This is a genomic window from Oceanobacillus sp. B139/18, from assembly GCF_055524595.1.
The window spans coordinates 288,356-403,698 of the sequence record NZ_JBVFXI010000002.1 but is presented as its reverse complement, the minus strand read 5'-3'; the positions used below and the strand labels follow the sequence as shown (position 1 = coordinate 403,698).

Here is a 115,343-nt window from a genome sequence, read left to right as displayed (position 1 = left end):
AAATTGATATGCTTGGTTGATCTATATATTATCATTCGTTCTTCTTGTTTTGGCTAGTGACAATGATCAACACGGCTAAAGATGTAATAAAAGAAGCTGTAGCCATTATAAGTGTCATATTGATACCCCTCCTATAATAAAATCCCAAGTGCTTTCCAAAATAATCAACCCGTTTAATTGAGAATTATTATCATTTGTAGTATATTAGATACTAAAGGCAAATATAATGGAGGAGAATATATTATGCAAATATACTGGACGAAAATAAATAAAATTATTGATGAAACACCTGAGGTTAAAACATATATGCTTGACTGCCCGGAAGGTTTTACGTGGGAAGAAGGTTCCCACACCCACTTCGCACTGGAAGGGTTTAATGCCGGAGAGAAACCGAACCGCAGTCTGATTCGCCACATGTCGATTACTACATTACCGCATGAAAATTCCATCGGCATCACAACACGTATTAAAGAGCAATGTTCTGAGTTTAAAACGATTTTAAGAAATATGGAAGTCGGTCAAGAGGTTGCTATATTTAAAACGCATTCGAATGTACCGCTTAAAAGAGAAGATAAAAATGTTTACTTGCTGTCGGCAGGTGTCGGTTTGGCAACCTTCAGGCCGCTTGTACTGGATTATCTCGAACGTGCTGATAACGTTAATCAAATTCATTCTCTGAACATCGATTCAACAAAGGATTTCTTATTCACGCCTATTTTTGAATCCGCACCTGATAAAAAATTCACGTCGCAGTTTGTTGATAATCGGAAAGACTACTATGAAGAAGTGAAAAACCTTGCAGCTGATAAAGAGGGCCTCTTCTATGTTGTCGGCAGTGACGAATTTCTTCAGCAGAATATTGACGTGCTTTTAGAGCAGGGAATCAAGCCGGAGCAGATTATGCTTGATAAACATAAACAACAGCTGCCAGCGTTTTTAACACTGAATGTATCCATGTAAGCAAGTCACTTCTAGTTGGTAAATAAAAAAGAGCGGCCGTTTTCAGCCGTTTCGCTGAGCTAATAAATGAATTGGTTTATTACGAAGGAAAGTGTATCCTGATGTATCGCCCACTGTTTTTACACATCCTTCGAAGAATACAGAAGATAGAAAAGTTAAACCCATACTCGCCAGTTTTTATAAACGACAGGAGAAAATTTCGGCTAAAAACCCCTCTAATGGACAAAATAAAATGAAACAAAGCAGGAGGGGTATAAATGCAGAAAAATCAGGATAAGAAATTTACAGCGGCTGGGACAAATATTGAAGCCGTAAAAAAGGCAAACCAAAACTCAGGTATGTCTTATAATGAAGTCAAAGAATTCCTAGCTAAAACAACGGGAGGTCACGGGACAGAAATATACAGTGATACCAATTTGGAAGAAGTAAGCGTGCAGAATCAGCAATCTCCTAAAAACAGTAAATAACAAGGAAGCATCTGCTTTTTAGCAGGTGCTTTTCAGTTTCTTCTGCTATAATAATAAATCAATGAAAATCAAGTAAAATAGCAACATCTTATTCTTTGTTTTAAAAAGATAAAGGAGGGTATCTTCAAGGTTTATCTCTCAAATGTTTGATATTTTCATAAAAAGGGAAAAGAGGTATTAATTCATCTCGCTACTTCACCACAAATATAAAGAAAAATCAGAAATAATGTATGTGAAAATAATCGTTTAAGGATATATTCATTTGTCTTTTTCTCGATGAGAGCGGTGAAAAGGTTAACTGTTTAAAATGGAAAATAAACACTTTTGCATCATGAATTTATCACGGAGAACCGTCCGTATAACTCCCTCCTCAAAATAAAAAGAGAATAAATTTATTTAGGCGGGAGTTCAGGTGAGCTAATTCCCTGAATCGCTCAGGCTAATTCAGTGGGAGAATGTAGGAAACAGACTTCATTCTCCCACTGAATGAAGTTTCGTTTTATCATTTTTTTCAAAAAAATGATATGATAATTCTACGGTAATTGGAACAGGAGGAAACAACATGAGAGAAACAATCGATAAAAATGCCTCATTGCGAAATGATGTCAATATGCTTGGAAACATATTAGGAGAAGTTTTGAAGTTACATGGAGGTACAGCATTATTTGATAAGGTAGAATCGATTCGGGAAATGACGAAAAGTATCCGAAATGAGTATGATGAAGATACATATCAAACGTTAAAAAGAGAAATCAGCAATTTAAAACCGCCTTTACGTCAGCAGGTCATCCGTGCTTTTTCTATCTATTTTCATTTGATTAATATTGCGGAGCAAAATCACCGGATCAGGCGCAAACGCCAGTATCTGCTGGATGAGGAAAGCAGCCAGTCTTTTTCTATTGAAAAAGCCGTATCCAAAGTGAAAGAAAGCAACCTTACCAATGAAGGAATTCAAGGGATACTTAATGAATTATCCATTGAACTGGTTATGACAGCGCACCCGACAGAGGCAACGAAGCGGACGGTGCTGGAAATACAGAAGCGCATATCGGCGCATTTACGGACATTGGACAATCCGCAGACTTCACAAAGAGAGAAGGCGGATGTGGAAGAAAGTCTGTTTAATGAAATCACTGCTTTATGGCACACCAATGAGCTGAGGCAAAGGAAGCCGGGAGTATTGGATGAAGTAAAAAATGGTCTTTATTATTTTGACCAGACATTATTTGAAACCCTACCCGATGTCTTTCAAGAAATGGAAACACAGCTGCAGAAACAAATTCCAGAGGGAAATTGGGAAGTACCAAATTTCATTCATTTTGGTTCCTGGATTGGAGGAGACAGGGATGGCAATCCGAATGTAACTCCAGAAATCACTTGGCAGACATTGGAGATGCAGAGGGAATTGATTTTGAAAAAATACGAAGCTTCTATCGTTGAGCTGATGAGACGATTTAGCCAATCAAGTCAACGAATATCTATTAATCAGCAATTTATTGATAGAATGGAAAAAGAAGAGACCAGCTATTTAAATGAGAACGATAAATGGCCAATCAAGTCAGAAGTATATCGACGTAAATTTGCCATTATTCTAAAACGTTTGCGTGAAACAGGGAAAACGTCACAGGGTTATGATTCTCCAGAAGAACTGGTTCATGACCTTAAAGAAATCAAAGAAAGTGCCGAAGCACATTTGCCAAAGACGAAAAAGCTGAAAACGATTCGAAAGGTCATCCGGCAAGTAGAGATGTTTGGTTTTCACTTAGCCACATTGGATGTACGAAATCATAGTGGAGAGCATGAAACGGCTGTTCATGAGATTTTAACGGCTGTTCATGTTACAGATGACTATGCTGCGCTTGGTGAAGAAGAGAAACAAAAAGTATTGTGTGAGGTTTTGAATGATCCGAGACCTCTGCTGCTTTTCGATGGCGGTTATTCTAAAGAAACACAGGATATTTTGAAAGTCTTCAAAACGATAAAAAATGCACATGAGGAATTTGGAAAACGAGCAATTGAAGTCTATTTAATCAGCATGTCAGAATCGCCGAGCGATCTCTTGGAAGTGTTGGTACTTGCTAAAGAAACCGGGATTTATCGTCTTTATCCAGATGGAACGGCGGAAAGTGATCTTGATGTCGCTCCATTACTGGAAACAATCGATGATTTGATTGCAGGTCCGGATATTATGAAGACATTGTTTGAAACAGAGGTATATCAGAAACAATTAAAAGCACGCGGGCAACATCAGGAAATTATGCTTGGCTATTCAGATGGAAGCAAAGACGGCGGTACGTTAAGCGCTAACTGGAACCTGTTTAAAGCACAGGAGGAAATCCATAATATAGCAAGACAATACCAAATCCGTCTGAAATTCTTCCATGGCCGCGGTGGTTCGCTTGGCCGTGGAGGCGGTTCATTGAGTACCAGCATCCTTTCCCAGCCTGCGGAGACTCTAGAAGATGGTGTGAAAATTACGGAGCAGGGAGAAGTGCTTTCTTCCAGATATCTTCTTGAAGATATTGCTTACCGAAATTTAGAGCAGGCAGCCTCTGCTTTATTTACAAGGTCCGCCAAGGTTTCAAATACACCGGATCAAGAAGAACTGCGTCAAAAAGAATGGGAAATCACAATGGAATCTATTTCCCAAAAATCATTGAAAAAATATCAATCGCTGGTGTTTGGCGACCCGGATTTTCTAGCGTTTTTTAATCAGGCAACTCCTTTGACGGAATTGGGTGCTTTAAATATTGGATCGCGGCCGATGAGCAGGAAGAACAGCCAGCGTTTTGAAGACTTACGGGCTATTCCATGGGTATTTGCGTGGACACAATCCAGGTACATGCTGCCTGCATGGTATGCAGCGGGCACAGGTCTGCAATCTTTCATTGAGGAAGATGCGAGTCATTTAGAAGCTTTACGAGCAATGTATAAAGAATGGCCTTTCTTCAAAGTGACGATTAATAATTTACAAATGGCATTGATGAAAGCAGATATGAAAACTGCTGAAGAATATCTGGAATTAGTTGAGGATTCGGAGACTGCAAAACGGATATATGAAGATATTGCAGATGAATATGAACGTACAAAAAAGGCGCTGCTGGACATTTCCGGCAATGAGGAACTGCTAAGCCACACGCCAAATATTCAAGGTTCTGTTCATCTTCGTAATCCATATGTCGACCCGCTTAATTTCCTGCAGGTGGATTTAATCCATAAATTAAGAGAAACAGATAATCCTCCTGAAGATCTGGTGACCGAGGTGTTACTGACAATCAATGGGGTAGCTGCAGGATTAGTGAATACAGGCTGATGAAAGAACGGAAATAATTTTAAAATGAAAAAGCCAATTGGTTACCCGTTTTATAACCAATTGGCTTTTTCCTGTGGGATGTGTGGTTTAAATCATGGAGAATCGTTATTCAACCTTCTGTTAAGTGAAGTATAATCCATAACAGGGGAACATCATCCAGAAAATATGACAAGTGTCATATCAAATTACTGACAACTGTATCTAACATTTCATTGCTCGATTCCTTATACTGAAATCATAGTAAGTTTATAAGGGCGGGGATACCAATGAGCAAACAAAAGCAAGCACAGCTTAGAAAAGACGTTATGCCATTCGCAACATCTAAAACGAAAACGAGTATTGTTCAACTATTGAATACGATACCTCCATTTTTTATCCTGTGGATTTTAGCTTATCAAAGTTTAGCTGTTTCCATTTGGTTAAGTTTGTTATGCAGCATTGCTGCCGCGGGCTTCATGGTCCGAACGTTTATTATCTTTCATGATTGCGCGCATCAATCTTTTTTCAAAAAACCGAAATTAAATCGACTGCTTGGCACCATTACCGGCGTAATTACTCATTTTCCCTTTGAAAAGTGGAAAAGAGAACATGCGATTCATCATGCGACAAGCGGCAACTTAGATCAGCGAGGCACCGGTGATATCTGGATTATGACTGTAGAGGAATATGAAAAGGCAACAAAATGGGAGAGACTGCAATATCGCTTATATCGCAATCCAATTATTTTGTTTGGTTTAGGACCATTTTCGCTATTTCTCTATAGTAATCGGATTAATCGTAAAGATGCGAAAAAAAAGGAACGAAAGAATACCTATATTATTAATATCTCATTAATTGTGATTTACTGTCTTATAGGCTTTCTGCTTGGCTGGCAGGCGCTTGTATTCGTGCAGCTGCCGATTGCTTATATTGCAGGTTTCTTAGGAATCTGGTTATTCTATGTTCAGCATCAGTTCGAGGATTCTTATTTTGAGAATGAGTCAGAATGGGATTATGTGAAAGCAGCGGTAGATGGCAGCTCCTACTATAAGCTGCCGAAATGGTTAGAATGGATGACGGGAAGTATTGGTTATCACCATGTGCACCATTTAGCACCCAAAGTCCCTAATTACCATTTGGAGCAAGCACACCGCGAAACGCCGCCATTACACAATGCGACTATCATTACGTTAAAAACGAGTTTGAAATCAATCAAATTCCGTCTCTATGATGAAGAACAGAAAACATTTATCAGCTTCCGCGAAATGAAGCATCGTTTAAATCAATCAAAAAATCAAAGGATAACGACAGCAAAGTCAACTTCTACGATTCGCTCATAACTGGCTTGGCTGCACACCCCCTGCACGTTTTAGGGGGTTCTTTATCGTTCACGAGATATATTTGGTATAATAACGTCAAGCGAGAAAATAGGGGGACAAATCGTGCGTCAATGGTATTATATTTTTCCAAGAAACACAGGATTAAGCATATATATTTGGGTTATTTTTTGTGTGTTGCCGTTTTACTTTATTTTTCGCTCTACTTCGATTTGGGAGATCGGTGTTGGCGTATTGTTAACATTACTTTTCTTTGCGATTTACTGGTTTACCTTTAACTCCCTTGAACCGTTTATGTATATCGGATTAACGATGGAATTTATTATTAATACGGTGATGACAATTCTATATGGATACGTTTATTTTGCTTTATTTACTGCATTTTTTGTTGGGAATGTTCGTGGCAAAGCAGGGTTTATCACGATGTATGTGATACACATGGTCGTGATTATAGGTTCCATCACGGCAGGATTTTTCTTTAATTATTCCCTGTTTCTAAATCAGCTGCCATTCTTGATTATGACCATATTAGGAGTTATTCTGATACCTATTAATCGTTATAATCGTTTGAAACAGGAGGAGCTGGAGGAACAATTGGAAGATGCTAACCGCAAAATTGCTGAACTTGCAATTGTAGAAGAGCGGCATCGAATAGCCCGTGATTTACATGATACCTTAGGTCAGAAATTATCGATGATCGGTCTGAAAAGTGAACTTGTAGGGAAGCTGCTGGAGAAAGACCCTGCAAAAGCGAAAAAAGAGCTGCAGGATGTGCAGAATACAGCCAGACATGCATTAAAAGAAGTGCGGGAAATGGTGTCGGATATGAAAAATGTTCGCTTGGAAGAAGAGCTTGCGCATGTCGAACAATTAATGGAAGTCGCACAAATCAAGCATGAAATTATAATTAAAGTAGATCAATCATCGTTGCCAATGTTAATGGAAACAGTATTAAGTATGTGCTTGAAAGAAGCAGTAACGAATGTCGTAAAGCATAGTCAGGCAGATCACTGTTCCGTGGAATTTTCAGAAACAGAAAAGGAAATAAGACTGCAGGTAGAGGACGATGGGATAGGGAAGAATAGTGTTCCTGAATTTGGAAATGGCCTTCAAGGGATGAGAGAGCGTTTATCCTTTATCAACGGAACATTAGCTATCACTGCACATTCGAAAGGGTTTAAAGTAGATATGACGGTGCCAAAGATATTAAGGCAAATGGAGGAGGTTTGAATTTGATTCGGATTGTAATTGCAGAAGATCAACAGTTATTGTTAGGAGCTTTAGGCGCGCTCCTGGATTTAGAAGAAGATATGACCGTGGTAGGAAAAGCAGGTAATGGGGAAGAACTGTTGGCATTAGTCAAGCAAGAGCGCCCTGATATCTGCTTAATGGATATTGAGATGCCAGTTATGACAGGTCTGGATGCTGCAGAGTATCTAAGGGAGGATTCCTGCAAAATTATTATTCTGACCACCTTTGCAAGACCCGGCTACTTTGAACGGGCTAGAAAGGCAGAAGTCGATGGTTACTTATTAAAAGATAGCCCCAGCGAGGATTTGGCCGACTCCATTCGTCAGATTATGAAGGGGAAGCGTTTGTATTCCTCCGAATTGATCGATCTTGCCTTTGCAGAAGAAAATCCCTTAACCAAACGGGAAATAGAGGTCCTGCAGCTGTTAACACAGGGGGGAACAACCAAGGCGATTGCAAAAGAATTACATTTATCCAATGGAACCGTTCGAAACTATATTTCAATTATCTTGGATAAACTAGAAGTGGATAACCGGATAGAAGCCATAGCGAGAGTGAAAGAAAAAGGCTGGTTAAGTTAGTGCTGTAAGGACATTACTTTCGGTTTGAAGAACGTTGGTATTTTTGAATTGCCAAGATTTTTGTTAAAACACGACTACTTTTACCGCAATCTAATTCAACAGTTTCTTATTATCACTTTGGAGCAGCAGATTTACTTCTTCTCACTTTTTTAAAAATAGTATATACTTATTCTCAACTGAAAGAATTGTATTCTTATCAGAATGAAGGAGATTCTACATAGAAAATGAGGGGGAGTAAATTTGAAGAAGATAATTGGATGGACGATACTGTTTTCCTTGTTAGTTATGATGGCAGCATGTGCAGATGACAGCGGTCCAGAAGATGAAACAGAAGCACCTGCCGAAGAAATGGCGGAAGAAACACAGCTGAAGGCAGGCTTAGCGTCAGAACCTGTATCGCTTGATCCGCATGCAGCAAATGATGGTAATTCGTTATATGTAATGAATACCTTGTATGATACATTGGTAGAACAGAATACAGACTTGGAAATACAGCCTGCACTGGCGGAAAGCCTGGAACAAATCGAGGATACGGTCTGGGAGGCGAAGCTGCGGGAAGACGTTACTTTCCACGATGGTTCTCCTTTTAATGCGGAAGTGGTAAAAGCAAATTTAGACCGTGTACGTGATACGGAAATAGGTTCTCCGCTTGGCTTTCTCTTTGACATGATTGAAAACGTTAAAGTGATCGACGAATACACGATTCAAATTGAAACAGCATATCCGTTTTCCGCATTACCTGCCCATTTAGCACATCCAGGCGGGCATATGATCAGCCTGGAGGCGATTGAAGCAGATAATGAAGCAATTGCAAATGGAGAAGAACCTTTTTCTGTTGTAAATGAAAATCCGATAGGAACAGGTTATTTTAAATTTGAGGAACGTGCTGTCAGCGGGGAAATAACCGTAGTAAAGAACGAAGACTATTGGGGAGAGCAAGCTGGAATGGACTCTATTGCATTCCATTTTGTTCCGGAGGATTTAACTCGCATTGCGGAGCTTCAGACTGAGGACTCTGATTTTATTTATCCGGTAAATGCCAATAATGTGGAGGAAGTCGACAATAATGATGGCACACATGTGATGCAGTCTGATAGTGCCAGTATGACGTATCTAGGCTTTAACGTAGAGCGTGAGCCGTTTGATGATGAAAGAGTCCGTCAAGCGATTGCGATGACCTTAGATAAGGATGAAATTATTAATGGCGTTTTGAACGGAGTTGCTTTACCGGCAAAAGGGCCTCTTGCACCGACTGTATTTGGATATGATGAAAATATAGAGCCTATTGACAGAGATGTGGAAGAAGCCCAGTCTCTGATGGAGGATGCCGGCTATGCAGATGGCTTAGAGGTAACCCTGATGGCTTATGATACAAATACAGGCGATATCGCACAAGTCATCCAATCGCAGCTGAATGAAATCGGAATAGACGTGGACATTCAAATGACAGAAACAGCTACTTATTTAGAAGATACTGCAAACGGAAGCGTTGACATGTTTTTAGGAAGCTGGGGAACGGTAACGCTGGATGCGGATTACGGTTTATACCCCATGTTTCATTCTGATAATGCTGGTGCGCCGGGGAATCGTTCCTTCTATGCAAATGAAGAAGTGGACGGGTTGCTGGAAGATGCCAGACAAGAGGGCGATGAAGCAGAAAGGCTATCTCTCTATGCAGATGCACAGCAAATGATTGTAGATGAGGCGCCGATCGTGCCGATTTATCATTCTGTTCTTTTATCCGGCTTGCGTGATGAAGTAAATGGATACTATCAATTTCCAAGCAGCTTCCCATTCTTTAGAGATGTCACAATTGAAGCAGAATAATTAATAAAGAAGCAGTTCTATAAAAGGAGCTGCTTCTTTATTTATGCGTTTAAGCACTCTTTTTACATGCCTCTGCACATTGGAAGCAGGCATCCGCACATTTCTGACAATGCGCATGGCTATGTTTTTTACATTCATCTCCGCATGCTTCACAAATGTTAGCACAAACCGAAGCAAGTTCCTTGGCAAAAGGCGTATCTCTGCATAGAGCTTGTGCCAGATAGGAACAAATTTCGGCGCACTCTCTATCCAAACGGATGCATTCGGCCATCATTTTAATATCTTCTTCTTTTAGACATGCATCGTAGCAATGATTACATGCAACAATACAGTTTTGCAGTGCGTCAATGAGCTGCTGATGTTGTTGATGGGACATGAATAAACTCCTCCAAAGTGTATGTTTTTAGCTTGCAAGTTATAACATTCCCGAGAAGGCAGTGATTCATTCTTTTTCTGTTGGAGTTTATCGCAAACAATTGCCTGTAAGAATAGAATGCTAAGGTGTTCATAAAAACATCAGTTATATATAAGACAATTTATTCATATACATACTGGTAACATGACTTAAGGGAAGTATAGTCTATAAAAATAAATGGTATACCTAAGAAGTGCTTAAACAAAGTACTTCGAAATTAATGTAAGGGTATATAATTAACTCGGGATGAACCTTCGTACTAACCTTATTAATTTAGCAGTTTTTTCATTTTTAGTAGATAGACAACAGGCATGTTCTTCTGTTTTCCATAGGTAACCTAGAATTTTTAGGTTCTTCACAGATGTTTGTTTTCTAGTTATGATGACCACATATTATATATAATAGCAGTCTTTTTACATAAGCTTGAAAGGAGGAGCTTCGAAAATATATTTTACATGTGTGATTGTAAATAAAGGGGGAGTCACATTTCAGAGAATAAGGATGACAAACAGGGGAAGGTAAGTGAAAACCAGCAATAAGTGGATGTATCTCGACGTCAATTTATTAAAACAGCAGGAATGACAACGGGTGGGATTGTTGGCTAAGTACTCCTTTTTCAGCATAATAGTGGCGGAGCAATTATGGGAGATGACCCGGAAACATCCGTTGTGAATAGCTATTTACAAATGTGGAATATGGATAATTTATTTGTATGTGGATCGAGCGCTTTTCCACACTTTGGAGTAACCAATCCTACCACCACAGCTGCAGCTTTAACCTATCGTGCAACAGAAGGAACGATTGATTTTCTAAAAAATGGCGGGCAGCTTGTGGAAGCGAAAAATTAAAAGAAAAAGGTTTAATGTAAAAAATCCATTAAGAGCTGGAGGCGATTTTTAATGGGGTTAGCAAACATAGGAATTCCTGGATTAATCCTTATTGTTGTTCTGGCATTAATCATTTTTGGACCGAAAAAATTACCGGAGATTGGTAAAGCGGCTGGAGAAACATTAAGAGAATTTAAGAGCACGGCGAATGATATTATGGAGGATAAGTCCGAGAATGTAGAGCAAAAAGATAAATCGTGATTACAAAAAATAAACTCCAAAATGTCTTTGGAGTTTATTTTTTTGAAGGGAAAAGAAACGGAATTAGTTTAATTTTACGCCTTGCAGCCGTTTACGTGCCGAATTATGCTGTGCTGTGATAGGAATATGCTTTTTCGCATTTCCCATGCCGAATAAGGGCATATTTCGATAGACAGATTCATAACTCCCGGCTTTTATCTGATAGGTTTCATGATAGAAGCCGACAGCATCATTTTCCCCAACTTTCTTGTTGAAATTCTGCCATGCTTTCAAATGTTTTTTTCCTTTGGCATAAGCGAGCAAATCCTCTGTAGAACGCCAGTATTGAACCATGATGGTAGTGCGCAGACCAAAATAGCTTTCCATGGAAAGAAACCCTAATTCCTCCTGGTTTTCATACAATTCTCTAATCATACCGGGCATGGCTGTAAACACAGGTCCCCACTTCCGGACCGCGAGCCGTTTATTGATACGCATCCCAATAATAAAAACAACAACATCCTGATCATTTTCCGTAGTATACCTGCCAGAGTAGATTTTTTTACCCATGGATGATTCCTCCTTAAAAATTAGAGTTCCTTAATTGTGGCGTCACACCATGCGATAGCAGCTTCCGTCACACGTTTTCCATAATCTAAAGTAAACAGCCAATATTTTGCATCCTGATGATTCGTGTTATGGCGGGAAATACCTTCTTCAATTCCTTCATATGTTTGATACAGCTTCTCTAGCTTTTGCTTATAATCCGCTAACAGATAGAGACTTTGTTCCTTTGTCTGATGCCTGCCAAAAAACAGCTTCAGCAATACTTCATTCCGCTCGACTGGCAATTGCGTTAACGGCTGCTCCAGCCAATTTTTTAAAACATCTTTGCCTTTCTCTGTCAGAAAATATTCCTTGCGCTCTGGTTTTCCTTCTTGTACTAATGTTTGAACGGTAGCTAAACCTTCTTCTTCCAGCCGCTTTAATGTCGGATAGATTTGTCCATAGCTAATTTTCCAAAAATGATTCAGGCTATTATCAATAAACTGTTTTATTTCGTAGCCTGAACGACAGTTTGTGGTTAAAATGCCAAGTATGGCGTATGTGCTGTCATTATATTTTTGCATTTGTCTCACCTTATATCTTTTTGATATATATCATTTAGATATATAATAAATGAATTTGGGCTGGAAGTAAAGAGTGGAATAATAGTTTTATGTTTTTTCAATTAGTTCGGTTCGTATATACCTTCTAATATGAAAAAGCTAACCAGCAGGGCATCACCTTATTGAAAAAGCTTCTGCCGTGCTGGTTAAAGAGAGAAAGATATAATTAAAACATACATCAAGAACAAGTCACTTGATTTTAATAACAATTTTACCTTTTGCCCTGCCTGATTCGGAATATTCCATTGCTTTTTGTACATCTTCAAAAGGAATAACCCGATCAATGAATGGTTTGATTTTTTCAGCCTCGATAAGTTCTTTGATTTTATTTAATTGCTCGCCGCTGGGCTTCATGAATAAAAAGTTATATTGCACTTGATATTGCTTTTCTAATTTTGTTAATTTCCTTGAAATCAATCTAAAAGCGATTGTTTTCCAAAAAGGATAATTATTCTCTTTTCCAAAGCGGCCATTTGGGAGGTCGGAGATTGATACAATTTTTCCGCCGGCTTTCAGGATTTGAAACGAATTAACTAGAGCATCGCCGCCTAAGGTATCATATACGTAATCATAATCAGCTAATACTTCTTCAAAATTTTCTTCCCGATAATTTATGACCTTATCTGCACCCAGGCTCTCTACTAAATCTTTCCCGGCACTACTTGCGGTTGTAGCGACGTAAGCTCCCATCTCTTTAGCTAATTGAATCGCAAAGGTTCCAATTCCGCCAGAGCCTGCCTGAATCAAAATTTTGTCTTTCGGCTTAAGATTTAATATCTCATGAAATGCCTGATAGGTAGTTAACCCGACTAATGGTACGGACGCTGCTTCTTCAAATGTTACGTTTTCTGGTTTGAGTGCAATATCATCTTCATGAATAGCAATATATTCAGCAAAAGTACCGATCCTTGATTTTCTTGGACGTCCATAAACAGAATCCCCAGCTTTAAATTTCGTTACATTTTTCCCGGTTTTGAGGACTGTTCCGGAAAAATCATTTCCAAGAATCAATGGCATTTTATAGTTGATGAGCGGCTTTAATTTTCCGTCTCTAATTTTGAAATCAACCGGATTAATACTCGCAGCGTGAATTTCTACTAATACATCATCATAAGATATTTCAGGAATAGGAACATTCTCCAATTGCATATTTTTTTGTCCATATTTATGAATAAGCATTGCTTTCATTTGTTTTTTCATTTGATAAATCTCCTTATCAGAATAATGGTTTAAACATTTAAACATTTAAACTTTTGAACTAATAATGTATGATAGCTTGATTTTTAAAAAATGTCAACTAATCAAATGAAAAGTAACTTCAAAGATCATTTTCTAATTATGCACAACGAATCCATGCTATTGACGTAATAAAAATTTAATGGTTTAATAATTTGAACGATTGATTATTCAAATGAAACGAGGATGTATATGAAAACAAATAAAATAGAGAATTTAAAAAATGAATTTGATGAAGTAAAGGATTTTCTTATCGCTTTAGGGGATGAAAAAAGACAAATTATCATTGTTGCTTTATTGAATGACCATGCTTGCAATGGATGCCAAGGGCTTCGTGTAATTGATTTAACAGAAGCAACGAAGCTGTCACGACCAGCTGTATCACATCATTTAAAGATTTTGAAACAAATTGGAATCGTTGATATCCGCCGGGAGGGAACAAAGAATTATTACTATCTTTGCAATGCAGTGCCGGAAATGAAAAAGCTGAGGGATTTGCTGGATAATGTTATGTCGGTCATGGCAGAAGGGAAAGAGGAAGTGTGAAACGAATTTTTTGTGCTGACCGATTAGCTTGAATATAGCGAGGATATTAGGACGGCAATATGTTGAGCAATTGTAGAAGCTGGATTATGTGAATTTAAAGGGTCTATTCTAATTGACCCTCGCAGTCTAGAGGGACTGATGGGGCCGTGTTTTCTATTAGTATAAAGACGATGAGTGTATTGGTTTATCAATATAACTCATATTAAACATATATACAGCAAGCAAAGTCGCTCAGTTATTTTCTTCTACCTCAATCATTATTTTAATTACGTAATTTGCACTTACATTCAAGCTGCTTCCATCCATTAGGTAGAGATACTCTTCAAAGCTGTCACCACAAATACGATATCCTGTCTCCTTCAAATAATCTTTTATTTGTTCATATGTTTGATACGTATGCATATAGCTTCCTTTATGATAGCCAATGACATATTTTCCAGCTTTTTTCTCAAATGTCTTTGTTAAATGAAGCTGGTTCTCACGTAAATAGAAATAGGAATAATTTAAATAATCTCCTGTTTCTATTTGTTCGTGGCGAATAAGAGCACCCCAATTTTCCACATTGATTTCGCCTTGTTTTACATATTTCATAAACGATATAACCATTTTTGTGATGTCTTTATGAGAATAATTTAAAATATTTTCACTTAATACAATCTGTTCTACCTTCATATCCTCGATAGTAAATTGATCAAGGTCTAATTGTGATGCTTCTTCCATTTGCCTTTTCTGATTTTTAATGAGGTGCTGGATACGCTGCATTTTCCGTATTTTTATATCCACCAGTTTTTCTTTTTCCGTTAATAAATCAGTAATCTTCTTTGTGTTTTTGGAATGTAAAAAGTCTTTGATTTCCGCCAAAGACATTCCGATTTCTTTTAACATATCAATCACGCTATAAGCCTCAGCTTGTTGAATCGTGTAATAACGGTATCCATTTTCATTTTTGTATTCCGGTTCTAACAGACCAATTTCATCATAATGGAATAGCGTTTGCTTTTTGACCTCACATAAATCTGCAAATTCTCCAGTTGTCATCATTTTTTTGGAAGAATCCATTTCATCACCAACTTTACGCTTGAGTATACGGTAACCATATACTTTATATTATACTATAGGAATAAAGAAAATGTAGTGTAAAGAAAGAGGAGAGTATAATTTATGTTTAATTATTTGAGCTTAGCGGCTACTGCATGGTTTATTGGGTTCTTTCCAATGTTTGAAATATATATTGCAATTCCAGCTACGATGGTGATGGGATTAGATGCGGTTTCTTCCATTATCTGGTCCAGTTTTGGGAATTTTCTTCCGGTCCCGTTCATTGCTTTTTTCTATCAGCTTCTTGCAAAATCAGAACGTATTAAGAAATGGCTGGATAAATTAGCAAACAGCAAATATAAATATCGTATCGAAAAGCAAGGACCATTAGTTGTTGTGTTGCTGACACCGATCATTGGTTCATGGGCTGTTGCAGTGATTGCCAATGGAATAGGGATGAATAAAGTGAAGTTATTCATATCCGCTGGTGCAAGTATTTTGGTATATGGGATTGTTATTGCAGTTTTGACATATTATGGTGTCGCTTTTGTAGGCTGATAAAATGCAGCAGAAATATAAATCCACCTATGCAGCCGGAGTAGGTGGATTTATATTTCTGCTGCTTATTTCAAGTCTATTGTTCACAGTACCATTAATTCTAGAAAAAAAAGCAGACTACATGAAGCATGATCGGCTGAAAAAAAAGCTGATACAAGAGTTTTTTGAAGAATTTATCGAAGCTTTTTTCCCCAATCTTCACCCTCACATTGATTTCTCCAAGGTCACCTTCCCCGCAGTGTAACTGGCTGGGACTGCGGTTACTCGTCCCACCGAAGTGCTTTTGTAAGACTTCCACATCAAAAATAAGAAAATCTGTTATTTCAAAGTGGAAGGTCTAACAGCCAGTAACGGCCCGATTGGTTCAACTAACAGCGGTTTTGATGGGGCGAGTAGTCGCAGTCCCATTCAGAATACCGCTGAATGAAGTTTCACTTTATCGAACAAGAAGTGTATCTGGACTACATCAATGGCCGCAAGAAAGAAATTGACGTTCTCGCAGCAGTAAAGCTGAATCACGAAGACAAAATACTCCATATTCATACCGAAGCGCAATCAACTCATGAAGCAAATTTTCCCGAAAGAATGTTTCTCTATTTTTCTTACCTTTACGCCAAAGACCGCAAACCGATTCAACCCATTGCTGTTTTGAGTTATAATAGGAAAAAAGAAGAACCGACACAATTCAGAATCGATCCCCCCACCCAAGACGTCCTTCAATTTAACTTTTTACAATTACACTTAATCAAGAAAAACTGGAAAGCATATATTCAATCAGACAACCCGGCCGCCGCAGTCTTGCTCAGTCAAATGGGATATGAAGAGCATGAGCGGGTTCAGGTGAAGCTGGAGTTTCTGCGCATGATCACCCGGATGCAAATCAACCCGGCACAAATGATGGAGCAAATGGAGAACTTGCCGGAGGAGGAAAAAGACATGGTTTTGCAGCTGCCGAATTCTTATTTTGAGAGAGGAAAAGAGGAAGGGATAGAAGAAGGCATAGAGAAAGGAAAGCAAGAAATCGTTTTAAAATTGATAAAAAAGGGCATGTCTATCAGCGAAGTAGCAGAAATTACAGAGTACAGCGAAGCAGAGATTAAAAAGCTTGCAGGCAAGCAAGGAAAAGAAGAATAAGTAATCCGCATGCTATAGTATAAAAAAGTGAGCAGGTTATATTTCAAACTGCTCACTTTTTATACTGAAATAAAAAGCAACTTCCACCAGCCAAATGAATTGCTTTTCATCTCTGTCTAATTCAATATTTATACATTAGAAATCAGCTTCGATGCATTTCCGCTGTGAATAACGGATAAATGATGCAGCGCTCTGGTACAGCCAACATATAATAATTTTGCGGTTTGCTCTGTCACTGGATAACGCGTTTCATCAACATCGACCATTAATACCGTATCAAATTCCAGTCCTTTAGATACATATACAGGCAATAAGGAAATGCCTCCTTCGTACGACTTATCCTCGGTAGTAATCATGGTTAACTCTGGAATCTTTTCTTTTAGCTTTGGATAAATCGCATTACAATCAGCTTCCGATCTTAAAATAACTGCAATGGTCTTCATCTCTTTATTTTTCATATCATGTATCCAGCTTGTGATTTTCTCTAATTTTTCCTCTGTATCTACTTGTTGGATCTGTACCTCCTCACCGCTTCGAAATACCGGTTCTGCATAGGCCGGACGATTGGCAAGATGACGGAGAATGGTGTTGGAAAACGCAATAATCTCATAAGTGGAGCGGTAGCTTTTTGTCATTTGGAAGAATTTCGAGCGAGATGTGCCGAAAAGGTCAATAAAGTTTTCCCACTCGTCAATTCCTTCGTTGCTGTGAATACCTTGTGCTAAATCTCCTAATATCGTAAATGACGCTGTTTTAGTCCGTGCATGCAATACAGAAACCTGATAGGGTGAAAAATCCTGTGCTTCATCAATCACCACATGATCAAATCGCTCGTCTCTTTCAATTCCATACCAATAATCATGAATATCGAGCAGGGGAGCCAGGTCATCTAAAGTTATTTTATCCTTAGGCGGCAAAAGGTCTGTTCTTTCCATCTTTTTTAAGATTTGTGCGTACAGTTCATAAGGTTTTCTTTTTTTCCATTTCCTTAAATATCTTCTTAATTCCTTTTTGCCGTCTTTACGGGCTTGCTCCTGTTCTTTTTTCTCTTCATACATCTTAGCTTCTATTTCTATCCACCGTGTTAATTTTGCTTTAAGCCTATCATATTTTTTAGTGGCTGGATTGCCTTTAAAATCAGCTTCAATCCAAGTGTTAATTTGTTCTAAGGGAACACCTTTTTTATTTTCCCAGGGAATAAAATCTTCTTCCGGGATCCAATCCTTTTCTAGTTGCGATAACTGCTCCCTGATTTGCTGCTGGAATTCTAAAGAGCCTTTCCAATTATTCTGTTCTGCTGTGCCGGATTCAAAAAAAGCCTTCCTTCTTTCACTGAGAGATTCCAGCTTACATTTCGGATCATCGATAATGGAGGTCATGACCCACTTTGGAAAGGTGGTCTGGACAATATCTCCGACCCCTAATTCCGGCAATACTTGTGAAATATAATCAAGAAAGATGGTATTCGGTGCAAAAATAATCATCCGGTGCGCCGTTAATTGCTCCCGGTATTCATATAATAAATAAGCTAATCGGTGCAGTGCCACAGTGGTTTTTCCGCTTCCGGCAACACCTTGGATGATAACAGCCTTGTTTAAAGGATAACGGATGATTTCATTCTGCTCTCCTTGGATGGTCGCAACAATATCACGAAGTCTGTTATCCTTTTGGTCTTCCAGCTTATATAATAAGAATTCATCTCCTCCGGAAGCCTCCTGCTCTCCACGAATATAGCGGTCTACCACTCTTTGAAGCTCCTGATTGTAAGTGACGATATTTCTTTTTAAATAAATTTCACCTTCTACGATGCCGTCTGGTGAAAGATAATAGACGTCATCCTCACTCCCGCTAAAGCCATAGAACAGGCTGGCTATCGGGGCACGCCAATCCGTAATCAGAACATCTCCGGTGTGCTCATCAAAAACACCGGCTTTCCCGATATAGGTGGCTTTCACTTCCTCCTTTTCTTCTTCTTTAAAATCAAGACGGGCAAAATAGGGTTCCTTTTTAGCAATCGTCAGAGATTCTCTTACACGCTGCCGGCTGCCTTCCAATACGTTTTCTGTGAAATCATCGCCGATATATTCCGGTATTTCGGCTAAACGTTCATATTGCTTGTTGATAATTGATAAGGTTTCATGTAATTCCTTTTTTTCTTCCTCAAATGCCATTGCGAATCCCCCTTAACTGAATGTCTTGTTCATTTTAGCAATGAAATTAAGAAAAAAATAGACTTATATATTTCGTTGATGTATACTATTAAATACAGTCATGCCAAAAATAAAATTACATATAATGGAAAAACACTTGAAGAAGCGAATCCTTTTTCAAGTGTTTTTTTGGAATAAAAATGTAAATCTAATTCAAGCAGAGAAGCTTTGTGGATAACAGTGAATTATTCGAAGTGGTTTCATTTTCCTATGATGTGAATTATATCGACTTCCATCTTGATAAAGCACATGGATTCCTTTATAGTAAATTCATCATTACGAAATTTCATCCTGCAGTAAAAAGGAGGAAATCATCATGTTGTATGATTGCGCAGTTATTGGAGGAGGACCTGCCGGATTAAATGCATCACTTGTTTTAGGCAGGGGTAGAAAAGAAATTATTTTATTTGATGACGATACACCTCGTAATGCCATAACACAGGAATCTCATAATTTTATTACCAGAGATGGGATTCATCCAGCAGCATTTAAAAAAGCGGCTTATGAAGATTTAAATAAATATCCAACGGTTTCCGTTGAAAGAAATCAAGTGGTTGATATTGTTCCTGCTGCCTCTTATTTTCAGATTCAAACAGGGAGAGGGCAGGTCTTTGATGCGCAAAGAATTATTTTGGCAACGGGATTAAAAGATATTCTTCCTGAGATAGAAGGTATCCAACAATTTTACGGAACAAGTCTTTTCGGATGCCCGTACTGTGATGGGTGGGAGCTGAAAGATCTTCCATTGGTTTATATTGCTGCATATCCACATGCTTTTAACAGTGTGAAAATGGTTTCGAATTGGAGCAAGGATATTGTTGTTTGCACAAATGGGAAGGATAGTATATCTCCAGAGGAAAAAGCTATCCTAGCACAAAAGAATATTCCGGTTTTAGAAGACGAAATTTTGCGGCTGCAAGGAGAAGGCGGGCAATTAAAAAGCATTCAATTTAAGAATGGGAAGGAACTCCGTCGCGAAGCCGGGTTTATTTCGTATAAATTACAGCAGGCTGCACCATTTGCCGGGCGTCTGGGTTTAGAATCCAATGGCGCGGGGGGAATTAGAATAGATCCCTATGGACGCACAAGCAGGAAAGGTGTATATGCTGCAGGAGATAATGCTGGCGGTCTGCCTCAACAGATTGTAGCTGCGGCTGAAGGAAGCAAAGCGGCGATAAGTGTACTCAGTGATTACGTGGCAGAAAACTTTTAAATAATTTATTGTTTACATACACCCTTTTATCATTAAAAGAGGGTGTATTTTTGAGGAAGGAAATGATAAAATAACTTCCTTATTATTAGAGAATATTGAAGGAGTTTATTGGATGGAAGGGAATAAATTATTATCACCATTATGTTATTTTAGTATCTTTTTTGCGCCATTTTTATTTCCGATTTTGGTATGGATTCTTGGAGATGAGGAAACAAAAGGGCACGCGAAGAAAGCCTTATGGACACATCTTATTCCAATTATCGCAACCATTATTGCAGGAATCATTATCTTTTCAATTGGCATCGGACAAGTTTGGACAGATGAAGTAAGCGGCAGATTATTTATTGCAATGATAATTGCGATAGCTATTTGCTTTATCATTGATATTTATTATTTTATCTGGAATATTGTTAAAGGGATTAAGGTACTAAGCTCTTAATAACGAATTTAGAAATGAAATATAAAAATAAGTAGAATCTATAGATGATGGGATATTTTTCTATAGGTTCTTTTATTTTACATATAGTACAGATTGAAGTAAAAAAGAATCTCATCAGCTTCTGCTTGAATCAAAGAATGGATAAGAAAGAATCTCCTTACTTGATAAATCGTAATCATTACGATATAGTTAATAAAAATTACGCAAAACAGAACCTGCGTAACGAAGGAGGAGATTATATTGGTATATGATTGTGCTGTTATCGGGGGAGGCCCTGCCGGGTTAAATGCATCTCTTGTTTTAGGCAGAGGAAAAAAAGAAGTGATTTTATTGGATGATGATGCCCCGCGCAATGCTGTCACACAGGAATCTCATAATTTTATTACCAGAGATGGTGTAAAACCAGCTGAGTTTCGGGAAGCGGCCCATGCAGATTTAAAAAAGTATCCGAATATAGTGATTCAAAAAGACCGGGTGACCGATATAGATTCGGCTGCTTCTCCTTTTCGCATTCACACAGAAGCAGGGAAGGATTACGAAGCAAAAACCATTATTCTGGCAACAGGACTGAAGGATGTATTGCCTGATATCCAAGGAATCCATGATTTTTATGGAAAGAGCCTGTTTGCCTGCCCTTTCTGTGATGGGTGGGAGCTAAAAGACATTCCGCTGGTTTATATTGCTGATGGAGAATTTTCTTTTCATGGTATAAAAATGATTTCCAATTGGAATAAAGATATAGTCATTTGCACAAATGGCAAAGAAAGCTTCTCCGCTGAAGAAAGAGATATTTTGAAGCAAAAGCAATTCGAGGTTATTGATGATGAAATTTTACGATTGCAAGGAGAAAATGAGCAATTAAAAGCAATTTTATTTAAGAATGGAAACGAATTGTATAAAGAAGCAGGTTTTATATCTTATAAAATGGAGCAGGCTGCCCCTTTTGCTGAGCGCCTGGGTTTAGAGCTGAACGAGATGGGTGGAATTAAAACAGATTCGCAAGGCCAGACAAGTATCAAAGGGATTTATGCCGGCGGAGATAATGCATCTGGTCCGCCGCAGCTGATTATTGCTGCAAGTGAAGGGAGTAAAGCGGCGATAGGGGTGATTAGTGATTTTGTGGAGGAAACATTTTAAATCATAAATTGATAAGTGAAACCTTATTCAGCAGGGATTTTCTTTTTAACCCTCGCGGAATGAGGTTTCACTTTATTCGCAGCTATTTTAATAAATTACGCAGTTTTAAATGTTCCTTTTCTAACACCCTTTTCCCTTCTTTTTGCAAAACATACTCCACAGTTTCTCTATCGGAGCTCACTGGCAAACTGAAATCCAAGCGATAACGTTCATTTCCTTTCCCCGTGATGATTACCCAGTCTTTTTCCGCTGCCTTTTCAATAGCATACTGTATAGCTAAGGTGCGATCTGAAATAACCTGTCCTTCGTTTAGTTCATTGAGCTCTTGGAGCATAGCAGCAGAGGGGACGCCATTTAAGTCATCAAATGTAAGAATGATTTCATCCGCCAGTTTTTTAGAAACAGTTATCATTTTATTTCTTTTACTGGAATCTCTGTCTCCTCTAAAACCAAAAACATGAAAAACTTTTTCGGCGCCCTCGATTTTAGCAGTGGTAAGACAATTAGAAAAAGCTTCTGCAGTATGGGCATAATCTACAACAATTGTTGTCCCATTTGAACGCTTGAATAGTTCAAATCTTCCGGGAATACCAGAGAATGTACGTAATGATTTCATGATTTGCTGAATGGGGACGCCTATTTGCGAGGCTGTCAAGAATGCCATCGCCGCATTATACGTATTATGCTGTCCCAGGATAGTTAATTGAAGGGGAAGGTTACATCCTTTATAGGAGATTTCAGAAAAACCAGGGGTTATTTTATTTATCTTTAGCGCATCGCTTTCTTTATTCCCTAAAGTAATTAAGGAGAAATTACGGGATGGAAGTATGCTGCTAAGCTTTGCTCCCCATTCATTATAGTTGTTGATAATCGCATACCCATGGTCTTTTAATGCTTCAAACATTTTGGCTTTGGTTAAGAAATAATCTTCCATCGTGTGATGATAATCAAGGTGGTCGTGATCTAAATTGGTAAACAGACCAAAATCAAATTCAATTCCATGTATCCTGCCCTGCGCTATTCCATGTGAAGAAACCTCCATAATAACAAATTCGTCCTTACTTATTGCCAGGTGCTTTTGCAGGCTCAGCGCATCGGGTGTTGTATTCAGCGAAGGATACGTTTCCCCATTGATTATCGTGTTTACGGATCCAAACATGGCACATGTATGACCAGAATCCTCTAAAATATGTTTTATCATATAAGCTGTCGTGGTTTTCCCGTTTGTACCGGTGATACCAATTATTTTTTTGTCTTTTGCGGGGTTTCCGTAAAATTCAGAAGCTATTTCAGCTAAAGCCAGACGGCTGTCAGGAACTCGAATATATGGTACGGATAACTCTTGGAGGTCTTCTTCTCCTATAATACAAACCGCACCGGCCTTGATTGCCTGATTAATAAAATCATGACCATTAAAACTGTATCCCTTTATAGCGATGAATAAGTCATTTTTATCTGCAGATTTGGAATTTGTTGTTATTTTATTGATTATCATATTTGGTATACTCATCGGTTTACTAATATTTTTCAATAGTTGTTGTAAATTCATGTGTTGTCACCTCTTAAACATAGGGAATGATACGGGAGAATGTAATATTACCTTAGGTTTTGCCATTTGAAGATAATTTATTATAATGATGGGCAGGTAATTTGCCATCGAGAAGAAATAAATTCGTCATGGGAAATCCCGATAGAAGAGAGGCTGTAAAAATTTCAAAGTATTTGCTTTAAAATATGGCGATTCTTCTAGTAAGGAAAGCTTATAACGCAGATGCGTTAATAATTTATTATCATTATATGTAGGAAGAGAAGAGCAAAGGCAAATTCAAAGTAAATATATTTCTTCTCTTCCAGAACCAATGGATGTTACCCTTTTAAATAGCTGTTTGGGCGTTAGTATAACCACTGATCATTTAAAAAATTCTCTGTGAAAAATGGCTGATTGTCATCATTAAAATCGACACCAACTCCTAATTCAGCAAAGTTATCCTGCAATATATTCTCACGGTGCCCTTCGGAATTCATTAAACCCTGATGAGCAAAAACGCTGCTGAATTGTCCATAGGCCAGGTTCTCGTTAGAAAAATAACTGCCTCATATCTTATAAAGGGATTTTTTATAAAACAGGGTTTATTTATACAAGGAAAGAGGTATTAAATAGATGAAAAAGCGTACCAATATTAAAAAGAAATTTCTGAAAACATTAAAACGGATTGGTTAACTTGATATGTACTTACTTGAGCTTTACAATCTGAAATGGGAATAATCAGCAGAATGAATTATTTTAAATTTGTTGCTCAATCAGCTGACAAAGTATTTCAAGAAAGATATCATATTGATAATATACTTGAAATAGAACAAGGAGGGGAAAAGTGGCAGACAAAAAAAATAAGAAAAAACGAGCCCCGCTCTCTATACGTATGAATATCCTCTTTTTTGCCATCTTCCTATTATTTTCTGCGCTCGTACTTCAGTTAGGTGTTGTTCAGATTTTAAATGGAGAATCGTATCAAGATGAAATTCAGAGGACGAATTTAGATACAACGAATGTACCCGTACCCCGGGGGAAAATCTATGATACCAATGGAGAACTTATTGTAGATAATGAAGCAATGTATTCTATTACGTACACACCTTCGAATGATGTGCAAGCAGAGGAGCGTCTGGAAGTAGCTGAAAAGCTGGCGCAATATATCGATATGGGTGATGAACAAACCATCGATCGAATAACAGACAGAGATAGAAGAGAATATTATCTATTGCATCATGAGGAAGAGATAGAAGAGCGGCTAGAGACGGTCAATACAGAAGAAATGGAGAATTCCGAGGTATATGATGCCACGCTGGAATTAATCACAGATGAAGAAATTTCCGATTTTACAGATGATGAATTAGAGATTATTGCGATAAAAAAAGAATTGGATAGTGCCTATGCTTTAACCCCGCAGGTTGTCAAAAATGAAGATGTCACAGCCGAGGAATATGCAGCTGTAGCGGAAAATTTAGATGAACTGCCTGGAATCAATGCCAGTACAGATTGGGACCGCGTTTATCCAAATGGAGACACGTTAACTAGTATTCTAGGCAACGTCTCCAGTCAGGAAGAAGGTATTCCTGAAGAGGATTTGAATGCTTACTTAACAATGGGATACAGCAGAAACGATCGTGTTGGTACAAGTGGACTTGAGGAGCAATATGAAGATTTCCTTCGCGGTCGTAAGGAACAAATCCAATATACGACAAGCCAAAATGGATCGATTATCGGTTCAGAAACGATTGTGGACGGCGAACGGGGAAAAGATTTAGTATTAACGACAGATTTAGAATTTCAGCAGGAAGTGGATGATATTTTATTAGATGAATTTCAATCCATGAAAGCAAGCAGCCCATATGAAAATCGGTTTGCAACCAATGCCTATGCTGTTGTTATGAATCCGAAAACGGGAGAACTGTTAGCCACTTCTGGTGTAGAATATGATACCGAGAATGATGAATATAATAATAATGCCGGGTTTACAGCGTTGGCTAACGCGCATGAGCCTGGTTCCAGTATTAAAGGGGCAACAATTCTGGCAGGTTATGATTCCGAAGTTATTTCTCCCGGGGAAACGTTTAACGATGCACCGATGCGGCTGGCAGGATCGGAAGTGAAAAGGTCGGTTCAAGATATGGGAACGGTAAATGATTTAACTGCACTGGAAAGGTCCTCTAACGTTTATATGTTCTATGTTGCCTTGCGGTTAGGGGGAGACTATCGTCATCCGATGCCGCGAAATGCCAATTTAGATATAAACATGGGTGAAACGTTGCAAACCCTGCAAAATTATTTTAATCAATTCGGACTCGGTTCGACTACAGGAGTGGACTTTCCATATGAGAGTACTGGATTAAGAGGACAGGTTCCTGATAATCCAGGGAATCTGCTTGATTTTGTCATCGGGCAGTATGATACGTATACGACCATGCAGCTTGCTCAGTATGTATCCACGATTGCGAATGATGGCTATCGTGTTCAGCCTCATTTCTTAAAGGAAGCCCGTGATCCAGTTGCTTCCATGGATGAGCTTGGCCCATTGTATTATTCGTCCAATACAACGACGATGAACCGAATTGAGATGACAGATGATGAAATTAGTCGTGTGCAGGACGGGTTTCGTCTTTCCTATCAAGGGTCACAAGGAACAGGTAATGATTATTTCGATGATAAATCATATAACCCGGCAGGAAAAACAGGGACAGCAGAGTCAGCGGAATTTGTTGATGGAGAGCGGTTTGACCTCAATAATTTAACCTTAGTCGGCTATGCACCATTTGATGATCCGGAAATTGCTTTTGCAGTAGTTGTACCGCATGTTGGAATTGGTGAAGGAGATCAGATTAACTTAAAAGTTGGGGAACGTGTTTTAGATTCCTATTTTGAAGTCAAAGAAGATCACGACGAAGAAGCTGAGGATTCTGATGGTGATAGTGATAATGAAGAGGAAGAATAATCAACGTTTACTATCTCCTATATTGTATGGATGAAGATAAAAAAACTATATTAGAAATTATAGTAAACCGTGATGTGAACTAACCACATCACGGTTTATAAATGATTAGGATTAGCTTTCTAACCCTTGAGCTAAAGCAAATGCAAAATCATCTCCAGAAGAGTACCGCATGATTACAATATTTTTGCATCTGTATTGTGTAAAATCTTTTTCTGGGTTGGAAAAACGTTATCGAATGATTTTTGGTACTGCTGCTTTGAGTGAATTAGTACGAATATTATGTGATTTGTGAGAGGGATTTGAAGATAAGAATTATTAAATACTTTTTAACGGTTGCTTTAGAAACAAGTATCACGAAAGCTGCCAAAAATTAAAAATTATACAGCCGACATTAACGAGATAACAGCAACAAGCCGCCGGAGGTATTCTTTTCTATAAAAAAACAGATTCATAAATAATCATGATACTGTTTTTACAGTGTCGGGCATCTCTCCATTTTTGTCGTATAAGGGGTATATTTCTCATTTGCTTGGTTAAATTACATAGAAGAATTATTAAATTAAATAAAATGATAAAAGGGCTGATAAAATTGAGAAATGTTTTTTTTACAATAGGGCTTACGCTTATTCTATACTTCTCAATAGGGTTGCCTAAAGCAGGAGCAGAAATTATTGAGGGAGACACGACGACGGATGAAATAGAACACAATTGGGAAATATCAAGCACTAATTATGAAATAATCCACGTTGACACACATGAATATACTTATTGGAAAAATTTCCTCAGGGAAACACGCACCTGTGATGTTTTTCATAAAATAAAAACCGTCGTGTATTATTGTGATATCCATGGCCATACAAAGTCAGAGTCACATTTAGTGGAAGTAATTCATAGCGAGAAACATGCATAGAGAGAGAATCGGATTACTATGAAAAGGTTAATCCGATTCTTTTTTTCTGCACTTATTCCTAATTGGGAGAGATTGCTGTTAAAATAGATGGTTGTTTAAAAAAGACATGGGAATCAAAAATTTATATAGAAATAGGAGTGGCCGTATCCTATCCTTCGTCGGAATTCAAGCATTTCCAAGGTTGAGCGAAGGAGAATCCGAACAGCAGGTTAGGATGATGAAATTGCTGATGCGGTATTACGGCTAAGCAGTTAATCCTCAAGCTTTGTTATCGTGCAGTCTATTGCTGCGAACGGCGGCGTTACAATGAAATAAAGCAGCTTATCAATCATGGATATCTGACTCTACTTGGGGGCAGGTGTCCATGGTTTTTTACTTTGACGATTCTAATGTTCGCAGCTGGAACAGGAACCTTCTATTAATTATTGTACAAATTTTTTATTACAGGTAGGGTTAACCTTTGAGGCTATCAGATAAAAAAACTAAAACGTAATAATTACTGTTTACATATTTAATAAAATAGTTTATAATAAATTCCATTCGTAATCGTTACGATTTAAATTTATTAAGAAATACAAAATAAAGAGTACTATTGAAAGGAGAAAGTGTAAAATGGCTAAAAAGTCAAAAGTTGCAAAAGAGAAAAAACGCCAGCAAATGGTTGCACAATATGCAGAGCTAAGAAGAGAGCTAAAAGCAAAAGGAGATTATGAAGCGCTTCGTAAACTGCCTCGGGATTCTTCACCAACCCGTTTGAAAAGCCGTTGTGAGGTTACAGGCAGACCACGCGGATATATGCGTAAATTCAACATGTCCCGTATTGCTTTTAGAGAATATGCGCATAAAGGACAAGTTCCTGGCGTGAAGAAAGCCAGCTGGTAATCAAATCATGCAGTTATCTAAGCAGCAGTATCATCTAAGCTGACGCTGTATTTTCATGTACCACACGATATAAGATAGGAAAGAAAACAGCTTTTAACGGATACTTGGCGGAAAGCTGTTTTTTCTTTCATGGATAAGGAGGAAACGCATTGTCACAAGAAAGCCCCATCCCTGTAACGATTCTAACTGGGTTTTTAGGAGCCGGGAAAACAACATTGTTAAATAAACTGCTGCACGATATGCCCAATGAGAAGGCTGCTGTGATCATTAATGAGTTTGGTGATACATCGATTGATAGCCAATTAGTGATACGAACAAAGGAAGAAATCGTTGAAATTAACAGCGGCTGTATCTGTTGTAATGTACGCGGTGATTTGATCAGCTTACTAACTGATTTAATGAAGCAGAAAGAAAAGGTGGACCGGGTTGTCATAGAAACAACGGGCATGGCGAATCCGGCTCCAGTTATTCAAACGTTTTTGATGGATGAGCAGATGGCTGATACCTTTGAAATCGACAGCGTAATCACGATGGTCGATGCGAAGCATATCGAGCAGCATTTGCAGGAAGAGGAGCCGGAGCAGCAGATTGCATTTGCCGATATTTTGCTTGTGAACAAGACCGATTTGATTACAGAAGACGAAAGAAAGCAGCTGGAAGCACAGTTAACGCATATGAATCCAAATGCCCATCAGTTTTATACGACATATGGAAACGTAGATACCAAAGAATTAATCGGAAAAAAATCGTTTGATTTAGATTATGCCTTAAACATTGATCCCGAACTGCTGACAGAACCGCATCACCATCATCATAATCATCACGTGACATCCTTTGTATTTCAAGATGAACGCCCGCTTGATTTGGACAAAGTGAATAAATGGTTTGCTTACTTAGTTCGTATCAAAGGAGAAAGCCTCTACCGTTATAAAGGAGTGCTTTCCATTAAACAAATGGAGCAAAAAGTGGTGTTTCAAGGAGTGCATATGCTGTTTGCAGGTACAGAAGGTGATGTATGGACAAAGGATGAAAAGCGCAAAAGCGAGGTTGTTATTATTGGAAAGCATCTTGACCATCAAGAGTTGGAAAAAGGCTTTCAATATTGCCTTGCTTAATTTTTGAATATAAAACCGTAATAATTACGATTTGAGGAGGGTAACCATGAAAGGAATATATGATGTCGTTATTGTAGGGGCAGGCCCTTCAGGTATTGGTGTTGCGGCAATACTCAAGCAAATGAATGCATCCTGTCTGATTTTAGAAAAAGATGATGTTGGTGCTTCTTTTCAAAGCTGGCCGGAGGAAATGCGCTTTATTACGCCATCATTCCCGGCGCAAGGATTTGGTCAAACCGATTTAAACGCCATCGTTCCGAAAACGTCACCGGCTTATACCCTTGATATGGAGCATCCCACAGGACCAGCTTATGCGAAATATTTGGAGGTAGTGGCAAATCATTTTGCCATTTCAATCAAAAAAGGGGTTCAGGTGAATCACATAGATAAAAAAGACACCGTTTTTTCTATAAATACGTCAGACGGACTTTATCAAAGCCGCTATGTTGTCTGGGCTGGGGGAGAATACCAATTTCCTGATGTAACGCCGTTCCCCAGTGCGGATTTGGGAATCCACAACAGTATGATTTCATCCTGGCAGGAGCTCGATGGAGATGATTTTCTTATCATTGGCGGTTATGAAAGCGGCATGGATGCTGCCTATCAATTAGGGCAGCTTGGTAAAAAGACGAGAGTGATTGCCAGAACGAATACATGGGAAGTGGAGAGCAGTGATCCAAGTATTGCGCTGTCCACCTATACTTACAATCGGGTTCGCCCCTTATTCGATGCGGGTTTATTAACTGTAACAGGTAATACAACTGTCGCAAAGATAGAAGAAAATTCTTCAGGCTACGATGTCTATACGAAGGATGGAAAAGTATATTTTACAAAGGCGAGACCTATTCTGGCAACAGGCTTTACTGGCAGCACGAAGCAAATAGAGAATTTAGTGTCACGCGGGAAGCATAACGAAGTACTTGTGAATGAGCAGGATGAATCAACAGCAGTGAGCGGACTGTTTTTGGCAGGTCCAGAATTGCGGCATGGCAGTCATATCTTCTGTTATATTTATAAATTCCGCCAGCGGTTTGCGGTAATCGCAGAAACGATTGGAAGACAGCTGGATTTGGATTTATCCATTTTGGAAGAGTATAGACAAGAAAACTTCTATCTGGATGACCTTTCCATGTGCGGGGAGATGTGCCAATGCTAGAGCAGGCTCAAGCCTCTTCCCTTACGCAGGAGGAGGTGGTGCTGATTGGCAGTGAATCGGTTGGGAAGTCGGGTTTGTTCCGTGCGCTGACAGGTGAAAAAAGTGCTGTTGCCAGAAATGTAAAAGGGTCCACGATTGCTGCTTTGAAAGCTTCCTGTCAATTACATCCCGATGTCCGTCTAACAGATCTTCCCGGGCTGCAATTTGATATGGACAGCCAGAATACACAGCTTACCCTGGACCATTTTCAGGATGAAAAAACGATTTTATTAGTTGTGAAAGCCACTAATTTAAAGGAAGAATTGACCGAGCTGCAGGACGAACTAAATTTGAAAGGCAAAAGGATTGCAGTTGTTGCAACACATCGAGATAAGTATTTACCACCCGAGTCTGAACAAAATCGGATAAAGGAATTAGTACAGGTTCCCGTTATCTGGGTAAATACAAGAAAAATGGATGAGCAGGATCAGGAAGCAGTGATTGCGTGTGTTAAACAGGCTGCAGTCTGGGGAGCTTCTAAAAGTATTCTAAGCTTCCTTCCTGATTCGGGCGATACAGCTAATCAATTAATTCCGGCATTCCGTATGCCGATTGCCGGACCAATCCTGGCTTGCTTCTTTATTTTAGGAATGTTTGCTGTCCCTGTCATGGGTGCTTATTTATTTGTCAGCTGGCTTGAGCCGATAGCTGATCAATATGTTCTTGACCCGATTACAGGCTGGATCAATCAGGCTCCTTCTTTTTTGGCGGAGGTATTAACAGGTGATTACGGCTTGATTACGCTAGGCTCTTATTCCTTTCTGTGGGCTTTTCCTGTTGTACTGCTGATCAGTGTGATGACAAGTCTTACCGAGGAGACAGGTATACAGGAGCATGTCACACGTGCACTGGATCCATGGCTTCGTAAAATGGGTTTGACGGGAAGGGACCTGCTTCCGGTTATCACGGGGTTCGGGTGTAATGTTGTGGCGGTTTTCCAAAGCCGGGGCTGCAGCAGCTGCACCCGCACGAGCTGTGTTTCACTGATTGCATTCGGCTCGGCATGCAGTTATCAAATCGGAGCAACGCTGTCTATCTTTAGTGCGGCACATGTCCCGCTGTTATTTATTCCATATCTATTTATCTTATTTATCGTTGGAGCGATCCATACAAGAATTTGGAATCGGAATGAGGCAGATAATTTAACGCGTATTGCTCCGCTTCCTTATATTCAAAAAATAAACTGGCAGGCATTTGCATGGAAGGTAGCCAGTTCGGTTAAACAATTTTTACTGCAGGCAATGCCGATATTTTTAATAATATGTCTGGCGGCATCTGTGCTCCAGGCTATGAATATATTATCTCTTCTCCATTGGCTTGCGATGCCGATACTTTATTTATTTTCCTTACCTGTAGATGCGGCGCCGGGGCTGATATTTTCTTTCATTCGAAAAGACGGTCTGCTTATCTTAAATGAAGGGCAGGGCAGCTTATTAATGGAGATGCCGCTCAGCCAGATTTTTATTCTTGTCTATCTGGCATCGACACTCTCCGCCTGTCTGGTGACATTATTTACAATTGGGAAGGAACTTGGCTGGAGGACTTCCCTGTCTATTGGCGGAAAGCAAATGCTGACCAGTGTTGTCAGTGCAGCAATTCTTGCTGGAGGATTACATTTCATATTTTAAAAAGAGGAGGATGAATACATGAAGAAGATTCCTGTTACGGTATTAAGCGGGTATTTAGGTTCTGGAAAAACAACGTTATTAAATCATGTCTTACATAACCGGGAAGGGTTAAAGGTGGCGGTCATCGTCAATGACATGAGTGAAGTCAATATTGATAGTGAGCTGGTCCAATCCCAAGGAGGATTTTCACGGACAGAGGAAAAGCTGGTTGAAATGTCTAATGGCTGCATCTGCTGCACACTGCGGGAGGATTTATTAGTGGAAGTGGAAAAACTGGTGAAACAGGGAGAATTCGATCATATCCTAATTGAATCTTCCGGGATTAGTGAACCGATTCCGGTAGCCCAAACCTTCTCTTATATTGATGAAACGATGGATATTGATTTAACCCAATATTGCCGATTGGATACCATGGTTACCGTTGTTGACGCGAACCGCTTCTGGCACGATTTCGGTTCAGGCGATTCGCTTCTTGACCGGAAACAGGCGGTCAGTGATGTAGATGAACGAAATATTGCTGATTTATTAATTGACCAAATTGAATTCTGTAATGTGCTTATTCTCAATAAAACGGATTTAGTCAAAGCAGAGGATTTAGAAAAGCTGGAGAAGGTGATTCGTACCTTACAGCCGGAAGCAAAAATCATCCGCACGCAGCATTGTAAGGTCGATTTACAGGAAATTGTCAATACGAATTTGTTTGATTTTGAGAAGGCAAGTGAGTCAGCCGGCTGGTTACAGGAATTAAATGCAGGCGTGGAAAATCATACGCCGGAAACCGAAGAATACGGGATCAGTTCCTTTGTATACCGGTCCAGATTGCCATTTCATACGGAACGGCTGGTAAGCTGGTATCAGGATTTGCCAAGAGAAATTGTCCGCATGAAAGGCGTTGTCTGGTGTGCGACACATAATAATCTAGCCTTATTGCTATCGCAGGCAGGCCCTTCTGTCGAGGTGGAGCCGTTAGCTTATTGGGTCGATTCGCTGCCAAAAGCCCAGCAAAGGGAAATATTCGAGAATAATCCGGAGGTCAGAGAGCTGTGGGATCCGCAATTCGGAGACCGCCATACCAAGCTGGTATTCATTGGCATGGACTTGGATAAGGAGCAGATAACGGAGGATTTAGAACGCTGCTTGTTGAGTGAAACAGAAATGGATGAGGACTGGACCGCGTTTAGAAATCCATTTCCATGGCAGCTATCGGGAAGTGCGAAGGCATGATTTTATCCGGACAAACGATAAAACAGTATGTTGATGATAAGCAGTTAACAATTACCCCTTTTCAGGAATTAAGTGTTCAGCCAGCTTCGATTGATTTGCGGCTGGGGAAAGATTTTTTAGTTGTTGATGACTTGTCTACGCCTTATTTATCGGTTGATCAACCAGCAGATTATCGGAAAATCAAGATAGCAGAGCAAGAAATCATCACGATTCCGCCGCAAAGTTTTCTATTGGGAACAACATTGGAACAAATTGGTCTCCCAGAACAGTTAACTGCCTTTGTGGAAGGAAGAATCTCGATCGGTCGGCTCGGTGTTTTTATTCAAAATGCAGGCTGGATCGATCCGGGATTTTCTGGACAAATTACACTGGAATTGTTTAATGCAAATCGCGTGCCTGTTCAGCTGCAGGCCGGAATGCGAGTTTGCCAGCTGGTTATTGCCAAAGTGGATCAAAAAACGGAAGGGTATAGTGGAAAGTACTTGTATCAGCAAGGGACGACACCGAGCCGTGTTTATTTGGACAAGGAAAGAACGTGAATCTTTCATTGGCGGAGAGGAAGCTTCTTTATATATAGAAAAAAATATAGGAATAAAGACGTTTAGTTGGCTGTAATGCTGTCATTTCCAGAATGACGGTTACAGCCAGTTCATCTGTAAGAAAGGTGTGAAATAAAGTGAGCAAGAAAATACCAGTAACGGTGTTAAGCGGATTTCTAGGTGCAGGGAAAACAACCCTGCTGAATCATCTGCTTCAAAATCAGCAAGGATTGAAAATAGCCGTTATCGTGAATGATATGAGTGAAATAAATGTGGATGCCAAATTGGTAAAAGAAGGCGGCTTTATCCGTACGGAAGAAAATATGGTAGAAATGACTAATGGCTGTATTTGCTGCACATTAAGAGAAGACTTAATTGTAGAGCTGGAAAAATTAGCAAAACTTGATATCGATTATGTGTTGATTGAATCAAGCGGTGTGTCGGAACCTATTCCAGTTGCGCAAAGCTTTGTCTATGCGGATGATGAATTGGGAATCGACTTAAATGCCTTTTTTCAGCTTGATACGATGGTAACGGTCATCGATGGACATCAGTTTTGGAAGGATTATCAATCAGAGGATTTATTGATGGACCGCGGGATGGAAGTCGCTGAGGACGATGAAAGAGGCATTGTCGATTTACTGGTAGACCAGATTGAATTTGCCAATGTGATTATTTTAAATAAAACAGATCAGATGATGGAGGAAGAGATTACTTCATTAAAGAGCTTACTTTATAAATTAAACCCGGATGCGAAATTTATCACAGCGGCCTTCGGGAAAGTAGACCCGTTACAGGTGCTTCAAACCGGTCAGTTTGATTTTGAAGAAGCAAAGCATGGCGCCGGCTGGATAAAGGAATTGAATGAGGAGCATATTCCGGAAACAGAAGAATATGGAATCAGCTCCTTTGTCTATCGAAGCAGAAAACCGTTTCATCCCGAGCGTTTTCAAGGTTGGCTGGAAAATTGGCCGAAGGAAATCCTCCGGGCGAAAGGCTTCTTTTGGTTAGTCACCAGAAATAATGTAGTAGGGTTTTTGTCTCAGGCAGGTTCAATGATGACACTGGAAGGAGCCGGCAGATGGCTGGCAAGCTATTCGGAAGCAGAACAGGAAGCATTAAAAGTGCAGGACCCCTCTTTGTTTGAGGACTGGGATGAGCAGGCCGGGGATCGGATGACAGAGCTTGTTTTGATTGGCAGTGAGATGGATAAGGAAGGGATTGCGGCGTCATTGGATGCTTGTTTAGTGACGAAGGAGGAAGCGGAACAGGATATTTCTGCTTTTGTGGATGATTTACCTGCTTTTCCTGTGGTTTAAAGAAATTTATTATATTAAAATTCAAGTATAAGAGGGGAAGAATGCATAAATTATGTATTCTTCCCCTCTTATACTATAGGAAAACAAGAAGTTTAAGTGGAGAAATTAATGATAATAAATATTTTTACAAATAAAAGCGCAAAGTAAAAAAAGGTGATTCATTCAAGTAAAATATACTTATATGTTATCCTAAAGAAAACGAACAGTTTAAATAAAGGAGGCGATCCGATGACAGATAAACAGAATCAAGGCTGGAGCTTAGAAAATACCTACCAGCAATTGCCCAAGCTTTTCTTTACGAATGTAAAACCAGCAAAAGCAGATGCCCCTGTGCTAGCCGTGTACAATGAAAAGCTCGCAGCAGAATTAGGGTTGGATAGTTCCGCCTTGAAGCACGAAGCGGAAATCTTCGCAGGCAATAAGCTTCCAGAGGGAAGTAATCCAATCGCTCAAGCTTATGCAGGACATCAATTTGGTTCTTTTACGATGCTTGGAGACGGTCGTGCTGTATTATTTGGAGAGCAAGTGACTCCGAAGGGTGAGCGCTATGATATTCAGCTGAAAGGCTCTGGCAGAACGCCTTATTCCCGCGGCGGGGATGGACGGGCGGTCCTTGGACCGATGCTGAGAGAATATCTAATCAGCGAAGCAATGCATGGATTGGGCATTCCGACAAGCCGCAGTTTAGCGGTAGCAACCACCGGGGGAACGGTATTTCGTGAAGCTCCGCTGCCCGGCGCTGTTTTGACAAGAGTGGCAGAAAGCCATATTCGGGTTGGAACGTTTCAATATGCAAGGCAGTGGGGGAATAAAAAGGATTTACAAGCGTTGGCAGACTATAGCATGAAGCGGCATTATCCAGAGATTGCAGAGGATGAAAATCGTTATTTGACATTCTTGTATAAGGTGGCAGACAAGCAGGCCGAGCTGATTGCGGATTGGCAGTTAAAAGGCTTTATCCATGGTGTGATGAATACAGATAATGTTGCTATCAGCGGAGAGACGATTGATTATGGTCCATGTGCTTTTATGGATCAATATGATCGGAAAACAGTTTTTAGTTCGATTGATCAGCAAGGGCGTTATGCTTACGGCAATCAGCCGGGAATTGGTGCTTGGAATATGGCGCGCTTTGCAGAATCCTTGTTAGTTCTGATGGATGAGGATGAAGAAGAAGCGATTCCAAAGGCAAAAGAGGCTGTGGAAACCTATGTGCAGTCAGTAGAAGCCTATTGGTTAGACGGTATGAGGAAGAAGCTGGGGATTATCGGTCAAAGTGATGATCATAAAACATTGATTCGAAGCTTGTTGGATTTGATGGAGAAATATCATGCAGACTTTACCAATACCTTCCGTGCTTTAACGCTGCAGCAGCTTGATGCTGATTCCGTTCTTTTCCAATCCACTGCTTTTAAAGAGTGGCATCAGGCATGGCAGGATAAGCTTGAAAGTCAGACGGCATCTTTAGAAGAAGCTTATCAATTAATGAAACGGCATAATCCATCGATTATTCCCCGAAATTATTTGGTGGAAGAGGTGTTGGCTGCGGCTGTGACAGAAGGCGATTACGAACCTTTTCATGCTTTATTAACAGCATTGGAAGATCCTTATGCGTATACAGAGGAGCAGGAGAAATATGCTGTTGATCCGCCGGAACAGGATTTTCAGACGTTTTGTGGTACGTGATGATATACTTTGGAATTGTAAGAATGGAACAGAAAGAAGCCCAAGAAATTATCAACATAATCTCTTGGGCTTATTTTTAGGGCTGCTCCATCTGATAGGGGAAGTATTTTCTATTTTTAACAATAGTTATGTTATTGGTTCCATTCATGTCGAGTTATTGGTAAGCTGTTAACAGAAGATAATTAGCAAAACAGTCTAAAAATCCCTTAATACGTTTCAACCATAGCATAATGGCAAAGGAAGTGACAAAATGGAAGAAAGATATACAAGAACCTATGCTGAAAAGCTAGATGCGGAGGATACATTAAGGTCCTTCCGAAATGAATTTTATCTCGAAAATGAATACGTTTACATGGATGGGAATTCCTTAGGTTTGATGAGCAAAAGAGCAGAGCAGTCCGTCTATGATTTGCTTGCTTCCTGGAAAAAGCATGCGATTGATGGATGGACGCAAGGAGAGAACGCCTGGTACTACTTATCGGAATCGCTTGGTGAAAAAATGGCCGTGCTTGTTGGTGCCCAAAAAGAGGAGGTTGTCGTAACTGGTTCAACAACCGTAAATCTGCATCAGCTTGTGTCCACATTTTATAAACCAAAAGGAAGCAAAACAAAAATTTTAGCAGATGCATTAAACTTTCCCAGTGATATTTATGCTTTAAAAGCACAGCTGAAGTTAAAAGGGTATGATGAATCCCACCTTATTCAAGTACAGAGTGAGGATGGGCACATACTGGATGAAGAGACCATTATAGATGCAATGACAGAAGAGATTGCATTAATTGTATTGCCGAGCGTCCTGTACCGGAGCGGACAAATCTTAGATATGGAAAAGCTGACAACAGCAGCGCATGAGCGCGGTATAAAAATTGGTTTTGATTTATGTCATTCGATTGGGGCTGTCCCGCATCAACTGCATGATTGGGACGTTGACTTTGCGTTTTGGTGTACCTATAAACATTTGAATGGCGGGCCGGGCAGTGTGGCGGCGCTTTATGTGAATGAAAAGCATTTCGGGGCTGTGCCTGGACTTGCGGGCTGGTTTAGCTCCAATAAAGAAAAGCAGTTTGATATGGAGCATACGTTGACGGCCGCCGGGAATGCCGGAGCTTTTCAAATCGGGACACCACATGTGTTAAGTGCTGCTCCGCTAATTGGAGCATTAGAGCTGTTTCATGAAGCCGGAATAGAAAAAATACGCGAAAAGTCCTTGCAGCTGACCGCATATATGGTGGAATTAATTGAACACGAATTAAAGGAATTTGATTTTGAGATTTGTAATCCAGTAAATGAAAAACAGCGTGGAGGGCATATTTACCTTGAACATCCGGAGGCTGCGAGAATTTGCAAAGCATTAAAGAGGAAGAAGGTCATTCCTGATTTTAGAAAACCATCTGGCATTCGGCTTGCGCCGGTGGCTTTATATAATTCGTTTACGGATGTTTATGAATGTATACAAACACTAAAGAATATTATGGAAGAAAAAGCTTACGAGCAATTTTCCAATGAAAGAGAGGTTGTTTCCTAATGTCTAAATGGATCGATATTTCCCAACCGTTAAATAACCATCTGGCACACTGGCCGGGGGATGAACCATTTCACTATGATACGCCCGTAACAAAAGAGGTGTCGGGAGTTGTTAATATCGGCAAAATCACAACAAGTGTACATATCGGAACACATGTTGATGCACCGTTTCATTTTTCAAATGAGGGCAAACGGATACTGGATTTAGATATTGAGCGCTATATTGGTCTCTGTAAAGTGATTGATTTAAGTGATTTTAATGAAATTAGCGAAAAAGCTTTAAAGACAAAAGGAATTTCGCATGCGGAGCGTTTGCTGATTAAAACAGCGCTTCCAAATAAACCGGATCGTTTTCCAGAAGAAGTGTCTCCGATAACAGCAGACGGAGCAGCTTATATGAAAGAGCTCGGTGTAAAGCTTGTAGGTGTAGACACTCCATCTGTGGATTCGATTTCAAGTAAAGACCTGGCCGGGCATCATGCATTGTATAAGCAAGATATTTATATTTTGGAGAATGTGATGCTGGACCAGGTTGAAGAAGGTGATTATGAACTGATTGCCTTGCCATTAGCGTTGGAAGAAGGGGATGGGTGTCCAGTTCGTGCCGTCATAAAACCAATAGAGGAGCGTTAAAAATGAAATCGGTCAATCAACACCAAGCTTTTGAAAATGAAAAGAGTATCCAAACTGATTTTAAAGAGAAGATGACATACAGTGATTATTTAAGCCTGGATACGTTATTATCGAGCCAGCATCGTTTGAGCGGCCATCATGACGAAATGTTATTTATCATTGTTCATCATGTAAGCGAGCTGTGGATGAAGCAGATTCTGCATGAAATTCATTCTGCCATTGATGATATACAGGCAGATAATCTAAGGTCTTCCTTTAAAAAGCTCGCACGCGTATCTCAAATACAAGAGCAGCTAAAAAGTGTATGGGACGTCCTTTCTACGCTGACGCCAAGCGAGTATATCGAGTTTAGAGATAAATTGGGAAGTGCTTCTGGATTTCAATCCTATCAAAATAGATTAGTAGAATTTGCTCTGGGATATAAAACAGAATATGTTCTCAAAATATATGAAAATGATACGGAGCTTCATCCAATTTTACAAGAAGCATACGATGCGCCAAGTCTTTATGATGTGTCGATTCAAGCTCTCTCCAGAGCAGGGTTTTCCATTGATAAAGAAGTATTAAACAGGGATGCCCGTATCACGCATCAGACGAATGAGAGCGTGAAAAGAGCCTGGATGATAGTCTATAAAAACGTAGCGCAGTATTGGGAGTTATATGAGCTTGCTGAAAAATTGGTGGACATAGAAGGCTTATTTCAGCAATGGCGCTTCAGGCATATGAAAACGGTAGAAAGAATTATTGGCTTTAAAAAAGGAACAGGCGGTTCTGGCGGCGTGAGCTACTTGAAAAAAGTACTCGATCAATATTTTTTCCCGGAATTGTGGGATCTGCGAACAGAACTTTAGATGACACATATTTCGAATGTTGACCAGTATGATTTATCCTAAATGTTCCACCAAGATTACTTCCTGTGCATCGGAGCTATGCACCATCACCAATTCCAAAAGAGCCGGATATTTAATCAAAAAGCAAGTATGGTAATGGAGAACATGTTCACCCTGGAATAGCAAGATATATATGCTTATTCTTAGGTGCGCAAGTTGAGTATATTATATTCAAAACCCAGGTTCAGCTAACGGAGATAATAGAAGAGTAGCCTAAGATAGAATGGATAAGAACGAATGGAGAATATAAAAATAAATATATTTTACTACCTATATCAGGAAGTGCTTAAACAGTTAGGTAAAAAATCTACTTTCCTGTTGCATTTGAAACCGTAATCATCTATAATGAAGTTAACTAAAGGATTGTTACTGTTCGGCAGGCAAAACCTGGGTTAATCACAGTGGATTGTATGGCTTTTTGTCTACAATTTTGGATTAATCCAGGTTTTTTTCTGGACAAACAGGTATCAGAAGAATTTAAAAAATACTCATTTCAGGTGTGAATGCAATTGAAAATTACAAAAGTATTAAATAATAATGTAGTTATGTCAAAAGATGAATCCAATCAGGAAATCGTTGTCATGGGCAAGGGTTTGGCTTTTCAAAAAAAGACTGGAGATGCGATTGAATCATCGAAAGTGGAGAAAACCTTTGTGCTGGAGAATTCTAATGTAGCTAAGAAGCTTGCGGAATTAATGAAAGAAACTTCTGAGATCTACTTGGATCTTTCTTACAAAATCCTTGAACTGGCTAAATCTCAATTGACATATAAATTGGATAATTATTTATATGTTGCCTTAACGGATCATTTAAGCTTTGCAATTACAAGGCATAAAAATGGCATCGACTTGAAAAATCCGCTGTTGTGGGAAATTCGCAGGTATTATAAACAGGAGTTTCAGATTGCATTAAAAGCGTTGGATATGGTGGAGGAGGATACTGGAGTAAGGCTTGTAGAAGATGAAGCGGCTTCTATTGCCCTGCATTTGGTCAATAGTCAACTATCCGGTGAAAACATGGATACCGCAATTAAAGTAACGGAACTGGTTAATAATATCCTGAATATTGTCAGATACTATTTCAAAATTGAATTGGATGAGGATTCCATCAACTATGAACGGTTTCTGACGCATCTGCGATTTTTTGCTACCCGTTTTATCCGGAAAGAAAAAGCAGAAAATACGCATGATGATTTCCTGTATGAACAGGTGAAAAAGAAATATACAGCTGCATTTGAATGCACAGAGAGAATTGCAGCCTATATTGCTAAAAACTATGATTGGGACATTTCCAATGATGAAAAAGTTTACTTAACATTGCATATCCACCGAATTACCAATCGGCACCAAATAGATTCTTCATCGTGATATAAATGAAACCTGTAATTGAATAATTATGTTTAGGATTGTTACTGATGAAGCAGGCAAAACCTAAGTTACCCGCAGTTTACAGAGGAGAGCTCTGTATGCTGTGTGTAATTTAGGTTTTTTTTATTACTTTGAGGAGGTGGTTGAATCAAATTATAAATTATCATAAAACGAATGGATGAGATGTTGTCAGGCTGTATGTCGAAATTATTTATTATTTTTTTAGAAGCGTAACCTCTATCCCGAAGAGTATCACACCGCAGGAAATATTTTAAGCAAACGCTATATGTAAAAGAATCCATGCAGGCAATAATCCTGAATAAAATCAGAAAATAGATTTAATTTGTTTTATTATAATAGAAAGAGGGGAAAACAATGAAATATGAACAATTAGCCAAAGATATCATTGAAAATGTTGGCGGAAAAGAAAACGTTAACAGTGTTGTTCATTGTATTACGCGTCTTCGTTTTAAATTAAAAGACGAGGAAAAGGCAAATACAGAGGTTTTAAAAGAAATGGATGGCGTTGTGACCGTCATGAAAAGTGCCGGACAATACCAAGTGGTTATCGGCAACCATGTACCAGATGTGTATAAGGCAGTTGTAGAAGTCGGCGGTTTGGAGTCAAAAGGATCTGCTGATGAAGCGGATGGCGGAGATAAAGGCAGCTTGCTCAACCGGTTTATTGATATGATTTCCGGTATCTTCACGCCGATTCTTGGAGTATTGGCAGCGTCCGGTATGATCAAAGGGTTCAATGCTTTATTCGTTGCGATTGGATGGCTTAATGAAGAAGGCGGAACATATCAAATTTTAAATGCAACCGGAGATGCCCTGTTTTATTTCTTGCCGATTATATTAGGGTACAGTGCAATGAAAAAGTTCGGCGGGACGCCTTTCATAGGTATGGTTATTGCCATGGCATTGGTATATCCTGCGCTTGAAGGAATACCTGGAGCGGCAGAACCGCTGTATACCTTGTTTGCAGGAACGGTGTTCGAGTCACCTGTCTATATAGAGTTCTTTGGTATCCCAGTCATTTTAATGACGTATTCAATGTCTGTTATACCAATTATTGTAGCAACATTTTTTGCAGCAAAAATTGAAAAGGCTTTAGCGAAAATTACTCCTAATGTTGTCAAAATGTTTTTTGTACCTATGTTCACGTTACTGATTATTGTTCCATTAACCTTTATTGTGATTGGCCCAATTGCAACCTGGGCAAGTCAATTATTGGGACAGGTAACTGTCTGGGTGTATGATTTAAGCCCTATTATTGCAGGTGCTTTTCTGGGCGGTTTCTGGATGGTATTTGTTATGTTTGGATTGCATTGGGGGCTTATTCCAATTGCGTTTAACAACGTTGCGGTTTCCGGAGAAGATCCAATTCTAGCATTAATTTTCGTGCATTCATTTGCTTTAGCAGCAGCAGTACTGGCTATTTGGATAAAAACAAAAAATGAAACTACGAAAACACTCAGCCCGCCGGCGTTTATTTCTTCCATATTCGGCGTAACGGAACCTGCTTTATACGGGATTGCTTTACCATTGAAGCGACCATTTGTTATCTCGCTTATATCATCAGCTGTCGGTGGAGCAATCATTGGATTATTCGGGACGAAAATTCACTTGCTCGGCGGACTTGGTATCTTCCAATTCCCTGCCATGATCCATCCAGAGGAAGGATTAAACACAGCATTTATCGGTACTATCATAGCAGCAGCGGTCGGGATGGTTCTATCCTTTGTTCTGACTTATTTCTTCGGAGGGATTAATCAAAAAGCGACAGCTGCACCAGCAGCCGAAGCAGCTTCCGCAAAAGAGGAAACAGTTATTACGATACAAAATGAAGATATTGTCAGCCCGTTAACTGGAGAAACCATTGCACTCGAAAAAATAGAAGATACGGCGTTTGCTTCCGGAACGCTTGGGAAAGGAATTGCAGTGGAACCGACAGAAGGAAAATTGATTTCACCTGTTTCTGGAACTGTTTCGGCGATGTTCCCTACAAATCACGCCATTGGAATTACAACGGAAAATGGCGCTGAGATTTTAATGCATATTGGAATGGACACAGTACAATTGGATGGCAAGCACTTCACAGGCCATGTGGAACAAGGTGCAAAAGTCGACAAAGGACAGCTGCTTATTGAATTTGATATACCAGAAATTAAAAAAGCCGGCTTCCCTCTGACCACACCGATTATTATCACGAATTCAGGTGATTATAAAGATATTGCGTTTACAGAAACAAAACAAATTAAGATTGGCGACCCGCTGCTTTCATTAGAAAAGTAACGGATACCAAATAGATAGAAGGAAAGGGTGGTATTCAGTCTTTCCTTCTCCATACTAAACAAAGGAGTTTTTACGATGACACAATTTCCAGAAGGATTTTTATGGGGCGGAGCAGTAGCTGCGAACCAGGTTGAAGGTGCTTATTTAGAGGATGGAAAAGGATTAACATCGGTTGATTTATTGCCGACGGGAGAAAAGCGCTGGCAGGTCATGACAGGAAAAGTTGATTCATTAAAACCCGTTGAAGGCGAATTTTATCCATCGCATGAAGCCATTGATTTTTACCATCGCTATAAAGAAGATATTGCTTTGTTTGCGGAAATGGGATTTAAAGCATTACGAGTTTCGATTTCATGGGCGCGTATTTTTCCGAATGGAGATGATGCAGAGCCAAATGAAGCAGGACTTCAATTTTATGATGATTTATTTGATGAAATGCGGAAATATGACATAGAACCGGTGGTAACCATCGCCCATTTTGATGTGCCGGTACATTTAATTGAAGCCTATGGAAGCTGGAGAAACCGCAAGCTTGTGAATTTCTTTGAAACCTATGCAAAAACGATTTTTACACGTTACCAGGATAAAGTGAAATATTGGATGACATTCAATGAAATCAACATGCTTCTGCATCTTCCATTTGTCGGTGCCGGATTAGTGTTTGACGAAGGTGAAAATGAGTTGCAAATCAAATATCAGGCAGCGCATCATCAGCTCGTTGCAAGTGCCTTAGCTGTAAAAGCAGGACATGAAATTATCCCGGATGCAAAAATCGGCTGTATGCTGGCAGCAGGTACGACCTATCCGTACACTTCTAATCCGGATGATGTTGCCAAAGCAATGGAAAGAGACCGGGAATCCTTCTTCTTTATTGATGTGCAATCCCGCGGGCACTATCCTGGTTATGCAAAACGCTTTTTCCGGGACAATGGTTTGAAAATCGATATGGAAGAAAATGACGAAGAACTATTGAAGAAGCATACAGTGGACTATATCGGATTCAGCTATTATTCCAGCAGAACAACAAGCACTGATCCGGAAATATTAAAGGATATCACAGATGGAAATGTATTTGCTTCTGTTGCCAATCCATATCTGAAAGCATCCGAATGGGGCTGGACGATTGATCCAAAAGGCTTCCGCATTACGGCTAATCAGCTGTATGACCGCTATGAAAAGCCATTATTTGTTGTGGAAAACGGACTTGGCGCGATTGACAAATTAAATGCTGATGGTACCGTTGACGACGACTATCGTATAGAGTATTTAAAGGAGCATATCGCTGAAATGGGTGAAGCAATAGAGGATGGTGTGGATATCATCGGCTATACCAGCTGGGGCCCGATTGACATTGTCAGTGCCTCCACCGGCGAAATGAAAAAACGTTACGGTTATATTTATGTAGACCGTGATAACGAAGGAAAAGGGACCTTAAAACGCTCGAAAAAGAAAAGCTTTGATTGGTATAAGCAGGTGATTGCTTCGAATGGGGAGAAGCTATAATTTGATTTAGAGGGTAACCGAGAGTTGTTAAGATGAATATTTCCAATCATAAATAAATCGATATAAACGAAAAATGTATTTCAAAAGCCTCGCTGATAGATGAAGTATCATCATTTCAGCGAGGCTTTGTCCCATTTAAGTATGCTTATTTTTCTGTAAAACAACAAGCTGATCCTCTTCATCTAACATTATTTTACTTCTTAACGTAATCAGCTGAATGGTATGGTTCTTCTTTTTGATAAACAGTGGAACCGTATCTTCCGGCAATTGCTCCTTCTCAAGCTTTCCTTTTTGTTTTAATGGGAACTCTTGTATCGTGTAGCCTGTATTGATTTTCTTATTTAATTCGGTAAATACAGCATCTTCATGAAACAGGAGATGTCCTTTTCCTGCAAACGGAATTTTGTTCGAGCCCTCTTGCTTATAGTTGTTGCTGGTAAGGGTAAATGTATGATTATGACCAAATTTAGGTGCATAGGATTGGCTGACTAGTATGTTAAATGCAGCATCTCCAGTTAGAGAAAGAATGGTCTCATATGGTGTCAGATCTACTTCATATTCGCTGTGCTCTGCCAGAATTTGTCCGTGATAAACAGGGATTTCCTTGTTTACAGCAGGCTGCAGCTGTGTGGCGGAAGAATCACTGATTAATACAGGTAAATCCATCTTTTGTAAATAAGCAGCCAATGCAATGGAAAAGCTGTTTGCTCCCACTAATAGGACACCGGGTGCGGTATCATTGGCAAGATGGAGCGCCTTAGCAATTGGCCGCAGTGAAAATCCATGCGCGCATACGGTAATAAATACAAGCGCAAAGGTTAAAGCTGTCAGCATAGCAGCCCCTTCATGTCCGTCATTCAGCAGAATGGTTGCAAAATAACCGGAAACAGACAGAGCCACAATTCCCCGCGGTGCAATCCAGCCGATCAGCATCTTTTCAGAATTAGAAAGCTCTGTGCCAATAGTAGAGAGCCAAATCGATAAAGGCCGTACAATAAATAACATGACAAGAACAAAGCCGATAATCGGCCAAGTGAACATCTCCGCTATTGTCTCCCGTGTTAAAGAAGCCGTCAGTAAAATGAAAATAGTGGATGTCAGCAGGACAGAAATATTTTCAACAAAGTGACTGACTTCATGGCCGATAGAGGATACATAATGTTTGGTACGGCCAATTGTTAATCCCATAACGGTAACAGCCAGCATGCCAGTTTCATGCATAATAACCTCGGCTACGGTAAAACAAAGCAGGAGAAAGGATATAATAATCGGTGTTTTTAGGTATTCGGGAAATACACCTTTGCTGATCATTAAGCTGACCACCATGCCGATTACATAGCCGAGAATAACGGCAATAATGGCACTGAGAAAGAAATGAATTAAGTAATTTGCATGCAGACTTTCTGTTGTAAGTACCTTAATAATTTCGTAAGCAAATAATGCAAGCAGCGGACCGAATGGATCAACAATAATTCCTTCCCATTTAAGGACAGCTGCCGTACGCGGTTTTAATTTTGCATTTCGCAGCAAAGGCAGAATAACAGTCGGTCCGGTTACAATAAATAAACCGCCAATAATGAAAGATATCTCCAGGCTCAAGCCTGCGATAAAATGAGCAGCGAGTGCTCCGCCAATCCAGGCAATGAAAGCACCGAACGTAACGATCCGGAATACGGATTTAGATACGCCTCTGATTTCCCGGACATCGAGGCTGGAGCTGCCTTCAAATAAAATAATGGCGACAGCAAGCGAAATCAATGGACTGTACAGGCTGCCCAATGCTTCTTGCGGGTTGAACAAACCAAGCACAGGTCCCAATAATAGTCCGGCAATAGACATGATGACAATAGAAGGCCATTGAATTCGCCAAGCCAGCCATTGCGAGAAGATACCAACGACAATAATAACAACGATACTGACTAGAGCAATATTTTCCATAGCATTTTCTCCGTTCTTTTAGATTTATGTAAAGTAGTTTATCAATTCTGGGAGAGTTTGTCTTATATTTTGTCAGAAGGTGAATAGATCATATTACTGAATATCGTTTATTTCTTATAATGTGCAACAGCGGCTTCTGCCATCCGAAGAATTTCTGCATGGAGTTCTACTGGTTCGGTAACGGTCATTTGATCTGTAAATCCAAGAAGAAATCTTTTTGCTTCTTCTTTTGTATCAAAAGCTAATTTAACACGTGTCCATCCTTTTTCGTCAGTAGATGCAGTCTCTATTATCCGTGCAAAATAAGTTGAAAAGGAAAGTCTCGGCAGCATTTCTCTGGAAGTATTTACCCATACCTCATAAGTCGGCAAGGCCTTGATAAATGCTTGTTTTGAGTTTTTCCAGTATGCTGCAATATCAAAATCAACCGGTCTTTCAAAGGTTTCTTTGCTTGGCACAGCAGACTGGATTCGTGAAGCGCGATAATTCCGGATATCTCCATTTTCCTTTGCGGCTATCACGTACCAGCTGCTTCCTTTCGCAACTAGTCCCAGCGGCTGTACGATATAATGATTGGTTTGTCCGTCTGCACGCTGATAGAGGATATTCAATTTATTATTTTTCCATATTGCATTTTTCAGAACTTCAAAGGATGCGATTTTTTCTTTTGTTCCCCGCCAGGAGCTGGTATCAATATGAATGCGGCTCCATACATCCTTTGCACTTTCACGATAAGCTGCAGGCAGGGATGCGATAACTTTGTTTCTGGCGTCTTCAGAAGTGCGGGTTAATCCTAAATCATCCAGTAATTGAGGAGCTGCAGGCACGAATAAAGCGCGTATTTCCGATTCCTTTAAGCCGGTCAAATCAGTCTGATAGCCATCAACTAAAGACCAGCCGCCATTTTGGCCGCGATCAGCAAAAACGGGAATACCAGATCCGCTTAAAACCTCCATATCTCTGTAAATCGTCCGTTCGGAGACTTCCAGTTTTTCAGATAATTCTTTAGCAGTCATTCGACCTTGAGACTGCAGCAATAAAAGAATGGATATGAAACGGTCCCCTCGCATGAACATCACCTTTTTTCTAATGAATTATATTAATTAAATGAAATATGACAATAGATGTCAAGAATTAGTTTGTATAATAAAAATATCTGAGGAAGAAAGGATGGAAGAGAATGAAACCATTGAATGGAAAAGTCGCTCTTGTCACAGGCGGGAGCAGAGGTGCTGGACGCGGCATTGCGGCAGAGCTGGGGAAAGCAGGTGCAATTGTATATGTCACAGGCCGCAGTGTTCGGGGAGCATCTACGAATCATTGGCCGGGAACTGTGGACGACACGGTTTCAGAAATAGAAGCTGCCGGTGGAAAAGCCATTGCAATACAGTGCGACCATACCAAGGACGCAGAAACAGAGGCTGTGATTTCTCAAATTCGCAAAGAGCAGGGAAAGCTGGATATTTTGATAAATAATGTTTGGGGCGCACATGACTTGGGTGTGGAAGGAAAACCTTTTTGGGAGCTGACCTTGCAAAATTGGGATACAATGTTTACAGCAGGTGTAAGAGCGCAGCTGGCTGTCAATCACTTTGCTGTTCCCCTGCTTCGAGAAAATAAACAGGCTTTGATAATTCATACAACATTCTGGGATCATGGCAAGTACACTGGCCAATTTTATTATGATTTAGCAAAAAATGCGTTGGTGCGAATGGCATATGGGCTATCTATCGAATTAAAAGCGGATAATATTGCTGTTCTTGCTGTTTCGCCAGGGTTTATGCGGACCGAGCTCGTATTGAAATATCACGGCGCCGATGAAGAAAGCTGGAGGGAGTCAGATGATTTACAGCAAACAGAAACACCCTGTTATGTCGGACGTGGAATAGCGTCATTAGCAGCTGATTCAAATGTGATGGAGAAAAGCGGACTGGTGTTTAGAGCGGGAGAATTAGCGAAGGAGTATGAGTTTACAGATATCGATGGACGTTATATTCCGCCATTTACCATATAAACTTGGACGTATATTATTGTTAAAATAATGGATTACTTGGAAAACAGGTATTCTCTATATAAAATAGCCAGTGTTCTTATATCATAAGGGCACTGGCTGTAAAATGCGTATTTCCTATTATAAATTTTAGATGAAGTAAAATCCGATGCCCATAATCACATATGCAGCTAATAAAGTAAGCCCTTCAAACCAATTGGAATCCCCGTCATTCGAAATGGTAATCATTAAAAATACAGCTGTCACCATGCTGATCAGCTCCGGCCATGTAAAGACTAGCGGCATGGATGTGGAAAAGAAGAGGGATAACAAAACAAGAATCGGCAGAACAAACATCGTAATCTGCAGGGTGGAACCAACGGCAATTTCAACAGCGACGTCCATTTTATTTTTATAAGCCATGACAATCGCTGATGCATGCTCTGCTGCATTTCCGACAATTGCAACAATAATAATCCCGATAAATAATTCAGACCATCCAAAGGCAGCGCCGACAGTATCAAATGTCGATACCAGATGCTCGGAAACATAAGCAACAGCAGCTGTTGCAAGTGCCAGGATAACAATTGCTTTGCCTTTCCCCCATTCAGGTTCCTCCTCCTGTTTCGATTCATTTTGTTCGTTATCTGAATGATACACGCCACGGTGGGTAACGAATTTAAATAGTAATGCTGCCAAATATAACACAATTAAAATAACAGCTATTCCAACACTGACAATCATCGTATCACGTTCGTTCAGCGACTGGGTGAATACTTCTGGAATCACAAAGGCAACAATCACAGCAAAAATCAGCATACCGGCATTATGGCGCGCATCGTGTACGCTAAAGGATTGTCTTTTATATTTTAGTCCCCCGACAAAAAAGGATAAGCCGCCGACAAGCAGTAAGTTCCCTAATACAGAGCCCGTTAATGAAGCCAGTACGATTCCGATGAGTCCGGCTTTTAATGCAAAGATAGAAATAATAAGTTCAACCGCATTTCCGAAGGTTGCATTTAGCAATCCTCCAGCTCTTGGTCCTAAAACGATTGCTAAACTTTCCGTAGCTCTGCCGATAAAGCCCGCTAAAGCAATAATCGTCAAGCAATAGATGATAAACATGATGATAGCAGACCAATGAAAGATGGAGCCGATGATGGAAAGCGGCAGTCCAATCAACACGAGTATCATAAATAACTTATTCATCAAAGTCCCTCCGTTTTTCTATATCTGGATAGCTATAGATTACCCCGATTGATTCGATATTATTTGGAGGAAGATAATTCCGCTTAACGTAAACGGTATTAAAATAAAGAGAGATCACATTATTTACACTTGCGCAGTAAAAAAGGTGCAATTCACTTTGCTTTGTTATTACAGATTTATCTGGAGTTAAATAAGGGTATAATAGAATGAGATATTTTGTATTTGTAGAGAATGGAGGATTTATTCTAGAAGCTGCCTCAAAAAAAGTATAAAATAGTCAGAAAGAATAGGTATGAGCTGGGAGGAATAGAATTTCACGGATGAATATAACGCTCAAGCCATATTTAAAAAGGTGAATTGGATCATTTATTATAAGGCCATGTAAACGAGCCTTCTGCATAATATAATGTTTACCAGGAGGCAGATTTGTAATAACAGCTATTCAAACACCATGGAAAAAATGTCAAACGAAAAGAGGAGTGATTTATTATGTCAAACAAAAGAATCCTTGCCATCAGCGACATTCATGGCTGTTATCATGAGCTTGAGCAGCTATTGCAATTAAATCATTATAACCCAAAAGAAGACCAGCTTATCCTTCTGGGAGACTATATCGACAGAGGACCTGAGCCAAAGCGGACGGTTGCTTATATTATGAAACTGGTAGAAGAGGGAGCTATTGCTTTGCGGGGAAATCATGATCAGATGTTTTTGGAGTGTATATTCAGCAACAATCCAGATAAGGAACGGCGTTATTTAATCAATGGCGGGATGGATACGATAGAATCATATGTGGGAGAAGACTTTTTTCCAGGTAATGCTGCAGGGGAGCATTTGCAGGCTGCCAAGGAAAAAATCAAAGAAGATGATAGCGAGCATTTAGAATTTTTATCTAACCTGCCGTATTATTATGAAACGGAAAACCATCTCTTTATTCATGCAGGTATTGATCCTGCATTGGATGATTGGAAGGAGACGCCCGATTTTGATAAAATCTGGATTCGTCAAGAATTTTTAGGCTTTGATCATCCCCACGATTTTACCGTTGTGCATGGTCATACACCGACACAGTATCTTCGCGGAAAAAATGATAATAGCATATTTTTTGGGAATAAAAAAATTGATATCGACGGAGCATGTGCTTATGGTGGAAGGTTAAATTGTTTAATAATAACGGGAGATTCATACGAAACAACGTATATCAATCATATCGAAGCGTAAATCTGTAGCAGGCAGGGGGCAGGGAGATGGCAAATATTCATGATGTTTCGAAAGCTGCAGCTGTATCTGTCAGTACGGTTTCGCGCGTGCTGAATAATCACCCTTATGTCAAAAAGGAAAAAGTGGAGGCTGTGAAAAAAGCAATTATAGAAACAGGTTATATTCCGAATATTAATGCGGTTAATTTAAAGAAAGGAAAGACGCATCTTATAGGCATCGTTTTGCCATTTTTAGACGTGCCGTATTTTTCACAGCTGGTTCAAGGGATATCACAGGCAGCTTCTGTTCATCAATATAAGCTGGTGCTGTATCAGACTGGGTATGACGAGCATCAGGAGAAAGAAGCTTTAGAAATGTTAAAGCTAAAGCAAATAGACAGTTTGATCATTTGTTCCAGAAAAATATCTTTAGAAACAGTGGAACATTATCAGCAATATGGCAGCATTGTTCTATTTGAAAATGGGGAAGATACGCCGTTGAGCTATACGTTTATCGATCATTATGCATGTTTTATGAGGGCCCTGGAGTACCTGTATGAGCATGGACACCGGAAAATTGGTTTTTCTGTCAATCGGCTGGAGGGGGCAAACAGCAGTCAGCGTGAACGTGCCTACCGTGATTTTTTAAAGCTAAAAGGACTCCCTTTTCACAAAGATTATATCTTTAAAAAATGTCTCAATATAGAAGATGGGGAACGTATTTTACGAGAAATCGCTGCATTTCAGGAAAGTCCTACAGCTATTCTAGCGACAAGTGATCAAGTAGCAGCGGGTATAATTACTTCCAGTTCAAACTATGCACTCAAGGTTCCGCGTGATTTAGCGGTTATTGGCTTTGATGATCAGCCGATAGCACGTGCTATGCAAATTACTTCCGTTAATATCCCGCTATATTCTATCGGGCAGATTTTGTTTGAACAGGCCATAGCTGTAGAGATTTCCCATAAAGAAGTTTCAACGGAGTTAATGGAAAGGTCAACAGTTTGACGAAAATGTATGAAAAGCAGCAAGGTCTTGAGGATATTTGCTGCTTTTCATGAATATAAAAAAACAATCCGGGCCCGGCAAAAATCGTGGTACATGATACGATCATGCCTTTTCAGTTACACTCATATCAATATCCAAAATCTATGCCGCATGCCGCCGGATTGTTCTCTAACTTGAGTTTACTTTCTGATATCGTTTTCAGGTCAAGTGTTTTTTTATTTTATATATCCGCCTTTTTAAATTTATCAACATAATCCTTTGCTTTTTCGAAATTTAACCCGCTGCAATCCTGCACGTACTTTACAGCCTGATTCTCATCCTCATGATTTTCAAGCATATCTTTTAAATGGCTTACAACCTCCGGGTCTTCTAATTTCAGATAGGGGGAGGCCGAATTATTTACATATCTTTTTAATTCGAAGAAGCCCATACCGGTTTCTTGCCGTACATATTTCATGATTCGCAGATATTTTAAAGGCGATGCATTATTTTTATTATCTTCAATCATCTCTGTAGCTTCTAGAATAACCTCGAAAGGATCTCTTTGTGATTGGGATGGATTGAATTTATTTCTTTTACGTAAAAATAATAAATAGATTATTCCAGCAACAATCACAATAATCAAAAAGATTTGTATAAAAAGCATATGTCATCCTCCTTCAGCAAATACTTTGTTTTATTATAGCATAAAGGCAATTAGCTTCTAATCGGAGATAAAGTGAGAACTGCAGGAGGCGCTTACGCATTTTGTTAAAACCTCTGGCAGTTAGGTTAATCGGGCTGTTCGCGGCTGTAACGAATACTTTTTCCTTGTTTTAAAAGCTTTGCAAATCGAAGAACGTTTGTTATAATAGAACAAACGTTCCTTTGGTGGTTTTGATCACTTCAAATAACGAGGACTAAAGCTTTAAAGTTTAGACGTTTGAAATAAATATAATTACTCCGTAACAATCAATTTGCTGAAATGAGAGGTGAGTCCAATGAAACAGGAATCGCTTTTTGGTGAGGATAATAAAAGAAATTCCCCGCTTGCCAGCCGTGTCCGTCCCAGAACACTGGATGAATTTGTCGGTCAGCAGCACTTATTGGCGCGGGGGAAGGTGTTGCGTGAATTTATCGAAAATGACCAGGTGACTTCGATTATTTTTTGGGGACCGCCTGGCGTTGGCAAAACAACGCTGGCTGAAATTATTGCTCATAAGACAGAATCAAAATTTATTAACCTGTCTGCAGTAAACAGCAGCATCAAGGATATCAAAAATATAATGAAGGAAGCGGAAACAAGACGCGATTTCGGTGAAAAAACCATTATTTTTATTGATGAAATACACCGGTTCAACAAGGCGCAGCAGGATGCTTTTCTGCCTTATGTCGAAAATGGCAGTATTATTTTAATCGGGGCAACAACGGAGAACCCTTCCTTTGAAGTAAATGCGGCATTGCTGTCGAGAAGTAAGGTGTTTGTTTTAAACCAATTGGAAATAGCTGATGTTGTAAATCTTTTAAGGAATGCAATAATCCATCCGTATGGATTTGGAGATAAGGATATTCATATAACCGAACAAAGCTTAGAGGCGATTGCAAAGTTTGCAAATGGAGATGCAAGGAGTGCCTTAAATACGTTAGAGATGGCGGTGTTAAATAGCGGCACAAATGCTGGAGACTTCTATATCAATGAGTCGAATCTGGAACAGCTGATTAACCGGACTTCCTTTCTGTATGATAAAAGTGGCGAAGAGCATTATAATATCATTTCTGCCCTTCATAAATCGATGCGGAACAGTGATGTGGATGCCGCGATTTATTGGATGTCCAGAATGCTTGAATCAGGAGAGGATCCAATCTATATTGCCAGAAGGCTGATTCGCTTTGCGAGTGAAGATATCGGCTTAGCTGATACACGTGCACTGACAATTACCACGGATGTATTTCAAGCCTGCCGTTATATCGGAATGCCGGAATGTGATGTCCATCTTACAGAGGCGGTTATCTATTTGTCACTGGCGCCCAAATCAAATGCCGTGTACCTAGCGCGGCAAAAAGCGAAAAAGGATGTAAAGGAATCGATTAATGAACCCGTACCTCTGCAAATCAGAAATGCACCGACAAAATTAATGAAAGAACTGGATTATGGAAAGGGTTATCAGTATGCGCATGATGAAAAAGATAAATTAACTGCGATGCGAACGATGCCGCCTTCGTTGGAGGGACAGCAGTACTATTACCCGACAGAGCAAGGAAATGAGAAAAAATTTAAAGAAAGATTGAATTATGTGAAGGAATGGCAGAAAAGGAATAATTAACAGCTCAGCTGATGAAGGGATGAAAGCTTTTCTAGCCGGAAGGAAAAAAAATAAGCGTGGTATTTTAACTAAAACCATGCTATACTTTATTTTGCGATGAGCTGATTTGCGTAAGCCGAGAGACAACGTACGATATGCAGATGTGAACTGCATGTTCTTTCGCCGCAAATTTCGAAAAGAAAGGCATCCGTATCTCATACGGATGCCTTTCTTCGTACTATCTCGCTCTTTTAAAAGCCTGACTTTGATCAGCTAAATGAAGTTTTTGGAGAAGCTGACGAAGCGGCTCCCGAATAAGTAAATAGACGCCTATGGAAATAAATACAGCAGCTAAACCATATAAAAATCCGGCAAGCACATCTGTAGGGAAATGTACTCCTAAATAAATTCTCGTAAATAATATAAAACCAATCCAAACAAGTGTGATAAAGCTGATAATTACTTTTTTCCATATTTGATAAACTGAAAGAATAAGTACCATCCCGATAAAACCATAAAAAATCGTTGTAGCTGTGGCATGTCCGCTCGGGAAGCTTTCGTTTGTTTTTTCAATAAGTTGTAAGAAGTTAGGGCGATCACGTTCAACGATTTTCTTTAATACTTTTCCGCCGATTGCTGCGCAGAAAAGAATCGTACCGCCGAACCATAATCCTTCTGCAAATTTACGCTTGAAAAAGAGGACAATACAAATAATAATTGTCATGGCGATAACAGCTTTCATGCTTCCCAGCTCTGTTATAAACATAATAAAAGCTGTTTTTTCTTCAGAAATTGTTCCCTGAATCCGCTCAATCCATGATAAATCAAAGGAAAGGATCCAATTGCTTTCAAAATATACACCCCAGGCGATGACGCCGAATAATAATAGAAATATAATCCCTGCCAATAAAAAAGAAGCAGGAGTTAATCTTTGAGACTTCAAAACGCTACCCTTCTTTCTCTCTCTATTTACAATTCCCTATTTAAATTAATTGTCAAATTTTCATTGTACATAATAACAAGCTTTTTTGCATGGAAATAAACAAAAAGTTATGTTTAATCTTTTAGAGAGAAAGGAAAAGATACATAAAGGTTAATTTTTATTTTGTTAACAGTAAAGATGAAGGAGGAAATAAGGATGACACAAGAACAATTAATACTACAAGAGCGTCCAAATGGGCTGCCGGATGAAAATACATTTCAATTTAAAAAGGCAGAAATCGGTAAACCTTCAGAAGAAGAGCTGTTGCTTAAAACGTTGTATGTATCGGTAGACCCCTATATGCGCGGGAGAATGTCTGATGGTCCATCCTACGCAGCTCCTTTTGAAGTAGGGGAACCATTAAAGGGCGCAGCAGTAAGCCAGGTGGTCGAATCCAACAGCAGTAATTTTGAAAAGGGCGACCTGGTAACTGGTACGCTCGATTTTCAGGAATACAATGTGGTCAAAAATGATAAGGTGAGAAAGGTAACTACAAAAGGAATGAGTCCATCAAGCGCTCTAAGCGTGTTGGGAATGCCTGCACTCACCGCCTATTTCGGCATGATGCATATTGGCGAGCCAAAAAAGGGAGAGACCGTTGTTGTATCGGGGGCAGCAGGAGCTGTCGGACAAATCGCGGGACAGCTGGCTAAGAAAGAAGGAGCACGAGTGGTAGGCATTGTCGGATCAGAGAAAAAAGCTGCTTATATTACAGAAACACTCGGGCTTGATGCAGCTGTTGAATACAAAAAAGGAAATGTCAGTGAGCAGCTGAAAGAAACATGTCCAGATGGAATTGACGTCTATTATGAAAATGTCGGCGGTGAAATTTCAGATGCTGTCTGGCCGTTATTAAATGTGTTCGCCCGTGTACCTGTATGCGGCGCGATTTCTGCCTATAATTTAGAAGAAGGAGAAAAAGATATTGGACTGCGCGTGCAGCAATTCCTTATTAAATCACGTGTGAAAATGCAGGGCTTGCTGGTAGGAGACTTTGCCGACCACTATGATGAAGCCTATCAGGCACTGGAAGAAGCAGTTTCTAATGGTGAATTGAAGTTTGAAGAGACCATTCAAGAAGGATTCCATTCGATTCCAGATGCGTTTTTAGGACTATTTTCCGGAGATAATATAGGGAAGCAGCTGGTAAAAGTTGCTGATGCAGAATAAGTTTACAGAGAAAGCCGCTTGATTCATATGTTCTGAATAAGCGGCTTCTTTTAAAAAACTAGATTTGTTAAGAAAGAGGTAATGATGGAAAGGCTATCATATTTTCCGGGATGGATTTCTGATTTAATGGAGGTGGACTGCTATGAATACTTTTAAAAATAAACGTTATTGGATACTTATGCCGCCGTCTTTACTCATTTCTATTTCTTTAATCATCTTTATACCAGAAAATAAAGGAATGCTCTATGCGTTTGTAGTCATCGCTTTATTTTGGATTGTGTATTATACATGGACGTATTATGCAAAGAAAAACAGCAGGAACAAGTCAGATAGTCTATAAGGTCATTATTATAAATCACAGTCCCTAAGAAATCATATCAACATGTATCTTTAAAAAAGTCTTCTGCTAAAAGATATAATCTAAGTAATCCCCATGCCCTCGGACGAGCTCTGTTTCGTTTGGAGAAGAAATCCAAAAGTAGCGGAAGGTCAGTCCTTTTTCTTCCCCGCCACCTGTTGGCTGATACTCCCATTCATCAAGAGACTCTGTTACATATATCTCATAAAAAAATCTCTGATGAACAGCCCCATCATCATTTTTCCAAAAATCTTCTGCAATCAATGTTTCGACTTTGAAATTTTTTAATCCTGTCTCTTCTTTGATTTCCCGAATGACCGCTTCTTCTGTTTCTTCTCCTTCTTTCACGGTTCCTTTAGGAATTTGTACGCCGGCTGCTGGATTAGAATGCCGGAAAACAAGGACTTGTATTTTGTCTTCTTTCCGTCTTGTTATATAACCGTATACTTTTTGGATTGGAATCACAATCACAGCTCCCTTACCTCCGTATAACTGGCTGCGTTTCTATTTTGACAGCAGAAAACAGAGTCTCTCTGCGGATTTACATCTCTTCATTCTTTTTGACATTGTCTACAAAATCCTTTGCTTCTTTTAAGCCCAATCCAGTCTGTTCGCGAACGTATTTTATTGTTTTGATTTCCCCGGTGCCAGATTGAAGCATTTCTTGGACTTTTTCCTTAAGGTCGGAATCTGCAATGGGGCTCTTCATTTTATAGTTCCCCTCAACTAAATTTTTCGCATCCTCCAGTCCAAGCCCGGTTTCGATACGTACATGCTTAATCAATTTAATTTTATTTTCTCCTGATTCCAACCTCTGCTGAACTTCTGGGAGTATCTCTTCTGGAGACTTCAGCTCTCTTCCTTGTCTGTCAGCGGGTTTATTTCTGTTTCGCAACGTTGACAGGTAAATAAGTGCAAGACCAATAACAACAATTAGAATAAATTCCGTGGACATGTGTCTTTACCTCCTATGGCTTTGTTTATTCATTTATCATAACATGAATCATTATAATCCATAATTCATAGTAAGCATTTAGTTAACGTTCTATAGAAATCATTATAAAATAGGCAATAATTATATGGGAGAAGAGCAAAGAACATTTAAAGACGAATTAGAAATAAATCCGGGAAAATACGTTAGATTCCCTAATCAGTTTGAAGTGAGTGATTACGATATCATGGAAAGCTTTATTCTATGGGGATAATGAATACAGGCAAATTGCCATTAATTGGTGTGAAGAAAATGAGCTGGAATATGTTGGGGAAAAGGTGATCTCCTGATTGCAATAAAAACGGCTCATATAATCTATGATAGAGTCGTTTTTATTACACGTATTCAAATAATAAAATAAGCAATAATAGAAAGAAAAACAGATGTAACAGTCACTGCCAGCAACGGTTTTAAAGCCTTTGACCGCAAGTCTTTCAGGCTGACATTCAATCCAAGCCCGACCATAGCTGCTGTCAATATCCATGTGGTTGCTGCGGAGATTCCTTCCATCATATTTTCAGATATAGGGATGGTGTGTCCAAGCACATAGCTGCCAATAAGGCTCATCAGGATAAAACCAAGCAGAAACCATGGAAAATCAACCTTATTTTGTGTTTGAGAACCGCTTGTTTTGATTTTCATTATATAAATAAGAATAAAACAAAGAGGAATAAGTAAAAATACACGTCCTAATTTAGCAAGTAATGCAATGGCTAATGCATCTTCTCCAGCCGGCTCTGCTGCAATAGCAACATGGGCAAGCTCATGCAGGCTGATTCCCGACCAAATTCCATAATCCAAAGCGGTTAATGGTAAGACAGGACGCAATAATGAATATCCAAGTGCGAAGACAGTGCCCATCATTGCAATAATCCCGACGCTGATAGCAATATCTTCATCCTTTGTCTTCATAATTGGTGCTGCAGCTGCAATGGCGGCAGCACCGCAAACTCCTGTCCCGATTCCGAGCAGAAGCGAAATATTTTTATCTGCTTTGCATACCTTGCCAAGCCAGATCATCACACTGATTGCAAACAGAATAATAAACGCATCACGTACAAGGAGTCCGAGCCCATCATGCAATATGGTATCGATGTTTAGTTTTAATCCATATAAAATGATAGCGAAGCGGAGCAGATTTTTAGATGAAAACGTAATTCCAGAACGCAGCGCTTCCGGATAACCAAAAAATTGTCTGTAAATGATGGCGATAATGATAGCACAAGCGAGCTGCCCAGCATGGTTAAAGCCAGGAACTTTTGCTAAGAAGAACCCGAGCAAGGCAATAAAAAAGGTAAATACAATACCGCCAATCCAGTTTTTTGCAGAATTTAAGCGCTGTCGTTTTATTCGATGTGATGCTTGTGAAGTCATAAAAGCACCTCCTTCTTATAGCATAGCCAACATAAATGAATAAGGAAAATAATTTATTATAATAAATAGGATAAGTAAATTGTTATAATAGAAATGAGAGGAAAGAGGGTGAAGGGATGGATAAGCATTTGCAAATATTTATAACCGTTGCAGAAAAGCAGAGTTTTTCCAAAGCGGCGGAGGAGCATTACATGACCCAGCCGGCGGTCAGTCAATATATTCGTACATTGGAGGAGAGTGCAGGCATACGGTTATTGGAACGCAGCAACAAATATGTTCGTTTAAATAAAGCTGGAGAAATTGTTTATCATTACGGGAAGGAAATACTGGGCTTATATACAACCATGCAGCATTTAGTGGATGATTTGATGAATAGAGCGAATGGACCCTTGGCCATTGGAGCAAGCTACACTTTTGGGGAATATGTTTTACCAAGGATTATTGCTGACCTGCTGGAAATACATCCGGATATCGAACCAGCTGTGACGATTGGGAATACAGCTGAAATAGCGGATTTGGTTGCAATGCATCAGCTGGATGTAGGAATAATAGAAGGAGAATTTAATAGGAAGGACATGATGATTGAGGAATTAGCAGAAGATGAAATGGTTATCGTTGCTTCGACAGAAAATAAGCTGTTCCATCAAAAAGCGAAAATAGAGCTAAGTGACTTAGCAAATGAAACATGGGTTGTGCGCGAACATGGTTCAGGTACGAGAGCGGCGACGGAAAATTTTTTTCAAAAGGCGGATATTCAGCCTGTCCGATTGATGCAATTTAGCAGTACCCAATCAATCAAAGAATCCGTTGCGTCTGGATTAGGTATTACACTGCTTTCGAAATGGGCGATTCAAAAAGAAATAAAATATGGTGATTTGAAGATAGTGCCTATGGAAGGTTTTCCTTTTACACGTGCGTTTTCCATTATTACGAAATCGCCATTCCAAACAAAAACCTTGGAGATTTTTATAGAGCGGTTGCGAAGCAGTAAACTGCTGCGGATATTTTAGTTTCTTGCGGATATATTTAAATCGATTCATTCAACTAAATATTCAATGAGAGATACAAAACCTCCCGTTGATTAACGCTGCATATTAAGGAGTCATACTGACAAAAGTATGGCTCTTTTTAAATAAATTATTCACTTATGAATACTCCCGCGACTTCATTTCTAAAGAAATTTGAAGTGTGGGTTTCTGGGGTGTCGACTTTCAAGATGACGATTAACCGCCAGTGGAGTTGACACATCGGTGTGCTAAAAACACCCAACCCCGCTAGCCTATTGGTCCTGCCTCCTGAGATTACGTTTCAGCCTATATGAGGTTCACACGTTTGTGTGTCCTGGCTGCCATGTTTGGCTTGAACATTTTACGTGGCAAAGCAACGATTCTCGCCACAACCTGCTATGTTCCGTTTTCAAAGAGCGTCTTTCAAGAACATTACACCATGCAAACTTATGTTCGTAAATACAAAAAAGCAATTCACCTCCCATCTACTCATTGGGGTTCACCCTGCATATTCCAACGTACAAATGTTTTCGATGGGACGAGTAATCGCAGTCCCAGGATGTACTAGTGCAGGCGTTGCAACAACTCTTTTCGATGGGGTGAGTAATCGCAACCCCAGGACGTTGCGACGTTAGCCTGCCTTGAGGTTGGGAATCCTCTCGCCTAATTATGATAGAACTGAGTAGTTGACAAAAAACCAATTGGTCAATTATAATATGTCAGTGACTTAATAGTACTAATTTGACTTAGTGGTCATATGTATGAAAGAAAGCTAACGGTAATATAATCTAGTTGATTTTAGGAAACAGGGATATCAGAAAGCAAAAAGTGGAAGAGATGTATTTTAAAAAGGGGATAAATAATGGATAAAAAAGAAGAAATTATGCAATCCGCAATTCATCTTTTTTCTAAAAAAGGATATGCTGCTACATCGGTTCAGGAAATTGCTAATGACTGCAGAATTTCCAAAGGGACATTATATAATTTTTTTGATTCAAAAGAAGATTTATTGATACAGGTAATCCGTCACAATCACCGGAAAATGCTGGAGCAGGCTGAAAATCTCAATCTGGATGCCTCCCTGCCTCCAAAAGAAAAGCTGATTCAAAAGGTGGTTGTACAGTTTGACGGGATTCGTGAAAATAAAGATTACTTGAGTATGTTACTGACTGCATTGCCTCCACATGACAATCCGAAAATTTCTTTGCTTATGAAACGAATCCGAATCACGATGATGAATTGGTATAAGGATTGCTTTATGGAGGCTTATGGAAGCCAAGTAGAGCCGTACATCTGGGACCTGGCACTGATGTTTCAGGGGACATTAAAAGAGTATACTTCCTTGATTTTTCGAGATCACAAGGAGCTTGATTTTGAAGATGTTGCCCGTTTTGTTGTGGAGCGGTTTGATACGATTGTGCAGCATACAACAGAGGCAGAACCTGTGTTGACACCTTTGGAAATGAAAGAATACGAGGCTTTTCAAGCAGACCTGGAACCGAAATCTCCAGAACAGCAAATCAATCAGCTTTTGGAAGAACTGGAGAAGAAAATAAAGAAATCGGCGCTGTATGATGAGGAAAAAGAAGAGTATGCTGCAGCCGTACAATCTTTACAAGCAGAAATCCATGAAAAGAAACCCAGAACGTTTTTGGTTAAATCATTACTTTTGTTTTTAGCTGAGATAGAAGAATGTCAGCCGCTTGTGCACCGGATAGAAGTATTTTTAAAAACATTGCAGACCGTGTAGCCGTTTTTAAAAACGAAGTAGATAAGAAGAAAGGATTGGAATGTGATTTTTTTAACATTCTTTTTCTTTTGTGATGCGGAATAAGTGAAGCTGTATCTTCCAGATCAATGACTGGAATTAGTTGAAAAAAGAATTGTAAAAGAAATAGGAGATGAGAAAGTATTATGGCTGAATCAACAATGAACAATATAAAAAAGGGGCCCATTCTTGCTGTTATCATTTTAGGCGCATTTGTATCGCTCTTGAATCAGACATTGATGAATGTAGCATTGCCTTCAATAATGGAGGATTTAGATATTGTAGAAAGTACAGCACAATGGATTACGACAGGGTTTATGCTGGTTAATGGGGTGCTTATTCCGATTACGGCATTTTTAATGGAGAAATTTTCAACAAGACAGCTGTTTTTAACAGCAATTAGCTTATTTGCGCTGGGAACATTAATTTGCGGGATTGCACCAGATTTCCCTATATTGATGGCGGGACGTATTATTCAGGCAGTCGGCGCAGGGATTATAATGCCGCTATTAACAACCGTGGTTCTGGCACTGTTTCCGGTTGAAAAACGCGGAGGAGCGATGGGGATTATTGGTATTGCGATTATCTTCGCGCCAGCGGTCGGTCCGACGTTATCCGGCTTTGTAGTAGAACATTACTCATGGAGATTACTATTCTATATCATTTTCCCAATTGCTGTTTTAACAATTATTCTTGGAGCTATTTTCTTGAAAAATGTTACAAAACAGACCTTCCCGGATATTGATGTGATAGCAGTTATTCTATCTACCCTTGGGTTTGGCGGTATTTTATACGGCTTCAGTACAGCGGGTACAAACGGATGGACAGATGCAACAGTAATCACAGGATTAGTTGTCGGCTTTGTTGGATTAATTTTATTTGTGTTACGTGAATTAAAGGCAGATGTCCCTATGTTGGATTTCCGAGTGTTCAAGGACCGTATTTTTTCTCTGACCACGGTGATTAATATAGCAATTACGGTAGCTATGTTTGCTCCAATGCTGCTGATTCCGCTATATTTACAAAATGTCTTAGGTGTCAGCCCGATGAATTCCGGTTTGATGTTGATGCCGGGAGCGGTAGTAATGGGGATTATGTCGCCGATCACTGGTAAGGTGTTTGATCGAATTGGTGCACGTCCGCTTGCTGTTTTCGGTTTAGCGATAACTGTCGTAACAACCTATTTATTTACACAGCTTACCGATACAACAAGCTATTCGTACCTGATTGTCATTTACACCATTCGTATGTTCGGCATGTCTATGATTATGATGCCTATTATGACGGCTGGATTAAATCAGCTGCCGCAAAGGCTTCATCCGCATGGCACAGCTATGGTTAACACAGTCCGTTCTGTAGCAGGAGCCATAGGTACGGCATTTTTAGTAACAGTTATGACGAACCAGGCTAAAAACAGTATAGAAGGTATTATTGCAGATAACCATTTTAATCCTGCAAACCAGCAGGATATGCTGCATGCAGCTAACCTTGCGCAAGTTCAGGGAATCAATGATGCCTTTATGGTATCTACGGTATTTGCAGTTATCGGGTTGATTTTATCATTCTTTATTAAACGCGGCAGAACAACGCAGGAGGAAAATCCAGAGTTGCAACAGGATAATCTTGTACAGGAAAAAGCATAATCTAAATAAAACCAGGGTGCTGTTCGAAAAATGAACAGCACCCTGGTTTTATTTAGGAAAAAATGTTTCTTAATATAAAAGAATTTTCGTCATAAAAAATGGATAAGATAATTATCCAATCCATTTTAGAAGCTATATGTATTTTTTGTTTTTCCTGCATAAAGGGTTACAAAAATACTTGTAATACTTAAAATCGTTCCGATGATTGCTGTAATCGTAACGGCCGCACCCGTCGATGCAAAAAAGCTTCCCAAAATAAGCCCGGTAAAAGAAATGGCAATCAAGGCTTGATAAATTGCTGAAATAGTTCTTACCACCACATGATGGAAGAATGATAAAAGAAGGGGCGGTAAAAATAACACGACGACCATCCCTATGGAAATAAATAAACCGCCAAGATCATCATAGGAAATGGTATTGGGACCTGTCGGCTGCCGCGCAGCTAATAAAATACAGACGATTGCACTCAATAATGTCAGAGCAATCATCAAAATCTTTTTAGACATGGTAAAACTCCTTTCTCTGTTTTAATATAACATATTTTTTAAAAAATTCGATGGTTCAGCCTCGGTTGATTTTTAGTTAAATAATGGAAAAATCTTAGCAGAGAAAATAATTATTAAAACGCATTGCCCAGCAGGACTGCTATAAACCTTTATCCAGAAAAAATGTAAAAATCTTTCACCAAAAGGGATAAAAATGTAATGCAAAGGAAAGGTATCTATATATTCATTCAAATGATGACATATTAGGAGGAGATAAAAAATGGATCAGAACCTTTCTTACGGAGCGGATTATAAATATATTCCGGTCACATCTGTGAACAGCGGTGCAGGTACAGAAGTTTTGTCAGACATCTATTGTCATACTATCCAAATTGTTAATATTTGTTTCGTGCAAGATCCAGAAACAAAAAGCTTTGTGTTGATTGACGCGGGTATGCCGAAATCAGCGGATAAAATTATGGCTGTGACAGAGGAACGCTTCGGCAAGAACAGCAGGCCAAAAGCAATTATTTTAACACATGGTCATTTTGATCATGTAGGGGGACTGGTTAATTTAGTGAGGCATTGGAATGTCCCTGTCTACGCCCATAAGCTGGAGCTTCCATTCCTGACTGGAAAAAAGAGTTATCCCGAGCCGGATCCGAGTGTGGAGGGCGGGCTGGTTGCTAAAGCTTCTTCCATGTTTCCTAATGAGCCCATTGACATTGGAAGCAGTATAGCGGAGCTTCCGGCTGATGGAAGTGTGCCGGAGATGCCTGGCTGGAAATGGATACACACCCCAGGACACTCTCCGGGACATATTTCCTTATATAGAGAATCCGATCGAATACTGATTGCTGGAGATGCTTTTATTACTGTGAAACAGGATTCCTTATATAAAGTAATGGTACAGGACAGAGAAATACACGGACCGCCGAGATATTTTACAACAGATTGGGAAGCAGCAAAGAAATCGGTTCAAACGCTGGAAGCCTTAAAACCAGCAATAGCAATAACGGGGCACGGCGAACCGATGTACGAGGAAGAACTGTCTGAAGGACTGAAGAAATTAGTAAAAACATTTGATCAGACAGCTGTTCCTGATTTCGGGAGATATGTGGACGATGAACAGTAATAGCGCAGAGGGCTAATTAGAGAATGAAATACAGTTATTAAAAAAAGGTTGCTGGATTATATAATTCAGCAATCTTTTTATATGATCACGCCATCTTTCTGGCTGAACAAAAAGCAGTATAGCTCGAATTTGAAAATATACAACAGTGTCGTTATAATAAAATAAACGACACTGTTGTATATTTTAATGATTGTAACCGAGGTGATTCGATGCCTAAAGTAAGTGAGGCTTATAAGGAAGAAAAGATAAGGAACTTGGTTCAAGCTGCGAAAAAGGTCTTTATCAAGAAAGGTTATGTGCAAACATCGATGCAGGATATCATGGATGAAGCAGGTATATCAAGGGGAGCAATGTACCGTTATTTTAATAATCTGGAGCATGTTTTTTTGGAAGTGTTGAGAGAAGACGACCAAAAAGATGTGGCGTTTTTTGAAGTCTCAAATGACGAACAGATTTGGCCGCAGATTCAGCGATGGCTGGAAATGCAGCAGCAGGTTATTGAAAATATCAATCAGTCTTTGCTTCAGGCAAAAGCCGAATTCTTTTTAACCTCGCAACAGCATAAAGATGATTTTTCTTATGTATCCCAGCGTTACGATGAAATAACAGAAGCGATAGAAGAAGTACTGATGCTTGGCGAACAAAAGAAAGAATTTCAGCTGCAGCAGTCACCAGAGCGAATTTCCAGATATATGATTTCTTTTTTGAATGGACTGATGCTCGATACTTTTCAGCTGGGGATGAAACAAACAAAAGTACAGGAACAATTATCCATTCTGTGCTTTACTTTGGAAAAATTACTATATAAGGAGTGATTGCATGTTATTTGAATCTGCAAGGCTTAGATTGAGAAAGATGACCAAAGAGGATACAGAGCTTTATCATAAATGGAGAAATGATGTAGAGGTCATGCATTCAACCAGTCCTGCTTTAGATGTATATCCAATAAAAGCTACCGAGGATTTTGTAGAGTATGCTATTTTAAAATCGGACACGTCAAAAGGGTATATGATGGTTGATAAGCAAAAGGATACGGCTATTGGGATTGTCTCTCTCATTCACATGGATCATAAAAACCGGAACGCAGAATGTATTATTGATATTGGTGAGAAAGCATATTGGGGAAAGGGCTACGGGGCAGAAGGGATGGAATTGCTGCTTGATTATGCTTTTCTTGAACTGAATCTGCACCGGATATCCTTACGGGTGTTTTCCTTTAATCAGCGGGCAATTCATCTATATAAGAAGCTTGGTTTTGAATTGGAAGGGAAAAGCAGAGAGGCTCTATTTCGGGACGGGAAGTGGTACGATATGATTCATATGGGAATTTTGCAAAGAGAGTATTTTGAGAGAAAAAAGATAGTGTAGCCGTTCGTTAAAAAATCAGGAGCGAGAAACTGGAAGTCTGCTCCTGGTTTTTAATTGTTTTTATAATTGAGGCGGCTGCTCAACTGGCTGGTAGATAGAAGCTATCGTCTGAATAGCATAATCCGGTGCGGCCATTAATGGGTAATAGCCTTTTTTTGTCATATACTGCCAAACCTCGTAAGCATGGTGATTGCTGTTCAAAAAGGCATGTTCCAAAAACGTTCTTAAATCCGGGTTAGCGCATTCTACAGAAGCATTACCATAATTTTTTGCAGAACTCTTCTGATTAAGCAGATAAGCTGTAGCAATTTCACGGTCGGTATGCTGCTGTACTTCTGTTCGCGGCGTTGCAGCAGGAAATTCTGAAATGGGAGCCTGCGTGTAGGATGCTAACATCGGATTTATTTGAGCAGGCTGAAATTTTGTAATATCCGGTGTTGTTTCGCTTTGAACAAATTCTACTTTTAGATTATAGTCTTGTACATGTAACGGGAAGTGCCTTTGTAATAATTCCTTCAATTCAGGGTCTTGGGCTTGATTAATAAAGCCTGCCATGCAAGATATTGTATTATAACACCCTGCAATCAGCTCGCTTAGCTCATGTAATTCATGAGAGGCTAACTTCATGGGAATCACTCCTTATTATTTTCCTATTTCTCTTATGCTTTGCCGTTAGACTTAATTTATACTTTCAGGCGTTGACGGGAAAAACTTGCAAAAATGATAAGGCCGAAATAGTTTTTTATTTGTTTTTGTCTTTTTTAGCATAAAATTCTTCACTTACTTCTGTTTGCAAGCTATCCGAATTAATGTGGTTCTCCTCTCCATCTACATGATCAAACACAAAATTACGCAAATATCGATGATAAAAAAGTTCACTTATTGTAATTAGAAAAGCAGCTATTAATGCCGCTCCATCCACAGAAAGTGCATTGTCATACAGTAAAGCGCCAATTCCCCAGATGCCGATATAAGCAAGTGCAAAATCACCTACTGCAGCTGCTATACTCCCTATTCTGGGAAGAATCAGCATATCACCTGCAAATGCAACGGCAGTTAAAATCAAACTGGTTATCATCAAGCTGCTGAAAGAAATTTGAAAAAGCAAACCTAAAGTGACCCATAATATTCCTGTTGTCAGAACTAATTTAATGAAGAATGCTAAAACGTATTTCATCTAATCACCTTCCTTTCCATTTTTATTATCAGAGTCTCATTCATCAGAAAAAATCTCCTGCTCAATGAAGTTCGCCTTTAATAATAACTGTATTTTGCTCTCTAATCCTAGTGTTTATGCAGTAACTCGGTATATTTCATAACAAGTACAGCTTATTTGTCTCAGTCAAAGTGTTTCTTTTATTGTGATTCAGTTGGTTTAGAATTCGCTCGAACGTGGTATATTAAACCAATTCATTTTGTACGCTGTCATTTTTGGCGGAATTTTCTTAACTTTGATGCGTCATTTTTTGATTATTTAGTACCCCTTCTTTTACAATTATCGACTTGCTGATTATCGGAATATTAATTTTGTTGGAATTGAAAACTATAGACCGGCAGACTCCTGCTATATAACGGTTTTGATTATGTGAATGATTCGATATCGGTTTTCGTGCGTGTGCTTTCATCAAGGTCATCTTATGGTCAGTGCATCAACTGGATAAATTCTCCTGTATTACTTTTTTCTGCGAATAAAGTGTAAGAAGGGATTTGAAAAACGACAATGCTATAAAAATTGATATAATAGATTAGAAAGTCTTGAAAAATAGCAGGAGTAATCGACATAAATTTTATAAAATTACAATACATTACATTTGAAAGTCAGTTTAGTCACGCAGATTACAAATAGAATAAAAAAAAGGATTTTTCCTAGTAACACTTATTTTTTTTGTTAAAATGTCTAACGTGTTGTCAAAGTGTGTCTAAACATGACAGCTGATGATTGCGAAATGAAATTCTGCGATTTTCATGATTTGATGAATGATAAAGGAAGGGTATAGTTATGTTATTGATTCCAATTGTGCTCGTTATTGTACTGGTTATCGGTATCATGGAGTGGAATTCGCATAAAAAGCATGTGAATGCTTTGCCGATTCGGGTGAATGTGAATGGAATCCGTGGGAAATCAACAGTAACGCGGCTGATTACAGGTATTATTAAAGAAGCGGGGTATAAGACCATCGGGAAAACGACTGGTACTTCAGCAAGGATGATTTACTGGAATACGCCGGAGGAAGAGCCTATTGTCCGACGTCCTGAGGGTCCGAATATCCGTGAACAGAAAATCGTTGTGAAAAAAGCAGCCGATTTGGGCGCCGAGGCGTTGGTAAGTGAGTGTATGGCGGTTAACCCGGATTATCAAATTGTTTTTCAGGAGAAGCTGCTCCAAGCGAATATTGGTGTAATTGTTAATGTGCTGGAAGACCATATGGACGTGATGGGACCGACATTAGATGAGATTGCCGAAGCCTTTACAGCGACGATTCCGCATAATGGGCATTTAATTATCTCTGAAGGTCCTTATGTAGAGTATTTTAAACAAGAAGCAGCGAAAAGAAACACGAAAGTGATTGTGGCCGATAACAGCAAAATTCCGGATGCATATTTACGCAAATTCGATTATATGATTTTCCCGGAAAATGCTTCGCTCGCTTTAGCAGTTGCGGAAGCATTGGATATTGATGAAGAAACAGCATTTCGCGGAATGCTTAAGGCGCAGCCGGATCCGGGCGCGATGTGGATTAAGCAGGTGAGCCATGAAGGTTCCGAAACTTATTTCGTTAACGGTTTTGCGGCCAATGACTCTGTTTCTACCATTAACATTTGGAAGAATGTAGCGTCATTAGGGTATCCGGCGAAGAACCCGATTATCGTAATGAACTGCCGGGCAGACCGTGTGGACCGGACCATTCAATTTGTGGATGATGTATTGCCGCACCTGCCGATGCATGTGCTTGTATTGATTGGGGAGAAGGCCGACCCGATTAAGAATGCTGTGAAATCTGGCAAACTGGAAGTTAATCAAGTAATGGATCTTCAAGGGAAATCAACGGATGAAATCTATGAAACATTAATCGAGATATCTTCAGATAATATGATTTATGGAATAGGGAATATCCACGGTGCTGCCGAACCATTAGTTGAAAAATTCCATGCCGGCACAGAAACAGAGAAATAGGAGGATCATAGAATGTTTGGCTCAGATTTATATATTGCACTCGTGCTTGGAGTTATTCTAAGCTTACTTTTTTCAGAGAAAACCGGCATTGTCCCGGCTGGACTGGTTGTGCCTGGATATTTAGCACTGGTTTTTGACCAGCCTATCTTTATTGCCGTTATTTTTGGTATCAGTCTTTTAACATATGTTATTGTGACATACGGACTTTCACGCATTGTCCTGCTCTATGGACGCAGAAAATTTGCTGCTATGTTATCCGTAGGGATTGTGTTGAAGCTGCTCCTCGATTATACCTATCCGGTGCTCCCGTTTGAAATATTGGAGTTTAGAGGGATTGGGGTTATTGTACCCGGTCTTATCGCCAATACCATTCAAAAACAAGGAGCCATTATTACTATCGGAAGTTCGCTTCTATTAGGTGGACTTACTTTTGTTATTTTAAGCGTTTATTACATCATATAGGAAGGGTTAATATGTCTAAAAAATTAACATATCAAGAAAAAATATTACGGATGGGGAAACGTCATAAAAAATCTGCCGGTAAACATGTAGCCATCGGTTTAGCTATTGTTGTTGTCTTCATTATCGGACATAAAATCTTCTTTTCACCAGATGTAGCACAGGTTGACAGCAGAGATGATTCAGAGCTGACAGCTACTTTTGTCGGTGACATCATGTTTGGCCGTCACGTGGAAGATGTGACAGAGAGATACGGAGTAACCTATCCATTTGAAAAAGTGAAGCCTTTCTTTGACAATGCGGATTATGTGTCTGGTAATTTTGAGAATCCGATTTTATTGCAAGATGAAGATAATTATGAGCAAATAGATAAACGAATTCATCTACATACGGGTGAAGAGGCAGCTCAAGCTTTAGCAGAAATGAATTTTACCATGCTCAATCTGGCTAATAACCATATGATGGATTATGGCGCAGAAGGACTGACTGATACGATTTCGGCACTTGATAGTGCAGGTTTAGCCCATGTTGGTGCCGGGGAAAATGTAGAAGAAGCAACTGCTGTTGATTATCAGGACGTGAATGGAATAAGAATTGCAACACTTGGTTATACAGATGCGCTTGTAGAGGGCTTCTCAGCGCTCGGTTACCGGGCAGGCGTAGCCCGTTCGTTGCCGGATAATATTTTCCCAATGATTGAAGAAGCGAAGCAGGAAGCAGACCTTGTTTTTGTGAACATGCATTGGGGGGTTGAATATGATAATCAGCCGCACCCGAGACAGACCGAGTTAGCAAGGGCAATGATTGATGCCGGCGCAGATGCTATTATTGGACATCACTCGCACGTGTTATCAGAAGTGGAAAAATATAAAGATGGTGTTATTTTTTACGGGCTGGGCAACTTTGTTTTTGACCAGGGCTGGTCCAGGACAAAGGATAGTGCGATTGTACAGTATGATCTATTAAGCGACGGGACAGGCAGGTTTGAGATTACGCCGCTGCGTATAGATGGAGCACAGCCTTATGTAACAGAAAACAAATACAATCAAATGAAAATTCATATGCAATTAATGAATAATCAGCCGGAAGAGAATTTTGAAAAAGAAGATGGGAAGCTGATTCTGGAAGTGGATCATTCTGATGTTTTAGAAGGAAGGAGTTCTGATAATGGGCAATAAAAAACTTATGATTATACTGGGAGTTATTGTCGTAGCAGGGCTGGTATTTGTTTATGCTCAGCAAGGAATGTTTGAATCGGATACGACAACGACTGATTATGGTGTCGAACAATCGGAGACAATCAATTCGTCAGAAGGATATGGTGTGAGCGCTTCGCATCCATTAGCAGTAGAAGCAGGGAATAAAGTATTGGAAGAAGGCGGGAACGCAGCAGATGCGGCAGTAGTCGTTTCCTACGTGCTTGGCGTTGTAGAGCCCTATGGTTCAGGCATCGGCGGCGGCGGAGAGATGCTGGTCTACCCGCATGATGCAGAGGAGCCTACCGTTTATGAGTACCGTGAAACGGCACCAGAATCAGGTGCAGAACCGGAAACCTTTGCTATTCCAGGTTTAGTAAGGGGAATGGAGGATCTCAATAAGGATTTAGGTACGATGGACATGCAGGACTTGATCCAGCCGGCAATTGACTATGCGGAGGAAGGATTTCAAGTTGACGGCCATTTGGTAGACAGGCTTAGTAAAGGCTCTTACCGGATGAATGTTCCAGAGCTGGAACAATTTTTCCCGGATAATGACATATTAGAAGCAGGCGATACATTGGTACAGCCTGAATTAGCGGAAACATTACAGCAAATTCAGGAAGGCGGAGCAGATGCTTTTTATAATGGACCAATTGCAGATCAAATCTTAGAACATGAGGAAACATTAACAGCAGAAGATTTAAGCAGTTATACTGCAGAAACAACCGAAGCTGCGCATGGCACCTTTGCCGGATATGATGTATATTCTGCGCCGCCTCCGTTAGCAGGGGTTACATTGATTCAGTCTCTGCAAATGGCAGAGCAGTTAAATATCGGGTCGACGGAGAATAATCAAAGAGATTATATGCATCTGATTGGAGAAATTTCCAAACGGTCCTATGATGACCGTGTTGAAAATGTGGGGGACAGATTCTTTACGGACGCCATGTCTGCTGATGAACTGACATCACCTGAGCATACACAGCAGATGGCCGACACGATTTCACTCGATGAATTATCCGAGGACTATGAAGTGAATGATTCGGTATCCGATGAAGAAGACCACGATAATACGACACATTTTGTCATTGTCGATCGAGATGGTACAATGGTATCAGCAACGCATACCTTAGGGAATTTCTTTGGCTCCGGTGACGATGTAGGCGGGTTTTTCATGAATAATCAAATGGAAAACTTCAGTCAAAGGGATGAATCATTAAATAGTATTGAGCCAGGAAAAACACCAAGAAGCTTCACGAGTCCAACCATTTTGACAAATGGTGACCGGATGATTGGTATTGGCTCGCCAGGCGGTAAAAGGATACCGATGGTAATGACACAAGTGCTCGTAAAATATTTGATGTTTGATGAAACACTTGAAGATGCCGTCGAGGATGATAGATTCTATATTGAAGATAATGATATTTTCACAGAAGGCGAGTTAGATACCGATATTCAATCAGGTCTGAGGGCCCGAGGCTATGAAATCTACAATCAAACGGAACACGATTTTTATGGAGGAATTCAGGCACTTGTTATCGATGATGAATCTAATTCTATTTATGGTGTGGCAGATAACCGGAGAAACGGTATAGTGCAAGTCAATGATTAATCTAACAGGAGGAAGGTAAAGTGAAGAAAATAATAACTGGCATTACGCCAATTTTGCTGCTTGTTCTTGCTTTAACATTCATGACCAATTACAAACAATGGGACGACCTGTCTGACACAGAACGATATCAAATTCGAAATTATGTTGCGGATGCTGAAGCGGCAGATTCCGAGTCTGCTGATGCTCCGGAAGAAGAACAGGCTGAAAATAACGTTGCCAACGCAAATAATGACGAAAATGATGAAGAGCAAAATGAAGAAGAACAAGATGATGAGCAAAATGAAGATAACAATACGGACACTTCTGAAGCTGAGGAATAAAATGATAGAAAAAGAGGTTCATATATTGAACCTCTTTTTTATATGCGCAATGAGTAATTCATCATATTCGTTTTATGCATTTTAAAAGTGAGGTTTATTCGGGCAATCAGAAGGTGGGTGTTAATAAATTATATCTTTTTTTCTTTAAAAGGATATTCAGAGAGTGTTAACTTATATTTACCATCAGAAAGCAGTTTTTCGCCTTTTCGGAAAGAATAAATATAAAAGGAAATGTATAGATATACATTTATTGTGTTTTATAGTATGATAGAAAATATTTTCTTTTTGGGAGGAACGAATGATATGGCATTATTTTTTACATATGTGATAGCAGGACTTGCTATTGCAATGCCAGTGGGAGCGATTACCGTTGAAATGATAAAGCAGGGGCTTAAAAATGGGTTTATGCATGGCTGGGCTGTGGGGTTAGGCGGAATGACAATCGATTTTGTTTTGATTGCTGCGCTTTATTTAGGTTTAGCATCTATTCTGCAATTACCTTTTATACAAATCCCTATGTGGCTGATTGGCGCAGTCTTTTTATTTCTGATTGGTTATGAATCGATTAAAAATGCTGATAATGATATTACATTGGCAGGGGAAAAACCGGCTAAATCCATACGCTCCTCCTACCGAAATGGATTCCTTGTGGCTATTTCGCCAGGAAACGTTGTATTTTGGCTGAGTGTTTTTGGAGCTGTTTTAAGTAACACATATAATCCAGAGCAGCCATCCAATTTCTTACTTATTGCTGCTGGGATTTTAACAGGAATTTTACTGCATGATATCGGTTTGCTGGCGATTGTAGCTACAACGCGGAAAGTAATGAACCGGGCAATGATCAAAGGATTTTCTATTATTGCCGGTATCGTACTAATTGGTTTTTCCGGGTATTTTGTTTATGAATTTTTTAAGGTTATAACCGATAGGATTTAAGTCAGCGGCTGACCTAATTAAACTATATAGATAGCGGAATTATTGTACTTAAAGCTGAATTGCATCGTAAAGAAAGTCATTTTTGATTCACAGGCTTTCTTTTTTTAAGAATAGGAAAGTATATAAAAATGCTGAATATAGCCGCTCCAACGGGGTTCATGGGGGTGAGTAAAAATATATTCCACTTTCCATGGACCCCGAGATCATCTCCTTTAAAGAAGACTTGCCGACAGGCGCAGACAGAAGCATAGTCGCACTTATGCCCCGAGGGTATAAAAAGAAGTACGCTTTTTTCTGCGGGGTCTTCCCCCTGGGATAGCGATTACTCGCCCATCAAAACCGTCTCTAGAATTAGCTTCAATTTTTTGTAAGAAATCAAATGATACATATTTCTTCTTAGATGGAAGCGGAGGGAAGTCGACTCCTGCGGGAAAAGCAACAGGTGAAGACCCCGCAGAAAGGGCTTTTCTTTCGAGGAGGCTAAGCCGTTGCCCACGGAAAGCCACTTCCCGGAGCGGACATCTCTTCGGCGAGAACACAGATGTTTTAAAGACCAAGCAGTATTCTCGGTTTTTCTTAGGATTTCAAAATTACAGGTCTGCCAATTGTATAAAAACGCTTATAACAATAGTTATCTTATGACATTGCATGTGGCTTGCAGATTAATCCTTTGAATCAAGTATTATCCAGACAGTCAGATACGAGAGAAACCCTATAATAAGACTGCCTCCCAGCATGCCGATAACCATGGTTTGAAAGGTTTTGATATCTGTAACGAACAAACCGACTCCGAAGCACAGAAAAAGAAGAACAATCCATAAGGAGATCAGCATTTTAAAGGTAATCAGACTGGCTTTTTTGGAGATTAACTCCTCCCGTTCATCTTGCGTGCTGAATTCTCCTTTTCGAGTGCTATAGCCTTCATTATGCTTTTTCTTCCCGTACCAAAATCGGGCAATGCCAAAAATAACTAGCCAGCCTAAAAATAAAAACCAAAAAATGCCGAATTCAAAGGAAAAAGAAAAAGGGCCTTTATTTACAGTAGCAGTTAGAACCGTTTGTATCATTCCCAAGGTCAGGAGCAATATCATAATGATATTCCCCGTTTGTTCAAATATAATTTTCTTCATAGCAGGATCACTCCTCATCTAAATAAAAAATAACGTTAATATCTGTTTCCAGTACTTTTGCTATCTGTAATGCCAACAATAAAGAAGGCGTATAATTGCCCTTTTCCAAAGAAACAATCGTTTTTCTGGATACATTGACCTTATTTGCCAACGCTTCCTGTGTCATCTTTTTTTGCTTTCTAAATGTCTGCACCTTATTGATAACGATCATGACATCTCTCTTCTCTTTAGTGATGTGAAGTTGACTTCTCATTTTATGTTATCAAAAGAAAAATGAGAAGTCAACTTCACATTTTTAATGTGTCTTTATTGCAATAAAACAGCTTATTTGTTCGTGCTGATATAGTTTTACTTTATGTATCGATTTTCTATCTTTTAAGAGGGAGTTCAAAATTCTAGCAAATGACAGGATGCTTGATCTTCTTGCCTCGTATAGAGTACTTTTTTTATAAACATTTTAATTGCAAGGTTAGACAAAACGAAGATGATTTGATATTGTCATAAAAGTGACAATCAAATAGGTGTACGACTGCAAAAAATAATGTATATTGGTACTGTATTTAAATTTTTGTTACAAAGTTACTTTTTGTAATTTCAGGCTGAGCAAAATGACATTTTTATGTTATATTTACCTAGATAGGAGAGATGTTTATATGAAAAAATCGCCATTAAAAGTAATCGTAACGATAACATTAATTGTTGTTGCGCTGTTGGTGTTACTGGTTGTGCTCGTAAACCGGGACTCAGAATCTTTTGGAAGGGAATTTGATGAAGCACCTTCCACAGAAGGACAGCCAATCTATGGAGACTCAGACGCTCCAGTAACTGTCGTCGAATTTGGAGATTATAAATGCCCTGGGTGTAAAGCATGGGACGAAACTATTTTTCCACAATTGGAAGCGGACTATATAGATAATGGAGACGTGCAATTTTCATATGTCAATATATTGTTCCATGGAGAAGAGTCACGATTAGCTTCATTAGCTGCAGAAGCTGTCTATGTGCAGAACCCTGATGCGTATTGGGATTTCCATCATGCTCTGTTTGATGACCAGCCAGAAAATCAGCAAGCCACATGGGTAACCAACGATAAAATAGAGGAAATTGCTGATGGGGTTGAGGGAATTGATACGGAAGCATTAATGGAAGATATTGAAGAGGCGTTGGCGGAGGATGTAGAAAATAATCCACTTATGGATGAACTTGTAATAGATGATAATTTAAGAAATCAGTATGAAGTGGAATCAACGCCGACGATTATGGTTAATAATGTTAAGATAGAGGATGACGATACGTTTGATTACGAGGTTATCCAAGCAGCTATTGACGAAGCGTTAGGTGAATAAGATGAATAAACTGGATATGAGACAGCTTTATATGTATTTTGCCTGGGTCGTTTCTTTAGTAGCCACCTTAGGAAGTCTTTATTTTAGTGAAATAAAAGGGTTTATACCGTGTGAATTATGCTGGTATCAGCGGATTGCAATGTATCCTTTGGCATTTATCCTTGGAGTAGCTACGTTCAAGCAGGAATTTACAATCAAAAAGTATGTACTGCCCATTGCCATTATCGGCTGGTGTATTTCGCTGTATCATTATCTTCAGCAAAAAGTACCGGGGTTTGCCCCGTTAAAGCCATGTGTTGGCGGTGTGCCTTGTAATGCAGAATATATTAATTGGTTCGGTTTTATGACGATACCATTTTTAGCTTTCACTGCTTTCACTCTAATTATTATTTTTATGCTGCTTATGAAATCGAATAAAAAGTAAGAAACAGCCGCCGGAAAATTTTTCGGCGGCTGTTTTATGTGAAAAAGCGCAATATCATACAAGAAAATACCGAGATGATTTGTTAGTTTAGAAGAAGGTAAAGAGGTGCAAGGAGGGAGCAGTGAGCATGGCAGATGAAACGCGAACGATTTATTTAGATCCGGATTTAGAAGCGGAAGCATATCGTTTTAAAGGAATCACACAAAAGTTTCCGGCGCATTTTCATGATTACTATGTAATTGGCTTTATCGAGGAGGGAGAGCGGGAGTTAATCTGCCAGGGAGAAGAATATGTTATTCAGCCGGGCGATGTACTTATTTTCAACCCGTACGATACCCACAGCTGTGAGCAGGTAGATGGAGGAACATTGGATTACCGCTGTATTAATGTAAAAGCGGAAGTGATGAAGAAAGCTGTGTTTGAAATGAAGGGAGAGGAGGTTCTTCCACGTTTTAAAGAAAATGTTTTGTATAAGAATGAAGTAGCATCTGCTTTAAAAGACCTTCATCTAAAAATGACGGAGGGAGAGGATGCATTCCAAAAAGAAGAGCTGTTTCTCTATTTAGTGGAAGAGCTTATTGAGATAAATTCAGATCTGGCAATCCCGCAAAAAGAAGTGGAATCCTCCCAAAAGGTGCAGGAAATCAGCAATTATTTAGAAAAGCATTATGCTGAAAAAATTTCATTACAAGCGTTAAGCGGTTTAACAGGATGGAGTAAATATTATTTATTGCGGTCCTTTACCAGACAAAAGGGAATTTCTCCTTACAGCTATTTGGAAACAATTCGGGTGAATCATGCAAAAAGGCTGTTAGAACAAGGAGTGAAGCCGATTGAAGTAGCTTTCCTGACGGGGTTCAGTGATCAAAGCCATTTGACCAGGTTTTTTAAGAGCATGATTGGATTAACACCGAAGCAATATATGAAGATTTTTGAACGGAACGGAGAGATATAATGCATTCGATGGAAACGAAATGTGTACTTGTTATCGATGAAAATCTGCCTTTAGGATTAATTGCCAATACGGCAGCTATTCTCGGGGTCACACTTGGAAAGGAAGCCCCTGAAATGGCAGGGGAGAATGTAACGGATTTATCTGGTGTGGAGCATGCAGGAATTGTAAAAACACCTATTCCTATTTTAAAGGGAAATGCCGGACTGCTTCATGAATTAAGAGATAAAACAATGACAGAGACGTTTGCTGACCTGACTGTTGTTGATTTTTCCAATGCAGCGCAAAGCTGTAAAACGTATGTGGAATACATAGCAAAGCTTCAGGAGAAATCGAAATCAGATTATCTGTATTATGGACTGGGGATCTATGGAGAAAAGAAAAAAGTGAATCAATTAACAGGCAGTCTTGCGTTACTAAGATAGCTGAAAGGAGCATGCGGGATGGATAATTTACTGGCATATATCCTGATGGCGTTGATAATGTCCATGCTGCCGGGGACTGATACGGTATTGGTGATGAAAAATACCTTCCGTTATGGTGCAAAGGCTGGCTGTGCTACCATACTCGGGATAGCATTTGGACTCACCTTCTGGACCATGATTGCTGTCTTTGGACTGTCTGTTGTGATTGCCCAGTCAGTTTTTCTTTTCAATATCATTAAATATCTTGGAGCTGCTTATCTCATTTACTTGGGTATCCGTGCTTTCTTTTCAAGAGATACTTTCTCTATGGAAGCTGTATCAGAGAAAAATGATAATAGGAAAACAGCAAAACCTTATTATAAAGATTCTTTTTTTCAGGGGGCCATCAGTAATATATTGAATCCGAAAACGGTTGTAGTATACATCACTTTTATGCCGCAATTTATAGATATAAGCGGGAACGTCAATCAGCAGCTGATTTTTCTTGGATGTATCTTAACGCTGATAGCGTCAGGATGGTTTTTTATGCTGGTTTATTTTTTAGATACGATGAAGCGTTGGCTGAAAAAGCCTGGATTTCAAAAGGTTTTTCAAAAATGTGCCGGACTGCTATTAATGGGTTTTGGCGTAAAGCTGGTTATTTAGAACTTTTTCTGCAGAAAGAGAGATTTTCCTTTGATAGACTTCCAGATTTTAATGTGTTTGCGATTTCATCTCCAAAAAATAGAAATGCTTGATATATACAAAACAAAAGATTTAAAATATTTGGGGACAGAAATGAATTTATCCTGTCGAATATGTTATGATGGAATATAATCCAGACACGAGATTGGATATTGGACAGAAATGGTAAAGGAGTCAAAGGAGAATGACAGAAAAAGAATTAGAAATTTTGAGAATTATAGAAGAAGATGCGCGAATTGATTACAATACATTAGCGAAAATGACAAATATAAGTGAAGAAGAAATTCAAACGATTTTAAAAAAATTAGAGAAAATGAAGGTTATCTTAAACTATTCTGCAGTGGTGGATTGGAGCAAGGTGCCACAGGCTGAACAGGTAACAGCGATGATCGATGTGAAGGTAACTCCAAAACGCGGCGTGGGATTTGATGAGGTTGCAGAGCGTATTTATCGCTTTTCTGAGGTGCAGGCCTTATACCTTATGTCCGGTGCATACGATCTTCAGGTAGTGATTGAAGGAAAGACGATGCAGGAGATTGCCCGCTTTGTTTCAGAAAAACTCTCATCCATCGATTCTGTGATTTCAACGACAACCCATTTTCAGTTGAAGAAGTATAAGCACGACGGAATTATTTTTGAAGAAGGCGAAGAAGATCGCAGAATTGTGGTGACACCATGAGTCAAGTAAGTGTAAAAACGAAAAATCGTTTATCATCACGTATCCAGGATATTAAGCCATCCGGCATCCGAAGATTTTTTGACTTAGCTTCTTCGATGGATAATATTATTTCTTTAGGTGTCGGAGAGCCTGATTTTACAACACCATGGAATATTCGTGAGGCAAGTATTTCATCGATGGAAAGGGGATTTACTGCTTATTCAGCGAATGCCGGTGTACTTGAATTAAGACAGGAAATAACAAAATATATGGACCAGCGCTTTGAAGTGGATTATGATCCGGAAACAGAGGTGCTTGTAACTGTCGGGGCAAGTGAAGCAATCGATATTGGCTGCCGTGCTATTCTAGATCCGGGGGATGAAGTCATTATTGTCGAGCCTGGATTTGTATCCTATGCGCCGCTTGTATCCATGGCAGGAGGTGTGCCGGTTTCGGTAGGAACAAAAATAGAAGATGATTTTAAAGTCTCCGCGGAACAGATTCGGGCGGTGCTCACAGAAAAAACAAAGGCGTTAATGATCAGTTTCCCGAATAACCCTACTGGTGCAGTGATGTTAAAAGAAGATTTACAGGAAATAGCAACGTTAGCAGAAGAGCATGATTTGATTGTCTTTTCTGATGAGATTTATGCAGAATTAAGCTATGATCACAAGCATGTCAGCTTTGCGGCGCTGGATGGGATGAAGGAGAGAACGATTTTAATTTCCGGATTTTCTAAAGCTTTTGCAATGACAGGCTGGCGCTTAGGCTTTGTGATGGCACCACCTGATTTATTGGCGGCAATGCTGAAGCTGCATCAATACAGCTTAATGTGCGCACCGACAATGGCACAGTATGGAGCGTTAGAGGCTTTGAAGAGCGGGATGGACGATGTGGAAAGAATGACGCAGTCTTATAAACAGAGACGCGGATTTTTTGTAGAGTCTTTCGCAGAGATGGGCTTAGCCTGCCATATGCCTGGAGGCGCGTTTTATGCATTTCCGTCTATTAAAGCGACGGGATTATCCTCTGAAGAATTTGCGGAGAAATTATTATATGAAGAGCATGTTGCTGTGGTGCCGGGGGATATCTTTGGTGCTGGCGGAGAGGGGCACATCCGTTGCTCCTATGCGACTTCGATGGAAAACCTGCAGGAAGCTACGAAGCGAATGAATCGTTTTGTTAGTAAATATTTGTAATCAAAAACCCGCGTATTGTTTTTCATTTAAAACAATACGCGGGTTTTTATCTTTAAAGGATTAAGCAAAGATATTGCTGATTTTTTGAATATCATCTTCAGATAATGAAATCTCAGCAGCTCTTTTGTTGCTTAACACCTGTTCTGGGCGTTTTGCGCCAGGAATAATCACATCAACTGAGTCTTGAGAGAAATACCAGGCCAGAACAATATGAGCAACCTCTTCTCCGTATTTATCCGCAATTTTTCTTACCTGATTTACTTTTTCCAGGTTATCTAAGAACTGCTGCCCTTGGAAATTTGGTTTTTCTGCCCGTAAATCAGAAAAAGTGGTGTTCTTATCATATTTTCCAGCTAATAAACCAGATTCCAATGGGAAGTAAGGAATAAATGTGATGTTATTTTCCGCAGTATAAGGGAAAAAGTCTTTTTCAGCATCACGATTTAACAGGTTATATTCTGCCTGCAACACGTCTACATAACCGTCCTGGTTTGCGTCCTTCAATTGCTCTGGCGTAAAATTGGAAACACCGATGGAGCGGATTTTTCCTTGATCTTTTAACTCTTTTAAAGCACCGACAGCTTCTGCTTTCGGCGTGTCTTCATCAGGGAAATGGATATAAAACAAATCAATATAATCTGTCTGTGTACGCTTCAACGCGTCGTCAACAGATTGCTTTAAAAATGCCGGTGAATTGTCCATTACCGTATCGTTGCCGACAAATTTATGCGCTGCCTTCGTTGCCAGCACGATATTCTCACGCTTATATTCTTGAATAACCTCTCCAACTAATTCTTCCGAGCGCTTCGGTCCATAAATAAATGCTGTATCCAGCATATTAATCCCATTATCCAGTGCTGTGCGGACAACGTCTTTTCCTTGTTCTTCATCCAGCATATCCGGATAAATGTTATGGCCTCCTACTGCATTGGTTCCTAAGCCGATAGGATGTACAGAAACATCTGATTTACCTAAATTTACATGTTTAACCACTATAAAACTCCTTTTCCGATTGATTTACTCTATTATGAATATACCACAAAATAGGATAGTTAAACATAGATTAACAAATGGCTCTTCACCAAAATCTATGGGTGACATAGTAGATATAAAGTTGCTGTAAGCGACCACTACGGAAATACACTACGCTTTCCATGGGCCCCGAGCTCATCTCCTTTAAAGAAGACTTGCTGATTGGCAAGCCGACAGGCGCAGACAGAAGCATAGTCGCACTTATGCCCTGCGGGTAGAAAAAAAGAAGTACGCTTTTTTTCTGCGGGGTCTTCACCCTGGGACTGGGACTGCGATTACTCGCCCCGCCGAAGACCATGGCGCTTTCCCACGACGGACAGGACGTCCTAGTGTCGGTCGTTGGTCACAGGACGTGACCGTTCTTAGCCGACCAGGAGTCTCCGTGTATTTCCTCCGCTAGCTAGTTGCTTTTATCATATTTAATTATATTTTCCAACCATAGATTTCGGTGTTGATCCTAACAAATGTATCTTTTTTCTTTTACTCTTTAACAACTAATCCAATCAGAGAAGCAAATTGAATCGCTTGATAAGAGGAAACTTTACAGCCTTTTAAACTTTCTAATGAAACGGTCAATGTTTCAAAGCTGGAAGAGCTGATATCGATTCCTTTCAGCGTAGTCTGTTCAAAATTCGCTTCATTTAAATCGCAGCGGTTAAATTCAATTTTTTTGAATTTACAATTGTAGAAATCGACATTGGTTAATACGGATTCGTTAAATATAACCTTTTCGAGCTTGGCATTTCCAAAAGCAGCCAGATTTAAGGTGGAATCATCAAAGCGGACATTGCCGATGGATGACTCCGGGAATTCACAGCCGACTAATTTGCAATGAATAAACTCCACGCGGTGGATAGAAGATTTCGTCAAATTTACATTGGATAGATCACAATTTTCAAATCGGACATCTGTCAGCTCTATATTTTCAAAGTCTGTCTGATTGAATTGGCAATTTTTGATGACCGCATCATAAATCCGTACACGCTCCACCACTTCATTGGTAAACTCTGCTCCAGTGATTTCGCACATTTCCAGTAACGGATCCTCTTCGAAAAAAATATCGGTAAATCTTTTTTCAGTTAATACAGGAGAAATTTTTGGAATGTCTATTTTCATTTTATACCTTCTTTCCTTAGCCTCTTTTACATTATCGTTCTATTGTTGCATTTTTTCCATCATAACATATTTTTCTTTCACGATATTTGTAGAATGGTATACTAGACAGTAAGGAAATATAGACGAAAAAGGGGAGTCAGCATGGGGCGATCGGAAGCAGCAATTTTCACCAATATGTGCATGATTGAAAATGGAAAGGGACAGATTCTGGTTCAAGACAGACAAAATAAAAACTGGCCGGGAATCACTTTCCCCGGAGGGCATATTGAAAAAAAGGAGTCATTCCATGATGCAGTAGTCCGGGAGGTAGAGTAAGAGACAGGCCTACATATAAAACAACCAGTGCTGTGCGGAACGAAGCAATTCCAGACGAACCAGGATGAAAGGTATGTCGTTTTACTTTATAAAACAAATTCTTTTTCCGGTGAATTAAAGAGTTCGGATGAAGGAGAGGTTTTTTGGATTGATAAAGCTGCATTGCCGGATTATCCATTAGCGCCTGATTTTATGGAGATGTATAAGGTATTTGTAGATGAGAGGATTTCAGAGTTCTATTATAACCAGCGCAATGAAAAGAAAGAAGTTGTCTTATTTTAATTATATAGAGGGAGGAAGACAATATGGATATATGGGGAAAAGTTTTAGAAAAATTAAGCAGTGACTTATCTAAACCAAGTTTTGATACATGGCTGAAAAACACAACAGTGGAATGGGATGAAGATGAATTAACAGTATTTGCAGCGAATGAATTTACGATTGATTGGCTGGAGACTCAATATAGTGAACGGATTGGGGAGGCTGTAAAAGAAGTAACGGGAGAAGATTATATTATCTGCTTTGCAGTAGAGGAGAAGGATGCTGACTCTATTTTTTCTACTACCCGTTTAGAATCATTTTCATATGAAACGGACAGCATCAGCAGGTTAGAGGCAAAGATAGACCGTCTGGAGGAGAAAGTGCAGCGGCTGATCGATGTGAAACGCTTGGATGAAAGAGCTGCATTGCTGGAAGAAAAAATAAGTAAGCTGGAGCAGCAGATGAAGTGATGTTTAAAAAAATGCTCCTATAGCAAAAGTAATAACTTTGGTCTTATAAATTAAGAAAAATCTCAGTAATTTCTATTGCTGAGATTTTTCATGTGTATGCAGCAGATTATTTCATCTTTTCATATTGACCTTCACGTTACGTCATACTGTAAGTTAAAAATAAACTTTGAAAAGGTGTGATAAAATGAATATCAACATATTACGTTCGGATAAGATTTATAAGAAGGTCATAGCTAGTCCACCAGAAGAAAAAACAGAGTTGTATCGACGGGAGATGCTTGGTCCTTACAAGAAAAAGTGGGAAATACAGCAGATTCCATTCCATGCGGAGGAGGAAAATGGATTTGATGTGATGACAATAAATAATATGGCACATCTGTCACCGGAGATGATAACAACTGAAGTTGAATCAGACATGAAACAGATTTCCTCTGATGCGTTATGGGGTGAATTAAAGCAAACATTGGAACACTGCTTAAACCAATTTACACAGCATGGGATCCATTTACCTGTGTCTGAATATTTATTTACGATTTTGTTAGGCAGTCCGGACAGCAAAATCTTGCAGCTAAGTGAAGGATATAGTGGGGAAGGAGGGATTCCCGGCTATATTATTCTAAGCTTGCTTCCAAATGAGTATACGTTAAAAAGATTAAAACCTGCTTTAGCACATGAATGTAATCATAATGTCCGTTATCAATTTATTAAATGGGATGATAAAATTAATCTTGGGGAATTGATTGTCAGTGAAGGACTGGCAGAAAACTTTGCGACTTCTTTATATGGGGAAGATTTAATCGGACCTTGGGTCAGCAAAACAGATGCTGATACATTGAATCATATTATCAAACCGGTATTGAGAGAGCATTTAGAAATCACAGGATTACAGCAAATCATGGCGTATCTTTATGGAGATGAAGTTGCTAAATTACAGGGGTTACCGGTTGCTGGAGGAGTGCCACATAGTGCCGGGTATGCATGCGGTTATTATTTAGTGAAGTATTATCTGCAAAAAACAGGGAAATCCATTGTGGAAGCAACGACACTCCCGGCTCAGGAGATATTAAGCGAGGTGGAAGCATATTGGGATGAAGAAACCATACTACACCGTTAAAGATATGATTACTATTACAGGTGTAACGAAAAGAACACTGCATTATTATGATGAAATCCATTTATTAAAGCCTTATAGCTATTCAGATAAAGGCTACCGGCTGTATAACCAGGAGGATCTCAAAAAATTGCGGACCATTTTGCTGTTAAAGGAACTAGATTTGCCCTTGAAAGAAATAGCGGCGATTATACAGTTGCCAAAACAAGAGCAAAGGACGATTTTAGCCGGACATTATGAAGCGATGCAAATAAAAAAGCAAAACCTCGAGCGGACATTAGCCAATTTAAATGATTTTATTTCTGGAAAAGATATCTCTAACTTGGATATTTTTCAGGAAGGCAGCGTGCTGCCATTAAAAGAACAGTATCAAATGGAAGCTAAATATGTATATGGGGATACAGATAAGTATCAAGAATATGAAAAAAATATCAAACAAATTCCCGAAGAAGAAAGAGCTGCTGTATTTGAAGCTTTTGATCAGAATATGCAGGATGTATTCATGCAGTTTGCCAAGCTCTCAGAGGAATCACCTGCTTCTGAAAAAGTACAGCAAATCGTTCTAGAATGGAAAAGTTATCTCGAACAGTTTATGATAGGTGATACAGAAATCCTGCAATGTATTGCTTATACGTATAAGGAAGATAAAAGCTTTAAAACATATATCAATCAATTCGGAAACGATACATTGAATGAATTTATTCATCAAGCTATTTTATACCATTGTGAAGATGAAAAGCTGTCACATAAAAATAGCAAATCAATACAGGATTGAAGCACCTAAATTCAGGGAAAAATCAATTAGAATATATAGTTAGATGGAGGTTATATCATGGCAAACACATTTAAAGCACTCGTCGTAGAAAAAGAAAATGAAAAGTTAAATTTGAATGTAAAAGAAATCGAACCTTCTGATTTGCCTGAGGGCGATGTTCTAGTCGATGTAAAGTACAGCGGGATCAACTATAAAGACGGGCTTGCTGCTCATCCAAATGGAAATATTGTAAAGGAATATCCGTTTATTCCGGGAATTGATTTAGCCGGTGAAGTAATTGATTCCAAGGATGAACGCTATAAAGCAGGCGATAAAGTTATTGTTACCAGCTACGAATTAGGTGTCTCCCATTTTGGCGGCTATAGTGAATATGCACGTGTTCCCGCAGAATGGGTTGTGCCTCTTCCAAAAGGGTTGAGCTTAAAAGAAAGCATGATATTAGGAACAGCCGGTTTTACAGCTGCTTTATCTGTCCAGCGATTAGAAGAGAATGGACTGAAGCCGGAAAATGGCCCTGTTCTTGTCACTGGAGCAACAGGCGGCGTCGGAAGTATTGCTATTTCCCTCTTGAAAAAGAAAGGGTATCAGGTAGCAGCCAGTACAGGAAAAACCGAGGAGGCTGCTTATCTGAAACAATTAGGTGCAGATGAAGTTATTAACAGAAAAGAAGTTTATAATGGAGAACTGAAAAAGATGGATAAGCAGAAATGGGCAGGAGCAATCGATGCAGCAGGCGGGAAGCCGTTAGCAGCATTATTGGCGCAAATTCAGTACCGGGGCAGTGTTGCCGTCAGCGGAATGGCAGCTGGTGTCAATGTACCGTCATCTGTTTTTCCATTTATTTTACGGGGTGTTTCCCTTCTTGGGATTGATTCGGTATATTGCCCGATGGCAGAACGGAAGCATATCTGGGAGCGTTTAGCCTCTGATTTAAAATTAGATAACCTTGAAGATATGGTATATAAGGAAGCTGGATTAGAGGAATTAACAGAGCTGCTGCCGTCTGTATTAGAAAGTAATCATTTGGGAAGAGTGCTCGTGAATTTAGGCGATTAATATATGTACCATGCAGAAGGAGGGCGTAGAAATGGCGTTCTCCTTCCTTTTTTGTTTAGTACTATTTTTTAAGACATGCTGAAGTAATGAAATAATTCCATTTAGCTGTTGAAAAGAAGTGTTTAGTACGTTAAAGTAACCAGTATAAGAAGATTATCTCAGTTAAAGTGCAGAATTACGTGCCGTCTGTTTTAATTGATGAGTGGGTTCTGCCCATTTTTTTAAATCTTTTCCTAATGCATTTAGGGAAAGGTTTTTTTCGGGTGGTTATTTTGTTTAACTGAGATAATTCATTTATCGATACGATAGAGGTATATCTTTTTGAGGTATGATACTGTTTTTAAAGGATAAAAATAGGATAACCGTTCAAAATGAACTTCACACAACTAAATAAGAGGAGGAATATACGATGAAGAACTATGTATTTTTAATTGCCGGTACATTTTTCTTTGCTGCTTCCGTAGCAGTCTTTGCGATGCCGAATTCTTTAGCAGAGGGAGGCGTGCCGGGGCTGGCTCTGCTGATCTACCATGAAACAGATATATCGCCTGCCATGACGACATTTATTCTGAATGCAGTTATTCTTCTGATCGGCTTTCGTTACTTGCCAAAGGACATGATTATCAAATCGCTTGTGACCATCCCGCTATTTTCATTATTTATTTATATCCTCGAAGACCTGGCTACAGGTATACCAGACCCCCTTCTGGCAGCAATCTTTGCAGGCGTATTTACCGGTGTCGGCTTTGGACTTATTTTCCGTTCAGGGAGCACGACCGGAGGGACATCGACCATCGCCCGCATGTTAAACTATAAATTCGGCTGGGAATTGACAGGAACCAATTTTGTTTTGGATGCGTCTGTTGTCGTTGCCGGGATTTTTGTGATTGGACCCGTGTACACCATGTATACGGTGCTTGCACTATTTATTGGAAAAAGGGTAACGGACTATGTATTAGAAGGTTTTGAAGCAAAAAGAGTGGTGCATATTTTTTCCAATAAAACAAAAGAAGTGGAAAATGCATTGCAAACAAGTCTGGGTACGCATACGACCGTATTAAAAGCAGAGAAAAATGCAGATGGCGTCGAGGAAAATCTGATTTACGTCGCCATCCCGAAGCAGCGGTTATTCTACCTGAAAAAGCTGGTCAGCAGCATTGACGAAAATGCATTCACGGTTGTGCATACGGTGAAGGACGTGACCGGCGGCAGCTTTGCAGAAGCTCATCACCCTGGGCAGAAGACCTTCCGAAGCAAGAAACTGGAACGCCGCTATTATAAGAAGCAGGCGGATGAAGAGAGTTTTACATCGCCAGATAACAATACTGCTAATGAGAAAGCATAGCTATACGAAAAAAGTCTTTTCCGATTTTTTAGGGAAAGACTTTTTTCGTATAGAGATATTAATCTCTCTTTTCTCTAAAAAATTGCCAGTAAACAGAGTAAGGAATAATCACCCCGATCAAAAGAAAAAATTTATGAACTACAATATCTGCTTCTCCCCGCCAATTAAAATGAATTGGAATGGAATCAGGCAAAAATAGAATAATGCCAAACAAAATAACGAACATGATTAAAAATACAGTGATATCCTTTTTCATCATCATTCTCCTTAGATAAATTTTATCCTGCAGGTCCGCTGATAAAAAAGCATAGCAAGACCAATCAATAAAACTGCAAGAGCCAGATAAATCACAAATAAAGGAAGTATCTGAAATAAAATAAGCACTAGCGGCACGATCATCAATGCCATCCCGGTAAATGCTGCTATCAAAACAGGCGGGCTTTGTTTAACAATATACATATCGTTTTTCCAGCTGAAATGTGGGTAGAAATAATTCAGCATCAATCCAAATGTCGTGATAAAAGCGGAATAGCTTACTGGAATAAGGATGGCCCAGATCAGCTGCTCTATCGTTGGAGATAAACGGATAATATAAGCTAGGATGCTAATAGCAAAACCAATAAAATGCAGGGAAAAGGTACAGGCTAATTTAGCATGAACCACCCTTTTTTGCTCAATGGGCAGTGTTTTTAAAATCCAAACTTTATTCCCTTCCATGGAGAGTGCAGCAGCTGCCGGATTACTGATTAACAGCATTGCTGCAACAACCATGGGAAATAGATTGGTAACGGTTTCTATAGAAACAGGAAGCGGAATAAACGTTGTTAATTTTTCAAATCCAAACAGAAGTAATGCCATACTAATAAAAACTAACAGCACGGTGCCTAATATCGAGTTCAGCAAGTAGTTGTAAGAGCTGAATAAAGCAGTTATTTCTTTTTTCCATAAAGCAACGAAGATACGTCGCTGTTTGATGGTTCGCGGTTTCATATGATTTGTGCTTTTTAAAGCAAGAAGGCGCAGGTTCAATCTGCGATAGTATCTGCTGCCGAAAAAGGTAAGCACTAAAAATAATAAACCGCTGATAAAGAGAAAAATTAGAATAAAAAAGCTGTCTGCCAAACTGTTAAATTGAAATAAGACGGAAGGCAGATACATAGTTGTCATCTGACTATATACAGCAGTTCCGATATCTTGCATGCTATCTGTTTGGTTAGATTGCGTCATGATAAAATAGCCGAAAGCACCGAGTAGAAAAAGAGATAAACAGACAGCAATCAGATTTATTTGCCGAAAATAAGCCGCCATCCGATAAACGAGACTTCCAAAAATGACACCGATACAAATTGGAATCACAGGGGAGGCCAGCGCTGTGATGCAAAACAGCATAATTAAAACCGGTGAGACAAGAGTATTTGCTGCCCAGACGAGTAAAGCTGGCAGGTTGAATAACAGACCAATCAGTAAATTGAAAAAATAGAGGTGAAGCAGCTTGCTGATAAAAATTTCTTTTTCACTGACGGGATAAGCAGCCAGCTGTTTAAAGTCGCTGCTGCCAAAGATTGTTCCATTCGCTCGTAACAATGATAAGAAAACCATCATCATGCTGGAAACGGAAAGCATGTATCCCGGAATCATAGCTGTCTGGCCAATACTGACCAATGTTTTGGCTGTCAGTATATTATACGTAAGCAGCAGTATTCCCATAAGCAGCAGAACAACAGCTGTTATTTTTCCTCCATTTCCTTGCTTGCCGGAACGAAATAAATCATGGAAATGAATGCTGTTGGCAAGGTTATTTTTAAATAATATCCATATTTTTTGATTCATTGCGAACCTCCATGAAAATGTCTTCTAAGGTTTTTGAGCCGGCTACCTCTTCCATTAAGCCGTTTTTGACAAGCTTTCCATTATGAATAATGGCTACCTTATTACAAAGCTTCTGGGCAACTTCTAAGACGTGCGTAGAAAAGAACACGGCACCGCCATTATCTGCATGCTTCTGCATCAGACTTTTTAACTGAAAGGAAGCAGTTGGATCCAGGCCGACAAATGGTTCATCCAAGATAAACAGGGATGGCTGATGTACCAGAGCAGCAATGATTGCAATCCGCTGCTTCATTCCATGAGAGTAGGAAGCGATGCTGTGATGGAGCTTGCCAGTCATTTCGAACAGACTGCTGTATTTTTCGATAGATGATTCTCTTTCCGTAAGATTAACCTCAAAAATGTCGGCTATAAAGTTGATATACTGCATGCCGGTTAAATGCTCATAAAGGTCTGGAGTATCTGGGATATAAGCCATTCTTTTCTTACAAAGAACAGGGTCATTTTTCATAGAATAGCCATCAATCGAGATTTCTCCCTCGTTAAATGGGTGAATGCCAACAATTGATTTGATCAACGTGGATTTGCCGGCTCCATTCGCTCCAATAAATCCGTAAATATCGCCGCTTTGAACGTGAAGGTTGATATCCGTAATCGCCTTCGTGCCATCTTCGTATATTTTTGAGACGTGATTCGCTTTTAACATAAATTCCCTCCTATTGACAAAGTGTCAGTCGTAGTGATAAAAGAAACCAATGAAGTAAGGTACATTGGTTACCAATTTAAAATCGATTCTTCAATCCCCAGCGTTTTTGCTAAAACCCCTTTAAAAGCTTCTAAATAAATTTCCATTTCTTCTATTCCCAGTTTTTTTAGCTTGATATCATTCGAAACAAAAACATATCCTGTTACTAAAAAATGGGCAGTCTCATAAGGGTAAGCTACTTGAAAAACATTCTGTTCTTTTCCTTCCTCTATCACTTTTGTAAATAAAGGGAGCAGCTTTTCAATAAATTTATGATAAAAACGGTCCATCATATATCTGTTTTCCTCCAGCTGAACGGTTTCCTGCAGGGTGACTTTTTCCTCTGTAACCGAATCTTCTTGAATAATCGTTGTTTGTAAAAATTGTTTTAATTTCTCTGCCGGGCTCAATGAAGTCTCGTTAACGATTTTTTCCATCTGCAGGATAAGCGGCTTAACAGATTTTTCAACCAGGATATAAAGAATTTCTTCTTTATTTTTAAAGTGATAGTAAAGCAGTCCGCGTGAAATTCCTACTTGGTTGATAATATCCTGTGTAGTTGTCTGCAGGTAGCCTTTTTCTGTAAACAGCTTCATCGAAGCATCCAGGATTTCTGCTTTTCGAACTTCAGGCAATTTCACATCTCTCATGTTATATACCTCCTTTGAAGATAGTATATACAGATGACTGACAAAGTGTCAATGGATAGGTAGACATAATTTTATATTGGAAAGGAAACCTGTCTATTAAAAATAGTCAAGATATGAATGATGCCTGACAGTTGACGAGATATCCTGTGTATAGACGATGAGCATTTAATACATAGAAAACGAATTATTCGCTGAAGGTGCGAACAATTCGTTTTCTTAAATTTATCACGGAGAACCGTCCGTAAAACTCCCGCCTCAAAATAAAGCGTAAAAATAAATTTATTTAGGCGGGAGATAACGGACGCTAACTCCCTGAATCACTCAACTAACAATCAGTGGGAGAATTAAAGAAACAGACTAAATTCGCGACGTCCTGTCGCAACGTCTGCACTAGCACATCCTGGGACTGCGATTACTCGCCCCATCGGAAACATTTGTGCGTTGAAAACTCCCACTGATTGAAGTTTCGTTTTATAATAGATTGTTTGGAATGAAACCAATAATAAGAAGCTACACCTTCTTGTTTGTAAAGAAATTAGAAAAGAGGACTATAATTATTCCTGTTATAAGTAATGGCAAGAAAAAAGTAGAGAAGACCTCTGGACCGTCCGTTATCGTACCTATCCTTTCATTAAACATCATTCCTGTCATAAAGAATAGAAAACCTAACCAAAAAATTGACTTCCCAAGCTTCGTATGTTTTTTCATATTGCATCACCATCTCATCCATTCCTAATTGTTTTTACCCGTTAATTTAAATACAATTTTCATATAATCTATAACGATTTTACCATATTTATTCAGGACCTTCTATAAAATCTAGGTGTAAATTATTGATAATAATAGCTTTAGATGGTTTAGAGATAATTCAAGGCTGTTAGAGTATTAAAAATTTATCTTGACAAGTTCATCTTTTTAATCAATAATGATAATCGTTATCAATGATAATGATTATCATTATCAGAAAATAAAATGTCATAAAAAAGGAGGCGAATCAATGAAAGCAATTGAAATAAATGAAATTGATGTCGGTTATGCGAATGAGTTAATTATCAAAGACCTCAGCATTTCGATCCCGGCCAATAAAATCACAACGATTATCGGCCCGAATGGGTGTGGGAAGTCAACGCTCATCAAAACAATTGCCCGCATTTTAAGTGTGAAAAGCGGTGCGGTATTTTTAGAGGGCGAGGCGATTCATAAGGTCGATACAAGAGAGATTGCAAAACGCATGGCTATCCTGCCTCAAACTGCTGAAGCGCCTGGCGGATTGACTGTATATGAATTAATTTCTTATGGGCGCTTTCCTTATAAAAAAGGGATGGGTTCTCTAAGAAAGGAAGATTACGAATATATTGACTGGGCAATTGAGGTGACAGGGTTAGCGGAAGTTCAGGAGCGGGCAATCAGTGCTTTATCCGGCGGTCAGAGACAGCGGGTGTGGATTGCAATGGCTTTGGCGCAGGGAACTGATATCCTTGTGCTGGATGAACCGACTACTTATTTAGATTTGGCACATCAATTAGATATTTTACTATTATTGGAGCGCCTTAATAAAGAAGAAGGACGTACCATTATTATGGTTCTGCACGATTTAAACCATGCTTCCCGCTTCTCGCATTATATGATTGCGATGCGTGATGGAGAGGTTGTGACAGACGGTACGCCAGAGAATGTGATGACCTGTGGTAATCTGCAGCAGGTTTTTCAAATTGATGCACATATAGCAAGGTGTCCGCATAGTGCGAATCCGATTTGCTTATCGTATCAGTTATGTCAGGCGGAATCGGCATGCGCTTCATCTAAACCATGCCATCAAAAGGTGTCAGGTTAAGCATTTATGATAAATAGTAAAAGTAAACAATGAAAGGTACTAAACAATGAATGAACTAGAAGATTTAAAAAAAGTCAAAGAAACCGTGCGGCCTGTCCGGAATGTGCTTGTTTTAGCGGCGGGGAGCTTCCTTTTACTATTATCTTTGCTGCTGGCTGTATCCCTTGGCGCTGCGGATATGCCATTGAAAACAGTCTGGCAGGCCATATTTCAATTTGATCCGGACTTGCAGCAGCATCAAATTATCAGGGAAATACGCTTTCCGCGTATTCTTGGAGCAGCTATTGTCGGCAGCTGTTTTGCCGTTTCTGGAGCATTAATGCAAGGGATGACTCGTAACCCGCTTGCTGATTCCGGATTGCTCGGACTAAATGCCGGAGCCGTATTTATGCTCGCATGCTGTTTTGCATTTTTTCCGCATCTTTCGTATGTATATATAATTTTATTTTCATTCCTCGGTGCTGCACTTGGTGCTGGAATTGTATATGGCATCGGTTCTTTATCAAAAAATGGTCTGACACCAATCCGTTTAGTGTTGGCTGGTGCAGCAGTCAGTGCCCTTTTGGGAGCATTAAGTGAAGGAATCGCGCTTTATTATGAAATTGGGCAGGATTTAGCATTCTGGTATGCAGGCGGTATTTCCGGTACAAGCTGGGGCCATTTGCAAATCATTACACCTTGGCTGCTGCTGGCAGTTATCGCTGCAGTGATAATATCCCGCTCAATTACATTATTGAGCCTGGGAGAAGAAGTTGCGGTTGGGCTGGGTACGAAAACTGGACGCATTAAATTAACTGCTGCCTTGATTATTGTTGTATTAGCTGGTCTGGCTGTTTCTGTCGTCGGCGCGGTGAGTTTTGTGGGATTGATTGTACCGCATATGGTCCGCTGGCTGTTTGGGTACGATTACCGCTGGATTATTCCCGGAACGGTCATTTATGGTGCGTTACTGGTTGTGTTAGCGGATTTAGCAGCACGTATCATCAGCCCTCCTCATGAAATGCCGGTTGGTGCCTTAATTGCCTTATTGGGCGTACCTTTCTTTTTATACTTAGCAAGAAAGGGCGGGGGATTGGTATGACATCACAGAAAAACAAACAGCATAGCCAAGTCAGAAAAGCGAGAAGAGCAGGGCTGGTCAGTGTTATCTTAGTCTTTCTGATTATTATCATATTTTTTATCAGCTTAAATACAGGGAGCATTTACTTAACACCGAAAGAGGTTATTTTTACTTTATTTGGACAAGGTACAGAGCAGCAGGCGCTTATTTTATTTGATTTTCGCTTGCCGCGTATGATTATTGCTTTGCTGGTAGGAATGGGACTTGCAATCTCAGGAACCGTGCTGCAGGGGATTGTTCGGAACCCATTGGCAGATCCCGGAATTATTGGGATTAATGCTGGAGCAGGTTTATCCATTATGCTTTTTTTATCCTTCTTTGCAGTAACAACAACAATATCTGTCTTTCTGATGCCGTTTTTAGCTTTCTTTGGAGCAGCAGGTGCTGCCCTTATCATCTACTTGCTTTCTTACAAGCGGTCTGAGGGAATTTCGCCGATGCGGCTGGTATTGACAGGGATTGCAGTTGCAGCCGGTATCAATGCGTTAATGATTGTATTAACACTGCGATTAAATCCGGAAACCTATCAATTTCTGGCAACCTGGCTTGCAGGAAGCATATGGGGCTCTAATTGGCAGTTTGTTCTAGCATTACTTCCGTGGCTTGTTATTCTGGTACCGTTTGTTTATTCCAAAGCAACGGTTCTGAATATTCTCCACTTAGGGGAAGAAACGTCCATTGGGCTAGGAGCAAATTTAGAAAAAGAGCGGCGTGTGTTACTGTCTTCCGCTGTCGGTCTTGCAGCAGCGAGTGTTTCTGTCAGCGGCGGAATTGGATTTATCGGACTCATTGCTCCGCATCTCAGCAGACAGCTGGTTGGAGACAAGCATGAGTATGTGATTCCAGTTTCAGGCTTGATGGGGGCGCTGTTACTGCTCTTAGCAGATATGATCGGCGGATTCATTAAACAGCCGGAAGTGCCGGCAGGGATTATCGTCGCTGTGATTGGAGCGCCATACTTTTTATATTTATTAGCGAGGCTGAAAGATTAATAATTTAAAACAATAAAAATAGAATGAGGGAAAACAAATGAAAAAGTTATTATTTCTTTTTGGATGCTTACTTTGTCTAGTTATTACAGGCTGCAGCAATCAGTCAGACGGCAAACAAAATGACGGGAAAGAAGAAGCATCAAATGAAACCGTTACGTATGAATCAGAGACAGGTCCGGTGGAAATACCTGCTGAACCGCAGCGAATTGTGGCACTGTCAAATGGACCGAATGTTTTCGCTTTAGACGGAAATTTAGTAGGGGTCGATGAATGGACAAAAGCGAGTCCGCTTTTTGAAGAAAAGATGGCAGATATAGAAATAGTTTCGGAAAATGATCCAGAAGGTATTTTGGCACTGGAACCGGATTTAATTATCGCCGGATCACATATGGAGAATCTGGATGAGTTAGAAAAGATTGCTCCGACTGTTATTTATACATGGGGAAAGCTGGATTATCTGGAGCAGCAAATAGAGATTGGCAGACTTCTGAATAAAGAGGAGGAAGCACAGGAATGGGTGGATGACTTCACTAAACGTGCGAAAGCAGTCGGTGACAAGATAAAGGAAAAGCATGGGGAAGATGTTTCCGTATCTGTATTTGAAACAGATTCTAAAAATTTCGCTGTCTTTGGAGATAATTGGGCCCGCGGGACAGAAATATTATACCAGACAATGGAGCTGGAGATGCCAGAAAAAGTGCAGGAGGATGCACTTGCTGACGGCTATTACAACTTATCGCAGGAGACACTGCCAGAATATGCTGGAGATTTTATCGTTTTAAGCAGTATGGGCGGAGAGAATGAATTTACAAAAAGTGAAACATGGCAGTCAATTCCGGCAGTGGAAAATAATCAGGTAATCGAAATTGATACACAAGAGGCAAGCTACAGCGACCCGGCAACACTGGAATATTTACTGGACATTTTTGAAGAAGGATTTCTTCAATAAGAAAGCTTTTCTAGTTCATCACAGGAGGTAGTCATTCCATGTATCGCAACGAAAGATTTCAGTTTTCTGGAAAGCATCACCCTTATATTATAAATGTTTTCATCCCGGAGCAGCCGGTTTCAGACAACGGATTTTCTGTGTTGTATATTTTGGATGGAAATGCTTATGGCACACTTTTCAGTGAAATGATAAAGCTGCAAAGCAGGCGCTCAGAGAAGACAGGGATTGAGCCGATGCTGTTAGTTGGTATCGAATATGAGGGCGGGGAGCCGTTTCATTCTAATCGGGTATATGATTTTACTCCACCTGCTGTAAAGGTAGAACTGCCGGCAAGGTCAGACGGGTCTTCTTGGCCGGAGCATGGCGGAGCAGAGAAATTCATGGATTTTCTAGAAGCGGAATTAATCCCATTTATCGATAAAAAATATAAAACAAATCAGAAGAAACAAACAATCTTTGGCCATTCACTTGGCGGTTTATTTGTTTTATATACATTATTTCAGCGTTCCCGCCTTTTCAGCCATTATTTCGCTTGCAGTCCTTCCATATGGTGGAATAAGCAGGCGATTCTATCCTATGAAACAAATATCAATGATAAACATGTTAAGGGATTGTTTATTGCTGCAGAGCCTGTGGAAAACAAGCAAATGTATGCAAACGGTCTTGCCATGTATGAAAATCTTTCTGAGTGCAATAAAGATTTAAAAACAGCTTTTTTTGCACCAGAAGGGGAGAACCATATGTCTATTGTGCCTGCTGTGTTTAGCAGGGGGATGCGGTTTTTGCATGGATAGAATACAAAAGGAATCTCTGTGAGGGGGTTCCTTTTTTAGTGAATAGCCGAATTTATACATAATACAATGTATAGTTCCGAAAGAGCCGATGTAAATCATTTAGCCAAAGATTATTCAGGTAGTGTACTAGAAGTTAATTCTAGTAAAAAGAATGTCCGAGGAATTAACTGGAGAATAAATTTTCATAATTCATAAAAAAATACTCGATTCAGATTGACATAATGAATGGATTTTTATAAAGTTAAATTTAACTATCTTTGAAATGTTCTAATTGTGAAAAAATTTATTTTGCTAAATTAGAAGAATAGGAGGGAAAAGAATGACGCAAAAAAAGGAACCGATTAAAAATTGGAAAATTTGGGTTATTTTAATTGTTTTGCTTATTTTTAGTGTGCCATGGTATTTGCCAACAGGGTCTTATGAACCGTTTATTTTAGGGTTGCCTTATTGGGCTTGGATTATATTGGGAGTTTCTCTTATCATATCCATTGTTTTAACGCTTATTTTAAAGCATTGCTGGTACATGACCGATGAGGAAGAAATGCAGGAGGAGGAAGAGAAACAATGAGCAATCTCGCATTTTCAGGAACTTCTGGTATTATTATTATGCTTTTCTATGGTTTTCTCATGCTTTTTATCGGTTTTATTACATATTGGAGAAACAGAGGACTTCATCAATCGAATAAAGAGTTTTATTTAGGCGGCGGGAACCTTAGCGTCTTTGTGTTATTTTTTACATTTTTTGCAACGCAGTATAGCGGAAATACAGTGGTTGGCTATGCGCCGACTGCCTATCGGATGGGTTTTATGTGGATGCAGTCCATTACTTTTTTTATTTTAATCGTAGTGGGGTATTTAATGTTTGCTCCGAGGCTTTATGCACTGAGTAAAAAACATCAATTTATTACTCCGTCAGATTATATTGATAAGCGATTTAAATCGAAAGCAGTTACACTGCTCGCCTCCTTATTAATGCTATATGGATTATGCAATTATTTATTAGAGCAGATTATTGCTATTGGACATGGCGTCAGCGGATTGACCGGAGGAACCATTCCCTATCAGGCTGCTGTGGTATTTTTCGTTACTGTAATGATTATCTATGGCTGGCTTGGGGGAATGCGCTCTGTAGCTTATACGGATACGATGCAGGGGATTGCCTTGCTATTTGGGGTGGCCGTGCTGCTGATTGGCTCCATGATTTACTTTGGGGGGGTGCCTTCTGCAACGGAATATGCTGCAACGATTTCACCGGAGAAACTTGGTGTGCCGGATAGCAATGGGCTTGTAAGCTGGTTCAGTATGCTGATTCTCGTTATGATCGGAGCGGCCATTTATCCCCATGCAATCCAGAGAATTTTTGCTGCCAAAAGTGAAAAATCATTAAAGAAATCATTATCCTGGATGGCATGGATGCCTTTTGTTACTTCCGGTTTTGTTTTTATCATTGGAATTATCGGTATTCAAGCTTTTCCGGGCTTGAGTGAAGGAGATTCCGAACAATTAGTGGGAATGATGGCTAACCATATCGCGATGCAAAATCCTTTCTTTTACTGGGCGATGGTTCTGTTATTTGGCGGAATTGTAGCTGCGATTATTTCTACTGCGGATTCGGTATTACTTACCTTGTCATCGGTTATTTCTAAAGATATTTATGCACGCTATATCAATAAAAGTGCCAGTGATAAGAAACAAATTTTAGTCGGTAAATTAACAGGGGTTGCCCTTGTTATTATTTTACTTTTGATTGCCTGGTATCCGCCGGCAACCTTGTATCGAATATTTATTCTGAAATTTGAATTATTGATTCAAATTGCTCCAGCCTTCCTTTTAGGGCTTTACTGGAAACAGCTTCACCGTCATGCATTGTTCATAGGTATGCTTGCTGGAACGATTATCGCATCGGTCATGGCATTTACTGGCCAGCAGCCTTTAGGTATTGCCAGCGGTTTATGGGGATTAGCTGTTAACTTTATGTTATGTGTTGGTTTAAGCTTCTTCTTAAAAGTTCCTAAAAGTGAAGTAGAATTGCTGCAAAAAGAAATATCTTAATTATTATATAAAGGGGGATTGATGATGGATATCAGTCTCTCTTTTATTTTTGTGAATTTATTGGATGAATTTGAAATTTACCAGAACGGCACTTATTACATATTTCATAAAGGGATTGCTAATCCTATTTGATTTAGCTTTATTAGTATTTTATTTTTGTACTGCCATCTTACACCCAACCGACTTTCATAAAAAAACGAGTACCATTCATCATAATCCAGCTTCCGCTCCGTCCTGTTTTCCCTCTCTTCATCCGGAATTTAATGCTGCAACATTACTTCTCCCATATGCTTGAAACAGCAAACAAATGAGGAGTGAATTAGTTTATGGAGTTTTTTCAAGACCTGCTAGTTAAGCTGATGGAAGCAGAAACATGGGTGCAGTATGTAAGTGTGTTTCTTATCTCTATTGTGCCTTTTTTTGAATCCTATGTAGCCATTCCAATTGGGATTGTATTTGTTTTTCCAAGTATGCAGGTTGTCCTGATTGGTGCATTTGGCAATTGGTTGTCTGTCATGGTGTTTATTTGGCTTATTTCTGGTTTGCGGAAGAAAATAGCTGGAAAGAAAAATAAAGGAAGTAAACGGAAAAATCGTGCACAAAATATATTCAATAAATATGGAGTTGCAGGTTTATCCTTTGCTGGTCCGCTTATTTGTTATCACGTATGTGCAGCAATATCTATTGCGTCAGGAGCAAAAAAATCATATGTGAGTATTTGGCAGACAATCGGTATAGGCGCATGGTCTGTTGCATTGGGGGCAGCTTTTCATTATGGTGTCAATCTTTTGGAATACCTTCCCAATCTAAATCCATTTTCTTGAAGTTAAAGTGGAAGAGACCGTTGGATGTGAGTAGAAACAGAAATATTTAGATATTCCTTCATCTATTTCAAATTTTAAAAAGGAGAAGATACATCATGAAAAAAATAAAACAGACAGGTGTAGCTGTCCTGATGATTTTGTTTGCGGTTATTCCATTTCTGGTTATCTATGAGCCATTGTCACAATCTATTCCCGCCTTGCCAAAGTATGAAGCTCCCGGGTGGTTCATTCCTGCCGGCTTTATCAGCATTGCTCTGATTGTTGCTCTTTCGTTTTTGTTAGCCTCTTTAAGCTCAAACGGAGATTCGGGCAAGTATTAAAATAATGGTTAAATGAGGATGTTTCCTATAATATTGAAACTAGATAACGGATCGAACAAAGGAGTCGTTTGGATGGTAATGTCTTTTAACAAGCTAAGAAAAATTGAACAAAATACAGTCCTGCTGCCGGAGTTGAGCTTGACTGTTCAAAAAGGGGACATCATTGCTGTTCAGTGTGAAAATGAGTATATTGGACGCCTGTTTACTCTGTTAAATCATCCGGAGCATATCCAACAAGAAGCGATTGCCTTGCCAGAAGGCGGATTTCAAAATGTGTATTTGTTTCAGCAGACGGACGGTTTATATAAACGGTTAAACGTGAAGCAGATGCTTCTATTTTGGTGCAAATTATATCGGCATCAGGCAGATTTAGAATTCGTTTTAAACCTATGTGAATTGCGGCATTGTGCAGCGAAGAAAACAAAACAGCTGACATTGTCTGAACAGCAGCGTTTGTTATTTGCTTCCGCATTGATTCAGGAGGCTGCTGTATATATTTTTGAAGATCCTTCTCTTGGATTGGACCTTCAATCCAAGCATGTGCTTCATAATCTGCTGCTTCATTTAGCGGATAAAGGTGCAGCAGTATTATTGTTCACTCCGACCTTGGAAGAAGCCATTCGACTTGGCAGCTCGGTTTATCGATATTCCGAACGGGGCGTTCAGCAGCTGGAACAGGATATAGAAGATGCTGAAAATACGGCGGAAGAAGAACCTGAGGATGAAATAACAAGTATGCAGGTGCAATTGGATAAAATCAGTGCAAAAATTGAGGATAAAATTATTCTCTTTAATCCGCTTGAAATTGATTATATAGAAGCTCGTGATGGGCAGACATATCTTTTTGTGAATAATGAGGAATTTGCCTCGTCCAATACGATAAAAAGTTTAGAGGACCGGCTGCAGCCTTTGGGATTTTTTCGCTGTCACAGATCCTATCTGGTTAACCTGCAGCGGGTACGGGAAATTATTATTTGGAGCAAAAACAGCTATAGTCTCAGTCTGGATAATCCATCAAAAAGCACCATTCCATTATCAAAAGGAAACTATAGTAAGCTGAAAGAGTTGATCCATTTATGATGAAAAATGAAAAAATGGGATATTTGTATCGCTTCAGAGCATTGCTTTATAAGGACATTTGTGATTTGCGCTGGAATGGGCAGGTGCTCTTTAACCTGATTACAGGTGCTATTTTGATTTCGTTGTTTGCCTTGCTCCCACACGGGGAAATTCCGATTTCGTTTGTGTTTACATTTGTTTTTGGGATGCTGACATTGCTGATGCAGGGGAATTTAGTAGTAGAAGAAAAGGAGCAAGGAACCATCCGGCGTTTGAAGCAGGCTGAATTCTCGCTAAAAGAAATTCTGTTTTCTAAAATGATGATAACATTTATGACAACGGTCCTCATATTGATTCTTTTCTTTGTACTTTATGGAAATCATATGCTGTTTCATTTGCAACTATTTATACTTGTTTTGCCTATTATAATGATAATGTTAGTCGCAGGTACTTTTTTAGGAATAAAAACAAAGAACACAATTGAAGTCAGTCTTTATGGATCGCCAATCATGATATTCTATTTTTTCTTGGAAGGTCTTTTGATGAATAGCAGCCGGGAGGGGATGCCCTGGTTAGCTATTTTTCCAAATTATCATATTCATTATGGAATTGACCAGATCTATAACAAGGAGCCGTTTCTTTCTTATTTAACGGTACCAGTGATTTGGATGGCAGTGGGAATAGTAGTGTTTATAACCTGGTATAAAAAGCAGCATTTTAACTAGGAAAGTAAATCCATTAAAACAGCAGATGAGTTATCTGCTGTTTTTAGTTAGCTAGGATAGTTATTAGATTTTCCTAGTTTCCTAATAAATACAACAAAGGCTTTCGTCCAGAGGAATAATGTAAGCTAAGGTTTCTAAGAGATTTTAAGAAATAAGCGCTGCACTCTTGAAATGATTAAAAGGCTGAATTTTTTGTGAGTTAAATAAAAAGATTCAAATATAAGATATAAGTACTAAACGTATGCTTTTGTATGATGAGGTATAAAAGATTCAACTATTTGCTGATTTATCCGATTATTTGCCGGCTTACGCCATTTGAAGGAGTTGTGATAGAAAGGTAGAATGTAATTTGTCATGAAAAAATTCCTTTTAAAAGAGGATATAGGCTTATTTTACATACTTTAGAAAGGGGAGCAATGGTTATGATGAAGAAAGTAAAGGGACTTGGATTTATTCTTTCTATTTTAGCTGTATTCTTACTTGCGGCTTGTGGAGGTTCTGATGATGAATCTACTGGAGAGGACGGCGAAACAAATTACAGTGAAGCGGTAGATTATACGATTATTGGTATTGAACCCGGAGCCGGGATTTCTGTAGCTACGGAAAATGCTCTAGAAGAATATGAGAATTTAGATGGCTGGGACGTGGAGATGTCATCTACCGGAGCAATGATGTCTGAGTTAGGAACAGCTATTGAGAATGAAGAACCAATCGTTATTACTGGATGGAATCCGCATTGGATGTTTGCGCTTTATCCAGATATGAAGTACCTGGAAGATCCTCAAGAGATTTATGGGGGAGAAGAAACGCTTAATTCTTTAGCAAGACTGGGATTGGAAGACGATAATCCAGATGCTTATCAATTTATTGACCAGTTTGAATGGGAAGTAGAGGATATGGAAGAAATTATGTATGAAGCAGAAGAAACTGGTGAAGATATTGAAGATGTAGCGGTACAATGGGTAGAGGATAATCAAGACAGAGTAGATGCATGGGCAGAAGGAGTCAATGAAGGAAACGGTGCTGAAATAGAGCTTGCGTCTACACCATGGGATTCAGAGCGTGCTTCTTCCAACGTCGTAAAAGCGGCAATGGAACAGCATGGTTTTGAAGTGACCGTAACGGAGGTAGATGTAGCGGTTGTTTTTGAATCGGTTGCTTCTGGCGATGTCGATGCTACTTTAGCTGCCTGGTTACCATTAACACATAGTGAATTCTATGAAGCGAATCAGGACAACTTTGAAGATTTAGGACCTAATTTAGAAGGCGCTAAAATTGGTCTTGTCGTTCCTGAATACATGGATATTGATTCGATTGAGGATTTAGAGGCAAACTAAAAATAATTCAATAAAAGAGGAAAGCCTTATACGAAAAGAATCGGCTAATTCGCAGATTCATTCGTATAAGGTTTTTCATTTTCACACCCGAATAATCTAAAGGAAGAAAAAACACATAACCATCGCTACATTCTTTTCAAACCTCCAGTATATGATTTAATATAGAGGAAGGAGCTGAAATGAAACTTACATAATTTATAATATGTACAAACAGGGGGTGCAAATTTTGAGAACTGGAGAAGTAAAATATAATGTCAGTATTGTGTTTATTATCATTGCTATTCTATCATATGCTCTTTTGGCAATGAATTCCTACAGTATGCTTGGCAACATAGAATCTGACGGAGAATTCCGGGAATATATTGAGGAAAATCTGCAAGCGGCTGGAGATGATCTTGGAGGAATAACACTGGAAGAACAGATAGAAATTTTTAGCAGCATCATAACATTTGTGATTATTGTTTCTATTATCTATGCCTTGTTAGGCATTGTCGCTGCCGTTTTTTTAACGAAAAAAATAAGAGTCAAGCTTACAGGGATTCTGCTGATTGTGCTAGGAGGATTAAGTGTTCTTTTGACGTTAGTTCTAGGAATTATTGGAATCTTAGGCAGTATTGGTTATCTTATTGCTGGTATAGTCACGGTGGTAAAGCATCGAAGAGCAGGGAATGTTATAGGGTGAAGAGTAAAGAAGGGCAAATATCAGATAGTGGTATTTGCTCTTCTTAATGTATTTCCGGAAATAATAAAACCCACTATGGCAGGATTTCATTAACAAAAATGAGAACATTATAAAAACGCGTTCGTCTAATGTTCACAAATTTGTTTAATAAAACCTGCTATACAAACAAATTCACTGGAATTAAAATGGTGTATGGTATATATTTTTCATAGTGCTTAAAATTTATTACTCAACTTTCGCACCTAAGAATAAGCATATATATCTTGCTATTTCAGGGTGAACATGTTCTCCATTACCATGCTTGCATTTTGGTGAAATATCCGGCCTTTTTGGAATTGGTGATGGTGCATAGCTCCGCTCCGGCCAACCACTCCGCTTTCCGACGTACAAATGTTTTCGATGGGACGAGTAATCGCAGTCCCAGGACGTGCAAGTGCAGGCGTTGTGACAGGAGTCACGGGTTTAGCCTGCAAACCACTTAGGAGTCTGCGTGGTTGGCCTGCGCTCTGATAGGATTCTACAGCGAATGAAAGAAATAAGATTTTAATGAGCTGAATGAAATAGCAGCTTTCGTCTGAACAACCCAATCATGACAGTATGGATATGAAATACAGGGAATCGCTTCGATGCACAGAAAGGAATCTTGGCGGAACATGTTACCATGCAGACTGAAAAAGATGTTCTATCTGATTAAACATCTATTTGGTGAGTTGTTTTTTCACGTATAGAACATCTTACTAGCGGAGGCGGACCGTTTTGACTCCTGAGGGATCAGCACCATCTGAAGATCCACTTTTGCCAAGTGCTCTTCTTGGCAAAAGTTAGCTGAAGAGCGTGCCCCTAGGCAGACTAATGTCGCAACGTCCTGGGGTTGCGATTACTCACCCCATCGAAAACATTTGTACGTCGGAAAGCAAAATGGTCCGCCGCAGCGGTGCTTTACACTTCACCTTTTATTCTTTGTCAAGGGTGTTATCGAAGGAACGATCAACTCCTGTTTCTATAGAAACGAAATTACTTTTTAATGTGCGAAAGTTGAGTTATTACTTCTTGCTTTATCCTTATTTAAAGCAAAGGTATTCATTTCAGATAGATAGTTAAAAGGGGATTAGATTCGAAATGGCAGAAACAATCAATGGACAAAATCAAAAAACGCCATTATTAAAGATACTTTCGCAAACAGTGAAGACAGGTATTATACGCTCCAACCTGGTTCCGATGTTTGCAGGATTAACATTGTCTTTATACACGTACCAGATTAGTATTACAGACAAGCTCTTGGAAATCTTATTTGCGTTTTTAGGTTCTATTTTCGTGATAGGAGCAGCTGGAGCTTTCAATAATTTATACGATCGGGAAATCGATGCAATTATGAAAAGAACACAAGGCCGGCCGACAGTTACAGGGGAAATCAAGCCTGGAACAGTGCTATGGCTCGGTATCATCATGGCTGTAGCTGGAATTATCCTGCTTTGTTTGACAACACCGCTGGCAGGGCTATTAGGCTTTCTGGGACTGTTTTTTTATGTTTTCCCATATACGATGTGGAGTAAGCGGAGAACCGTATATAATACAGAAATCGGCAGTATCTCTGGAGCGATGCCTCCTTTAATCGGGTGGGCTGCGATGTATCCGGATATTACGCATCCGGCGATTTTAGGTCTTTTTGTTATTGCAGTTATTTGGCAAATGCCGCATTTTTATTCGATCGCAATTCGAAGACATGAGGAGTATCAAGCAGCTGGAATTCCGATGCTTCCTGTTGTAAAAGGAGTCAGACGGACTTATATCCAGACGAATATTTATTTAATCGTGATGTTTGGTATCAGCTTTTTATTGAGCTCATTAAGTGTCGGGCTGATGCTTGTATCTCTTATAATGAGTCTCGGCTGGCTTATGTTGAGTGTTTTTGGCTATCAGCGAATGGACTCAGAAAAATGGGCAAAATCAATGTTTATTTATTCCTTGATTCATATGACGGTTGTTTTTTCAACCGTGATTATTTATTCGTTGATGGGGATTATTTTTAAATTGTAGTGTAAATGAAAATATGAAATTGATTCATCAAAAAAGCTGCTCTTTTGAAAAGAAATTGTTGAATCTAATAAGAAATCCAAACACTTTTTTGAAGGTGTTTGGATTTCTTATTAGCGGATTTTTTAAAAAATAACCAGAGTCAGATACAGTCCGAGCAGCGTAATAAAGAGAATAGGGAAAGTTAAAATAATACCAATGTATATGGATTGGGAAACGCTGGCCTCACCTCCGCCCTTGCCGTCCTGATTCAGGCTGCTGCTGATCAAGGATTATTCGCTGCCACGTTTGCCATGGGCTTTCTCGCAGCAGTCCTGTCATCTGTAATGAATAATTTGCCTACGGTGATGATTGATGCGCTTGCTATAGCGGAAACAAATACAACGGGGATTCTAAGAGAGGCACTTATTTATGCAAATGTCATCGGATCTGATTTAGGGCCGAAAATTACGCCGATAGGCTCGCTCGCTACCTTGGTCTGGCTGCATGTGCTGTCACAAAAAGGGATAAAAATACTATGGGGAGAGTACTTTAAGATTGACATACATACCAATAGAAAAGATAACGATATTCCATGGAGCGTTTGTAATTACATTCTTTGCATGGACAGCCGGACTGCGTCTTGCTAAAAGTATAAAAATCATTGCAATCAAGCCGGCAATGATGGAAACAGGAATATGTATCCATTCACTTGTAAAGTATCCAATAATTAATAAGCCAAGAACATACCAGGATAAACGAAAGAGCTACCTATCCTTGATTGCTTCCGCTGGTTCCTTTAATTTGGATAAATCATATCTTTTTACTTTAGAGGTGGGATGATAGAGAGATGATCTTAAAATTTAAATAAAATGAATTCCTTTTTTATAGAAAATAGCTTTTAATAAGAACGTTTGTTTGATACAATGAACGGAACGACAGTTCGTATGAAGACGAAACCGAAATAACGAAACGAGAGGGGAGTGGGACCTATGACAAGAAAGCATACACCAAGTTATACGATTGAATTTCCTTTGCATATACCCCTTTGGCAACAGCATCGGTTGGAAAAGAAATTCAACATCGCAAGAATGCTCTATAATGCTTGTCTGGGGGAAGCTCTGAAACGACATAAAACAGTGAAAAGTGATAAGCGTTATCGCGCATTGCTGAATGAACCTAAATCGAAAGAACGTCAAAAGAAATTAGCGGATATCCGTTTAGAATATGGCTTTTCTGCATATGGAATCCATCATTTTATAAAGAAAGCCCAACATAAATTCAAAGAACACATTGGCAGTTTGGAGGCTCAGAAACTAGCAACAAGGGCTTTTCAAACTGTTGAAAAGCTTCATTTTGGAAAAGCCAAAAAAGTACATTTCAAACATGCAAACGATGATATTTCTATAGAAAACAAATCAAACCAAACTGGATTGAGATATAGAGAAGGAGAAATTCTTTGGGGCGATAAACCAACCAAGAGAATACCTAAACCAAAAAATTGGCTGTGCATGCCGGTTTCTCCTAAGGATGATGATGAATATGCCCATTTAGCTCTTAAGGACAGAACAAAATATGTGCGTATTCTAAAAAGAGAAATCCGTGGAAAAACACGCTATTTTGTTCAACTTATTCAAGAAGGTTATCCACCAGCCAAAAGAAATAGAAAAGTTGCTAATGACGAAACAAAACGTATTGGATTAGACATTGGTACATCTACGATTGCGATTAGCAGTGACAACCAAGTCGAACTTCGTGAACTTGCTCCAGCGTGTCACCATGATGAAAAAGAACTAAGAAGAATCCAACGCAAAATGGATAGGTCTAAACGAAGCACCAATCCGAACAACTTTCATGAAAATGGAACCATCAAAAAAGGCAGATTAACTTGGAATTACTCCAAAAGATATGAAAGGCTGCGTGAAAAACAGAAAGAACACTATCGCAAAGCTGCTGGCAGGCGAAAAATGTCTCATGAGAAACTAGCAAACGATATACTTTCTCTTGGTTCCGATATTCGAGTAGAAACCATGCGATTTCAATCATTACAAAAACGCGCGAAAAATACGACACGAAATAACACGAACGGAAAGATTAATCAAAAAAAACGGTTTGGAAAATCCATTGCTAAGCGCGCCCCCGCAATGCTGCTCACTATTATAGAACGAAAATTGAATTATCGGAAAATTGAGATGAAGAAGGTAGATACTTATGCCATCAAAGCTAGTCAGTTTAATCATGTAACAGGAAAATACGAGAAGAAACAACTTTCAGAACGTTGGAATGATTTTGGAGAATTTCGTATACAACGTGATTTATATAGCGCCTTTTTAATAGCTAATACAAATGAAACCCTTGATGCTGTTGATATCGATTTATGCCATGCTAAATGGAATCGTTTTATAGAACTGCATCATTCTGAAATAGAACGGTTAAAACAGAAGGGAAGTAAAACAATACTTTCGTTTATCGCTTAAAAAACAAACCTGATTGGTCATGACAACGTCCAAGAGAAGCGGAACGACAAGCACACAAGAGGTCTTTTCAGGCTGACTTGGTGAAGTGCCTTGCAACCTCGCAATACGTCCGTAAATGTTTTAAGAGAATATACATCAGTATTTCAGTGGAAACTCTTTTTTATAGAAAGATCAGGGCACTGTTAAGAAGTGTATGAGTACCTTAGAACCCCACTGCTTTAGCTGTGGGAGTTGTCAGCAGATTGCTAATGATAAAAGGGAGGGAGGTTGTATCAGCAATAAATCCTCCGGCGATAATAAACGGAAAAATCATATGTGCTTTAAAATGCAGGTGCTGAACCATAGCCAGTACGATTGGTGTCAGGATAAGGGCTGCTCCGTCGTTGGCAAATAACGCGGCTACGATTGCGCCTAATGTACCGACGTAAATAAACATTTTCAGGCCGTTTCCTTTGGCTGCTTTCGCCATATGCAGTGCAGCCCATTCAAATAAGCCAATCTCATCTAAAACTAAGGAGATTAAAATAATGGCCACAAAGGCTAAGGTAGCATTCCAGGTAATGCCAACTACTTCCAGAACATCCTTCCATTCGACAACTCCAAATACAATGGCAAGAATTGCTCCGCCTGTTGCAGACCAGCCAATATTTAAATCTTTAGGCTGCCAAATGACGAAAATAAGTGTGATGAAAAAAATAATAAGTGCAAGTATAAGCGTAGGTGTCATGGTGATCTCCTTTATTTTAATTAACTGAAATGTAACTTATACAAACTATTAAAAATACAGACTTTCATTTTATCAAAAAAAGGATAGATTTACACTTAAACGAGGAGAAAAGTGAAACCTATCCTTATATGTTTTATAAAATTTCTTCCAGCAGCCAGGACAAATTAAGGTCTTGATCCATCGGCCCCATCGAATCATTGCTGGTGTTATTAACCTCATCAAATACATAGTTGTTAAAGTTGATGGTTACGTGCTCAACATCATTATAGTCAGCAAAGACTACCTCAAACGCTCTCTCCTCACCGGAAGGTAGAAAAATATCATACTCCAAATTGGGGAAATCAAATCCATTCGCTGTATCAGTTAAGGGAGAGGTCTCTTGGATCTGACCATCATCCATTGTCCAGCTCAAACCAAACAAAAATGTTGAAAAACCAGCCATATCATAATCACGGTCATTTTTAATGACAAAGTTTGCTTTTATAAAAGAATTGCAGCTACGATCTTCATCTTCTGCAGCACAAAATTCATCAATAGATACACCGTCATATTCATCTAATCTTTCTGCTTCTTCCAGCGTAACACTTAAATCATTAACTTCATATGTCTGCCCGAGAACATCGTGCCGGTCAAGCCGGTCTGTAAAAGGGTAGAGCAGACTATTATCGACAATCGGTGTATTTTCCATATCACGTATCTCATCCATCGTTATATGATCAAAATCAACGGATTCCCATTCATTTTCATATTGCTCTCTTGTTATTCTCTCGGCTATGATGGTGCTGCTGATACTTCCATATTGCTCCATAGCGGCATGACCTTTTATCGGATAGGACCATATCACTGTATGAATATCATATTCCTGATCACTATAGGCAAATAAAAAATCAAGTATTTTTTTCGTATCCTTTAAACGTTCTATATAAGTTGTTTCCGAATCTGCTTCGATATCTCCCAGCATGTTTACAGACAGCCCGTTTGTCTCTCCTCCGTCATCATCATATTGGGCAATCTCAGACACTAAATGACGCGGTTCCTCATAAAATCGCATTAACTTACCATCAGCTTCTCGTTTATCCAGTATATAAAAATCATCTGAAACGAGTGTGGAATCCACGTTGGCAGTTTCTCCGAATTCCTCCAGTAAGAATTCCGCTGCGTCCCTCGGCAGCCCATCATCTAATTCATCCAGTTCTTTCTTCAGTTGTTCTGTTAATTCACTATTGTCTTCTGTGGTTTCTTTTGTTTCGTCATCAGAAGCTTTGTCAGCAGTTTTATCCGACTGCTCCTCTGAATCGCTGCACCCGGCAAGGATAACAAATAAAATAATTATCAGACCGTAAAAAAATCTTTTTTTCATCCAATTCCATCCTTTATTTGAAAATTAATTCTTTTGCTAATTAAATATCGAAAAATAATTATATCCTACAATTCATTATTTGTTAACCCTTGGTCATAGTGGCATAGTTGAAAACATCAGCTGCTGTATTAGATTACTTTACTATCAGCGCCGGGCAGTTCACCCGCTTCATCACTTTATGGCTGACACTTCCTAAAACCATCTCCTGAAGCGTATTTAAACCGCGGCTGCCGATGATAACCATATCTACTTTTTGCTGATTGGCGTACTGAACAATTTCGGGACCGGGCTTTCCACGCAGAATCGTTGTTTGATAGGCTGCATTTGCCTGGTTTAGAACCTGGATGACTTTCGAATTCTTTTTACGGCGTTCTAAGTCAACGGCTTCACTGGAATTTGCATGGAGAACATCTGACTTTGATTTTTCAATATCAATGACATACACCACGTCAATAACGGATTCTTTATCAAATGAAGCCACTTTAACCGCTTCTTGAGCAGCACGCACCGCGTTTTCTGAACCATCTGAAGCAAGTAAGATATGTTTATACATGAAATATCTCTCCTTTTAATGTGAGGATAGAACCCCATTTAATTTATCCATTATTTTTTTACTTGAACTATCCAGTTCGACAAGCTCCACCTGAATTCCTTTGGATTTTAACAGTTCCGATACTTTTAAAATGGCGCCGACACCAGAATCATCCCAAACGCGGCTGTCAGAGAAATCAATCTGGATTTTTTTACTCTGGATATTCGCTTTTTTAAAGTAATCAACAAATCCATCGATGGAAGCGAAAAAGAGCTGCCCATGAATACTGTAACGATTACCGTCTTTGGAAATTTTAACAGTTGAAATTTTTATTACAAAGAAAATAGCACTTAACAGCACTCCGGCAAGAACTCCTTTGGATAAATCATGGGTGTAGACGACGATGATAACAGTAGTTAACATCACGATGGCATCTGTACGTGGAGCCTTTATTAAATAGTTAAAGGAGCTCCAATCAAATGTTCCGATACTTACCATAATCATAATGCCGACTAAAACAGGCATGGGGATTTGAACAACCAGATCACCCAGTACAATAATGAGAAACATTAAAAAAATACCGGCAATGAACGTAGATAAACGTCCGCGCCCGCCAGATTTTACATTAATCACCGACTGGCCGATCATCGCACAGCCGGCCATTCCGCCAAAGAATCCGGTAATAAAATTGGCTATTCCTTGCCCGCGCGCTTCCCCGTTTTTATTGCTTTCCGTTCCAGTCATATCATCGACAATCTGTGAGGTAAGCAGGGTTTCCAGCAACCCGACAATCGCCATGGATAACGCATATGGAAATATAATTTGCAGCGTTTCAAATGTCCACGGTACATTCGGAATAAAAAAAGACGGAAGTGTCTGAGTGATTGTTCCAAGATCCCCTACTGTATTAAGGTTGACGCCGCTGAATATGGCAATGGATGTTAATGCGACAATAGCAATCAATGGAGCTGGAATTACTTTGATAAACCGTGGTAAAGTATATAATAGGATTAACGTAATCCCCACAAATAGATAAGTCATGGTCGATATACCGATAAAATGCTCCAGCTGGGCCATAAAAATCAAAATAGCTAATGCATTGACAAAGCCAATCATGACGGCATTTGGAACAAATTTCATGACTTTAGCAACCTTGCAAATACCAAAGATAAGCTGAATAATACCTGTTAAAATGGTGGCTGCCAAAAGATAGTCGAGACCATAATCTCTGACCAGTGGAACCATAAGTAATGCCATTGCTCCGGTAGCTGCGGAAATCATTCCCGGCCGGCCGCCGGCAAAAGAAATGACTACAGCAATAATAAATGAGGTATATAATCCGACCATTGGATCAACACCTGCTATGATGGAGAAAGCTATTGCTTCCGGAATAAGAGCGAGCGCAACGACAATGCCGGATAAGATGTCAGCCCGGATATTACCGAACCATTGTTGTTTTAAAGTTTGCATGATAAACTCCTTTTCTAAAATTCTTTTCACATTGTAGCACTAACTTTCCCAAAAAGGAACCCTTCAGGGAAATAAATAGGAGCGGATAATATGATATATGGCTATACAAGACCGTTATATAACGATAAACATTCTCAAAATCAACTAGTATCTTTAAAGGGAAAATGTGACCGGATTTTTCAAGAAGCACATGGAACGCCGAAAAAACGAATCCAGCTGGAGAATCTATTGATGGAGATGCAATCAGGAGACAGTATCCTTGTAGAAAAAATGATTGCCTTAGCGGATACCTTTCACCACTTGATGGAAGTATTAAAAGTATGTGAAAAAGATAATGTGAAAATCCATTTTCTGAATGAGGATATTCAAAGTGATACGCTGCTAAACATTCATTTACAGGACATGATGGCATATATTCTGCAATTCCAATCAGACAGTATTAAACAATCTACAACGCAAGGGATGTATGAGGCGAAGCAGCAGGGGAAAACCATTGGGCGTCCTAAGAAATCGGATGAAAATATTAAAAAGGCGATTGCGATGTATCAGGATGGCTTTAAATTATTTGATATTAAAAATGAAACAGGGATAAGTAAGTCAACGCTTTATCGTTATTTGGAATCATTTGAAGGGGAAAATTGATTTGGGAAGATATTGGAGCTATCTATTGATATTTGCAGATGAGGTTCTTCTAGTCCAATATCTTCCTGCGTCAGGTTTTCTAATTTAATTTTGTTTTCTGCCTAAAAGATGCTATTTCTAATCGTTTATTGTCCAAGTATTTTTCACCTTAATATGTAACACGCTTTTTCCTATCAATCAGAGGATACACCTGAGTGATTTTTATAATAACGGCGCTGGCAATCAGTGCTTTTAAAATGTCTCCTGGTAAAAAGACCAAGGCAGAAATAGCGGTCGGTCCCCATGGAAGGTTAGATAAAATAGATAAATAGGTAACACCGATAATATTTACAATGATAACCCCGCCAAAGGTTGTAATTAATACGAGCTTCCAATAGGTCAGGTGACGAAAACTTTTTTCTGTTAAGTACCCGATAATCCATGCTGCGATCGGCCAGGATATAATATATCCTCCCGTCGGCCCGATAAGCACGCCTAAACCGCCGCGTCCGCCGGTTAATAAGGGGACTCCTACCGCAACGAGAAAAACAAAAAGCAAGACACTGAGTCCGCCTCGTTTTGCTCCTAATATTCCGCCTGCAAGCATGATGCCAAGCGTCTGTACCACAATCGGTACAGGAATAAAAGGAACGGGAATAGGAGGGAAAATAGCCAGAACCCCCACGATTGCTGCGAATAGCGACATAAACATCATATCTCTTAATTTCAATTTTATTCCCACGCTTTCTAGTTTTGATATTAATAGAATAAGGGAATATATACTTAATTGTCAACCATTATTTTAAAATGGGTGACAATGAAATGCGGAAATATAATAAATCCTCAGGAGAACCTCTCCTTATATTCAAAAGCAGTAACAAGGCTATGTATAAGGACAGAGGGAAACTACTGAGGAATGAAATTTAATTTAATCCTTAATTCTAGAGAATAATTATACTTCTATATCAAATTTAGTTATAGTAAAGCCAGTATTCACACATTAAAAAGCCTCTTCTTTTAGATTCTATTCTGGATAGGCAAGCAAATTTCACAAACACGTTTTTCAAGCATGAAAGGCATATACCGCTCCAAAATCGGTCTTGTCTCATCTAACTGATAGCCAGCACCAGCTAATTCAGAAAAAATAACCTGCCATGCTCTGTTCATTGCTTCCTGAGTATGTTCAATAGTGAAAACAGCATAGCTGCCGCCTTGTAAAATAGCCTGTTGGACACATTCATCAGTT

The 115,343-nt window shown here is 39.4% G+C and carries 110 protein-coding genes and 7 pseudogenes (1 of these 117 cut by a window edge); 81 read left to right on the top strand and 36 right to left on the bottom strand.

The features are described 5' to 3' along the window. Positions 1-243: 243 nt before the first annotated feature. The 7 genes from ACZSMY_RS09340 to ACZSMY_RS09310 all read left to right on the top strand — a co-directional run bounded on the left by ACZSMY_RS09340 (position 244) and on the right by ACZSMY_RS09310 (position 9,715). Positions 244-960, top strand: coding sequence for an FAD-dependent oxidoreductase (locus ACZSMY_RS09340; RefSeq protein WP_042532769.1), 717 nt, complete (start codon positions 244-246; stop codon positions 958-960). Between the two features lie 257 nt (positions 961-1,217). Further along, complete coding sequence (locus ACZSMY_RS09335) at positions 1,218-1,427, top strand: gamma-type small acid-soluble spore protein (protein WP_042532770.1); 210 nt, start codon at positions 1,218-1,220, stop codon at positions 1,425-1,427. A gap of 562 nt (positions 1,428-1,989) precedes the next feature. Further along, positions 1,990-4,740, top strand: coding sequence for a phosphoenolpyruvate carboxylase (ppc, locus tag ACZSMY_RS09330; protein ID WP_332094209.1), 2,751 nt, complete (start codon positions 1,990-1,992; stop codon positions 4,738-4,740). Positions 4,741-5,006: 266 nt separating this feature from the next. Further along, positions 5,007-6,059, top strand: coding sequence for a Delta(5) desaturase DesA (gene desA, locus ACZSMY_RS09325; protein WP_042532773.1), 1,053 nt, complete (start codon positions 5,007-5,009; stop codon positions 6,057-6,059). A gap of 102 nt (positions 6,060-6,161) precedes the next feature. Continuing rightward, positions 6,162-7,286, top strand: coding sequence for a sensor histidine kinase (locus ACZSMY_RS09320; protein WP_042532775.1), 1,125 nt, complete (start codon positions 6,162-6,164; stop codon positions 7,284-7,286). Between the two features lie 2 nt (positions 7,287-7,288). Next, positions 7,289-7,888 carry a response regulator transcription factor gene (locus tag ACZSMY_RS09315; protein ID WP_193065357.1) on the top strand — a complete coding sequence of 200 codons (600 nt, stop codon included), beginning with the start codon at positions 7,289-7,291 and terminating at the stop codon, positions 7,886-7,888. A gap of 240 nt (positions 7,889-8,128) precedes the next feature. Then, on the top strand, positions 8,129-9,715 hold the full coding sequence (locus ACZSMY_RS09310; protein WP_465147686.1) for a glutathione ABC transporter substrate-binding protein: 1,587 nt from the start codon (positions 8,129-8,131) through the stop codon (positions 9,713-9,715). 49 nt (positions 9,716-9,764) lie between these two features. Here the strand turns inward: ACZSMY_RS09310 and ACZSMY_RS09305 are convergent, their stop codons facing one another. After that, a complete protein-coding gene (locus tag ACZSMY_RS09305) occupies positions 9,765-10,091 on the bottom strand; it encodes a four-helix bundle copper-binding protein (protein WP_042532781.1) in 327 nt (108 codons plus the stop codon). 578 nt (positions 10,092-10,669) lie between these two features. Here ACZSMY_RS09305 and ACZSMY_RS09300 point away from each other — a divergent pair. The 3 genes and pseudogenes from ACZSMY_RS09300 to ACZSMY_RS09290 all read left to right on the top strand — a co-directional run bounded on the left by ACZSMY_RS09300 (position 10,670) and on the right by ACZSMY_RS09290 (position 11,218). After that, positions 10,670-10,735 (top strand): twin-arginine translocation signal domain-containing protein, encoded by a 66-nt coding sequence (locus tag ACZSMY_RS09300; protein ID WP_084613032.1) that lies wholly within the window; start codon positions 10,670-10,672, stop codon positions 10,733-10,735. A 21-nt stretch (positions 10,736-10,756) separates the two neighbouring features. Beyond that, positions 10,757-10,978 (top strand): annotated as a pseudogene (locus tag ACZSMY_RS09295) (GMC oxidoreductase); the annotation flags it as partial. A gap of 51 nt (positions 10,979-11,029) precedes the next feature. Then, the gene (locus tag ACZSMY_RS09290; RefSeq protein WP_042532785.1) at positions 11,030-11,218 is read left to right on the top strand and encodes a twin-arginine translocase TatA/TatE family subunit; all 189 of its coding nucleotides are present in this window, start codon (positions 11,030-11,032) and stop codon (positions 11,216-11,218) included. Between the two features lie 63 nt (positions 11,219-11,281). Here ACZSMY_RS09290 and ACZSMY_RS09285 read toward each other — a convergent pair whose 3' ends face one another. From ACZSMY_RS09285 to ACZSMY_RS09275, 3 genes are all read right to left on the bottom strand, one after another. Continuing rightward, positions 11,282-11,767: a DUF4188 domain-containing protein gene (locus ACZSMY_RS09285; protein WP_332094207.1), complete on the bottom strand. Its 486-nt coding sequence runs from the start codon at positions 11,765-11,767 to the stop codon at positions 11,282-11,284. 20 nt (positions 11,768-11,787) lie between these two features. Further along, on the bottom strand, positions 11,788-12,327 hold the full coding sequence (locus ACZSMY_RS09280) for a PadR family transcriptional regulator (protein ID WP_341172806.1): 540 nt from the start codon (positions 12,325-12,327) through the stop codon (positions 11,788-11,790). Positions 12,328-12,555: 228 nt separating this feature from the next. Next, complete coding sequence (locus tag ACZSMY_RS09275; protein WP_193065362.1) at positions 12,556-13,554, bottom strand: NADP-dependent oxidoreductase; 999 nt, start codon at positions 13,552-13,554, stop codon at positions 12,556-12,558. 240 nt (positions 13,555-13,794) lie between these two features. Between ACZSMY_RS09275 and ACZSMY_RS09270 the strand changes: the two genes are divergently transcribed. Then, entirely contained in the window at positions 13,795-14,148 is a 354-nt protein-coding gene (locus tag ACZSMY_RS09270) for an ArsR/SmtB family transcription factor (RefSeq protein WP_332094205.1), read from the top strand. Positions 14,149-14,379: 231 nt separating this feature from the next. Here the strand turns inward: ACZSMY_RS09270 and ACZSMY_RS09265 are convergent, their stop codons facing one another. Next, the gene (locus ACZSMY_RS09265; protein WP_332094204.1) at positions 14,380-15,207 is read right to left on the bottom strand and encodes a MerR family transcriptional regulator; all 828 of its coding nucleotides are present in this window, start codon (positions 15,205-15,207) and stop codon (positions 14,380-14,382) included. A gap of 102 nt (positions 15,208-15,309) precedes the next feature. Between ACZSMY_RS09265 and ACZSMY_RS09260 the strand changes: the two genes are divergently transcribed. The 3 genes from ACZSMY_RS09260 (at position 15,310) to ACZSMY_RS09250 (ending at position 16,878) form a co-directional block, all read left to right on the top strand. Next, complete coding sequence (locus ACZSMY_RS09260) at positions 15,310-15,744, top strand: small multi-drug export protein (protein ID WP_042532794.1); 435 nt, start codon at positions 15,310-15,312, stop codon at positions 15,742-15,744. A gap of 4 nt (positions 15,745-15,748) precedes the next feature. Continuing rightward, positions 15,749-15,988: a hypothetical protein gene (locus ACZSMY_RS09255; protein ID WP_042532796.1), complete on the top strand. Its 240-nt coding sequence runs from the start codon at positions 15,749-15,751 to the stop codon at positions 15,986-15,988. A 179-nt stretch (positions 15,989-16,167) separates the two neighbouring features. After that, complete coding sequence (locus tag ACZSMY_RS09250; protein ID WP_193065359.1) at positions 16,168-16,878, top strand: Rpn family recombination-promoting nuclease/putative transposase; 711 nt, start codon at positions 16,168-16,170, stop codon at positions 16,876-16,878. Positions 16,879-17,006: 128 nt separating this feature from the next. Here ACZSMY_RS09250 and ACZSMY_RS09245 read toward each other — a convergent pair whose 3' ends face one another. Then, positions 17,007-19,049, bottom strand: a complete 2,043-nt coding sequence (locus tag ACZSMY_RS09245; RefSeq protein ID WP_193065018.1) for a HelD family protein — start codon at positions 19,047-19,049, stop codon at positions 17,007-17,009. Between the two features lie 355 nt (positions 19,050-19,404). Here ACZSMY_RS09245 and ACZSMY_RS09240 point away from each other — a divergent pair, with 355 nt between their 5' ends. The 3 genes from ACZSMY_RS09240 (at position 19,405) to ACZSMY_RS09230 (ending at position 21,877) form a co-directional block, all read left to right on the top strand. Continuing rightward, positions 19,405-20,301: an NAD(P)/FAD-dependent oxidoreductase gene (locus ACZSMY_RS09240; RefSeq protein ID WP_042532800.1), complete on the top strand. Its 897-nt coding sequence runs from the start codon at positions 19,405-19,407 to the stop codon at positions 20,299-20,301. 112 nt (positions 20,302-20,413) lie between these two features. Continuing rightward, the gene (locus tag ACZSMY_RS09235; RefSeq protein ID WP_256705968.1) at positions 20,414-20,740 is read left to right on the top strand and encodes a magnetosome magnetite crystal formation protein family; all 327 of its coding nucleotides are present in this window, start codon (positions 20,414-20,416) and stop codon (positions 20,738-20,740) included. A gap of 240 nt (positions 20,741-20,980) precedes the next feature. Continuing rightward, positions 20,981-21,877 (top strand): NAD(P)/FAD-dependent oxidoreductase, encoded by an 897-nt coding sequence (locus ACZSMY_RS09230; RefSeq protein WP_465147685.1) that lies wholly within the window; start codon positions 20,981-20,983, stop codon positions 21,875-21,877. 82 nt (positions 21,878-21,959) lie between these two features. Here the strand turns inward: ACZSMY_RS09230 and ACZSMY_RS09225 are convergent, their stop codons facing one another. Further along, a complete protein-coding gene (locus ACZSMY_RS09225; RefSeq protein ID WP_256705970.1) occupies positions 21,960-23,426 on the bottom strand; it encodes a UDP-N-acetylmuramoyl-L-alanyl-D-glutamate--2,6-diaminopimelate ligase in 1,467 nt (488 codons plus the stop codon). A 344-nt stretch (positions 23,427-23,770) separates the two neighbouring features. Beyond that, positions 23,771-23,959 (bottom strand): annotated as a pseudogene (locus ACZSMY_RS09220) (CAP domain-containing protein); the annotation flags it as partial. Positions 23,960-24,249: 290 nt separating this feature from the next. Here ACZSMY_RS09220 and ACZSMY_RS09215 point away from each other — a divergent pair. The 15 genes from ACZSMY_RS09215 to ACZSMY_RS09145 all read left to right on the top strand — a co-directional run bounded on the left by ACZSMY_RS09215 (position 24,250) and on the right by ACZSMY_RS09145 (position 45,080). Next, positions 24,250-26,367: a peptidoglycan D,D-transpeptidase FtsI family protein gene (locus ACZSMY_RS09215; protein ID WP_319022577.1), complete on the top strand. Its 2,118-nt coding sequence runs from the start codon at positions 24,250-24,252 to the stop codon at positions 26,365-26,367. Positions 26,368-27,889: 1,522 nt separating this feature from the next. Then, positions 27,890-28,159 carry a 30S ribosomal protein S14 gene (gene rpsN, locus ACZSMY_RS09210; RefSeq protein WP_040984215.1) on the top strand — a complete coding sequence of 90 codons (270 nt, stop codon included), beginning with the start codon at positions 27,890-27,892 and terminating at the stop codon, positions 28,157-28,159. A 149-nt stretch (positions 28,160-28,308) separates the two neighbouring features. Continuing rightward, entirely contained in the window at positions 28,309-29,274 is a 966-nt protein-coding gene (locus ACZSMY_RS09205; RefSeq protein WP_193065017.1) for a CobW family GTP-binding protein, read from the top strand. Between the two features lie 46 nt (positions 29,275-29,320). Then, positions 29,321-30,430 (top strand): NAD(P)/FAD-dependent oxidoreductase, encoded by a 1,110-nt coding sequence (locus ACZSMY_RS09200; RefSeq protein WP_465147684.1) that lies wholly within the window; start codon positions 29,321-29,323, stop codon positions 30,428-30,430. Continuing rightward, on the top strand, positions 30,424-32,097 hold the full coding sequence (locus ACZSMY_RS09195) for a nucleoside recognition domain-containing protein (RefSeq protein ID WP_465147683.1): 1,674 nt from the start codon (positions 30,424-30,426) through the stop codon (positions 32,095-32,097). Before ACZSMY_RS09200 ends, ACZSMY_RS09195 begins: the two co-directional genes overlap by 7 nt. Before the next feature lie 18 nt (positions 32,098-32,115). Beyond that, the gene (locus tag ACZSMY_RS09190) at positions 32,116-33,321 is read left to right on the top strand and encodes a GTP-binding protein (RefSeq protein ID WP_042532814.1); all 1,206 of its coding nucleotides are present in this window, start codon (positions 32,116-32,118) and stop codon (positions 33,319-33,321) included. Beyond that, a complete protein-coding gene (dcd, locus tag ACZSMY_RS09185; protein ID WP_465147682.1) occupies positions 33,318-33,860 on the top strand; it encodes a dCTP deaminase in 543 nt (180 codons plus the stop codon). Before ACZSMY_RS09190 ends, dcd begins: the two co-directional genes overlap by 4 nt. A 137-nt stretch (positions 33,861-33,997) precedes the next feature. Beyond that, positions 33,998-35,179 carry a GTP-binding protein gene (locus tag ACZSMY_RS09180; RefSeq protein WP_465147681.1) on the top strand — a complete coding sequence of 394 codons (1,182 nt, stop codon included), beginning with the start codon at positions 33,998-34,000 and terminating at the stop codon, positions 35,177-35,179. 228 nt (positions 35,180-35,407) lie between these two features. Further along, positions 35,408-36,865 carry a YdiU family protein gene (locus ACZSMY_RS09175; RefSeq protein ID WP_368901635.1) on the top strand — a complete coding sequence of 486 codons (1,458 nt, stop codon included), beginning with the start codon at positions 35,408-35,410 and terminating at the stop codon, positions 36,863-36,865. A gap of 250 nt (positions 36,866-37,115) precedes the next feature. Beyond that, on the top strand, positions 37,116-38,390 hold the full coding sequence (kynU, locus tag ACZSMY_RS09170) for a kynureninase (RefSeq protein WP_212928242.1): 1,275 nt from the start codon (positions 37,116-37,118) through the stop codon (positions 38,388-38,390). Further along, the gene (gene kynB / locus ACZSMY_RS09165; protein WP_042532824.1) at positions 38,390-39,022 is read left to right on the top strand and encodes an arylformamidase; all 633 of its coding nucleotides are present in this window, start codon (positions 38,390-38,392) and stop codon (positions 39,020-39,022) included. Before kynU ends, kynB begins: the two co-directional genes overlap by 1 nt. 2 nt (positions 39,023-39,024) lie before the next feature. Then, positions 39,025-39,873: a tryptophan 2,3-dioxygenase gene (kynA, locus tag ACZSMY_RS09160; protein WP_212928243.1), complete on the top strand. Its 849-nt coding sequence runs from the start codon at positions 39,025-39,027 to the stop codon at positions 39,871-39,873. A 548-nt stretch (positions 39,874-40,421) separates the two neighbouring features. Beyond that, positions 40,422-41,279 (top strand): BglG family transcription antiterminator LicT, encoded by an 858-nt coding sequence (gene licT / locus ACZSMY_RS09155; protein ID WP_193065008.1) that lies wholly within the window; start codon positions 40,422-40,424, stop codon positions 41,277-41,279. Positions 41,280-41,654: 375 nt separating this feature from the next. Beyond that, positions 41,655-43,577 carry a beta-glucoside-specific PTS transporter subunit IIABC gene (locus ACZSMY_RS09150; RefSeq protein ID WP_193065007.1) on the top strand — a complete coding sequence of 641 codons (1,923 nt, stop codon included), beginning with the start codon at positions 41,655-41,657 and terminating at the stop codon, positions 43,575-43,577. Positions 43,578-43,652: 75 nt separating this feature from the next. Next, positions 43,653-45,080 carry a 6-phospho-beta-glucosidase gene (locus ACZSMY_RS09145; protein WP_193065006.1) on the top strand — a complete coding sequence of 476 codons (1,428 nt, stop codon included), beginning with the start codon at positions 43,653-43,655 and terminating at the stop codon, positions 45,078-45,080. A gap of 135 nt (positions 45,081-45,215) precedes the next feature. Here the strand turns inward: ACZSMY_RS09145 and ACZSMY_RS09140 are convergent, their stop codons facing one another. Further along, a complete protein-coding gene (locus ACZSMY_RS09140) occupies positions 45,216-47,018 on the bottom strand; it encodes a cation:proton antiporter (protein ID WP_193065005.1) in 1,803 nt (600 codons plus the stop codon). A gap of 107 nt (positions 47,019-47,125) precedes the next feature. Beyond that, complete coding sequence (locus ACZSMY_RS09135; protein WP_193065004.1) at positions 47,126-48,088, bottom strand: helix-turn-helix transcriptional regulator; 963 nt, start codon at positions 48,086-48,088, stop codon at positions 47,126-47,128. Positions 48,089-48,198: 110 nt separating this feature from the next. On the opposite strand from ACZSMY_RS09135, the gene ACZSMY_RS09130 reads away from it, so the two are divergent. Next, complete coding sequence (locus tag ACZSMY_RS09130; RefSeq protein WP_193065003.1) at positions 48,199-49,032, top strand: SDR family NAD(P)-dependent oxidoreductase; 834 nt, start codon at positions 48,199-48,201, stop codon at positions 49,030-49,032. A gap of 126 nt (positions 49,033-49,158) precedes the next feature. Here the strand turns inward: ACZSMY_RS09130 and cax are convergent, their stop codons facing one another. Then, a complete protein-coding gene (gene cax, locus ACZSMY_RS09125; RefSeq protein ID WP_175297043.1) occupies positions 49,159-50,217 on the bottom strand; it encodes a calcium/proton exchanger in 1,059 nt (352 codons plus the stop codon). A gap of 489 nt (positions 50,218-50,706) precedes the next feature. Between cax and ACZSMY_RS09120 the strand changes: the two genes are divergently transcribed. Both ACZSMY_RS09120 and ACZSMY_RS09115 read left to right on the top strand, forming a co-directional pair. Next, positions 50,707-51,438, top strand: coding sequence for a metallophosphoesterase family protein (locus ACZSMY_RS09120; RefSeq protein ID WP_042532841.1), 732 nt, complete (start codon positions 50,707-50,709; stop codon positions 51,436-51,438). Between the two features lie 26 nt (positions 51,439-51,464). Then, a complete protein-coding gene (locus tag ACZSMY_RS09115) occupies positions 51,465-52,424 on the top strand; it encodes a substrate-binding domain-containing protein (RefSeq protein ID WP_465147680.1) in 960 nt (319 codons plus the stop codon). 220 nt (positions 52,425-52,644) lie between these two features. On the opposite strand, the gene ACZSMY_RS09110 is transcribed toward ACZSMY_RS09115, so the two are convergent. Next, entirely contained in the window at positions 52,645-53,070 is a 426-nt protein-coding gene (locus tag ACZSMY_RS09110) for a hypothetical protein (protein ID WP_193065000.1), read from the bottom strand. Positions 53,071-53,404: 334 nt separating this feature from the next. On the opposite strand from ACZSMY_RS09110, the gene ACZSMY_RS09105 reads away from it, so the two are divergent. After that, complete coding sequence (locus tag ACZSMY_RS09105) at positions 53,405-54,727, top strand: replication-associated recombination protein A (protein ID WP_193064999.1); 1,323 nt, start codon at positions 53,405-53,407, stop codon at positions 54,725-54,727. 217 nt (positions 54,728-54,944) lie between these two features. Here ACZSMY_RS09105 and ACZSMY_RS09100 read toward each other — a convergent pair whose 3' ends face one another. Then, positions 54,945-55,649, bottom strand: a complete 705-nt coding sequence (locus ACZSMY_RS09100; RefSeq protein ID WP_465147679.1) for a phosphatase PAP2 family protein — start codon at positions 55,647-55,649, stop codon at positions 54,945-54,947. A gap of 195 nt (positions 55,650-55,844) precedes the next feature. Between ACZSMY_RS09100 and ACZSMY_RS09095 the strand changes: the two genes are divergently transcribed. Beyond that, positions 55,845-56,858 carry an NADP-dependent oxidoreductase gene (locus tag ACZSMY_RS09095; protein ID WP_042532850.1) on the top strand — a complete coding sequence of 338 codons (1,014 nt, stop codon included), beginning with the start codon at positions 55,845-55,847 and terminating at the stop codon, positions 56,856-56,858. A gap of 142 nt (positions 56,859-57,000) precedes the next feature. Continuing rightward, on the top strand, positions 57,001-57,198 hold the full coding sequence (locus ACZSMY_RS09090; RefSeq protein WP_042532852.1) for a hypothetical protein: 198 nt from the start codon (positions 57,001-57,003) through the stop codon (positions 57,196-57,198). A 66-nt stretch (positions 57,199-57,264) separates the two neighbouring features. Here ACZSMY_RS09090 and ACZSMY_RS09085 read toward each other — a convergent pair whose 3' ends face one another. The 4 genes and pseudogenes from ACZSMY_RS09085 to ACZSMY_RS09070 all read right to left on the bottom strand — a co-directional run bounded on the left by ACZSMY_RS09085 (position 57,265) and on the right by ACZSMY_RS09070 (position 59,581). After that, positions 57,265-57,681 carry an NUDIX hydrolase gene (locus tag ACZSMY_RS09085; RefSeq protein ID WP_465147678.1) on the bottom strand — a complete coding sequence of 139 codons (417 nt, stop codon included), beginning with the start codon at positions 57,679-57,681 and terminating at the stop codon, positions 57,265-57,267. A gap of 91 nt (positions 57,682-57,772) precedes the next feature. Beyond that, a pseudogene (locus ACZSMY_RS09080) lies at positions 57,773-57,853 on the bottom strand (ribosomal protein L7/L12); the annotation flags it as partial. 84 nt (positions 57,854-57,937) lie between these two features. Continuing rightward, a pseudogene (locus tag ACZSMY_RS09075) lies at positions 57,938-58,171 on the bottom strand (ribosomal protein L7/L12); the annotation flags it as partial. A gap of 381 nt (positions 58,172-58,552) precedes the next feature. Continuing rightward, a complete protein-coding gene (locus ACZSMY_RS09070; protein WP_193064996.1) occupies positions 58,553-59,581 on the bottom strand; it encodes a YeiH family protein in 1,029 nt (342 codons plus the stop codon). 116 nt (positions 59,582-59,697) lie between these two features. Between ACZSMY_RS09070 and ACZSMY_RS09065 the strand changes: the two genes are divergently transcribed. From ACZSMY_RS09065 to ACZSMY_RS09055, 3 genes are all read left to right on the top strand, one after another. Next, a complete protein-coding gene (locus ACZSMY_RS09065; protein ID WP_042532858.1) occupies positions 59,698-60,591 on the top strand; it encodes a LysR family transcriptional regulator in 894 nt (297 codons plus the stop codon). 859 nt (positions 60,592-61,450) lie between these two features. Next, positions 61,451-62,338, top strand: coding sequence for a TetR/AcrR family transcriptional regulator (locus tag ACZSMY_RS09060; protein WP_193064994.1), 888 nt, complete (start codon positions 61,451-61,453; stop codon positions 62,336-62,338). A 164-nt stretch (positions 62,339-62,502) separates the two neighbouring features. Continuing rightward, positions 62,503-63,999: a DHA2 family efflux MFS transporter permease subunit gene (locus ACZSMY_RS09055; protein ID WP_042532862.1), complete on the top strand. Its 1,497-nt coding sequence runs from the start codon at positions 62,503-62,505 to the stop codon at positions 63,997-63,999. A 125-nt stretch (positions 64,000-64,124) separates the two neighbouring features. Here ACZSMY_RS09055 and ACZSMY_RS09050 read toward each other — a convergent pair whose 3' ends face one another. Beyond that, positions 64,125-64,505 carry a hypothetical protein gene (locus ACZSMY_RS09050; RefSeq protein ID WP_042532863.1) on the bottom strand — a complete coding sequence of 127 codons (381 nt, stop codon included), beginning with the start codon at positions 64,503-64,505 and terminating at the stop codon, positions 64,125-64,127. 259 nt (positions 64,506-64,764) lie between these two features. On the opposite strand from ACZSMY_RS09050, the gene ACZSMY_RS09045 reads away from it, so the two are divergent. From ACZSMY_RS09045 to ACZSMY_RS09035, 3 genes are all read left to right on the top strand, one after another. Then, entirely contained in the window at positions 64,765-65,619 is an 855-nt protein-coding gene (locus tag ACZSMY_RS09045; RefSeq protein ID WP_465147677.1) for an MBL fold metallo-hydrolase, read from the top strand. A gap of 209 nt (positions 65,620-65,828) precedes the next feature. Continuing rightward, entirely contained in the window at positions 65,829-66,434 is a 606-nt protein-coding gene (locus ACZSMY_RS09040) for a TetR/AcrR family transcriptional regulator (RefSeq protein WP_042532866.1), read from the top strand. Positions 66,435-66,438: 4 nt separating this feature from the next. After that, a complete protein-coding gene (locus ACZSMY_RS09035) occupies positions 66,439-66,987 on the top strand; it encodes a GNAT family N-acetyltransferase (RefSeq protein ID WP_042532867.1) in 549 nt (182 codons plus the stop codon). A gap of 60 nt (positions 66,988-67,047) precedes the next feature. On the opposite strand, the gene ACZSMY_RS09030 is transcribed toward ACZSMY_RS09035, so the two are convergent. Together ACZSMY_RS09030 and ACZSMY_RS09025 are read right to left on the bottom strand one after the other, a co-directional pair. Beyond that, on the bottom strand, positions 67,048-67,614 hold the full coding sequence (locus tag ACZSMY_RS09030; RefSeq protein WP_193064992.1) for a spore coat protein: 567 nt from the start codon (positions 67,612-67,614) through the stop codon (positions 67,048-67,050). 115 nt (positions 67,615-67,729) lie between these two features. Further along, positions 67,730-68,164, bottom strand: coding sequence for a YndM family protein (locus ACZSMY_RS09025; protein WP_042532871.1), 435 nt, complete (start codon positions 68,162-68,164; stop codon positions 67,730-67,732). Between the two features lie 822 nt (positions 68,165-68,986). Here ACZSMY_RS09025 and pgsB point away from each other — a divergent pair. The 6 genes from pgsB to ACZSMY_RS08995 all read left to right on the top strand — a co-directional run bounded on the left by pgsB (position 68,987) and on the right by ACZSMY_RS08995 (position 74,688). Next, positions 68,987-70,162, top strand: a complete 1,176-nt coding sequence (gene pgsB / locus ACZSMY_RS09020) for a poly-gamma-glutamate synthase PgsB (protein ID WP_193064991.1) — start codon at positions 68,987-68,989, stop codon at positions 70,160-70,162. Between the two features lie 12 nt (positions 70,163-70,174). Continuing rightward, the gene (gene pgsC / locus ACZSMY_RS09015) at positions 70,175-70,624 is read left to right on the top strand and encodes a poly-gamma-glutamate biosynthesis protein PgsC (protein WP_042532875.1); all 450 of its coding nucleotides are present in this window, start codon (positions 70,175-70,177) and stop codon (positions 70,622-70,624) included. A gap of 11 nt (positions 70,625-70,635) precedes the next feature. After that, positions 70,636-71,799: a CapA family protein gene (locus ACZSMY_RS09010; RefSeq protein WP_042532877.1), complete on the top strand. Its 1,164-nt coding sequence runs from the start codon at positions 70,636-70,638 to the stop codon at positions 71,797-71,799. Next, on the top strand, positions 71,789-73,432 hold the full coding sequence (locus tag ACZSMY_RS09005; protein WP_042532879.1) for a gamma-glutamyltransferase family protein: 1,644 nt from the start codon (positions 71,789-71,791) through the stop codon (positions 73,430-73,432). Before ACZSMY_RS09010 ends, ACZSMY_RS09005 begins: the two co-directional genes overlap by 11 nt. 20 nt (positions 73,433-73,452) lie before the next feature. Then, positions 73,453-73,752, top strand: coding sequence for a hypothetical protein (locus ACZSMY_RS09000; protein ID WP_042532880.1), 300 nt, complete (start codon positions 73,453-73,455; stop codon positions 73,750-73,752). Positions 73,753-74,055: 303 nt separating this feature from the next. Continuing rightward, positions 74,056-74,688, top strand: a complete 633-nt coding sequence (locus ACZSMY_RS08995; RefSeq protein WP_193064988.1) for a LysE family translocator — start codon at positions 74,056-74,058, stop codon at positions 74,686-74,688. A gap of 662 nt (positions 74,689-75,350) precedes the next feature. On the opposite strand, the gene ACZSMY_RS08990 is transcribed toward ACZSMY_RS08995, so the two are convergent. Further along, positions 75,351-75,818 carry a DUF2178 domain-containing protein gene (locus ACZSMY_RS08990; RefSeq protein ID WP_052485013.1) on the bottom strand — a complete coding sequence of 156 codons (468 nt, stop codon included), beginning with the start codon at positions 75,816-75,818 and terminating at the stop codon, positions 75,351-75,353. 7 nt (positions 75,819-75,825) lie between these two features. After that, positions 75,826-76,029, bottom strand: a complete 204-nt coding sequence (locus ACZSMY_RS08985; RefSeq protein ID WP_042532882.1) for a helix-turn-helix transcriptional regulator — start codon at positions 76,027-76,029, stop codon at positions 75,826-75,828. Positions 76,030-76,471: 442 nt separating this feature from the next. On the opposite strand from ACZSMY_RS08985, the gene ACZSMY_RS08980 reads away from it, so the two are divergent. The 7 genes from ACZSMY_RS08980 to ACZSMY_RS08950 all read left to right on the top strand — a co-directional run bounded on the left by ACZSMY_RS08980 (position 76,472) and on the right by ACZSMY_RS08950 (position 81,506). After that, a complete protein-coding gene (locus ACZSMY_RS08980) occupies positions 76,472-77,164 on the top strand; it encodes a thioredoxin domain-containing protein (RefSeq protein ID WP_042532884.1) in 693 nt (230 codons plus the stop codon). A 1-nt stretch (position 77,165) separates the two neighbouring features. After that, positions 77,166-77,588 (top strand): disulfide oxidoreductase, encoded by a 423-nt coding sequence (locus ACZSMY_RS08975; RefSeq protein WP_193064987.1) that lies wholly within the window; start codon positions 77,166-77,168, stop codon positions 77,586-77,588. 127 nt (positions 77,589-77,715) lie between these two features. Then, entirely contained in the window at positions 77,716-78,543 is an 828-nt protein-coding gene (locus ACZSMY_RS08970) for an AraC family ligand binding domain-containing protein (protein ID WP_042532888.1), read from the top strand. Beyond that, positions 78,543-78,965, top strand: a complete 423-nt coding sequence (locus ACZSMY_RS08965; RefSeq protein WP_042532890.1) for a DUF2000 domain-containing protein — start codon at positions 78,543-78,545, stop codon at positions 78,963-78,965. The genes ACZSMY_RS08970 and ACZSMY_RS08965 overlap by 1 nt, the downstream gene beginning before the upstream one ends. A gap of 18 nt (positions 78,966-78,983) precedes the next feature. Continuing rightward, positions 78,984-79,610 (top strand): LysE family translocator, encoded by a 627-nt coding sequence (locus tag ACZSMY_RS08960; protein WP_042532892.1) that lies wholly within the window; start codon positions 78,984-78,986, stop codon positions 79,608-79,610. A gap of 223 nt (positions 79,611-79,833) precedes the next feature. Next, entirely contained in the window at positions 79,834-80,328 is a 495-nt protein-coding gene (locus ACZSMY_RS08955; protein ID WP_042532894.1) for an Lrp/AsnC family transcriptional regulator, read from the top strand. Beyond that, positions 80,325-81,506, top strand: a complete 1,182-nt coding sequence (locus ACZSMY_RS08950) for an aminotransferase (RefSeq protein WP_193064986.1) — start codon at positions 80,325-80,327, stop codon at positions 81,504-81,506. The genes ACZSMY_RS08955 and ACZSMY_RS08950 overlap by 4 nt, the downstream gene beginning before the upstream one ends. Positions 81,507-81,566: 60 nt before the next feature. Here the strand turns inward: ACZSMY_RS08950 and ACZSMY_RS08945 are convergent, their stop codons facing one another. Continuing rightward, a complete protein-coding gene (locus tag ACZSMY_RS08945) occupies positions 81,567-82,499 on the bottom strand; it encodes an aldo/keto reductase (protein ID WP_256705977.1) in 933 nt (310 codons plus the stop codon). 519 nt (positions 82,500-83,018) lie between these two features. After that, positions 83,019-83,654, bottom strand: coding sequence for a pentapeptide repeat-containing protein (locus ACZSMY_RS08940; RefSeq protein ID WP_042532900.1), 636 nt, complete (start codon positions 83,652-83,654; stop codon positions 83,019-83,021). Between the two features lie 141 nt (positions 83,655-83,795). On the opposite strand from ACZSMY_RS08940, the gene ACZSMY_RS08935 reads away from it, so the two are divergent. The 7 genes from ACZSMY_RS08935 to ACZSMY_RS08905 all read left to right on the top strand — a co-directional run bounded on the left by ACZSMY_RS08935 (position 83,796) and on the right by ACZSMY_RS08905 (position 88,987). Next, positions 83,796-83,969 (top strand): NUDIX domain-containing protein, encoded by a 174-nt coding sequence (locus ACZSMY_RS08935; protein WP_465147676.1) that lies wholly within the window; start codon positions 83,796-83,798, stop codon positions 83,967-83,969. A gap of 27 nt (positions 83,970-83,996) precedes the next feature. Then, positions 83,997-84,251 (top strand): NUDIX hydrolase, encoded by a 255-nt coding sequence (locus ACZSMY_RS08930; protein ID WP_465147675.1) that lies wholly within the window; start codon positions 83,997-83,999, stop codon positions 84,249-84,251. 23 nt (positions 84,252-84,274) lie between these two features. Further along, a complete protein-coding gene (locus ACZSMY_RS08925; protein ID WP_212928254.1) occupies positions 84,275-84,700 on the top strand; it encodes a DnaA N-terminal domain-containing protein in 426 nt (141 codons plus the stop codon). Positions 84,701-84,884: 184 nt separating this feature from the next. After that, positions 84,885-85,814, top strand: a complete 930-nt coding sequence (locus ACZSMY_RS08920) for a DUF2268 domain-containing putative Zn-dependent protease (RefSeq protein ID WP_256705978.1) — start codon at positions 84,885-84,887, stop codon at positions 85,812-85,814. Then, positions 85,789-86,586, top strand: coding sequence for a MerR family transcriptional regulator (locus ACZSMY_RS08915; RefSeq protein WP_465147674.1), 798 nt, complete (start codon positions 85,789-85,791; stop codon positions 86,584-86,586). The genes ACZSMY_RS08920 and ACZSMY_RS08915 overlap by 26 nt, the downstream gene beginning before the upstream one ends. Positions 86,587-86,643: 57 nt before the next feature. After that, entirely contained in the window at positions 86,644-87,642 is a 999-nt protein-coding gene (locus tag ACZSMY_RS08910; protein ID WP_042532909.1) for an acrylyl-CoA reductase family protein, read from the top strand. Positions 87,643-88,051: 409 nt separating this feature from the next. Beyond that, positions 88,052-88,987: a YitT family protein gene (locus ACZSMY_RS08905; protein ID WP_042532911.1), complete on the top strand. Its 936-nt coding sequence runs from the start codon at positions 88,052-88,054 to the stop codon at positions 88,985-88,987. A gap of 58 nt (positions 88,988-89,045) precedes the next feature. On the opposite strand, the gene ACZSMY_RS08900 is transcribed toward ACZSMY_RS08905, so the two are convergent. From ACZSMY_RS08900 to ACZSMY_RS08885, 4 genes are all read right to left on the bottom strand, one after another. Then, a complete protein-coding gene (locus ACZSMY_RS08900) occupies positions 89,046-89,243 on the bottom strand; it encodes a DUF1648 domain-containing protein (protein WP_244882379.1) in 198 nt (65 codons plus the stop codon). 11 nt (positions 89,244-89,254) lie between these two features. Next, complete coding sequence (locus tag ACZSMY_RS08895) at positions 89,255-90,817, bottom strand: hypothetical protein (RefSeq protein ID WP_465147673.1); 1,563 nt, start codon at positions 90,815-90,817, stop codon at positions 89,255-89,257. Then, a complete protein-coding gene (locus tag ACZSMY_RS08890) occupies positions 90,789-91,520 on the bottom strand; it encodes an ABC transporter ATP-binding protein (protein WP_042532918.1) in 732 nt (243 codons plus the stop codon). Before ACZSMY_RS08890 ends, ACZSMY_RS08895 begins: the two co-directional genes overlap by 29 nt. A gap of 68 nt (positions 91,521-91,588) precedes the next feature. Continuing rightward, positions 91,589-92,209, bottom strand: coding sequence for a TetR/AcrR family transcriptional regulator (locus ACZSMY_RS08885; protein ID WP_042532920.1), 621 nt, complete (start codon positions 92,207-92,209; stop codon positions 91,589-91,591). 997 nt (positions 92,210-93,206) lie between these two features. Here ACZSMY_RS08885 and ACZSMY_RS08880 point away from each other — a divergent pair. The 13 genes from ACZSMY_RS08880 (at position 93,207) to ACZSMY_RS08820 (ending at position 104,897) form a co-directional block, all read left to right on the top strand. After that, positions 93,207-94,043: an ABC transporter ATP-binding protein gene (locus tag ACZSMY_RS08880; RefSeq protein WP_042532923.1), complete on the top strand. Its 837-nt coding sequence runs from the start codon at positions 93,207-93,209 to the stop codon at positions 94,041-94,043. Between the two features lie 46 nt (positions 94,044-94,089). Beyond that, complete coding sequence (locus ACZSMY_RS08875) at positions 94,090-95,124, top strand: FecCD family ABC transporter permease (RefSeq protein WP_042532925.1); 1,035 nt, start codon at positions 94,090-94,092, stop codon at positions 95,122-95,124. Continuing rightward, on the top strand, positions 95,121-96,155 hold the full coding sequence (locus ACZSMY_RS08870) for a FecCD family ABC transporter permease (protein WP_193063907.1): 1,035 nt from the start codon (positions 95,121-95,123) through the stop codon (positions 96,153-96,155). Before ACZSMY_RS08875 ends, ACZSMY_RS08870 begins: the two co-directional genes overlap by 4 nt. A gap of 37 nt (positions 96,156-96,192) precedes the next feature. Further along, positions 96,193-97,104, top strand: coding sequence for an iron-hydroxamate ABC transporter substrate-binding protein (locus ACZSMY_RS08865; RefSeq protein WP_212928258.1), 912 nt, complete (start codon positions 96,193-96,195; stop codon positions 97,102-97,104). Positions 97,105-97,142: 38 nt separating this feature from the next. Then, positions 97,143-97,898, top strand: a complete 756-nt coding sequence (locus ACZSMY_RS08860; protein WP_256705981.1) for an alpha/beta hydrolase — start codon at positions 97,143-97,145, stop codon at positions 97,896-97,898. A gap of 319 nt (positions 97,899-98,217) precedes the next feature. Then, positions 98,218-98,466: a hypothetical protein gene (locus ACZSMY_RS08855; RefSeq protein WP_042532932.1), complete on the top strand. Its 249-nt coding sequence runs from the start codon at positions 98,218-98,220 to the stop codon at positions 98,464-98,466. Continuing rightward, positions 98,463-99,950, top strand: coding sequence for a sodium:solute symporter family protein (locus ACZSMY_RS08850; RefSeq protein WP_212928260.1), 1,488 nt, complete (start codon positions 98,463-98,465; stop codon positions 99,948-99,950). Before ACZSMY_RS08855 ends, ACZSMY_RS08850 begins: the two co-directional genes overlap by 4 nt. A 326-nt stretch (positions 99,951-100,276) precedes the next feature. Beyond that, a complete protein-coding gene (locus ACZSMY_RS08845) occupies positions 100,277-100,774 on the top strand; it encodes a small multi-drug export protein (protein WP_368901650.1) in 498 nt (165 codons plus the stop codon). Between the two features lie 95 nt (positions 100,775-100,869). Beyond that, a complete protein-coding gene (locus ACZSMY_RS08840) occupies positions 100,870-101,094 on the top strand; it encodes a hypothetical protein (RefSeq protein WP_193063902.1) in 225 nt (74 codons plus the stop codon). A 72-nt stretch (positions 101,095-101,166) separates the two neighbouring features. After that, positions 101,167-102,174, top strand: a complete 1,008-nt coding sequence (locus ACZSMY_RS08835) for a LytTR family transcriptional regulator DNA-binding domain-containing protein (protein ID WP_212928263.1) — start codon at positions 101,167-101,169, stop codon at positions 102,172-102,174. Further along, positions 102,171-102,878 carry an ABC transporter permease gene (locus ACZSMY_RS08830; RefSeq protein WP_465147672.1) on the top strand — a complete coding sequence of 236 codons (708 nt, stop codon included), beginning with the start codon at positions 102,171-102,173 and terminating at the stop codon, positions 102,876-102,878. The genes ACZSMY_RS08835 and ACZSMY_RS08830 overlap by 4 nt, the downstream gene beginning before the upstream one ends. A 422-nt stretch (positions 102,879-103,300) precedes the next feature. Beyond that, positions 103,301-104,215, top strand: coding sequence for a glycine betaine ABC transporter substrate-binding protein (locus tag ACZSMY_RS08825; RefSeq protein WP_244882380.1), 915 nt, complete (start codon positions 103,301-103,303; stop codon positions 104,213-104,215). 226 nt (positions 104,216-104,441) lie between these two features. Then, positions 104,442-104,897 (top strand): hypothetical protein, encoded by a 456-nt coding sequence (locus ACZSMY_RS08820; RefSeq protein WP_193063898.1) that lies wholly within the window; start codon positions 104,442-104,444, stop codon positions 104,895-104,897. Positions 104,898-105,163: 266 nt separating this feature from the next. On the opposite strand, the gene ACZSMY_RS08815 is transcribed toward ACZSMY_RS08820, so the two are convergent. Then, positions 105,164-105,355 carry a hypothetical protein gene (locus ACZSMY_RS08815; protein WP_256705758.1) on the bottom strand — a complete coding sequence of 64 codons (192 nt, stop codon included), beginning with the start codon at positions 105,353-105,355 and terminating at the stop codon, positions 105,164-105,166. A 661-nt stretch (positions 105,356-106,016) separates the two neighbouring features. Here ACZSMY_RS08815 and cyoE point away from each other — a divergent pair. Then, positions 106,017-106,934: a heme o synthase gene (cyoE, locus tag ACZSMY_RS08810; RefSeq protein ID WP_042532942.1), complete on the top strand. Its 918-nt coding sequence runs from the start codon at positions 106,017-106,019 to the stop codon at positions 106,932-106,934. Positions 106,935-107,131: 197 nt separating this feature from the next. After that, positions 107,132-107,476: pseudogene (locus ACZSMY_RS08805) on the top strand (ArsB/NhaD family transporter); the annotation flags it as partial. On the opposite strand, the pseudogene ACZSMY_RS08800 reads toward ACZSMY_RS08805, so the two are convergent. Beyond that, positions 107,471-107,707 (bottom strand): annotated as a pseudogene (locus ACZSMY_RS08800) (ArsB/NhaD family transporter); the annotation flags it as partial. The pseudogenes ACZSMY_RS08805 and ACZSMY_RS08800 overlap by 6 nt on opposite strands. Before the next feature lie 195 nt (positions 107,708-107,902). Here ACZSMY_RS08800 and ACZSMY_RS08795 point away from each other — a divergent pair. Then, positions 107,903-109,387 (top strand): hypothetical protein, encoded by a 1,485-nt coding sequence (locus ACZSMY_RS08795; protein ID WP_042532946.1) that lies wholly within the window; start codon positions 107,903-107,905, stop codon positions 109,385-109,387. Positions 109,388-109,607: 220 nt separating this feature from the next. On the opposite strand, the pseudogene ACZSMY_RS08790 reads toward ACZSMY_RS08795, so the two are convergent. The 4 genes and pseudogenes from ACZSMY_RS08790 to ACZSMY_RS08775 form a co-directional block, all read right to left on the bottom strand. Next, positions 109,608-110,114: pseudogene (locus ACZSMY_RS08790) on the bottom strand (ArsB/NhaD family transporter); the annotation flags it as partial. 133 nt (positions 110,115-110,247) lie between these two features. Beyond that, positions 110,248-111,474, bottom strand: coding sequence for a hypothetical protein (locus tag ACZSMY_RS08785; protein WP_332094180.1), 1,227 nt, complete (start codon positions 111,472-111,474; stop codon positions 110,248-110,250). A 133-nt stretch (positions 111,475-111,607) separates the two neighbouring features. After that, positions 111,608-112,027, bottom strand: coding sequence for a universal stress protein (locus ACZSMY_RS08780; RefSeq protein WP_042532950.1), 420 nt, complete (start codon positions 112,025-112,027; stop codon positions 111,608-111,610). Positions 112,028-112,042: 15 nt separating this feature from the next. Then, on the bottom strand, positions 112,043-113,479 hold the full coding sequence (locus ACZSMY_RS08775; protein WP_193063919.1) for a SulP family inorganic anion transporter: 1,437 nt from the start codon (positions 113,477-113,479) through the stop codon (positions 112,043-112,045). An 87-nt stretch (positions 113,480-113,566) separates the two neighbouring features. Between ACZSMY_RS08775 and ACZSMY_RS08770 the strand changes: the two genes are divergently transcribed. After that, positions 113,567-114,118, top strand: a complete 552-nt coding sequence (locus ACZSMY_RS08770; protein WP_042532954.1) for a recombinase family protein — start codon at positions 113,567-113,569, stop codon at positions 114,116-114,118. A 148-nt stretch (positions 114,119-114,266) separates the two neighbouring features. On the opposite strand, the gene ACZSMY_RS08765 is transcribed toward ACZSMY_RS08770, so the two are convergent. Together ACZSMY_RS08765 and ACZSMY_RS08760 are read right to left on the bottom strand one after the other, a co-directional pair. After that, a complete protein-coding gene (locus ACZSMY_RS08765; RefSeq protein ID WP_193063895.1) occupies positions 114,267-114,827 on the bottom strand; it encodes a biotin transporter BioY in 561 nt (186 codons plus the stop codon). Between the two features lie 287 nt (positions 114,828-115,114). Continuing rightward, positions 115,115-115,343: the end of an AraC family transcriptional regulator gene (locus ACZSMY_RS08760; protein ID WP_465147671.1), read on the bottom strand. 245 nt of this gene lie beyond the right edge of the window; only the last 229 of its 474 coding nucleotides appear in the window; the start codon falls outside the window, past its right edge; it ends in the stop codon at positions 115,115-115,117.

Coding starts and splice junctions, on each gene's coding strand:
- ACZSMY_RS09340 (WP_042532769.1), top strand. CDS start 244: ATGCAAATATACTGGACGAAAATAAATAAAATTATTGATGAAACACCT.
- ACZSMY_RS09335 (WP_042532770.1), top strand. CDS start 1,218: ATGCAGAAAAATCAGGATAAGAAATTTACAGCGGCTGGGACAAATATT.
- ppc (WP_332094209.1), top strand. CDS start 1,990: ATGAGAGAAACAATCGATAAAAATGCCTCATTGCGAAATGATGTCAAT.
- desA (WP_042532773.1), top strand. CDS start 5,007: ATGAGCAAACAAAAGCAAGCACAGCTTAGAAAAGACGTTATGCCATTC.
- ACZSMY_RS09305 (WP_042532781.1), bottom strand. CDS start 10,091: ATGTCCCATCAACAACATCAGCAGCTCATTGACGCACTGCAAAACTGT.
- ACZSMY_RS09290 (WP_042532785.1), top strand. CDS start 11,030: ATGGGGTTAGCAAACATAGGAATTCCTGGATTAATCCTTATTGTTGTT.
- ACZSMY_RS09285 (WP_332094207.1), bottom strand. CDS start 11,767: ATGGGTAAAAAAATCTACTCTGGCAGGTATACTACGGAAAATGATCAG.
- ACZSMY_RS09280 (WP_341172806.1), bottom strand. CDS start 12,327: ATGCAAAAATATAATGACAGCACATACGCCATACTTGGCATTTTAACC.
- ACZSMY_RS09275 (WP_193065362.1), bottom strand. CDS start 13,554: ATGAAAGCAATGCTTATTCATAAATATGGACAAAAAAATATGCAATTG.
- ACZSMY_RS09270 (WP_332094205.1), top strand. CDS start 13,795: ATGAAAACAAATAAAATAGAGAATTTAAAAAATGAATTTGATGAAGTA.
- ACZSMY_RS09265 (WP_332094204.1), bottom strand. CDS start 15,207: ATGGATTCTTCCAAAAAAATGATGACAACTGGAGAATTTGCAGATTTA.
- ACZSMY_RS09260 (WP_042532794.1), top strand. CDS start 15,310: ATGTTTAATTATTTGAGCTTAGCGGCTACTGCATGGTTTATTGGGTTC.
- ACZSMY_RS09255 (WP_042532796.1), top strand. CDS start 15,749: ATGCAGCAGAAATATAAATCCACCTATGCAGCCGGAGTAGGTGGATTT.
- ACZSMY_RS09250 (WP_193065359.1), top strand. CDS start 16,168: ATGAAGTTTCACTTTATCGAACAAGAAGTGTATCTGGACTACATCAAT.
- ACZSMY_RS09245 (WP_193065018.1), bottom strand. CDS start 19,049: ATGGCATTTGAGGAAGAAAAAAAGGAATTACATGAAACCTTATCAATT.
- ACZSMY_RS09240 (WP_042532800.1), top strand. CDS start 19,405: ATGTTGTATGATTGCGCAGTTATTGGAGGAGGACCTGCCGGATTAAAT.
- ACZSMY_RS09235 (WP_256705968.1), top strand. CDS start 20,414: ATGGAAGGGAATAAATTATTATCACCATTATGTTATTTTAGTATCTTT.
- ACZSMY_RS09225 (WP_256705970.1), bottom strand. CDS start 23,426: ATGAATTTACAACAACTATTGAAAAATATTAGTAAACCGATGAGTATA.
- rpsN (WP_040984215.1), top strand. CDS start 27,890: ATGGCTAAAAAGTCAAAAGTTGCAAAAGAGAAAAAACGCCAGCAAATG.
- ACZSMY_RS09200 (WP_465147684.1), top strand. CDS start 29,321: ATGAAAGGAATATATGATGTCGTTATTGTAGGGGCAGGCCCTTCAGGT.
- ACZSMY_RS09195 (WP_465147683.1), top strand. CDS start 30,424: ATGCTAGAGCAGGCTCAAGCCTCTTCCCTTACGCAGGAGGAGGTGGTG.
- ACZSMY_RS09190 (WP_042532814.1), top strand. CDS start 32,116: ATGAAGAAGATTCCTGTTACGGTATTAAGCGGGTATTTAGGTTCTGGA.
- dcd (WP_465147682.1), top strand. CDS start 33,318: ATGATTTTATCCGGACAAACGATAAAACAGTATGTTGATGATAAGCAG.
- ACZSMY_RS09175 (WP_368901635.1), top strand. CDS start 35,408: ATGACAGATAAACAGAATCAAGGCTGGAGCTTAGAAAATACCTACCAG.
- kynU (WP_212928242.1), top strand. CDS start 37,116: ATGGAAGAAAGATATACAAGAACCTATGCTGAAAAGCTAGATGCGGAG.
- kynB (WP_042532824.1), top strand. CDS start 38,390: ATGTCTAAATGGATCGATATTTCCCAACCGTTAAATAACCATCTGGCA.
- kynA (WP_212928243.1), top strand. CDS start 39,025: ATGAAATCGGTCAATCAACACCAAGCTTTTGAAAATGAAAAGAGTATC.
- ACZSMY_RS09150 (WP_193065007.1), top strand. CDS start 41,655: ATGAAATATGAACAATTAGCCAAAGATATCATTGAAAATGTTGGCGGA.
- ACZSMY_RS09145 (WP_193065006.1), top strand. CDS start 43,653: ATGACACAATTTCCAGAAGGATTTTTATGGGGCGGAGCAGTAGCTGCG.
- ACZSMY_RS09140 (WP_193065005.1), bottom strand. CDS start 47,018: ATGGAAAATATTGCTCTAGTCAGTATCGTTGTTATTATTGTCGTTGGT.
- ACZSMY_RS09135 (WP_193065004.1), bottom strand. CDS start 48,088: ATGCGAGGGGACCGTTTCATATCCATTCTTTTATTGCTGCAGTCTCAA.
- ACZSMY_RS09130 (WP_193065003.1), top strand. CDS start 48,199: ATGAAACCATTGAATGGAAAAGTCGCTCTTGTCACAGGCGGGAGCAGA.
- cax (WP_175297043.1), bottom strand. CDS start 50,217: ATGAATAAGTTATTTATGATACTCGTGTTGATTGGACTGCCGCTTTCC.
- ACZSMY_RS09120 (WP_042532841.1), top strand. CDS start 50,707: ATGTCAAACAAAAGAATCCTTGCCATCAGCGACATTCATGGCTGTTAT.
- ACZSMY_RS09115 (WP_465147680.1), top strand. CDS start 51,465: ATGGCAAATATTCATGATGTTTCGAAAGCTGCAGCTGTATCTGTCAGT.
- ACZSMY_RS09110 (WP_193065000.1), bottom strand. CDS start 53,070: ATGCTTTTTATACAAATCTTTTTGATTATTGTGATTGTTGCTGGAATA.
- ACZSMY_RS09105 (WP_193064999.1), top strand. CDS start 53,405: ATGAAACAGGAATCGCTTTTTGGTGAGGATAATAAAAGAAATTCCCCG.
- ACZSMY_RS09095 (WP_042532850.1), top strand. CDS start 55,845: ATGACACAAGAACAATTAATACTACAAGAGCGTCCAAATGGGCTGCCG.
- ACZSMY_RS09090 (WP_042532852.1), top strand. CDS start 57,001: ATGAATACTTTTAAAAATAAACGTTATTGGATACTTATGCCGCCGTCT.
- ACZSMY_RS09070 (WP_193064996.1), bottom strand. CDS start 59,581: ATGACTTCACAAGCATCACATCGAATAAAACGACAGCGCTTAAATTCT.
- ACZSMY_RS09065 (WP_042532858.1), top strand. CDS start 59,698: ATGGATAAGCATTTGCAAATATTTATAACCGTTGCAGAAAAGCAGAGT.
- ACZSMY_RS09060 (WP_193064994.1), top strand. CDS start 61,451: ATGGATAAAAAAGAAGAAATTATGCAATCCGCAATTCATCTTTTTTCT.
- ACZSMY_RS09055 (WP_042532862.1), top strand. CDS start 62,503: ATGGCTGAATCAACAATGAACAATATAAAAAAGGGGCCCATTCTTGCT.
- ACZSMY_RS09050 (WP_042532863.1), bottom strand. CDS start 64,505: ATGTCTAAAAAGATTTTGATGATTGCTCTGACATTATTGAGTGCAATC.
- ACZSMY_RS09045 (WP_465147677.1), top strand. CDS start 64,765: ATGGATCAGAACCTTTCTTACGGAGCGGATTATAAATATATTCCGGTC.
- ACZSMY_RS09040 (WP_042532866.1), top strand. CDS start 65,829: ATGCCTAAAGTAAGTGAGGCTTATAAGGAAGAAAAGATAAGGAACTTG.
- ACZSMY_RS09035 (WP_042532867.1), top strand. CDS start 66,439: ATGTTATTTGAATCTGCAAGGCTTAGATTGAGAAAGATGACCAAAGAG.
- ACZSMY_RS09030 (WP_193064992.1), bottom strand. CDS start 67,614: ATGAAGTTAGCCTCTCATGAATTACATGAGCTAAGCGAGCTGATTGCA.
- ACZSMY_RS09025 (WP_042532871.1), bottom strand. CDS start 68,164: ATGAAATACGTTTTAGCATTCTTCATTAAATTAGTTCTGACAACAGGA.
- pgsB (WP_193064991.1), top strand. CDS start 68,987: ATGTTATTGATTCCAATTGTGCTCGTTATTGTACTGGTTATCGGTATC.
- pgsC (WP_042532875.1), top strand. CDS start 70,175: ATGTTTGGCTCAGATTTATATATTGCACTCGTGCTTGGAGTTATTCTA.
- ACZSMY_RS09010 (WP_042532877.1), top strand. CDS start 70,636: ATGTCTAAAAAATTAACATATCAAGAAAAAATATTACGGATGGGGAAA.
- ACZSMY_RS09005 (WP_042532879.1), top strand. CDS start 71,789: ATGGGCAATAAAAAACTTATGATTATACTGGGAGTTATTGTCGTAGCA.
- ACZSMY_RS08995 (WP_193064988.1), top strand. CDS start 74,056: ATGGCATTATTTTTTACATATGTGATAGCAGGACTTGCTATTGCAATG.
- ACZSMY_RS08990 (WP_052485013.1), bottom strand. CDS start 75,818: ATGAAGAAAATTATATTTGAACAAACGGGGAATATCATTATGATATTG.
- ACZSMY_RS08985 (WP_042532882.1), bottom strand. CDS start 76,029: ATGATCGTTATCAATAAGGTGCAGACATTTAGAAAGCAAAAAAAGATG.
- ACZSMY_RS08980 (WP_042532884.1), top strand. CDS start 76,472: ATGAAAAAATCGCCATTAAAAGTAATCGTAACGATAACATTAATTGTT.
- ACZSMY_RS08975 (WP_193064987.1), top strand. CDS start 77,166: ATGAATAAACTGGATATGAGACAGCTTTATATGTATTTTGCCTGGGTC.
- ACZSMY_RS08970 (WP_042532888.1), top strand. CDS start 77,716: ATGGCAGATGAAACGCGAACGATTTATTTAGATCCGGATTTAGAAGCG.
- ACZSMY_RS08965 (WP_042532890.1), top strand. CDS start 78,543: ATGCATTCGATGGAAACGAAATGTGTACTTGTTATCGATGAAAATCTG.
- ACZSMY_RS08960 (WP_042532892.1), top strand. CDS start 78,984: ATGGATAATTTACTGGCATATATCCTGATGGCGTTGATAATGTCCATG.
- ACZSMY_RS08955 (WP_042532894.1), top strand. CDS start 79,834: ATGACAGAAAAAGAATTAGAAATTTTGAGAATTATAGAAGAAGATGCG.
- ACZSMY_RS08950 (WP_193064986.1), top strand. CDS start 80,325: ATGAGTCAAGTAAGTGTAAAAACGAAAAATCGTTTATCATCACGTATC.
- ACZSMY_RS08940 (WP_042532900.1), bottom strand. CDS start 83,654: ATGAAAATAGACATTCCAAAAATTTCTCCTGTATTAACTGAAAAAAGA.
- ACZSMY_RS08935 (WP_465147676.1), top strand. CDS start 83,796: ATGGGGCGATCGGAAGCAGCAATTTTCACCAATATGTGCATGATTGAA.
- ACZSMY_RS08925 (WP_212928254.1), top strand. CDS start 84,275: ATGGATATATGGGGAAAAGTTTTAGAAAAATTAAGCAGTGACTTATCT.
- ACZSMY_RS08920 (WP_256705978.1), top strand. CDS start 84,885: ATGAATATCAACATATTACGTTCGGATAAGATTTATAAGAAGGTCATA.
- ACZSMY_RS08915 (WP_465147674.1), top strand. CDS start 85,789: ATGAAGAAACCATACTACACCGTTAAAGATATGATTACTATTACAGGT.
- ACZSMY_RS08910 (WP_042532909.1), top strand. CDS start 86,644: ATGGCAAACACATTTAAAGCACTCGTCGTAGAAAAAGAAAATGAAAAG.
- ACZSMY_RS08905 (WP_042532911.1), top strand. CDS start 88,052: ATGAAGAACTATGTATTTTTAATTGCCGGTACATTTTTCTTTGCTGCT.
- ACZSMY_RS08900 (WP_244882379.1), bottom strand. CDS start 89,243: ATGAAAAAGGATATCACTGTATTTTTAATCATGTTCGTTATTTTGTTT.
- ACZSMY_RS08895 (WP_465147673.1), bottom strand. CDS start 90,817: ATGAATCAAAAAATATGGATATTATTTAAAAATAACCTTGCCAACAGC.
- ACZSMY_RS08890 (WP_042532918.1), bottom strand. CDS start 91,520: ATGTTAAAAGCGAATCACGTCTCAAAAATATACGAAGATGGCACGAAG.
- ACZSMY_RS08885 (WP_042532920.1), bottom strand. CDS start 92,209: ATGAGAGATGTGAAATTGCCTGAAGTTCGAAAAGCAGAAATCCTGGAT.
- ACZSMY_RS08880 (WP_042532923.1), top strand. CDS start 93,207: ATGAAAGCAATTGAAATAAATGAAATTGATGTCGGTTATGCGAATGAG.
- ACZSMY_RS08875 (WP_042532925.1), top strand. CDS start 94,090: ATGAATGAACTAGAAGATTTAAAAAAAGTCAAAGAAACCGTGCGGCCT.
- ACZSMY_RS08870 (WP_193063907.1), top strand. CDS start 95,121: ATGACATCACAGAAAAACAAACAGCATAGCCAAGTCAGAAAAGCGAGA.
- ACZSMY_RS08865 (WP_212928258.1), top strand. CDS start 96,193: ATGAAAAAGTTATTATTTCTTTTTGGATGCTTACTTTGTCTAGTTATT.
- ACZSMY_RS08860 (WP_256705981.1), top strand. CDS start 97,143: ATGTATCGCAACGAAAGATTTCAGTTTTCTGGAAAGCATCACCCTTAT.
- ACZSMY_RS08855 (WP_042532932.1), top strand. CDS start 98,218: ATGACGCAAAAAAAGGAACCGATTAAAAATTGGAAAATTTGGGTTATT.
- ACZSMY_RS08850 (WP_212928260.1), top strand. CDS start 98,463: ATGAGCAATCTCGCATTTTCAGGAACTTCTGGTATTATTATTATGCTT.
- ACZSMY_RS08845 (WP_368901650.1), top strand. CDS start 100,277: ATGGAGTTTTTTCAAGACCTGCTAGTTAAGCTGATGGAAGCAGAAACA.
- ACZSMY_RS08840 (WP_193063902.1), top strand. CDS start 100,870: ATGAAAAAAATAAAACAGACAGGTGTAGCTGTCCTGATGATTTTGTTT.
- ACZSMY_RS08835 (WP_212928263.1), top strand. CDS start 101,167: ATGGTAATGTCTTTTAACAAGCTAAGAAAAATTGAACAAAATACAGTC.
- ACZSMY_RS08830 (WP_465147672.1), top strand. CDS start 102,171: ATGATGAAAAATGAAAAAATGGGATATTTGTATCGCTTCAGAGCATTG.
- ACZSMY_RS08825 (WP_244882380.1), top strand. CDS start 103,301: ATGATGAAGAAAGTAAAGGGACTTGGATTTATTCTTTCTATTTTAGCT.
- cyoE (WP_042532942.1), top strand. CDS start 106,017: ATGGCAGAAACAATCAATGGACAAAATCAAAAAACGCCATTATTAAAG.
- ACZSMY_RS08795 (WP_042532946.1), top strand. CDS start 107,903: ATGACAAGAAAGCATACACCAAGTTATACGATTGAATTTCCTTTGCAT.
- ACZSMY_RS08785 (WP_332094180.1), bottom strand. CDS start 111,474: ATGAAAAAAAGATTTTTTTACGGTCTGATAATTATTTTATTTGTTATC.
- ACZSMY_RS08780 (WP_042532950.1), bottom strand. CDS start 112,027: ATGTATAAACATATCTTACTTGCTTCAGATGGTTCAGAAAACGCGGTG.
- ACZSMY_RS08770 (WP_042532954.1), top strand. CDS start 113,567: ATGATATATGGCTATACAAGACCGTTATATAACGATAAACATTCTCAA.